This is a genomic window from Lachnoanaerobaculum saburreum DSM 3986 (genome assembly GCF_000185385.1).
Lineage (GTDB): Bacteria > Bacillota > Clostridia > Lachnospirales > Lachnospiraceae > Lachnoanaerobaculum > Lachnoanaerobaculum saburreum.
On sequence record NZ_GL622296.1, the window covers coordinates 2,355,227 to 2,446,659 of the forward strand.

A 91,433-nucleotide genomic window follows, 5' to 3' on the forward strand; every position below is an offset into this window, starting at 1 on the left:
ATATAATCTGATATTTCTTTTAATGCTAAAAGCTTTTTTCTATACTTACATACAAAAAATAATATGATACTGTAATAAATATTTGTGTCTATTCTTTGATTTCCATACTCCCATAACACCGGTTATTGTATCACAAATATCTATTTTTTGCTACCTTAACCCAACGTCTAAAGCCGGTGGGTTAAGGTAGCATTATTTCAATATAGAGCCTCTCTTAAAATTCATTAAAACATTTTATTGTAATTTAAAAAACGATAATGACAAGCACCTATCACAAGTCACTACCGCTCAATATGTTCCCTGCGGGAATCGAACCCACAATTACAGCTTAGGAGGCTATCGTTATATCCATTTAACTAAGAGAACCTGTATTAAATTTTACAACAAGAGGAGTATACAATAAATGTCCTATTCTTTCAAGTTATTTTTCTGTGCTTTAAAATATTCAAATATGGGCATTACAAAAATATTTTTACAATATTTTATTCTGTATTATATGTTACAGATTCTAAGACTTGATAAGCGTATACTTTATTTACAGATAAAGATGAAGCATTGATGTAACTTCTTCTTTATCTATAAAGAAAACTGACAATAAGTCTGTTTATAATAAGTTTATATACTTTAAGGAGGTATACTATGATTACAGCTAAAATGTCACTCGCAGATATTGTTAAACAATATCCTCAAACAATTCCTTATCTTAACAACTTACACCTTGACTACTGCTGTGGTGGACATCTGCCGCTTGATGAGTCATTCACAGATGGAAGTATTGACATTCCGTCACTTATAAATGACCTTAATGATATAGCTTCACAGCCTATGCCGCAAAATAAAGAGGGTGTGGAATCTATAGAAGATTTTGAAAAATTAAGCGTGAATGAGATGCTTGATAATCTTGAGGCAACTCACCATGTTACGGAACGTGAGATGATGGATCAGATTGAAAAGCTTCTGAACAAGATTTTGATAGTACATTATCCTCATCATGGCGCAGAACTTGCAAAGATTCACAATTTATTTGCAAGAATGAAGGCAGACCTTGAAGAGCATTTTGCAAAGGAAGAAAGGCTTGTATTCCCGCTGATGCGTTCAAATCATCATCCTGACAAAGAAACTCTTGCAATGGTAAATGAACTTGAAGGTGAACATGTAGATGTCGGTGATATGCTTAAGGAAATGCAGCAACTTACAAATAACTTTACTGTACCTGCTGATGCTTGTGTAACATATACCAATACATTTAAGCTTATGAAGGATTTTACTGAAGATGTTTTTGTTCATGTTTTTAAAGAAAACAGTATCACATTCCCTGAATATGCAGAGCAATAATACTTAAATAAGGTCTTAGACTTACAGTTATATCTGTGAGTCTAAGACCTTTTGTGCTTTATATTTTATTATGTATCCCTCTTTCAAAGAAAGAATCCGTTTCACTTACAACTACTTTATTTAAAGCTATCAAAGCTATAAGATTCGGTATTGCCATCATACCGTTACAGATATCCGCTATAGTCCATACAGCCTGTACAGTCATATATGGTCCGATAAAGATACAGGCAATATAAATCCATCTGTATACCATAATTGCTTTCGGTTTATTGCCTATTATATATTCAAGACATTTCTCAGAATAATAATCCCAACCCAATATAGTTGTAAAGGCAAAGAATACAAGGCAAACCATCAGTATAAATGCCGCTACCCTTTCAGGGAACGGTAATCCCATCTGAAAAGCCTTTGTGGTAACAGCCACCCCTTCAAATCCCATATCCCATGCACCTGTGATAACAATAGAAAGTCCTGTCATAGTACATATAATTATAGTGTCTATAAAAGTTCCAAGCATGGAAATAAGTCCCTGTCGAACCTCTTCCTTAGACTGAGCTGCCGCTGCCGCAATAGGTGCACTGCCAAGTCCCGCCTCATTTGAAAAAATGCCTCTTGCAATTCCCTTTTGCATAGCTACAATCATTGCCCCGAACATACCTCCTCCAAATGCTCTAAGTCCGAAGGCACCCTCTACAATCTGTGCAAGTGCATCAGGTATCTTTGTATAATTTATCACAAGTATAATAAGGACTACCATTACATAGACTATTGCCATAAAAGGAACTACAACCTGTGCTACATTTGATATTCTCTTTAGTCCGCCAATCAAAACAAGTGCTACAAATATAGTAAGTATAATACCTGAGATAACTATAGTAACGGAATAATCTCTTCCGAACAGATTAACATAATGCACATTCTCAGAATCAAAGAAATTTCCTACAGCACTTGTAATACCGTTTATCTGTGTAAAAGTACCTATACCGAAAAGTCCGACCATTATGCCGAACACTGCAAACATCTTTGCAAGCCATCTGAATTGCTTTCCCATTCCGTTCTCAATATAATAAAAAGGTCCGCCTATAATATGTCCGTCTTTTTCTACCACTCTGTATTTTACTGCAAGCAGACATTCCGCATACTTTGTTGCCGTTCCTACAATAGCCGCCATCCACATCCAAAATAATGCCCCGGGACCTCCTGAAACTATTGCTGTTGCTACACCTACTATATTTCCGGTTCCTATTGTAGCGGAAAGTGCGGTACAAAGTGCTGCAAAGCTTGATACTTCACCGCTTCCGTCTTCCTCATCAGATGAAAACATATATCTGATTGCAAGCGGAAACCTTCTTATTTGCAGGCCCTTCAGCCTGAAGGTCAAAAACAGACCTGTTGCCAAAATCAAAATAATTAACGGCAATCCCCAAATAAAATCATCAATAATACTCAAAAAGTTTGTTACCCTATCCAACATATACTCTCTCCTTATGCTTTAGTATGTTACCACAATATAGTTTTATATGTCACCTACTTTTTACATTACTTGAAATAAATATTAATTTTTTCTTTTTTTATTGACTAAAGCACTTTTAACATTATAAAATCCGGTATATAAATTATATTTGAGATTAAATCTCTAAGAAAGAATGGGGAAAAATGAAAATCATCAAAAAATTATGTGCAACATTTGTTGTAATGTCAACACTTCTTGCAAGCACCGGTGTAAATGCATATGCCGCCCTGCCTGTAGAAAAGCTTTCCATATCAAAAACTGCAAACCATATTATATTGATTGTAGGTCATAAGAATAACAAGAACAGGGTAACTGTAAATGACTACACAAAATCAAGTGACGGTACATGGATTAAAAACTGGTATGTAAACGGCATTGCCGGTACCAACGGCATCTCTACCGAAAAGAGAGAGGGTGACAAAAAGACTCCTGAAGGTGTATTCAATGCTATGTTTTCCTTCGGACTTAAGGATAATCCCGGAAGTCTTATAGAGTATAGAAAGATTACAGACGGAGACTACTGGGTGGATGACTCAAACAGTGCCTACTATAATACTTGGGTAAATACCTCTAAGGTAAACAAAGACTGGGCTTCAGCAGAGGATCTTAAAACGGCTTATCCTTTTTACAACTATGCTTTAGCACTGAACTATAATACCGAGGCTGTTCCAGGCAAAGGTTCAGCTATCTTTATCCACTGCACAAAGACTGATAATGACACTTCATCAGCAGGCTGTGTAAGAATCCCTGAGGAATATATGAAAAAACTTGTAACCGGTATAGATTCCGACACAAAGATAGTAATAATACAAAATGCAGATAAGCTTTCAAGCTATTAATAAAACGGGCTGTTGTACCATAAAGTGCAACAGCCCGTTTTAAATCAAAATATATCAAACTTGTACAGTACTATATAATATATGCCTCAAGAGTAATTGTTAATACATATTCAATATAGTTTTAGATGCCATCATTGCTGTCTACTATCTTTATCCCTATATGTTTCCATAATATACTCATGCCAAATGTATTATGGTTTTTCTGAAGTTTGTCTAAAATAACTTGCTTAATATAGTTTTCGGTATGCACATCATTACCGTACGCTTCGGATCCACTACCTGGCAAAACTTTAAATCTCCTACTGCACTAAGTAACATTCCTGCATCATTAAATGATAATTCAAGTTTTTCCTGTACTATGTCATTCATTATTTTTACTGCATAAAACACCGCCTGTTCAATATTTTCATCAGAATAAATCACACCACAGATATCATCATTTTCAAGCATCGGTGTTTCAATACTTACATCCTTTATTACAGACAGTCTTACTGTAACATCAGCCGAAATTTCCACTCCGCTGACCATCACTTCACCGTCTCCCATAGCAGCATGTACATCTCCCAGTGAAAAAATCGCACCGTTATGAAATACCGGAAAATAAAGAGTTGTACCTTTTGCAATTCTTTTATTGTCCATATTTCCGCCATGATTTCCCGGTGTGCCGCAGTTAACAGAACCCTCCTTCGGTGCAACACCTATTACTCCAATCATAGGATTTACATCAAATACTGTTTTTTCATTAAAATATACTTTATTATCTTCCACCTTCAAACGCTTTATCGACTCTTCTTTTACTAAAGAGCCAAGTACACCGTTATCAGGTAATGCACACATTACACCCTGATTTTCAAGCTTGATATCAAGTATTTCAACCTTAAGCACATCACCTGCCACAGCATTTTTTACATAAACAGGACCTGTAGCAGGATTGATGCAGTCCCAGTTCAGGTTACCTATTGATGAGCCCTCCTTACTTAGCTGATTATCAAAGCAATCATGTGTACGAAAAATCAAAGTTTCACCGTCCTCCACTTCAGCTACACATCTATTTTTTCCGTCAAATGCAAAAACCATATTGTTTTCAATTATTTTCATATCAAACTATATATTTGGGCAAATCATTTACCCAATATCTCCCTCCTCTTCTTCACATCTACAATCTTAGTAATATAAATTATGGGTTCCCATATATCTAATATTTTCATATCATATACATCCATATTAAATATATCCAGGCATTATATATTACTATATTTTAACATATCTATAATTCTATCTTTATTATCCCTTGTAAATACGGTCAGTTCATAATATCTGATACGTGTATTCACAAGTATAGGAGCAACAAAGCCGTTCTTTGCCAATACTGAAAGCCTATTTATTACCGTCTTATTTGTTACACCTATTTCTTTGCTTATTTCTATGGGCGTAAACTCTAAGTTTGATTTCTTAATCAGCAACATTAACAGTTCTTTTTCTTTTACTTTCAGATATGAAAGACTACTTTCCAATTCTTCATTATTTGAACTCAATGATAATTCTTTTACCTTACCGGAATACAACTTAACCATTCTCAGAAAATAGCATAACCAAATTTCCGAGTGTGGTGGATTATCTCTTCCCAAATAATACAGTGCAGGTAATCCCATTTGTATTGATTCATAATATTCATTAACATCATATGCAAAATATTCTTCTAAAGATCCTATGCCGTTAAACCCATATCCATTTATGTCTAATATATATCCTGACATCAATCTTGCAGTTCTACCGTTACCGTCTTCAAACGGATGAATTGTAACAAGCTGATAATGAACTACTGCCGCTACAATAAGCGGATGATCATCAGTTGTATTAACATATTCAACTAATTCATCTAACAGCATGGGGATATCTGTGTATTCAGGCGGTATATAGTCCGGATTACCTGTTTGTGTATCATAGACTGCAAACAAAACTCCCGGCGGCATTGGTCCTCTAAGCCCAATCTTTTCTTTTGACGCTCCCTTTTCGACCAGTTTTTGAACATCCAAAATCAATTTTTTACTGAATTTGGTTTTCTTTTTTCGCTCCTTCTCAAGATAATTTAAAGCCAAAAAATAATTACGTACCTCTTGCTCCGGTCTTAAAAAATGTCGTCTTTCATCTAAATCAATCACTTCATCTACCTGCTCTTCAGATAAAGGATTACCCTCTATTTTATTAGAGGCGTATGAACTCTTTTTCTTTGAATTTTTCCTGAGTTTACTTGCGACTGAGCCGGGTATCTTTACATCATGAATCTGATATCTGTTTTTATCTATCTCTGTTATATATTTTAATATTTCATTTGAAAGCATTACCTTAATCATTAAACACTTCCTCCATGATTTATTATAATATTTATACAGCTTTTTTTCCACTAAATTTACACTATTTTTTCACTATTTTACACTATAGCGTTGCATTCTTCTCAATAAACCGCTCTTCCTGTCATTCACCTAATACATCTTTAACTCTTGACATACTGTTATCCCTACTCACATTATCTCTTACTGATTATACTCGTGACAAAAGTGCTACCGCTTCACAATTCACTGTATTCGGGAACATATCCACTCCGACGCACTTTTCCATTTTATATCCTGCCGCTTCCATTATCTTAAGGTCACGCACAAATGATGTAGGTTTACAGGAAATATATACGATTTTATCTGCTCCAAAATCAAGAATCTTAGGCAATGCCTTCGGGTGTATGCCGTCTCTTGGAGGGTCAAGTACAATGATGTCCGGATTAAAGCCAAGAGTATCCACAACCTTCAACACATCACCTGCTATAAATTCACAGTTGTTAAGACCGTTTTTCTTTGCATTCTCTATAGCAGCTTCTACAGCCTCCTCTACTATCTCCACACCGTAGACTTTTTCAGACTTCGGTGCCAAAAGCTGTGCAATGGTTCCTGTGCCTGAATACAGGTCAAATACCGACTTACCTTCCGTATCTCCAAGATACTTTCCTGCAACAGTGTATAACACTTCCGCCCCCTTGGAATTGGTCTGGAAGAATGAGAACGGAGTTATTTTAAAATCAAGTCTGTTTAACCTCTCTGTAATATAATCATTACCGTATAGCAAAGTAGTGCCTTGATTTAGCACGGCATCTGCATATGAGTCATTCTTTGTATGCAAAATACCTCCGATACTGCCGTTTAAAATCCCCTTGTTGCACTCAACCTTTATATAATCCGCCCACTCTCTTATCAGTGCAATCTCAGCATCTCCAAGTATAGAAGCCTCTCTAAGCACATTGGGATCCTCAACAAAACCGAAACTGCTTGTAGTCACAAGTAAAACAAGTATTTCACCTGTATACTCACTTCTTCTCACAAGCAAATGTCTTAAAAAACCCGTATGAGTATTTTTGTGAAAGTAAGCTATATTTCTTTCCTTAAAAAAATTCAATGTCAACTCAAGCAACTTTGTAAAATCGCTGTCCACTATCTTACATCCGAAAACATTTACTATATCATAGTGACTGCCTTTCTTGTGCATACCAAGTGCAAGTTCACCGTCTTTTTTCTCGTCACCGAATGAAAACTCCATTTTATTTCTATATGCCTGATACTTTGGTGAAGGGATTATTCCCTCCCACAAAAAGTCATTATCTGTAGCACTTTTCATAAGCTCCTTAATTTGAGTATCCTTTAACTTAAGTTGATTTTCATAGCTTATTGTCTGATAGGTACAACCGCCACAGGTTTCATAATGCATACAAGGATTTTTATTGTCTTCAAGCCAAGACTTCTCCACCACATTTAAAACTCTGCCCTCTATCTTCCCTTTTCTTTTTTTTGTTATGGCAAACTCTACGGTCTGACCGAGGATACCCTTTTTTATAAGTACTTTTTCGCCTTCACAGTCTGCATATGCACTGTCCGGAAAATGACTTTCTACAATTTTCCCTTGACAAATATCACCTTTTTTCATTATCACCTCACAAAATATGGCGACCGGTCGGTCGCCATATCAAACTCAAAAATTATTCTTCTTTTTCGTCATCATCAAAGTCATAGTCAAAATCATCATCGAAGTCCTCTTCGAAATCTTCAAGATAATCAGGTGTGAAGAACTTATATACTGCAAATGCAATGCCCGCTACAGCAGCAATGGCACCGATAATAGCCAAAACCCATATAATGGTATTTTTCTTCTTCTCATCTTCTTCCTTTTTAGTCAAAAGACTGTTAAGTCTTGAAGCATTAACTAATTCTTCCATCTTAGAACTCAAATTACTAAATTTATCCATAACCATACCTCTCTTTAAAGATATATTTTCATATCAAGTCAGGCATAAATGCTTAACTACTCAATTAAGAAATTTTATCATACTTTTATCAACTTGGCAAATCCTGCATACATCTTTTTTATACCGAATTTTTCAAAATTTACTTTTACCTCAAAATCCTTTTCTCCATCCACTATTTCAAGAACCTTGCCGATACCGAATTTTATATGCTTTACAGTATCCCCCACAGCATAATCAAGACTTTTTTGTCTTTCTACTTTAAACTGTTTGCCGAAACTCAACGTATTTTTAACATTATCAGGTTTAGCCTTATTCTCCCAAGGCAAAGCCTCTTCATAGGAATAAGTTCTCTGTGTATACTTTTTTTCAGTATCTAATATATGTTTATCAAGCAAATCCCTTGGAATCTCATTTACAAATCTTGAAAGTAATGAATATCTTGTCTCACCGTTTATCATTCTTTGCTTTGCAGAGGTCAAAATCAAGTTCTTCTTCGCTCTTGTAATGCCTACATAGGCAAGCCTTCTCTCCTCCTCCAAGTCCTCTCTTGAGATTGAACTCATAGCGCTTGGAAAAAGTCCCTCTTCCATACCTGCCAGATATACAGTATCAAACTCAAGTCCCTTAGCACCATGTAATGTCATCAGTGTGATTCTGTCCGCATTTTCATCCATTCTGTCAATATCCGCCACCAAAGAGACCTCTTCAAGAAACAGTGAAAGCTCTCCGTCCTCATAATCAACCGACTTGTTTACAAGCTCTTCTATATTTTCTTTTCTGCTCTCTCCTTCGATTTCACCCTCATCATACAGGCTTTCTATATAACCGGTTTTATCTAAAAGTTCTTCAATCATATTTGCAATATTTGCTTTTTTGGCTACCTTATCTCTAAATTCTTCAATCATCGCAATAAACTTCTTGATCTTGTCTGCCGCCTTGCCTATTCCTATATTTTCACAAACGGTCATTGCATCGTACAGACTTATACCGTTCTCATTTGCATAGTCCGCCACTTTTGCAATTGTAGTCGCACCTATACCTCTTTTGGGCAAATTTATTATTCTAAGCAATGCAATATCATCACTTCCGTTTGCGATAGTCTTCAGATAGGCAAGCACATCTTTTATCTCTTTTCTTTGATAAAAGTTCACACCTCCTACAAGTTGATAAGGAACTCCGAGAGTCACACATCTCTCCTCCAAAAGTCTGGACTGTGCATTAGTCCTGTACAGCACTGCAAAATCTTTGAAATTATCATTTGCTTTGGCTTTTATATCCTTTATTATAAAATCCGCTTCAGCATCTGCATTTGCAAACTGACGAAGTTCTATATTTGCTCCGGTCACTCCATCAGTCCAAAGGCTCTTATTTTTTCTGCCTCTGTTATTTTTTATAACGGCATTTGCAGCATTAAGGATATTCTCCGTAGATCTGTAGTTTTGTTCAAGCTTAATGACCTCCACATTTTCAAACTTATCCTCAAAACTTAAGATATTTTCAATATTTGCACCTCTGAACTTATAAATACTCTGGTCATCGTCACCTACCACACAGATATTTTTGTACTTCTGTGACAAGAGATATATCAACTTAAACTGTGCCGTATTGGTATCCTGATACTCATCCACCATAATATATCTGAATCTGTTTTGATAATAGTCAAGTACATCAGGGCAGTTCTCAAAAAGCTCCACGCTTCTACAAATCAGATCATCAAAATCCAGTGCATTATTCTTTTTTAAAGTACTCTGATATATCTCATAAATCCTTGCCGCACCCTTTTCATATCTGTCTGTGGCTGACTTCATATACTCAACCGGCGATATAAGCTCATTTTTACAACTTGATATAATATTCAATACGGCTCTTTCCTTATACACTCTTGAGTTGATATCGTTTTCTTTAAATATTTTTTTCATAAGAGTTCTTTGATCATCACTGTCATATATAGTGAAGTTATTATCAAAACCTATCTTATCTATAAATCTTCTCAGGAATCTTACACAGCTTGAGTGGAAGGTCATCACCCAAACAAAGTTTCCGTCCCCTCCGATAAGATTGGTTATTCTCTCTTTCATTTCCTTTGCCGCCTTATTGGTAAAGGTAATCGCCATTATATTGTACGGATCAATATGCTTCTCATTTATCAAATATGCAATTCTATGCATAAGTACACCTGTTTTGCCTGATCCTGCACCTGCCAAAAGCAAAAGCGGTCCTTCTGTAGTAAAAACGGCCTGCTTTTGTTTATCATTTAATTTATCATATATTGTAGACATAGTACCTCTAAAAACTTTACTTTACTACATTCTAGACCAAAACATATGTTCTTGCAAGTCTTATAAAAGCTCTTCTCTTATCTTCTTATTGATATAATTAAGTACCTTTTTCTTATCTGCACTCCACTGCGGCTCAATAAGTGTCCTTTTATCCCCGTCACCTGTTATCCTGTGAATAACCGTGTCTTTCGGTAAAAGCTTTAAACAATTTATAAGTACCTGTGTATACTCTTTAAGACTCATTATCTTAAAAGGACTCTTTTCATACTCAATTGCAATTCTTGTCCCTTTTAAAATATGCAGTCCATGTATTTTTATACCGTCTATATGCTTTTTGCTTAAGTACTTGACCGTTGCGTACATATCTTCCTCACTCTCGCCCGGCAACCCCAAAATCATATGTACAATAACTTCAAAGTTTCTTTTCTTAAGCTCATCATATGTCTTTTCAAAAATATCCAATGTATAACCTCTGTTAAAGGCTCTTGCAGTGGCTTCATTTACAGTCTGAAGCCCAAGTTCAATCCAAACCGGCTTGATTTTATTCAATTTTTCAAGTCCGTTTAACATCTCCTTACAAAAGCAGTCAGGTCTTGTAGCAATAGAGAGTGCTACAATATCATCTTTATTTATAGCTCGCTCAAATAAACTAAGAAGTCTTTTTATATCACCATAGGTATTTGAAAATGACTGAAAATATGCAATATACCTTCTGTCATTTATCTTTATAGAGTTTGGGAACTTTTTTGATATAAGCATTTTTGCTCTTTCTATCTGCTCATCAATATCCATTACATCTATGGCAAACTCACCTGAACCCTTTTCCGAACAAAAACTACAGCCACCCACCCCAACTCTTCCATCTCTGTTGGGACAGGTGGCTCCTGTACTTAATGCCAATCTGTACACTTTTGTTCCGAATTTTTCTTTACAATAATCTGATACAGTTCTCATAAATCCCTCTTCCCTCCCTCACACAAACAGTCAGTAATCGGTAATAAAAGTTATCTATAACAATACATTTGTACACTGTCCGGGCATAACAATAATATTTTGCTTGCCCAAGGCTAAGGTATGGTACAAATACAAATTTTTTCTTACTCGCCCTGAATATGCTACCATCTATAGTGTACTGAGTTATCTAAACAGTGCACTCTTTTAAAAATCTGTTATTCCATAAGATCGGTTGTCCAGTTGGTTTCTTGTATTCTGTTATCTATAAGTCTTATTTCCTTTGAAAGCTCATCAGCCTCTTTTTGCCAAGCCTTTACATCTATTACCGGTATTAATTTTATCTCTGTGCCTCTTGCTCTGTTTGTGCTGCTGTTTCCGACACCTATAGCATCTCTATAGGCACTTACCTTAAGATTCAGCGCATCCTTTCTTGCAAGCAGTTCAGTTATAGATTTACCGTCAACCTTGATTTCACAATTAGTCTTATTGATGGCGGATATCAAATATGCCAACCTTTCAATACAGTCATCCAACTCTTTCTTTAAATCCTTCGGCTCCTCATTAGGTACTTCACCTTCTTGTACCAAAATATTTCTGTCCAATCTTACTTCCAAATCACTGATCTTACTGTTAAGATCCGCTCTTTCTTGAAGTGCTTCCGCCAATCTCATATTATTTTTTCTCCTTTATTTGAATCACTATTGAAAACAATATTAAACATATACCTATAAAAATCCTTATATTCATACTCTCACCAAGGAATATAACACCAAGCAAAATACTGCTTACAGGCTCAATAGTACTAAGCAGTGCAGCAGACTGTGCACCACACATAGGCGCACCCACCTGAAAAGCACAAAGTGCGGATGTGGAAACCACAGCTGCCATAAAAATTCCGGTTCCCCAAGCTGTACCATCCATATCAAACCTGAACTTACCCAAAACAAGCATCACTATGGCAATTTCAGTTGCCACCAATAAAGAAAGCCATGCCGACATCTTGACTACCGGTATTCTTGAAGACTTTCCATGAGTCAGTATTATAATATATATAGCATATCCCACACCTGAAGCAAGTGCAATCACCATTCCAAAAATATTTATATTTCCGTCCGGATGATAAAACACTGCTATACCTGACGCACAAAACAATAAACATAACAGCTTAATTTTACTTATTTTTTTTCTAAAAATCAATATTTCAAGTAATATAACTGCTGCCGGATACGAAAAATGCAAAGTTGATGCCAAACCTGACGATATATAGCTGTATGATAAGAACAAAAGTATACACATAACAGTTTCAGGAACGGATAAAATAAGAATAGAAATAAGCTCCTGTCTTTTAAGTCTCATACCTGTTCCAAGAAACATAGAGATAACAGCAAAAACCGTTCCGCTTATCAAAAACCTCAAAAATAAAAGCCCGTAAGCATTACCGCCATGTGCATATATTATCTTTGCCAAGAACGGTTGAAGTCCGAAGAAAAATCCGGACAACAGTAAATATACCTCACCCCTTACGCGAAATCTCTTTTCCATAAACTCCCCCTTATATCTAAAATTAACAAAATAAACTTCTAACCTATATCCATTGTCTTACCGTTTAGGAAAGCCTCTTTCAACTTCTCATTCTCATCATATATAAGCTTCAATGAGAAAAAGTCCTTACTCTCATCCAATAATTTTAAGAAAATCTTATCTCCCTCCCACAGATTGAGATTAAATATTTCTTTTTTATCTATCCAGATAAGTTCTCCTTCATTACATTCAATCGGTTCTCCCACTACATTTCTACCGATATAAAGGTGCATATATTCCACCACTTCAGCACCTGACTTTCCATACACAAAGGTTACAATACCCCTAAAATCAAATTCAGTCAACTCATAACCTGTCTCCTCTCTTACCTCACGAATAAGACAATCCTCAGGGCTTTCCAAATCTTTAAAATGTCCACCTACACCAACCCACTTATCCTTATTAATATCATTTTCTTTTTTCACTCTATGGAGCATCAAATATTTATTATCTCTTTCAATATAGCACAGCGTGCAAAGTGTGGATTCTTTCATTATAAAATCTTTCTCTTTCCGTTTTTATCAAAATTCTTTCTAAGTGCCAGCTCTGTAGGTATAGCAGGCAAAATCATTACTACTATCTGCACATAGCAGACAATCATTCCCACAAATCCGATTGTATCTTTATCCTTTCCGATAACAAACAATAATACAATTATACTTGTTACACCTAGTACTATGCCGAATCTAAACCAGAGCTTTCCAAAAAATCTATGTGCATATTCCCAGGTCTCAATATTTATCATAGACATTTTAGTTCTATATCCTGAATATGCAAACTTACTTTTTGGCTTTTGTGGCGGTTTTTTCTCATAAATATGTCCAAAAAGCACCATTATCACCGGGATAAGCAAATCCGCTGACAACATAAAAATCCAAAATTTCATAAAGCACCCTTAGCCCGTCCTGTCAAATATGTGTTTGCCATTTTTTTACTAACAATCACAGTTATGCTATAATATTAACATATATATTTTTAGACTTAAAGTGCCAATTACCTTATTTTTTAATATAAATATTGGACAAATAAGGTAACACTATGCTTTTAACAATGAAAGGATTTTTTATGAAAATAATGCATCTGTCAGATCTGCATCTTGGAAAACGTGTAAATGAATTTTCCATGCTTGAAGATCAAACCTATATTCTCAACGAAATAATAAATATTATAGATGAACAAAAACCTAAAGTCATCATCCTCGCAGGAGATATATATGATAAACCTATCCCCCCTGCCGAGGCGGTAGAGATTTTTGACGATTTTTTATATAAGCTTTCAAAAAGAAATCTATATGTATTTATAATCAGCGGCAATCACGACTCCGCGGAGCGTATTGCCTTCGGCTCCAGATTATTTGATAAAAGCGGTATATATCTCTCACCTGTATATAACGGCAAGATTTCTCCAATATGTATAGATGATAAGTACGGCAAGGTCAATTTTTATATGTTGCCTTTTATAAAACCGGTTCATGTAAGGAGATTTTTTCCTGATGCTGAAGTTTACACATATACTGATGCGTTATCCACAGTTATCTCAGATATGCATATAGATACTGCCCAAAAAAATATCCTTATAACACACCAGTTTGTTACAGGCTCTTCACGTACCGAGTCCGAGGATGTTTCTGTAGGCGGCAGTGACAATGTAGATGCGGATATTTTCAAGGACTTTGATTATGTTGCACTTGGTCATATACATCGCTCACAATGCTGTGACAGTGAGTATATCAGATACTGCGGTACTCCCCTGAAGTACTCATTTTCCGAGTCAAAGGATATTAAGAGTATTACCATGCTTGATATAAAAGAAAAAGGTAATATAAAACTTGACTTTATTCCTCTTACACCGCTTAGAGATATGGTGGAAATAAAAGGAAGCTACAATGAGCTTATGCTGAAAAGTTTTTATGAAAACACCTCATTGACTGATGACTATGTACATATCACATTAACCGATGAAGAAGATATACCGGATGTTATAACCAAGCTTCGTGTAGTATACAAAAATATTATGAAGCTTGACTATGACAATCAAAGAACCAAAAAAAGCTCTGAAATCAATTCGATAAATGATATGGACTCAAAGTCGCCGCTTGAACTTTTTGATACATTCTATGAGCTTCAAAACGGAAAACATTTAAGTGATACACAAAGAGTTTTCCTTAAAAATATTATAGAAGAAATTTGGGAGTATAAATAATGAGACCTGTAAAATTAACCATTTCGGCATTTGGACCCTATTCAAAAGAAACAGTATTTGATTTTGACAAGCTCGGCACAGGTGGGCTTTACCTTATTACCGGAGATACCGGAGCCGGCAAAACAACCATATTTGATGCAATTACCTATGCATTATACGGTGACCCAAGCGGAAGCAACAGGGAGGTGTCAATGTTTCGCTCAAAGTATGCAAGCTTTGATACTCCTACCTTTGTCAAACTTATATTCGATTACAAGGGCAGGGAATATACTGTCACAAGAAATCCTGAATATGAAAGAGCTTCTAAACGCGGTTCAGGCTCTACCATACAGACTGCCGGTGTAGAGCTTATATTACCTGACGGAAAAGCACTCACAAAGACTAAAGAAGTGGATACCGCTATAAGAAGCATCATGGGCATTGATAAAAATCAATTCTGTCAGATTGCAATGATTGCACAGGGTGACTTTTTAAAGCTTTTATTGGCTCCTACCAAGGAAAGGATAGAAATATTCAGACATATTTTCAAGACTAAACTGTATTCCGACCTGCAAAACAAATTAAAGCAGGAAGCTTCATCACTTGACAGTAACTGTTCAAAGATAAGGCAAAGTATCACACAATATATTGCAGGTATAAGCTGTGATGAATCTTCACTACACTCTACACAGGTTTTGAAAGCAAAAAATAATGAACTGCCTATAGATGAATGTATATCATTACTTGAAAAGTTGATAACTGACGACTCACAATCTGAAGAAAAGACTGCTAAGGCTATATCTGAAATAGAAAAGCAACTTGATATATTAAAGATAAATATTGAAAAAGGTGAGAACTATCTAAAAACAAAAAAGGCATTTGCTCAAAATGAAATTAAAATTTCAGAACTTACAGAAGAGAAAGTCTCTCTGACTAAAGCCTTGGAAGAAGCGAAGAAAGAAACATCTGTTCAAGATGAGCTTATCAAAGTTTCCGCCACTATACAGGCTCAGTTGCCTGAATATGATGAGTTGAGCCAAAAAGAATCGGCATTAAAAAACAATATTTTAAATATTGATAAAAATAATGCCATGCTTACAAAAATAAAAAAAGATATTGAAGATTTAAAAGTTAAAATCGACAGTTTAAATGAGGAATCAAAGTCTTTGGAAAAATGCGGTGAGCAAAAAATAATACTTGAAAATGATGTACTCAGTCTTAATGACAGGCTTTCAAAACTGCAACAATTACTTCAGAGTATGGAAACTTTAAAGAAAAATCATGAAGAGCATAAAAAGGCTTTACAAATTTATAAGGAAAAGCAGGCAAATGTTGATACCTTAGATGCTTCCTATAAAGCAGGACACAAGCTGTATCTGGACGCACAGGCAGGTATTTTGGCAGAAAACTTGGAAGAAAATATGCCATGTCCTGTATGCGGATCACTCTCACATCCTAAGAAAGCCTCAAAACCTGTAGATGTTCCTACAAAAGAGGAACTTGACGCTTTACAAAACAGGCTTTCAGTCGCCAATAAAGAAGTGGAACGTGCAAGTCAGGCTGCCGGCAAGCTAAAAGGCATTATAGATGAAAAGATGGAATCCACTCTCACATCTATCAAAGAGTTGCTTGGTGATATTGATATGAGCAGTGCAACAGATATTGCAAAAGAAAATATCAATAAACTTCAAAGCAAAATAAAGAGCATTAACAGTGAGATTGAGAAGTTAAGCAAAAATATTTCAAGAAAAAACAATATCGAAAAGATTTTGCCACAGTCAACAAAGCAACTTGAAGAACTGCAAAACAGTATCAACACCATATCAAATACTGTTACCACTTATATCTCTGAGAACAAAGCCATTGAAGAAAGAATTGCAAGTTTAAAGAGTAAACTGCTTTTCTCCTCAAGACTTGAGGCTGATGCCAAGATAAAAAGTAACAATGATACCGTTTTAAAGATTCAAAACGCCATAGAGCTTGCCTCAAAAACACTTAATGAATGCAGTGAAAAACTTGCTTCAGCCACCGCCACCAAGGCGGAACTTTCAAAGCAGCTTGAAGACAAAGAAGAGATTAATCTTGAAAATGAAAAAAATAAATTAAATGAACTTGAAAGTAATATCCGAAGACTTAGGTCATACAAAGAAGATATTCACAGCAGAACAGTAAACAATCAGTCCAATTATAAAAATATAAAGCTCAAATCTGACGAACTTGCAGATGCTGAGAAACAATACTCATTGGTAAAATCTCTATCTGATACCGCAAACGGCAATATTACTGGAAAGGATAAAGTAATGCTTGAAACCTATATTCAGATGCATTATTTTGACAGAATTATCTCAAGGGCAAATGCCAGACTTGTAATAATGACCGGCGGTCAGTATGATCTTATACGCAGAAGAGAGGCTGTAAGTAAGATGGGACAAAGCGGACTGGATCTTGATGTAATAGACCACTACAACGGAACTGAGAGAAGTGTAAAATCTCTCTCCGGCGGTGAATCCTTTAAAGCTTCTTTGGCTCTGGCTCTTGGACTCTCTGATGAGATTCAATCCTCAGCCGGCGGCATTCAGCTTGATACCATGTTTATTGATGAGGGCTTCGGTTCTTTGGATGAAGACTCACTCTCTCAGGCAATGAATGCCCTTGCCTCACTTGCAAGCAGCAATAAGCTTATCGGTATCATCTCACATGTAGGCGAATTAAAGCAAAAAATAGATAAGCAGATCATTGTTAAAAAGGATAAAACTGGAGGAAGCAGGGCTGAAATTATAGCCTAAAATTTGGCTATAGCAATAAACCGGGTTGCTATAGCCTTTATTTTTCTTACAGTTACTCACTCCACTCCGAATTTACCGTTTGCAAACTCACTTAAATCCTGATTTTTCATTGCCTTTTCTAAGAGCCTCGGCAACATCTGTGGAGCTGCCGCAAAGCAGGGAATACCGTTATTTGCAATTCTTTGTGCCATATGTGTATCATAATATGGCTTACCGTCATCCGATATTGCAAGTAAGCAAATAACAATCACACCATCCTCCTTCATCTGCACAAGTCGTCTAAGCAGACCTGCACGATTGCCGCCCTCTTCAAGGTCTGAAATCAAAAAGAAGATAGTTTTCTTAGGGTTCTCAATATATTTACTGCAATACTTTATAGACTTTTCTATATCGGTTCCGCCACCTAATGTAAAACCGAAAAGTAAATCAATAGGATCTTCACATTTCTCACTTAAGTCTACAATCTCTGTGTCAAATGCCACCACTTTGGTCTTTATCGCACTCATACTTGCCAGAATACAACTCATAATAGATGAATATATTACCGATTCACCCATTGAACCGCTTTGGTCAATGTCCAAAATCACCGTATACTTATTGGCGGCGGTTGTAGCACTTCTTTCAAAGAAATAATACTTTTGCGGAATTATCTTTTTTAGCTTGGTATTATAATCTTTGATACCCTTTCTTATAGTAGTCTGAAAATCAAGCGCAGATGCTGACGGAATAGGTGAATGCAGTTTTCTGTTTACACTTGCTGTCACAGCCCTCTTTAAATCAGTTTCAAGCAGTGCATTTATCTGCTCAACTATCTTTTTTATAAATTCTCTGGCATTTTCCTTACTCTGTTTCGGTATTTGATCCTTTAAAGTAAGTATCATACTTGCCATGTTTATATCAGGCTCTATATTGTCAAGCAGTTCAGGTTCAAATATAAGCTGCTTTAAGCCGCATCTCTCCATAGCATCCGCCTGAATGATTTTTACAAGATCTTTATCAAAAAGTGTTCTGACATCACCAAGCCATCTGCTGATATGTGGGCTTGAGTGACCGCTCCCTCCCCCGCTTCCAAAGCTGAATTTATTATCCTTATTGTAGATTGCATTAAGTGCCATATCCATCATAAGATCCTCATCAGTAAGGCTCACACCTTTATCCATATTTTCCATTCGCTTTTTTGCCTCAGCTCCAAGTATAAGCCTCCAACGTCTAAGTCTGTCCGCCGCTTCCATTAAACCTCCTAAAAATCACCGAAATCAAAGTCCTCAAGTATTTCAGTATCCACTTCCTTTACCTCGGAATTTATAATTTCACTTACTACAGTTGCATTAAGTCCCCATATTTCGCCAAGATTTTCAGCAATCATATCTTTTTCCTTAGAACTGTAGTCTACAAAGGCCCTTCTTAAGAAAACAAGTGAACGCCTAAACTCTTCTTCATCCAGACTGTCCATATATTCACTTAAGCTCTCCCACAGTGTAAGCCTGCCGATAAGGGCATAATGATTCCTTATAGAAAGTCCTGCAAACCAGTTTGCACCAAGCTCTGCCGGCATACCGGCAGAAAGTCTCCTTGCAACCTCAATTCGTAAAGTATTCTCATCTGTTTTACCTGTATCAAGTAATATTGCAGTGGCAAGTCCTGAAATTTTTGTATTAAGATCATCTCTGTTTGATACTTCCATAAGCTTATCAAACCACAGATCCTTATCTAAAAAGTCATGTAAGACAAATACATTATGTATACTTTGAATATCTTCTACAAGTATTACAGCCGCCATATCATCACATGCAGACTCTCCTGCCAGTATAAGAGCCGCCCTGATACATAATCTCTTTACAATAGGTTCAAGCGGTTTTCTGTCAAGTTTTCTGATATCTCCAAACAAAATCATATCTGAAAGCTTACTTGTAGTTACAGCAATCTCATGAATAGAGACGGCTCCGCTTGCCATCTCATCCAATTTTCTGCCGGCACCTTCTACTATCTTAGGTATGCCGCAATTAAAAGCCGCCTCTATAATATCAGCTATTTCCGAAATGCTTATCGCATTGTCAAGTCTCTCACCAAGTACAAAGGCAACCGCTTCGTCTATTGTATCTCCTTTTAATACAGACTCCACTATTTGAATCTCCGCCTCGGGAGTCCACTGCAAAATCCAGTTTTCCGCCCATGTGGCATTATCCTGTCTGTTTCTTTCAATCTTTGCAAAATCAATGCCCAAAGTTACAAGTCTATATAGGAAAAATGACCTGTTTAAGTCAAAAAAAGCACTCTCCTTTGACTTTACTCTCAGGTTTTCTCTAAGGTCAAGCTGTAACGGTGTTGCTACAAGTTCTTTATATTTTTCAAGCTTCAAAGCCTTGAGTCTTGACAAAAAATCACTCTGTATTGAAGTCTTCATAGACTCCTGCGGCACAACGCCGATCTTTGTGCCGATATCACTTTGGGCAAACCCCATTGCCATTTCACCAAAACTGCCTCCACCCATACAGGTAATACCGGCATCTTTTAAATCTACAAGTGTCGGTATGGAGCCTCCTCTAAGATTGGCTATCGACCTTGAAAGCATTGTCGTTTCTATCACCTGTGCAGATGAGACTATCCCGCCATGCTCACGCATATACTTTGCAAGTAAACTCAAATATTTTCTTTCATGATATGTTTTATCATTTTTTATAAATCCCTGCCACAGCAGTTCATAATAGGCAGGTGCTGTATTTCCGGCACCGTATCCGGTTCTTTTACTGAGTCTGTAGTATGAATAAGGCATCAATGTAATATTTGAATCCTTTTTTTTCAGTGAATCATACTCTTTATCGGTCATAGCACCGTCAAGGCTTTGTATAGCCGATGTATGAAATGCACCTGTAATCGCCACTATTTTTTCACTGTCGATACCCCTGTCTATAATTTCTTTTATCTTTCTTTTCATAAAGCTTTCACGGATGATATCTCTTAAACTTACTCCATCTTCGTTTCTAAGGCTCTCACCAAATAAGGCACTGCCGGATTTGTAAGCATTCATGTCCTCACTCTGTTCCAAGACTCTTTCCCAAAAGCTTTCCATATCAAAATCTGAAGTTTTTTCCTTGTCATGTATCTTATCCGGAGCATCACTGATTATTTCATCCTCATTCTTACTTTCCAAACCAAGCATTATATTTGATTCAAGGTCAAAGAAATGACATTCTTTATTGTTTTCTCTTGCCCATAAAATAGCCTGATACTCAGGTGAATAAACTGCAAACGGATAGAGAACAGTCTCTATAGGAACCTCTTTTGTATATGCCATAATAGCAAATGGCGGTAAAAGATTTTTTGATACGATATCGTCTATCAAAAAATCAAAATCGGCAGGTCCTTCAATAAGCACCACATCAGGCCGGTTTTCGTTCAAAAATTTTCTTACAAAATATGCTCCCGCCGGTGAAAAATGTCTGATTCCAAAAGTTTTCATGGCCGCCTCCTAGCCATTGAGTGCCCTACACTCATTGTATAGACCAATCCACTCTTTCCCACGCTTTTTCATTATATTTTCAAGATATTCTTCCCAGATTTTTGAATCTTTCGAGTCTTCCTTTACTATCGCACCTTGAAGCCCTGCTGCAAGATCCGCATCACTTATTACTCCATCACCGAAGCTTCCTGCAAGAGACATACTGTTTGTAAGTAATGAAATTGCCTCTGCTGTAGAGAGTACATTTGCAGTGGACTTTATCTTTTGTTTACCGTCAAGTGTTTCACCCTGTCTAAGTTCTCTGAATATTGTGCAAACTTTCTTTATTACCTCCGCCTTGGGTACCTTTGAAAGCAATGCCATGCCCTCTGAAAGTTTTTCTATTCTGGTCTTTACAATGTTCATCTCTTCTTCAAGAGTGTTGGGGCTTGGAAGTACCACTATATTAAACCTTCTCTTTAGAGCTGCACTCATATCATTTACACCACGGTCTCTGGTATTTGCGGTAGCAATCACCGAAAAACCTTTTTTAGCCGCACTGTCTTTAGAAAGCTCAGGAATTGAAATTCTTTTCTCGGAAAGAATAGAGATAAGTGCATCCTGTACCTCGGAAGCACAACGTGAAATCTCCTCAAATCTTGCAATCTTCCCCTCTTCCATAGCCTCAAAAATAGGACTCTTTATAATTGCCTTATCACTTGGGCCCTCCGCAATAAGCATAGCATAATTCCATGAATATCTTATCTGTTCCTCTGTAGTGCCTGCCGTTCCCTGTATAACACATGTGGAATTACCGTTTATAGCCGCACACAGATGTTCTGAAAGCCATGACTTTGCAGTTCCTGGTTCACCTATCAAAAGCAATGCTCTGTCTGTTATTAATGTAGCTATGGCAATCTCAACAATTCTTCTGTTGCCTATATACTTCGGCATTATTTCTATACCGTTACACTCACCTCCCATTATATAGGTAAGTACCGACTTTGGAGACATCTTCCAACCTGTAGGAACAGGATTTGTTTCCGCCGCTATCAATGCATCTAATTCTTTTTGGAACATGACCTCCGCAGGAAGTCTTTGTAATTCTTCGCTCATAATCACCTCTATTTCTTCTTTTTAGCTGAATTTTCAAAAAATTCATCAATTCTTGCATCACTAAAGCTTTTTAAGGCACTTATTGCCTTCTCCTTACTTGCTTTATCTCCGGTTTTTGCTATCTCAAGCAAGATATCAATGTTTTTATCACTATATCCCAATGCCTCTATAGCAGACTTTCTTACATCCTTACTTGCCTCACCGTCTATAATTGACAGATAGAAGTCATTTTCTTCTTCTTTTGCCAGATATGCTATAATATCAAGCCTTCTGCACATCTCAGACTTGCCCATAGGATCAAAACCTCTTTTTAGCGGCTCAATCATCATCTTGCCGTCTTCCATCATCCATCTGCTGATTTGATAGGCAAGTTCGCCGTAGCTGTCACCAAGACCTCCGATATACTTTGGCAACACTCTGTAGTCAAAGAAGATGCGTGGATCCTGCTTTCTGGCATTTAAAAGTACCTCCCATCTGCCGCTTCCTGTTGTAGTAAGTGCAGTAAGAACAGGCTCAAGCATCTTGTATGAATAATTACAATTCTTACCGCTGCCCGCCTCTATATCACTAAGTTCACTTTTTTCATAAACACCGCTTTGAGTTTCAAGTACCGCATCCACTAATGCAAGTATATCAAGAGTCCTCTCCCCGGGATTGTCACATTCAAAGAGACTCTTTGCCTGTGTTTCTATCTGCGCAAATACCGGAGCAAGCTTTGAAAGTGCCGCCATATCATCTACAGCCTTTTTTAATCTGAAGTCTTCTCTTATAAGGGAGCTTCCTGTGATAATACTGTATTTTAACTGTTCTTGTAGTTTATATAAAATATCTAAATTCATAAATCCTCCCTAAAATGCCAATCTCAGTATTTCTTTATCCGAAATAATACTTCTTGGTTCTATACATATCTGCTTCAATATAAAATCATAGTAGGCAAGTCCAAAAAGTACCTGACCATGTAGATAATCTTTACCCGGAAGATTAAGAATTGAGCCGATTACCGTGTTGTCAAAGGTTTTAGACTTTAATAAAATCTGTGTTCCTTCACTGTCTTCCACAACCACATCATTGCCTTTTTGACCTATCTTGGCAAACTCAAAAAGTACAGCATATACATTATCACTTAATGTCGCTTTCAGCACATTTTTAGCAGACTTTAAAAACTCGGAGATATTTTTCTTTGCAAAGCCCCTTATCTTTTTTATATCATCAACACTCAGTTCTTTATCTATACTGCTTTCATACCTTATTCTTCTGTTTTCGCCGTCATTTGCAGGATAGTAATAAAGTGTATCAATACATTTTTTCCCGAAGAAACTGTCATCCCTTGTGATATACTTCTTTGCTTTCACCGGGCAATAGTTTGCGGTATAATCTATCTCACCGGTATCAAGGTCAATCCAATAACCTGTATCTATATCTTCACCCTTTACACTGTCAAATTCAGCCGTAAAGCTCAGTTGTACAAGCTCTACATTATCTTTCTTCAGTCCTATAGCACCAAGTTCTTCAAGCTTCCAAACTCCTCCAAGTGCCTCATAGAGTATATTGTCATCAGCTCCCACTTCATCGCTTTCAAGCTTCTTATTAAGATAATCCCTTGCTCTTTTTTCAATATATCTAAGCTTTGTAAGTTCTTTTACTGCCAAAGCCAATAAATATTCCTCCATATAGTCATCCGGATAATCTTTTCTTATCTCATCTACATAACTCTTCGGATAATTTTTTCTTATCTCATCTATGAATTGTGAATTTTTAATTGTTCTTAGATATTTAAAAAACCTTTTAAATATAAGCTGTACTCCCGGCAAATAGTAATCTCCAAGTTGCTTTGCAAGTTCATCATACTTTTTATCAAATGAAGACTCAACAAAGGATGCCACACCTGAGTTTGTTATCTGTATCATTACATCCTTTAATAAATCCAAACCGTCTATCTGCTTTTTTATTTTCTTAGTCTTTGCCGCTTTTGAGGCTGCACTTGTTTTCTTTGTTTTATCAGGATTTTGTTCCTTTTCAATCTCCTTTTTTGCCTTTTTCTTTTCTCTTTCCTCTATCTTATTTCTCTTATCTAAAATATCCTGAGGGATTTTTGCATCCTCAAAGTTCTTGCCCTCTTTCATCTCAAACATCAAGCCTATAGCATGCTTACATGGAAACTGCCTACTTGGACAACTGCACCTAAATACAGGCTCATTTTCTTTTTCAAAGTCTATAGAAACATTGTAATTGCTCTTTCCGCTTCCTTTGCACTCCGCAAAATACAGGCTGTCATCTGATGACCTCATTCTCTTTATAAAACTGCCGCCGCTTGACAGCTTCCTGCCGTTTGCAACTGCATTGGCATTAGGTGCCATTGAAACTATCTGCTGTTCGTCAAAAGTTCTCATATATGATCCTTTCTGATATGTTTTGAGGCTATTATACTACATAGACTCCATTACTTCTCTCATTTTTTCTATATATTCATAAGTTTTCAGTCTATTTGATGAATTCCTTAATTCATCAAAATCTATTTTATAATAATTCTTAAGTTCCTGCCACTTATTTTCCACTTTTTTGCTTATGACATCATGTTCACTTGAAAAAATATCACTAAAACTCAACTGCCTGCCCTCTTCCTCTCGCAGATGATATATTCCTGTTCCGATAAGCCTTATCTCACCCTTTTTTACATTCCTTAAAAGTATACTTGCATTCTCATAAATTGTATAGGCATCATTGCTACATTCATCTACAAGCATTGACCTTGTGATACTCTTCATATTCCCGTAGGTAATCTTAAGAGAAACTCCCTCACCATAAAGTCCAAGTTTTTTTGCTCTTTCCTCTACACGAAATGCAAGAATAAAAAGTACATCATTCAAAAACTTAAAGCTTGATACATCCTTTTGAAATGTAAATTCCTTGCTGATTGACTTGGCATCCTCCTGTTTGTAAGGTGTAACCTTTCTGTTATCATATCCGAAAGCAAGATCGATTAGATATTCTCCCTGTTTACCCATAAATTTTTTTACAAAATCAGATTTATTTTGTAAATCTCTCACAGTGTCCACTCCATACATATGAAGCTTCTCTGCGGTCTTTTTACCTACTGTATACAATGCTCTCACATTTCTGTCTATTACCAATTTTACAAAATCTTCTCTACTTAAAATTTCAAAATATCCGTCAGGCTTTTTCTCCTCGCTTGCCGTCTTTGCGGCGGTCTTTGAATATGCAAGCCCTACAGAACAGGTGAGTGAAAGTTCTTCCCTCACCCTCTTCTTTATCTCAAAACCTGTTTCTTTAGCCTCTTTAAATGATGCCGCTACATCTGTAAGATCCAGATATCCCTCATCCAGAGCAATATACTCTGTTATATCAGTATAACTTTCCAATATCCTATGCAATTTATTTGATACGGCTCTATATTTATCAAAATTCGGATGCTTGAAAATCCCCTTAGGACAGAGATTATATGCTTCCTTGATATTCATACCTGAGCGGATGCCGTACTTTCTGGCCTCATAGTTGCAAGTCGCAACAACGCCCCTCTCATTTGGCATTGAACCAATGATAAGGGGCTTTCCTACCAGAGTCTCATCATCTCTCATCTCCACAGAAGCATAGAATGCATCCATATCCACATGAATAATTATTTGATTTTCAATCATAATTAACCTGCAAAACTATATACTCCTTTTTAAAATTATCCTGCAAAAAACGTACCTTCAAACACATCTCTTACATCCTTGCCGTCTATTGTTATATCACCGTCTGATGATTTTTGCATCGGAATTCTGACAATATCTCCGGTATTCATTCTATAGTCGGTAAAAGTTTTATTGTCACTGCCGACAGGTGTAAGCAAAGCTCCTACAGGAAGAATTTCATCACCTGACTTATTGCCGTTTACACCGTCTAAATGCTCTCCGCTTAATTCAACTTTAGAAACCAAACTTACAGGAGTGACAATGGTATAATAATTTTCCAGTGCTTTCGGCTTGCCGTCATCACCTAAGCTATACTTTCTTTCAACATTGACAGTGCTGACAGTCGCAACCCTATCTCCTAAGTAAAACTTATCGGGATTTAGAGGAGCCGTATCCGCAAAACTCTCCTGAATATCTGACTGTTCATCATTTTTATTTAAATCAATTACCTTAATGCTCCTATAGTCATTGTCATAGGTCAACTCAAGGTAAAGATATGCCGAATTTCCTTTTTTAAAAATATAGGCATCCGAAATACCGTAGCTGTTACTATCGTCCTTATATTCTCTCTCATTGCCGTCTATTTTCAGTTCAATTTCCTGTAAGATACCGTACTCGTCAATTTCCTGATCGACTTCCACACTGCTTTCTTTTCCATTTATATTTGCATTCATCTCATTATCCACAATAATTTTAAAAGCATAATCATACGGTAAATCCAATATACTGCCCTTAAAAAACTCTTTATACTTTATATAATCAACAGGTATGGAAACAGTCTGCTTTCCGTTCTTTGTATCTTCAAGCATATATATCATCATTGCACCGTTACTCAGTGACCATGTGACATCTTTATTAATGTTCTCACCGTCACTGAAAGCATCAGGATCTGTTAAAACCGATTTCATCTTCTTACCGAAGTTGTCAATATCATCATAATTATCTATAAAGTCTTTGTCATTCATCAGTTTATCATATAATGCATCGGCATCCTTCAGTACGGCTGTAATCTTAAGTTCCTTACCTGTACTTGAATTGATATTTACACCTCTTAACTCTTTGCTTGAATTGTTATTATCAAATGTTACCGTATCTATCAAAAGGCTAAATACATTAGAATCTGCTCTTGTAATTTGTATATTTGAATAATCATTGGTCCAAGTTGAATTTATCCTTTCCACTACACTGTCCAGATTCTTATTGTCTGTCTTTATCTGCGGAATTACATTTTCAGGCGGCTCATAACCGTCCTTAGGCTTATAGTATACTGTTGCATCAAACATCTCCACACCGGTTTGTTCATTATCTCTTGTGATTTCGGTCTCTTTACTTTCATTTATATTATTGCTTTCACTTATCGTACTTTCGTTTTTGTTCGTATTTATTGATATTGAAACACTCTTTCCACAACCTGAAAGTAATAAAATTGCCGGAATAAAATATAACATTTCTTTTTTCATAAATTCCTCCTTATTACTTATCTTATCATAAAAACATATTACTATATATGACGATAGTCTTAAGATAAAAAAAGTGCATTTGGCTTTTGCCGCCTGCACTTTTAATTTTGTTCTTCCGGATATTTTATACTATATCTACTTTTCCGATTTGCTGTCAGTCTTTGCCTGGAACTTATCATTATTTACAATAAATCTCTTGTGGATGCCCTCACCGATAAGCCCTTTTTCATCATATGCCTCTACCTTAAAGGTCAACTCTCTTCCGTCAATCTTTAGAAGCTCAGACTTTGCAACCACCTTCATTCCTACAGGTGTAGCGGATATATGCTTGATATCTACTGCAATACCTACTGTAGTAAATCCCTCATCCAGTCTTTCATTTACACTCATAAACGATGACTCTTCCATCAATGCAATCATAACAGGTGTTGCGAATACCTCCAAAAGCCCGCTGCCGATACCTGTTGCAGTTTTATCCTTAGTAACTACAGTTTCTCTTTGCCCTTTGATTCCTACTTCCAACATAAAACTCTCCTTTGCATAATCATATAGTTACACTATACTACTTTTGCAGGAATTTGAGTAATACTTTTTAAGAAATCTCAGCAATTTATCAATCACAATGTGATAAATGATATAACTACTTTAAAGCCGCCTCAATGTTTGCATCATTAATGTCCGTATCAATATCCGACTCACGAAGTTTTATAGGCTTTTTGAGAAGCCCTCTCAAATAATCTCTGTCACCGTTTCTGTATTGACCTTCTTTTACCAATGTAAATCGTGATATATCCGGATCATAACTGTAATAATGGAATTCACTTCCATAGGTACCATATTCACTGAAATCTACGGACAACAGTGTATTGTCATCAAAAACAAAGAAATCTCCTCCACTGTTGGTGACAAATCCGATAAGACGAGGCTTGTCATCTACAATACCGTAAATACCGTAAATCCCATAAAAATTCTCCCTTTTGGGCATAACTTTAACTATAAGCTCATCACGGTTGTCACCTGTGATATCCATTAATTTAAATTTTGAAGTATCATCATGAAAGTCATGCAATATAGGTGAATATAAGCTTTTGTAGGAAGATGCAATGCCTTTAGACTCTTTAGTAATATTATGATATAGATCAATCCCCGGATCAGGCAGCTTTTCCACCGCTTCAGCAATATTTTCCAAAGTTACAGGAAAATCCATAATACTGTCTGAACTTAGTTTTACTCTGTTATTTTGTAATGAGTCCTTTGCAGAGGCAATCAATTCACTGTCTTTACCGTCATCTAACAATGTAAAATTGCAAATGGATGTATCATATGCCCAAATACACGTATCATCCATATTGCATTCACTATAATCTTGAACAATGATATTATTATCAAGGAACAGATATGGACTATAGGACCCACTTTCAAAAATCTGTACAGCCTTACCGTTAAATATCTTGTAAATACGCATATATTGTACTACGGAATTAAAGAACCAATTTGTACGTCTTTTTAAAATTATTATTTCACTTTGTCCGTCACCTGTAACATCTGCAAGAGTAAAATAATAAAAATTCAATATAGAGTCATCAATAGATTTGTAGGTATCTACATCCGGACTGTCATAAAACTCATCAACACTACCTATTACACCTGTATTATAAAAATTTGTAAGGATATCTCTGTAAATTTTTTTATAATTATCATCACCGGTCACAGAATTTTGTGAAGCTTTTTGAACCCCGTCTTTTATAACACCGGCAGAAAAAGGCGTTTGCAGAAAACCTGCAAAAATCGAAAAAACAATGGCGAACGGAACACTTAAAAATCTTTTTCTCATACATACCTCCTTAAAGTACACTTTTACAATAGAGAATGATCAAATTAATTTTGCTCTAAACAATCAAAACATATACCACATCGCTATATTTTCATTGATATTTTAAATATTCTCTTTTATCTATAATTTTTTCAATAATAACCTCTTACAATTATTATAAAATCACATACCGATAAAAATAATATGAATTTTCATATATTTATTTTAATAATATTCTATCATAGTTTAATAGTTAGGTCAACTCTCACAAATAATTAATATAAATTTCTATCTTTTTCTTTCTAAACGCTTATAATTTTATATACCCACAAAAATATCCACTATATCTCTTATTTTTTCCATTATAACAGTTTTCTTTTTTTCTCTGGCTCCCTGTCTTCTGGAAGTAGGTGGTATTATACTGTCCAACTCATCTCCTGCATAATCCACATAACCCTTTGCAACAGCCTTTTCAATAAAATGATTTGAACCTGACTTTAGCTTTTCTTCTTCTATAAGTTTACTTATACTACTACTCTTTTGTTTCCTTGCAAAGGAATAGAATGACTCAAGTATATCCTCTGTATTCTTTAGTTCCGAAACTTTTGTACTGTTTATAAAATCTATAATCAACTCTTCCTTGGATCTTGTTCCCAGACTTGATCGTATCACTCTACGAACATCTGATTTCAGATTCTCTATATCTTCACTTTCCTTAACTTTAGAAAGAATAAGTGCCAGAATATAATCAAGATTTATTTCATCAGTCTTTAGCAGGTCAATTTCAAATTCCACATCTGAAAAATCTACATTTGACTGCTCATTTCTCTCACTATTTCTTGAGTTGACAAGCCCTTCTCTTATATCCACATATGTACTCTTCATATCCTGCATCTGACGTTCGGAAATAATCTTCTCAAAATTTTCAAACTCATCAAAGTTTTTCAAGATATTCTCAGCCCTTAACAGTTCACCAAAGAGTTCTACAAATTCTTTCTTATCTGCCTCCAGTTCTATCTCTGTAGGATCCGGGAATTTTGCAAGAATCTCATTACAAATCTCAGTATAACCCTTTATTCTCTTTCCACTCTCTTCATCACAAAAACCGTTTATATATTCATCATAGCTTCTTTCTAAGATAACATTTACACTGTTTTCATCTCCGAAAGTTTTTATAGCATCCTTGGTAGCCTTTTCCAGATCTCTAAAGCATACAATATTACCGAAAGCCTTTACCTTGTTTAGGATACGATTTGTCCTTGAAAAAGCCTGTATAAGTCCATGGTATCTAAGATTTTTATCTACAAACAAAGTGTTCATAGTAGGAGCATCAAATCCTGTCAAGAACATACCCACTACAATAAGTAAGTCCACTTCTCTTTGCTTTACTCTCTTTGATAGATCCTTATAGTAATTCTGAAACTCATTCCCGGCTGTACTGAAGTTAGTGGTAAAGTAATTATTATAGTCACTGATAGCCTTGTCCAAAAATTCCTTTGCACCGGAGTCCATAGCGCCCGGATTGAAGTCTTCTTCTGATATTTCTCCGATAGCCCTTTGTTCTTCATTCGCAACAAAGCTATATATCGTAGCCACCTTCAGCCTTTTATCCTCTGCCAAATTACTTTGAAGCCTTTTAAATTCCTCATAATATAACTTTGCAGCATCTACACTTTGTACTGCAAGCATGGCATTAAATCCGCTAAGTCTTCTATCCTTTAAATTATACACTACATTTCTATGAGTCTTTGCATCAAATACTTCTAAGATATGCTTCGATATTTCTGTAATACGCTCAGGATGAAGAAGCATCTTCTTTTCCAACTTCTTAAGCTCTTTTTCATCATATTCTTTTTCTGCACTCTTAAACTTCGGCAAAATATTATTATAATCCACCTTAAACTTTAAAACCTTACCGTCACGTATGGCATCTGTTATAACATAGCTATGAAGCTGTGCACCAAATATTCCTGTAGTTGTATCCCCTCCAAGTGAGTTCTCAACAAATATAGGTGTTCCTGTAAATCCGAACTGATAGTACTTTTTGAATGCCTTCCTTATATTCTTTTGTGCATCACCAAATTGTGAACGATGACATTCATCAAATATAAGTACACATTGCTTATCATAGATTTCATGTGTAGGATTTTTCTTAACAAACTCATTTAACTTCTGTATAGTTGTTACCACTATTCTATTGTCTTTTTTCTCAATGCATTTTTTCAATTCCTTTGTATCTTTACTGCCGTTCACACTGTCGGGCTGAAATCTTTGATACTCCTTCATTGTCTGGAAATCAAGGTCTTTTCTGTCCACCACAAAAAACACCTTATCAATAAATTCAAGCTCTGTAGCAAGTCTTGCAGCCTTAAATGAAGTTAAGGTCTTTCCTGAACCTGTAGTATGCCATATAAAGCCACCGGCTTCCACTCTTCCATATTTTTTTGACTCATAACTTGACCTTATCTTCCAAAGTATTCTTTCTGTAGCCGCTATCTGATATGGACGCATTATAAGCAAAGTATTAGTTACATCAAATACACAGTACTTTATAAGTACTTCAAGAATAACTCTCTTTTCAAAGAAGGTTCTTGTAAAATCATCCAAATCTCTTATCACTTTATTCTTTGCATCTGCCCACTCACAGGTAAACTCATAATTACCTTTACTTTGGTTAAGTGTATTTGCAAAATATCTGGTATATGTACCGTTTGATATAACAAAAATCTGTACATACTTATATAGAGAACTCTCTATATTGAAACTCTCCTTGCTATATCTATGTATCTGATTGAATGCCTCATGAATGTTTACACCACGCTTTTTCAACTCTATATGCACTAACGGCAACCCGTTTACCAGTACTGTGACATCATAACGATTACTATGACTTCCTTCCTGCTTTATCTGGTTGACAACCTGCAAGCAGTTTTTATAAATATTTGTCTTATCTATTATCTTTATATTTTGCAAATGGCCGTCATCAAAAGTAAAATCATATATATGATTTTCCTGTACTTTCCTAGTCTTTTCTATCATAGTATCATTTGGAGTATCTAAGTATTCTCTTAAAAATCTACTCCACTCATCTTTTGAAAATGTGACATCATTTAATTTTTCTATCTGCTTTTTCAGATTGACATATAAATCCTCATTTGTTTTTGCAAACAATCTTTCATATCCCTGTGAAACCAAATTATTGATCATGTTATTTTCAAGTTCTGCTTCACTCTGATAACTTCGGGCATCCTGCATCCTTGTCTTTTCAAACTTAGCCAAAATAATACCATTTGTCATCTCAGCAATAGCGGATGTGGAATAAATTTGTTTTTCTTGCATATTACCTCCGAATAAACTCTTACAAAAAACTCCACCTCTTTTATTACATGGTGGAGTTTTTTGGTATCTTAAAATTATTTTTTTACTTTATTATTGATACTGATAAACTCATTCATGTCTATACAATATCTCTTGAGTTTTTTATTTTCTTTCATTAAAGAAATTTTATCAGCTATCTTTTCTCTTATATCTATAGGAATTGCCCTACCATTTAACTTACTTATATCAACATCTTCACTTATTTTCAAGATATACGACTTGGTACAATCAATAAACGACGGAACCCTAAGTTTACACTCTAACTGTTCTTCTCCAATTATAAGATAATAATCTTCATTTGGATTTCCTTCTTCTGAATATACTTTGTACTCTTTTCCCATTATTGAAGATATGGAATACAATTCCAATGTACTACCTTCAAAACTACCTATAAAGTGTTGATGAACATTCGTATTTCCTATCGGGTCATTAGGATACTTTATTCTACAAATTATAATATCCATCATGAAAATACAAGTTCTCCCTCTATGCTCTCAACAAAAATAGGTTCTTTTTGCAAATCCACCTTTTCCAGCTGTTCTACCACCTCATCAGACATATCCAAATTGTCCTTATCGTAGTAATATATATTGTCACCTATCTTTTCCATAGAAATTCTTTCAAAATCCATATCTTTATATGTTTCATAAAGGCATTTCATAAAATTTCTTTCTTTAGGTGAGATATTTTCAAATATTATTTTTTCATTTCGCCCTACTTCTTGCCATATACTATGTGTATGTGTTTCTTCTGATAATTCTCTTGCGGTCTTATTTGCATATACAAAATTTACTATTTGCAATATCTTGAGTATATGTTGATTTATAATATCAGCAGCATCGTCATAGTGACAACCTAATTCCTCATACCTATAAGCTATATATATTTCTCTTGATACAGGACCGTTATCCCACTTTTCAAAAACACAGTTTGTCAAGTTCTGATTTGTTATAGCATAATACATAAGATGTGAAAAATATAATAGCTTATTTAATTTGGTATTCTCATCAATATACCCGTCACGCAATACAGGATTTTTGATAAGAAACCACTTTGCCAAATCTTTTATTGTCATATCCTACCCCTCAATACTCCCTACTCTCATCGCTACATTAGAATTATAGCATATATCAAGACTTTTTAAAAGATAACAGCCTTTCACGGTAGTACTCATATTGTTTTTGACGCTCCTCTATCTCCTTTGGCAAACCTGATTTTATATCATTTACAAGTGTATCAAACTTATCCAGGATGGAGACTATATACTCTTGGACCTGGAGGGAAGGGAGAGGGATTTTGATTTTCTCCATGTCTGCTGTAGAAAGTTCGATAACCTTTACACCTCTTGCCATCTTATTTTTCTGTTTTATTGCATAGTCCGCTCCATTCAGTACATATGACAAATACTTAGGATTCTCTTTATGTCTAAATATTGTAGAGTGTCCACCTGCTACAACTGTCTTCTCCCCAAGATATGCAACAGTTTTCATAACATCATCAATATTTTCAGATGTCCTGGCAATGACTAAATCTCCTTTATTGACCTTTTTTAATTTTTCTGCATCTTTAGTACTTATACCTACAACAGGTTTATCTATAAACATATTATATCTTGTATAAATATGCCCGTAGTGAATTGCACCAACTTCTCCATCATCTTTAAACATTGTTTTCGGCATTCCACTGCCATTCTCAAATCTTCCGATATCTCCCAGCGTTTTCCACTCTATACTATATAAATTTACTCCAACAATATTAGCCGCCTCTTTTAAGATAATAAAGTAGCTGTTAGCAATTAGTTGCGTGCGTGCGTGCGTGCGTGCGTGCGTGCGTGCGTACCACTTTCTATATCAAATGTCAATAGTTTTTCACGATAATATTCGTACTGTTTTTGACGCTCCTCTATCTCCTTCGGTAACAAACCCCTTGTTTCAGAGAGTATTGCTTGAAACTTATCAAGGATTTCTACTATTTTGTTTTGAAGTGAAAGGGGTGGTAAATGTATAGAAAACTTTTCCATATCATCTCCATGAATGCGAATCAGCTTAGTTCCGGTAACTTTCTTTTCCTTTTGTTTTTGAAACTCTGCTGTTTGAAAATAATATGCAATGTACTTTGGATTTTCTGTTGTTCTGTAGCTATACATATCTCCTGAAAACCCGATTTCCTCATTGCCTGTCCACACAACACACTTTCCTACATCTTCAATATTCTCCGATGTAGTTGCCATCAAAATATCACCTTGTCTTGCTTTCCTTAGCTTTTCAAACAACTCCTCACTTACAAAAGAGATTACCTCATTCGTTTCAAATCCATACTTTGTATATATCTGACCATAGTGAATTACAGGTTTTCCATGTGAAGCAAAATCAGATTTTTGTAAACCGTTACCTCTTGTAAACTTTCCTATGTCTCCAAGAGTAGTACAACATAATCTATTCGTCCCCCCCTCGGATACATCTAAAAGTTTTTTTGAAAGTTTATTAAGGTATTCCTCACTCAAAAGCATATTTCTGTAATATTCATACTGGTTAGTACGATATTGTAATTCAGCCTGTAATTCAGCCTGTAATTCAGTAACATATTCTGTGAATTTGTCAAGTGTTTTTACGATTTTTTCTTGGGTTTTTATAGAGGGGATTGGAATCAATGTTTTTCTCAAAAGTGAAAAATGTCTCATATATTTTCCCTCTAATTTGTAATAGCTTAAAATAGTATGGTACAAATACCTGGACTTTATATATTTCTCATCTGTTTTTAATATCTTTATTCCATCTGCTCCTTGTGCAAAAGCAAAATCAACATATTTAATGCTTTCTGTATGATCTCCAAATATAACACAAGGATATTTATCAATTATTGCATCATTATCATTTGTATATCCAACAATAAATTCTTGACCTTGATCTATTATAGGATAATCCCCTTCTCTTAGATATTCCTGTTTTTTAAGTTTCTTCTTCACAGTAATAACTTTAATTTCTGGTATATCGCCTATTTCCTTCCACTCCACCTTTTCATTCTTTAACATCTCTTCTATCTTACTCACCTTTTTTACCACCTTTTTTTGCTATACTATGTATACTGTTTATCTGTGCAAGACAGTCTTTATCTCTAAATTTAGTACCTCGAATAGAACGAACTCTGTAGCCAATAGAGGGTATCATATCCAAATTATAGTATGCGACCTGCTTTCTCTGTACTTTATCAGGAATCGCACCATGCTTAGTGGTTGTCAACTTATAGTTTACTACCACAACATTCTCATCCAATTTACCGTCCTCTGTGTTATATATAATAATATCATTCACCATCTTCCAGCTCCTTCACTATCACATCTATAGCGGCTCTAAGCTCGTCGATTTTCTTTACAGTCTTTGCTATCTCCTCATTCAATACCTTTATATCAATGACTTCCCTTGTATCCTCTTTTTCAACATATGTAGATACCGACAGATTATAGTCATTATCCTCTATATACTTTTTATCTACATACTTTGCAAAGTACTCTTTATCCTTTCTTTCTCTGAAGGTATTCAATATTGACTCAATATTTTTCTCTTCCAAAACATTATTGTTTGTTTCTTTTTTGAACTCCTTGCTTGCATCTATAAATAATACCTTATTCTCTGTCTTATTTTTTGCCATCACAAGGACACAGGTAGCTATAGAAGTTCCAAAGAAAAGATTTTCAGGGAGCTGTATCACACAATCAATAAAATTATTATCCACTAAATACTGTCGAATGGTCTTCTCCGCACCTTTTCTATAAAATATTCCCGGAAAGCATACAATGGCCGCACGGCCTTTGCTTGAAAGATAACTTAGTGAATGCATTATAAATGCATAATCAGCATAAGACTTCGGGGCAAGCTTTCCGGCAGGAGCAAATCTCTCATCATTTATAAGAGTCGGATCTCCATCTCCTACCCACTTTATAGAATAAGGCGGATTTGAAACAATAGCATCAAAAGGTTTTTCATCATTGTGTAGAGGATTTAAGAGTGTATCGCCTCTTTTAATAGAAAAGTTATTGTAGTTTACATTGTGAAGAAACATATTCATACGTGCAAGGTTGAAGTTTGTCATATTTATTTCCTGACCGAAAAATCCCTCTTCTATGATATGTTCTTCAAACTGCTTTTTCATCTGTAAAATTAAAGACCCGCTGCCACATGTTGGGTCATAAACCTTGTTTATACTTGTCTTTCCGTCCATCACAAGTCTTGCAAGCAGCTTTGACACAGTCTGTGGAGTAAAGAACTCGCCACCTGATTTTCCTGCATTACTTGCATAATTTGAAATCAAGTATTCATAGGCATCACCGAAGGCATCTATGTCATTACTTTGAAAGTCATTGAAATCAATCTCTGCAATACCTTTTAATATATCACACAGTCTTTTATTCTTTTCTACAACAGTTGCTCCCAATCTGTCACTGGTAGTGTCAAGGTCTTTGAACAGTCCCTTTATAGCCTCCTCTGACAAAAAACCTATGGCACTTCCCTCTATTGCATTAAATATATTTGCCAAGTCGGTGTTTAAATTTTCATTGTTTCCTGCATTCGCCACTACATTTTCAAAGAGTTGACTTGGCAATATGAAAAATCCCTTATCTTCCACTGTTCCGGGTCTAAAATCTCTATCTGCCTCTTCGTCAGAAATCTTGGCATAGTCGAAAGCGGTGTCACCTGCTTCATGCTCAGCCTTATTGAAAAACTCTGTAATATTCTCAGAAATGAACCTGTAGAACAGGTTTCCAAGTATATACTGTTTAAAATCCCATCCGTCTACAGCACCACGTACATCATCAGCAATTGCCCAAATTTTTCTATGCAACTCCGCCCTTTGTTTGCTCTCTCTATTTTCAATATCCGACATATTTACCTCACTAAAAATTTTCTTACAGTATAACAAATTTTATTAAAAATATCACTGTTTCCTCCACGTCTTACTCGGAGGGATACCGAAATATTTTTTATACAACCTGCTGAAGTAAAGCGGATCCTGATAACCTACATTTATGGCGACTTCCGTAACCGACATTCCGTCAAGCAACATCTTTGCCGCCTTTCTGAGACGAAGTCTTATAAGATAATCAATAGGTCTTATATTATAGATTTTATTAAATGTATATGAAAAATGTGTCTTATTCATTTTTGCGGCAAGAGCCAAATCTTCAAGTCTCAGACTCTTTTGATATGAGCTTTCCATCAATTCTATAGCATTTTCAATCTGCATTATTTCCTTATCAGGCATATGATAACAAAAAGAGCTTAGTATCAGCTGTCCGGCTATCATCCTGCTTCTGATTTGATCGTCAAAGCTTGCACTGTTTGCACATTTTTTAAGCTTAAACAGTAATTCAGATGTGTTCTCCTTATTAAATTCACTTATTTCGTATGCCGTATTCATTATATCACTGCATCCGTGCCACGGATTTTCAGGATCGTAATAGATATTTAAATGCACAAAAGGTACATCCGAAACTACACAAAAATCTATTTTCTGATTTCCGGCACCATGTACTATCGTATTTTCATCAGCCTTGAAACTCTCACCATTAAATTGTATCAAAGCCTCTCCGGATAAAGTATAGATAAATGCGGAGTGAATTGTATCATATGATATATGCATTCCCACATCCTTACTCTGTAGAGAAATTCCCGTGATAAAATATTTCCTCGCACTGTACTCTTTTTGACAACTTATTAAGAAATCCTTTTCCATAATACACCTTTCTATGGATTATATTTTTAATAATAGTCCATATCTTTATATTATACTATATTGAAATTTAATTAAATGCAACTATAATTTATATGCTGTTAGTAGTATCTAACCATTTTAAAAAGAAAGGATTCTTATGACAAGGAATAAGACCGATATAAAGTTTAATATATTATTGATTGTGCTTTTTATAGCCTTGACAGCCTCACTGCTTTCAGGTATATCTCTCGGCGCTGTAAGAATAAGCCTGAAAGATACCTACTCCACCATACAATCAAATCTCTTCCATATGAGTGTGGAAGACTTATCAAAATCTACTATGGCTATTGTATGGAATATAAGAATACCCAGAGTGATTATGGGGCTTATAGCAGGTGTGGGGCTGGCACTCTGCGGAACGGTGATGCAGACCACTGTAAATAACCCTATTTCAGAACCGTATATTCTAGGTATCTCTGCCGGCGCCACATTCGGTGCAACATTCTTTATAATACTTGGACTTAAATCAATGACCGGAATAGGTGCATTCTTCGGCTCTGTTATATCCACAGCCATAGTTATGTTCATCGCATCCATAGGTAAAAAGATTACTACAACGAGCCTGATACTCTCAGGTGCTGTTGTAAACGCTTTATTCAGTGCATTTTCAAACTTCATCATATCCATAGGAGCAAACTCCGACAGTATGATGACTATCAAGTTTTGGACTATGGGATCACTGGCAAGTGCAAAATGGGCAGATATTCTTCTTCCGCTTTTTGTGGTACTCATCTCACTTATCTTTTTTATGACACAGTACCGCACAATGAATACTATGCTTATGGGAGATGAAGTGGCAATAACACTTGGAATAAACCTTCAAAGTTACAGGCTTATATATATGCTGTTTATATCAATGATTACAGGAGTTCTTGTAGCAAAATGCGGAATTATAGGTTTTGTAGGACTTATCACCCCACATATATCACGCATTCTGATCGGCACCGACCACAAAAAAATAATTCCGCTCTCGGCTATGCTTGGAAGTCTGTTTGTGCTGTGGGCCGATATACTTGCCAGATGCCTTATAGACAAGGCGGAGTTACCTATAGGTATATTTACCTCACTGGTCGGCGGACCTTTCTTTATATATATTGTTATAAAAAATCAGAAAGGCGGTCAAAGATAATGGATTTAACTTGTAAAAATATATCCTATTCCATAAAGGACAAGCAGATATTAAAAAATGTATCTCTGAATGTCTCCGGAAATAAGTTTTTTACAATACTCGGTCCCAACGGCTGTGGAAAAACAACTCTTTTAAAGAGTATTTACAGAGTATTAAAGCCGACCTTTGGAGAGATTTTATTAAACAATAAAAATATTGAAAATATCAGACTGAAGGACTCTGCAAAAGAGATGGCTGTGGTGGCACAGTTCAATGAAATAAATTTTGACTGCAATGTGGAGGATATCGTTATGCTTGGCAGAAGTCCACATATAAGTTTTTTGCAGTCTGAAAAACAAAATGATTTTGATATTGTAAAAGCCGCCCTAAAAGATGTGGGAATGTTTGATAAGGCAAACCGCTCCTACTCCTCTCTTTCAGGAGGTGAAAAGCAAAGAGTGGCTCTGGCTCGTGCTATAGCACAAAAACCTTCATTGCTTTTGCTTGATGAACCTACAAACCATTTGGATATCAAATATAAGCTTGAAATACTTCATATTATAAAAGAGCTTAATATAAATGTACTTGCGGTACTTCATGATATTCAATTGGCATGTAAGTTTTCAGACTATTTATTTCTTATGAAAGGAGGTGAAATAAAGTACGAGGGCATACCGAGACAAACAGTCACAGAAAGTTCAATGAAAGACGTATATGGAGTAAATTGTAAAATATCATGGTCTGATGACAACCAAGCCATGATTGAATATATCTAAAATGAAAGGAAAAAATAATGAAAAAGATTCTAAACTTAACTTTAACAACTTGTATAGCACTTGCAATTGTAGGATGCGGCGGCACTAATGATACAAAAAAAAGTACCTCTTCAGAGCAGGCTTTAACAACCGTTGAAAGCACTGTAGCAGAGAGTAAGTCCGAAAGCACCGCAGGCACTAAAGAAACCTCATATCCTGTCACAGTAACAACATATGATGCGGACGGCAAGGAGATATCACAAGTATTTGACAAGGCTCCGGAGCGAGTAATCACAAACAATTTATCTTCTACCGAATTGCTTATAGACCTGGGGTTGCAGGATAAAATAGTGGGAATGCTTAATCCCGACAATGAAGTAAGCTCTGATTATGCCGCAGCCGTTTCTTCCATACCTCATATCGGAGATAAAAAAAGCGTATCAAAGGAAGTGGTACTTTCAAACACACCTGATATACTTATCGGAAGAAATATGATGTTCTCAGATAAATCTCTCGGCAGTGTGGATACATGGAATCAAAACGGAGTACCTGTATACACTCAAAAAGCTTCCGTTTCAAATATGAAGCAAAGTCTTGAAAGCGTTATTGACGATGTAAAAAATATAGGTATCATCTTCAATATACAGGACAAAGCAAATGAGTATGCAGATAAATTGCAAAAAAGAATCGATACTGTAACAGCTGCAAACAAGGCTAATACCGGCGAATTAAAGAACGCTCTTATTATGTGTGCATACAACGATCAGACCTTCGGTGCATACAAATCCGCATTGCAGGAGAGTATTCTTAATACACTCGGATATACAAATGTTGCAACAGGTACATCAGATCTCACTCTTGAAAACTTGGTTACCATGTCCCCTGAAGTTATAATCTATGTTACAAGTGACCGAAACAAAGAACTTGATGCCAAGGCGGTCGACCTTATGAAAGCCAATGCGGTTATCTCCGAGGTTCCTGCAATAAAGAATGACAAGATTATGACTATATCATATGATGAGTTAATGGATTACGGTACTTCTTCAATCAATGCGTTGGAAGATATAAATTCATTCTTAAATAAGTAGTATGTTAGATACAAAAATATCCTTACCGAACAATTATAATGAAGGAAACAAATATCCACTTATTCTTTTAAATGACGGTGAGATAAATTATCTTGGAGATTTAAAAGATACAGCTATACTTGTGGGGTTGATACCACAAAACAGATCGGATGCCTTCACACCTTGGAAGGCACATAATCTGAAACCCTCTATGCCTGATTTCGCCGGAAAACTGGATGAATATCACTCACAGGTATTTGAGTATTTGCTTCCGGAGTTATTGTGTAAGTACAGTATTGATGAAAGTAAAATCGCCTACGGAGGCTACTCACTTGGCGGATTGGCGGCGGTATACAGTCTGTATAACACTACCGCTCCGAGTATTATATTTTCACTCTGCGGCTCGTTTTGGTATCCGCAATTTTTTGATTATTGTGAGAACCATAAGGTACTTAATACAAAAGCATCTCTTTATTTGCAAAACGGCAAGACTGAGGGCGGTAAACACAACAATATACTTTCAAGCTCACCGATACTTTCCGCCAAACTTCACAAACTTCTAAGTGACAGATTGAATAATCTCACCTCTACCTTTGATGAATACGGACACCACGAAAATATCACCGGAAGATATGAGAAACTTATTGATTGGCTGAAAGAAAATTTAAAACAATAAAAATGTAGCCTAAGAATCTCAAGTTCTTAGGCTACATTACTATTTGTATATTCAACAGTATATCTCATACTCCAAGTTCTTTCCAAACCTCTTCATGTGAATATATCTTTAATTTTCCTTGTCTTTTATCATCTTCATATTCATCAAATATTTTTTTATCGTATTCATCCTCTATATGCTCAATCATAATTTCTCTTATCAGTTCTGATAAACTCTTATTGTTGGCTTTTGCATATTCTTCAAAAATACTCAATTCCTTATCAGGAACTCTTACACTTATTGTAGACATATCTCACCTCCCGATACCTATAGTTAAATTATACCACAGATACCCACTTTTTCAACAACTCAAAAACCTCCCGGCAAGCACCGGGAGGTCATTATATATTATTATCCAAGCATATTTAATCTGTCTATAAGCTCATTTACATTGATACCATGTACCATAGCAGCCTCTGAAAGTGACTCCATCTGTGATGACGGGCATCCGAGACAGTGCATACCTATATCCATAAGAACACTTGCTGCTTCCGGATTCTCTGCAAGAACCTCACCGATAAGCATATCAGGATTGTACTTACCGTCAGCCACTTCCTTCTCAACCTTGCCGAAGAAAAGCTCGATATCATCTTCAACTGTTCCGATACCTGCGATACCGAAGTTCTCAACCAAAACCTTAGCTACATTTGGAGAAAGGAATCCCGGAAGTGTCGGTCCAAGGTGAATATTCTTTACACCTAAGTACAGTAGAGCAAGTAAAACGATAACAGCTTTCTGCTCATACCATGCAATATTGAACTCAAGAGGAAGATCATTGATATCATCAAGACCGAAGATTTCCTTAAGTTTAAGCGCAATAACTGCAAGTGAGTAAGAATCATTACACTGACCTGCATCAAGAACTCTTGGAATACCGCCGATATCACCCAGCTCAAGCTTGTTGTACTTATACTTAGCACAACCTGCTGTAAGGATAACCGCATCCTTTGGGAGTGCCTTTGCAAAATCTGTATAGTAATTTCTTGCCTTTGAACGTCCGTCACAACCTGCCATTACAACGAACTTTGAAATAGCACCTGACTTGACAGCATCTACAACCTTATCTGCAAGTGCAAAAACCTGAGCATGTGCAAAACCGCCTACAATGCTGCCGCTCTCGATCTCTGTCGGAGGTGCACATTTCTTTGCCTGCTCTATAATCTCTGAAAAATCCTTCTCCTCACCGATATCACCGGGAATATGCTTGCAACCCGGATATCCTGCTGAACCTGTTGTATAAAGTCTGTCAATATAGCTTGCCTTAGGCGGAACTATACAGTTTGTAGTCATAAGGATCGGTCCGTTGAAGCTCTCAAACTCTTCTTTCTGCTTCCACCATGCATTACCGTAGTTACCCTTAAGATTTGAATACTTCTTAAGTTCCGGATAGTACTGACCTGCAAGCATCTCTGAGTGAGTATATACATCCACACCTGTTCCCTGTGTCTGCTTTAGAAGCATCTCAAGATCTCTTAAGTCATGTCCTGAAATAAGGATACCCGGATTTTTACCGACACCGATATCAACAGTTGTAATCTCAGGATTACCGTAAGCTGTAGTATTAGCCTTATCAAGTAAAGCCATACCGTTCACACCATATTTACCTGTCTCAAGTGTAAGAGCCACCAAGTCGTCTACGCTTAAGCTGTCATCAAGTGTAGCTGCCAAAGCTCTTTGTAAGAACGCATCAACCTCACCGTCATCCTGAAGCAGTGCATTTGCATGCTTTGAATATGCCGACAATCCCTTAAGTCCATATGTGATAAGTTCTCTAAGACTTCTGATATCCTCATCCTTTGTAGTAAGAATACCGACTGTAGCCGCCTTGGTCGGATATTCACTCTCATCAAATGACTCCCAAAGAGCTGCCGGCGGAAGATTATCCTTATTTGAAAGCTCGTTTAAAAGCTCCTTCTTAACTTCAAGAGTCTTCTTAATTCTTGCTATAATAGCATCATTATCAAAGTTGGCATTTGTAATTGTGATAAAAAGGTTTAATGTAACAAGGTGATTTACTTCCTTGCTTACTTCCTTGCCCTCTGCACGAAGTCTTGTTGTTACAGCTGATATACCTCTACTTACATAGATAAGTAAATCCTGCATATTTGCAACTTCCGGTTTCTTACCACATACACCTACCTGTGTACATCCTGTATTACCTGCTGTCTCCTGACACTGGTAACAAAACATTTTATTTTCCAATTTATACCTCCTCTTACTTGACTGAAATTCAGTCTATGAGCAATCTGACTTACAGATTTAATTTTCACCTTCTGCATCACTGCATGGCCTTATAATATCAGATTAAAATTCTAAAAACTGTAACTTACATTACCGAGCATTGTTTTTATTTAAATACTTTTTAATCCTTCAAGATTCTTTACAATCAAATCTTTTCTGACTACCTTTATAAAGCCGTCATCCTGCATCTTCATAAGTTCTCTTGAAAGAGACGGTCTAGCCGCATTCAAAAAGTCTGCAAACTCTTCTCTACTCATCTTTAGAGTTACTCTGTCTCTTTCATTCATATTTTGTAATATAAATCTTGCAATCTTTTGCCTTAATGTTGAGCATGAAAGTACCTGTAACCTGTTATTCAGATAGTAGGTTCTTTCGGCAAAAATTGTAAGCATATTTGACAGCATCTTACTCTTAAACGGTGACGGATTTGCACCGGATTTTGTAAGATACTCTTTCGGTATCTCTAAAATTTTACTGGGTGAACCGGCATAAGCATAGTTCACATATTCATTATAATTCAAAAAAAGGAACACCTCTCCGAACAGCTCTCCGGGATTTGAAAACATTCCCAAAATGCTCCTCTTTCCACTCATAGAATCATTACCTATAGATACGCTGCCTTCAACAAGCATTGTAATATATCTCGGTGTATCTCCCTGATTGAATATCATTTCACCTTTTCTGAATCCGACAATATCCGCCTTTGCCTCCTTTAAGCAAAGTTCTATCTCTTCTTCAGTCATTCCCCTAAAGAGTGGGGACTGTGTATAACTTCCTGACATAACTCTCCTTCAAGCGTCATACCCGCACGCAGTCTTTTTCTCGCTTCTTGCATAATTCCGTCAATACTGTCCAGTTGCACTAAAACTTCTTTTTCTTTTGCCGTAGTCTCTATTATTTTGTCTATTCCACCATTTTTGATAACTATTCTTTTATCTGCCATCAACGCCAAAAGAGGGTCATGAGTAGCCATAAGAACTATCTTATCCTGTGAAACCAAAAGGTCAAGTGCCTTTTTTCTGTCTATTCCGGCATTTTCTATCTCATCTATCAAAACTATTGGTGAAGAGCTGAGCACTGCAGTATCTGCAATCATAAGGGCTCTGGACTGTCCTCCGCTTAGAGCTGTAACCGCAGTCTCAGGTGCAAAATTTTCTCCTGCAAGCTTATTTGCTTCATGCAATATCTTCTCAACCGTATCTTCGATATCCTCAATCATTCTGCTTTCAGCATGCATAGTTATAAATTCACGGGCTGTAAGATCCATAACAAAATTCATATTTTGCGAAAGTTGCGCAACCAATTTATTATTTGTCGAATATCGCCACTTCGGATCCGGTTTCCTTCCATTTATATATATGGTACGACCGGTAGGGGTATCATTTTGTGCTGCCCATTCAATATCAGCCAACAATCTACTCTTTCCGGATCCTGTAGCTCCAACTATAGACACAATTTGTGAAGAAAAGATGTCTAATTTTTGAAATTTTTCTTTTTCTCCACTTTTGTTATGACCGGGAAAAATAGTTAAACTTTCTATAATTTCCTTATTATCACCAAGGAATTGTAACATTTGTTTGATGAATATGTCAAGTTGGATTTTTATTTCATCCCTGTCTATTGCCTTTTCTTCCAACTCTTCTTCAGATATTTTATTCAAAAACTCTGAAAATGTCAGTTCTAAATCGTCATCTATAAAAAATCCTGTACTGTCAAAAAAATCTGCAACAAAGGGGTATTTTTCCAGTAATTCTTTTAACTTTAATTCACTCATTTTCTGTCCTCCCATTGCATCTTCTTTGTATTTCCCAGCTGATAATCTTCACCTATTCTGGTCTCACCTAAGCAATAAGAACACATAGCTGAAGGCATTGCAAACCTCAGCTTCATTCCCTGTACCGACTTTATATCTATATTGTTGTCATATATTAAGGTAGAAAGTTCAAAAGCTCCCTGACCGCTGAGTCCGTTTACATTCATGACCATAGCTTTCGGGTTCACTGCACTTACTCTACCGCTGAACACTTCTCTCTCTGCCTGGCTTACTATATCACCCTTTGTAATAACTACAATATCTGCCGCCTTTAACATCGGCCCAATCTTTTTCGGTGTATTTATACCTGAAAGATTGTCTATCACACATACTCCCTTTATATCGGTAATATATGGTGAACAGCGATTACAAAGTCCTGCGGATTCTGTTATAAGCAAATCAAGTTTTTGCTCATTTCCCCATTTCACCACATCTTCTATATTTGATGCAAAGAAATGATCAGGACAAAGTCCGCCTGAAAGTCCCTTTTTTACCGGAATATTTGCCTTCTCATATATAACATCATCATCTGTATATAAGCAGTCAAACTTTACTACTCCCGCCTTTATCCCTCTACCCTGCATAGCTTCAATAGTCTTTAAAATAACCGAAGTCTTTCCTGAAGAAGGAGGACCTGAAAATATAACTAAATTCATATCTATTCCTCTCCAAAAAACCACTTTTCAGTATTGCTCAAAATCTCACCTATATCATTTGAGTGAATAAAATCCCATCCTGCCCAGAGGAAACTTTGACTTTCTTCCAATTTATTGTCATATTCACTATTGGTCTGTGGGAACTTTCCGTCTGCACCCAATACCTCTGCCACCTGCTTTGAAAACAGAAAATCTATAAGCTGTTTGCTGTTTTCATAATTTTTCTTTTTAGTCAAAAGGAATATCGGACTTATAACAGCACCGTCCTTTGGCCAAACCACAGTAAGACCTGAATTTTCCTTGATAGTCTTTGAGAAAAAATATGGCATAATACTGACAGTCGGAGTGTCGATATCTTTTCTTGAACCTGACTTTACCATCTGTGCAGGATGCATTGACTTAAGCAACCCTCTGCCAAGAGCCTCTACACCTTCCCTGCCATACCTTGAATATATTCCAAGCATTATTGCATTGAACATATCCAAATCCGATGTTGGGAGTGCTATGGAGTTTTCAAATTCCTTATCGAACAGGTCTTCCCATGATGCCGGTACCTTCCTGTCACCTAATACAGCATTGTTTACAATAAATATAGCCGGAACAACACCTATTATAGAATATTCTCCCTTCGGATCCCTTAACGAAATATTTTCATTATCTAAAGATTTATTTAATTCCCCACTTCTGTGGTCTACAAATATATCTTTATCTCTAAACTTGCCCATATACTTCTTGTCAAAGAAAAGGTTAAAACCTGCCGACATATATATATCTGAAAGGTCATTTTCATCCTTTGCATTCAGTATCTCATCCTCTATAGCCTCCATACCCATACTTGCCGCATTGAGGTTATAATTTATCTTATAGTCACGGCTCTCTACAAACTTTTCAAAGCTTTCAATAAACTGCATCCTTACAGGGCATGGCAAAATACCCTTTATGGATACTTTAGCTTTTTCGTCCACATTTCTTACAACACCATTAGTATCAGTCATATCCGACTTTCTCTCGATAGCCTCTACTAACTGCCTCTCGAAAACATCCACATTTATATTCTTACTCTTAAGTGCCGCCTCAATGCTTAACAACTTCCCCATGGATTTTCTCATCATGTCGTTCCTTAGATTTTCAAATCCGGCATTTGCAAGCACCTCTATAAGTTCAGGATACTTCTCGGTCACATCATATACTTTATCTTTTATATCAAAATATTTGTTCATATATTCTCCTTTACAATCTAAATCCCTATGGATATCTGTAAGTGTTTTCATTCTAATTTTTATATATAAAAAAGTCTGTAACTATTGTTAAATGAGAAAGTATTTATTGTGTTTTACTTATACACTAAAAAGCCAAGTTGCATATACAGCTTGGCTCCAAATTATATTTATTTAAAATCTATTATCTTAAAAGACAAGGCTTCTTTGGATTGAATTTCCATCCCGGGATAAGATACTGCATTACAACAGAGTCATCTCTTCCACCAAGACAATGCTCATTATAAAGCTTATTAGCTTTAAGTACTTGATCCATATCTATTTCTATACCAAGCCCCGGTTTCTTAGGAACAGCCACACATCCGTCTACAATCTGAAGCGGCTCTTTTGTAAGTCTCTCAATACCTTCCTGCCAAATCCAGTGTGTATCAAGTGCATTGTACTTACCCGGAACGGCGGCACCTACCTGTGTAAACATTGCAAGTGATATATCAAAGTGGTTATTTGAATGACTTCCCCAAGTATATCCAAAGTCATGACACATCTGTGCAACCCTTACCGAACCTGACATTGTCCAAAAATGCGGATCGGCCAATATAATATCTACCGCTTGTGACTCAAGTGAATGTCCCACTTCTCTCCAATCTGTAGCAATCATATTTGTAGCAGTGGGGAAGCCTGTTCTTCTTCTAAACTCGGATACAATCTCTCTTCCTGAGTATACACCCTCTGCACCACATGGATCCTCACAGTATGTAAGTATACCATGCATATCCTTAACATACTCTACAGCTTCTTCAAGCAACCAGCCACCGTTCGGATCAAGGTCTATTCTGGCATTCGGAAATTTGGAATTATATCAATATTTATACACTAAAAATGAGCTGTCACATTACTGTGGCAGCTCTTTTCAACTATTGAATATCAAGCGGTTCTTTTCTTGTAGGTGGTGTAAATACACTGTCAATTGCCTTAAAATCATCCTCATCAAGTAAAATCTTATCAGCACCTGCATTCAATATGGTATGAGACTTGTTGCCTGTTCTCGGTATTGCTATAGTCTTTCCGTTTCTAATATTCCATGCAAGCATCACCTGTGTAATATCACACTCATGTTTTTTTGCTATTTTCTTTAATACCTCTGAATTAAACAACCCTCTTCTAAGACTTCCGGCCTGTGCAAGTGGACAATATGACATAAGATTTACATCATTTTCAATCATCCATGGCAACAAGCTGTACTCAATACCTCTTGAACCTGTATGATAAAGCACTTGATTTACCATACAATTTTTCCCATTTGGAATATTATAAAGTTCTTCCATATCATCTATATCAAAGTTTGATACACCCCAAGATTTTATCAATCCTTCTTTTACAAGTTCTTCAAGACATTCAACTGTTTCTCTTAGTGGAGTACTCCCTCTCCAATGATACAAGTACAAATCCAGATATGAAACTTTCATTCTTTTAATGCTGTTTTCACAAGCTCTACGCATATTTGCTCTATTCGCATTGCTCGGTAGTACTTTTGAAACCAGAAAAAGTTTCTCTCTGTCAAAATCCTTTATAGCTTCTCCTACCAATTCCTCACTTCTACCGCTACCATACATTTCAGCTGTATCTATAAGTGTCATACCAAGGTCTATACCTGTCTGTATAGCTTCTATTTCATCTTTTCTTTTTGCTTTACTCTCACCCAGATACCATGTTCCTTGCCCAAGTGCAGGTACAACTACCCCATTCTTTAATTTTACAGTATTATTCATAAACGCCTCCTAAATGCCTATACTATATAACATGGATATTTTATAACCATTAATATTCATAATTCAATAATTGATATTTTTTTATCATATATCTTAATTTTACTGTTGTTTTGTGTTATACTCTCTTAAATAAACTAACTAACGGAGTATATATGGATTTAAAGCAATTGGAATATATTATAGCTATAGATAAAGAAAGAAATATATCAAAGGCTGCAAACAGGCTTTTTATTACTCAATCAGCACTAAACCAACAGCTTTTAAAAATTGAAAATGAGTTGGGCACAAAACTCTTTGACAGAAGGCATCCGTTTATGGTTCCGACATTGTCCGGGAAAATATATATAAATACAGCTAAGCGAATGATTGAAATGAAAGAAGACACTTATAAGATAATACGTGACATTGCTAATGAGGATTATGGCGAAATATCTCTGACCTATACTCCTGAACAAGGAGCAACTTTATTTGCAAATATTTATCCTTACTTTCATGCAAAATATCCTAATATAACCTTCAAAATTACCGAGACAAGAGTAAAAGCCATGGAACAGCTGCTGCTAAACAGAGAAGTGGATATAGCACTGAGCATATATTCAGAGGATATAGGGTTAAAAGACAGTCTTGAATTTATAGACCTGCACACTGAACAAATACTTGTCGGTGTTCCATCATCAAATCCTGTCTTAAAAACTATAAATGCTGTTTCCGATAACAAATACCCACAAATTGACTTAAATTCACTGGCCGAAGAAAATTTTGTACTTATGTCTACAAATACTTTGATAAGAGATATTATAGATCTATGTTTTAAAGAAGCTTCATTCACTCCAAAAGTTTTATTTGTAACATCCAGTACACCGACTGTATTAAATATGGTCAAACAACAGATTTGTCTTGGCTTTATACCTGAATCTTATATAAATAATACAAATGATATAATATTTTTTTCACTTTCACCTGCCAGATATTGGACCAGATGTATATCATATCTGAAAGGCGGATATCTGACAAAGTCTGAAAAATATTTGATAGAGCTTTGTAAATTATACTATAGTGGTGAATTATCACAATATGCACTTATTGACAAATAGTATGATATTGTGATCAAAATATGTTTTAAGCCGATACCGTCTTACCAAAATATAGTCTATAATAAATCTTACAGAATAATTTTAACATTGTTTTTTGTTAAAGACCACAAATTCTATATAACCTTTAAAGACGGATTTCAGCTTATATATCTGATTATCCTGTGTACTACTCTACCTTTCTTTCTTATACTCTATGGGATGAAACATGTATCAGCCACTACAAGCGGTATATTGCTTTCACTTGAGAGTGTAATGGCTGCATTTATGGGAATAATAATATTGCATGAGGCATTTACGCTGAATCTGTTTATAGGTGGTGTTATTATAATGTTTTCATTTGTATTGTCCGAGGTATTGCCGAAGGTATTGAAAAAGTGATATTCTTTTCATTATATATCAATAGGCTGTATCACTAACAAATGCGATACAGCCTATTTAAATAAGTGAAAATATATATCATTTGGTTATAAAAATGCACTTAATGTCACATTTCTACTCTATATTTTTGCCAATGTCTGTATCTGTTCCCATATCTTCTCGTCTACATTTATCCCTTCTCGCATACTGATACTTCTTCTTTGCAGTGTATTTTCACCGGGACATTTTACCGGATGGCTTGAATCAATAGGATGTGACAAATCTGCTTTTTTTACCCTATCATCCCATTTCTTTTGAACAGTATCCTTATCACCAAATAAATAGGGATCAATTGCTATAAATATTTGACAACAACCGGTACAACTTCCTCTTTTTTCATCATCAAGATCTGAACCTGTTTTTCCATTTGCCAGTGCAGATGCAACTAAGTCAAGTACCAATGCCATAGATGTACCTTTCCAATAACCTGTCGGCAGTATTCTTTTAGACCTTTCTATAGCACTCGGATCAGAAGTCAAATTTCCGTTTTCATCAAAACCTCCCGGATATGGTAACTGTTTTCCTGCCAATCTATAGACCCCCAGCTTTCCATAAGCGTACTGACTCATCGCCATATCAAGTACTATTTCACCATTTTCTCTCGGCACTGCCATACAGAATGGATTATTTCCTATTCCGGGTTCATCGCTCCCCCACATAGGCATACAACTTTCTGTTGCGATCCAACTTATACCTATTTTACCGCTTTCAGCCATTCTCCAAGCATAGGTACCACCACGCATCCAATGTGTGGTATTATTAAGTGTGACTAAGCCTATACCATGTTCATCGGCAAGTTTGATTGCTCTGTCTGTACAAAAAATTGCATTGGTTATTCCCGGACCCAAATTACCGTCATAATTTTCCGCCAAACCCTTTTTGCCGACTAACTCAGGCTCTCCATTTGGATTGACCCATCCCCTTTTAACATATTTAACAAATCGCGGTACTCTGTTTGCACCATGACTTTCTACTCCGTCAGCACTTGACTCTGTGTGAATTTTAGCACAAATACCTGCTTTTTCATCATTTAATCCGGCATTTAAAAATGCTTGTTTTATTGTATTTTCTAATATCTCAAAAGTTACTTTAACGCTCATCATGTTTCCTTTCATTATCATCCACTAATTCCATTATTTCTTCATAAAGACCTGATGCCTCGTTTTGTGAATACCCATAAACAAGTAATACATCTAAAATATATGGTGAAAAAGTAATTTTTGAATATTTGTATGCAAATCCCATAGCGGCAATCTCACTTAATGCAATAATATTAGATTTATAATGAAAAAATCCAATTGACCACAACTCAATTTTCTCAACTCTTGTATAAATTTCTTTTTTATATTTTTCTTCTATGCTATGAAAAAGCTCATGAAGTAATAGTATGTCTACTATATTTGCATCGCAAAATATTCCTTTTATATCTCCATCAAACAAATATTTTTTTGCTTTATTTACAGCATCCATATAAATTTTTATATTATTCGGTTCTCTAAACTCGGCAAATAAAACCCGGTCTGTATTTTCAGGTAAAATCGGATATTCTGTTTCCATTCCCAATTTTTTTGCCAAATCTTCTGCAGATAAATTTCCATATTCGCTTTTTAATCTATCGGCCCACTCCATACCGCATTCCCATGACTTCTGCATATACTCTTTTCTTTTATACGGCGAAATTCTCCCTACTAAAGGATCCCTTGAAAAAGCATACCTCTCCCAATCTAAAAGTGATATTTTAGATAACTCCTTTAACATATCTGCTATTTTTCTTTCTGCAAATTTAGGTTTTTCATAGACTATATTTTTTTGTTTTCCAAAAATCCCATAAAAAATAGGCTTTAAATTAGCGAACTGTTCTTCCATACCTCCTCCAAACTTCATGTAATAATCAGCAAGAAAATTTATATTGAAGCCACAATTATAATCTCCTCCTGCTTATCTCTATCACCCAAATCCAAATCCATCAGTAAATAAATTTGCTCCAAATCAATAGCTGAATAATCACTTATCCTTGGTCCGTAACATATAAAATAATCCGGCCTTATAACAGAATCCGTTCTAAATTCAGCTTGTTCTTCCCACAACTGTTCTACAACTTCTTTATAATTCGCGATTTTACACTTTGTAACAAAAGCATTTGAACACTGAACTTTAATAAATCCTTTTCTATCAACAATTCTAACTGAATTCTTCCCCTTCTTTGTAGCTTCAAATACAAAGAACTTATCATTTTTAATTGATAATTTTATATCTGTTACATCCTTGCCAAAATCTTTTGTCACAAGTTTTGTGGCTTCGTTTTCATCACATTCTTTCAGTAAATCTGTTGCCTTAACCTCCGTAGAACCTGTAGCAATTGCGGTTACTTTACCTGTCTGTGCATCTATTTCCACATGGACTTCAATCGAATCCGGATCAGCTCCTGAATTTATTGCACTGTCAACAGCTTCTTGCTTTAACTCTTTTATATCCTCCTGTGACGGATTTGGAATTACTCTTTCTACAACATCTCTTACCATTGCAAGAGCAACACCTATTGATGAAATCACCTCTGCATTTTCCGGAATATCATAATCAAGTCCCATTTTCTTGGCACAATACGGCACTAATGCCGCAGCACCACCACCACAGCCAACAAGTTTCATTGCATCATGATCAAGTTCATACTTTTCTGCCAGCGACTTTATACACAAAGATACTTTATCATAATCCTTATCAAGAATCTTTGTTGCCAACTCTTCTACAGTTATTCCAAGCTTATCTGCTACAGGTTGCATTGCTTTTCTTGCCGAATTTTCATTTCCATGTGCAAAATACTTTTCATCTACCAATCCAAGTACATTTGCCGCACAGGTATTTGTAAAACAAATTTTCTTCCCGTTTTGAAGTCTGATTACACAGTAGTCGGCAGGATCTCCTTTCTTCGGGCTTACCAGTTCAATCTGAGGATTCACTATTTCCTCTTCAGGAGTAAAACAAGCGTACTCACAACCTGCTATGTGAGCTGAACGTGGTCCGACATCTACGACATCTTTATCGCTTATTCTGACCATTGAACCACCTGCACAACCAAGAATTCTGACATCAAGTGAATTTATATATGTATCATGTCCGCCTATTTTAGCATAGTCCACTCCCGGTCTTCCGTTTTTGATTACACCGATATTTGTAGTGGTTCCTCCAACTTCAAAATATATGGCATTTGATGCTCTCAGATACATAAGCGAACCCATCACAGATGCTGCAGGTCCTGACAGTGCTGTAAGTATAGGACGTTTTCTCATCTCATTTATCTCCATAACACCACCATCACCACGCATTATCATAAGCGGTACAGATACTCCGGCTCCTCTAACAGAGGACTCTGTAGCGTTCGCTGTAGCCATCATCTTTGGCAATATAGATGCATTTATAGCGGCTGTTCTTGTTCTTCTTGTAAGACCATATAGCTTAGTAATATCTGATGCCATTGTTACCGGTATATTCTTTTTTGAAGCCAAATCATGTATTTTTTGCTCCTCTTCCATACTGTCTACACCAAAAGCCATAGAAGCCACAATAACATCAGTTCCCTGACTCACGAGTTCATCAATATTTTGATTTATAACTTCATCTGTCAATTGTTTTTTCTTAATAAAAGTATTGAGCACCTTTATCATCCTTCCGACTTTTTCATCAAGGACTATATCTTTTAATCTAAGTTGACGCTTGGCTAAGAACCCTTCCAAACCGCCTCCGGCAATACCGATAATACCTACATTTGCCACATCGCCCTCAATAAAGGCATTTGTGGCTTGGGTAGTGGAGTGAGCTACAAAGACCACATCAGACGGATCTATATTAAAGTTTTTCAGACAATTTCTAAAGCTTTGTACAACACCTGCCGCCACTCCGGCTTTGTCATCATGTGTTGTTTTTACCTGATCTTTACCAATAATCTCATGCGTCTCATTATCCATTGCCACACATTTTGTATACGTTCCGCCTACATCAATTCCCATACGAACTTTTCTTTTTTCCATTTTTTACCTTCCCGGTTATAAACACTATTTAAGAATTGCCGACATAAGCCAGTTTCCACCAAGACTTCCCAATAATATGAATGCTGCCACATACTGTAATATTCCGGCTATATATGCATTAGGTATTGAAAGTTTTAAGAAGTCTTTTGACTCTACCTTTGTATAAGCAAGTCCCCAAGCAACCCATGACTGTGTTATACATGAACCTATATTCACTGTTATAGTAGGTATTGCAAATAATGCATATAGAAATGGTAAAGAAAAATCTCCAATACGCATTACAACTCCAAGTGTTGCAGCACCACATCCGAAAAGGGTAAGAGGACCTCTAAAAAGTCCCATAAATAATAAAACGGTAAATACAACACATAACACAAGTTCATTCTTTGGGAATATTCCTCCTAATAACACTTTAAAATAAGGTGCCGCATATGCTGCAACTTTATTGAACATAGGTAATGTCAATAGGAATCCTACAAGAGGTGCTGTATCAACTACTCCATCATAAAAAAGTTTATTTACAAGTTGGCAGTTCTCCTTAAAATTTCCCTTCATCTTTCCGCATAGGAACAGTGCCAAAAATCCGGCTATAACAAATCCGGCTATAACAGAGAAGTTCAAAGCAATCTTCAAAGCCACAGGTACTATAGGAAGTATAAGTGTGTAAAACGGGGCATCTTTTGTTTGTGCACTTTTTCTTACTGTAGCAGCCCATGCATGAGAGGTTTTAGATTTCGTAAGATACACTCCGGACAAAACTGTAGTTGTTATAAGCAATATTATCATTGCTACAAATCCCCATTTAGATGCATACCAACCTAAGTTGAATTCCGGAACGGCATCCTTTTCAATGAAAAAGGCTCTACACTGTGCAAAGATAACGGGATTTATATAAATTCCTGCACACACCGAACCCATAAAAGAAAACATTGCTATAGCTTTCGGTATACCCAGTGACATAAGTATCGGTAATACAATAACTCCAATGGCAATTACAGGACCTGCTCCCATCATAGCCGTAAATATAATTGCTGTAACTATATTTAATAGAGCTATTGTTATCATAGGCTTATCACCACCTAATTCTACTGTCTTTCTGATTAGTGTAGAAGCAATTCCTGTTTCCATAAGTACACGGCCAAACCAAGCCCCCCAGCATACATTAACCAATGTACTGCCCCAATCCTCAGGTGCCTTTTGAAATATTGTATTTAATGCATCCATAACTCCTTTCATGCCGGCAAATTGTAAAATTTTATTTTCTTCCAAAAATGCCGGACTTGAACCTAGAGTTCCTGCAAACGATAAAACAGCCCAAATAATACTTATAATCAAAAAACCTATCATAAGATTATTTCCTGATATACAATACCATGCCAATCCAAAAAATGTTAAAAGCAAAATTATCCCAATAATATATTCCATATTCCCTCCAAAATATTAAACGTTTAATTGTGACAAGAATTTCTTGCCTACCATGGGTATTCCTCCTTTCCTTCCCAAGGTGCTTTAATTACATAAATAACTCATATAATGATTATATATTGGTTCATAAACGTATTATTTATTCAAAATATTCACTATAAATTCCTGATAAGACACCTGCATTTGCCAAGAATCCATTGTACCTGTTTGAACAAAGTACTGTAAGCAAATCTATTTTACAACTGTTCAACTGTTCTGTCATAAGCTTCAACTCAAGTACTGTTGTTTCCCACGCATTCAATGCCGAATTATGGGCACTATAATTATATGTTAAATATTTTAATGAACTTAGCCTGTACATATCACAGTCTATTTTATCCAGGAAAGAATATACATGTTCCTTACCACATTCTTTAGCCAGAGTTTGATAAAATCCCCACTCAAGCATAACCATATCGTATTCATCTTTTGGTATTTTATCCACCTTTAGAAGATCTAAATAACTGTTAACCATTTCGAGTTCAAAACCGTTTTTCCTTTTGTTTACAAGTTCCACAATTATTGCCTGATCCAATACCAAGTGAGCATGTGTAGCCTCTCTAATCATATCTTTATTTATTTTAGTCACCACTGAACCCCTTTGCGGTAAAGTCTCCAAATACCCTTCATCTGCAAGACCTGTAAGTATATTCCTTACCTTCGGTCTACTCATATTTTTTTCTATTGCTATAGAATTTTCACTTAACTTATCTCCCGGCTTCAACTCCATAGAAATAAGTTTTCTTTTCAACTCGTCATATAATGATATATATACCACCCCCTTAATATCACATAAATTTATCAATCCAAATTGTTTACAAGTTTATTATATATTTAAAATAATATCATGTATGTTTTATAACTTCAATATTTTTATTAAACTATAGTATTAGATTCTACAAATTATATCTTGAATCCTATACTTTAACCATGTTATACTTGTAACATTCTAATATATTCATGTATATATTAAGATACTGTAACTATTCCAATATTGTTTACAAGTTTTTATCTTTGTATACATTGATGGATGCAAACCTCCGGCTCTACATTTGAAATATACTGTTAGAGCCCTACTATTAATAACACGATTGGGTAAATATATGAATTTAGAAAAAAAACTATCAAAGTATAAAAATAAATTTATTTTAAAAAGGAAATCTGAGGACACAAAGCAATATGTATATAGGATATTAAGCACACTAATTCTTAATATGATTCTTACACCCGGACAGAGGTTGAATGAACAAAAACTTGCTTTGTTTATGGATGTCAGCCGTACTCCTCTTCATGATACCTTCACAAAACTATCAAAAAACAATCTTGTAGACATTATCCCTATGAAAGGTTCTTTTGTCTCAAAAGTTGATAAGAAAAGAATTTATAATGCAGTATGGTTAAATGTACAGTTATGTATATCTATGATACATGGTATTTTTATTACCGATGTCAAGAAATCAGAACTTAATATATTGAACGAAATACTTATACAACTGGAATATAACTATACTCATGGTGATTTTTTGCGTGCTTCAAGATCCTTAGTACAATTCTATCACCACCTTTTTATTCTTGGAGGAAATTTTGAAATACTATGGTCTAAACTATATGAATATGAATCAGATTTATTTAGATTATACTCCCTAGCTCTTAGAGATTCAAAGTTTAGCTATAATATTCATAAAATCTTATTATCAATTACAAATGCTCTAATAAAACGTGACAATGATTTAGCATGTCAATTATTTTCACAGCATATGGCAAGTATGTTAGATATTGTTGACTTGCTTATAGATGACAATTTAAATGTATTGGAGTCATTCACATCTGCCTAGAATTTTATACTCGTACCCTATAAGCAACCATTCTCTTTATTACACTTGTAATTGCGCATCCATGTGTAATATAATATCTACATCAACCTAATCAACATATTCACTTGCCGGGTGAAATGTGTCCAAGGTATAAGCCTTTGACCTTTTTACAACAGGGGGGTGAGGGGTGATGCCGGATTTAGATAACCAACCAAATGGTATTAAGGAGTCTCTTATGGGTTCAAAAGTAAAAATGGATACTGCTACAAGGCAGAAATGTAACAAAATCATTGCATCGGCAGCTGCCGCCGCCGGTCTGGCCGGAGTTGCACCTATTCCGCTTGCAGATACCATTCCTATTACTGCCGCTCAGATAGGAATGGTTATAGCACTTGGTAAAGTTTTTGACTTTACCATAAGTGAATCTGCCGCCAAATCTGTCCTAAGTATTATGACGGCTCAGACTGTGGGCAGAACAGTATTTGCCAATTTGATTAAGGCAATTCCCGGTGCGGGAACTATAGTGGGCGGTGTAGTGGCAAGTGCTACGGCAAGTGCCATAACAACAGCTCTAGGTAAAGTAGTTTCAGAAGATTTTTATAAAATTTCAGTCGGTGAGCAACCGGACAATATATCAGCAGCCGCAAAAGACCTTGGAAAACTGTTTTCTAAAAATTATATAACTCTAAAATAAATCATTAACAAAGATCTGTTGTCTTTAACAGGTCTTTTTTGCTGTTAAACCGTCTTATACATTCCTGACGATTTGCCGGTATTTAAAGTGGCTTTGACATTTTTTAGAACATATAAAACAATTACAAAAAGCTGCCACCTTAAAGTGACAGCCCCTTTACTATTTATTATTTTTATCTTTTATTTCCTTTATATTATTATTTTGTCCTACAGTCTTAAAGTCTAAAGCCATTTTCATTCTAAAGTTTATATGCTGGTGAAGTACAAGTGAAATCACCTTTGCCGAAAAAAGCAATGCCAACATAAAAGCTGCAAAGATCATAAAATAATCTGTTTTTTCATTTAATTTTTCCATTAACATACTCCTATCCTATACTTTTTATAAGGTTATTTCTCACACATCTTTATGAATGAGAACCTCTATACAATAGTATCACAGAGTAAACTATCCCTCAACCTTTACACGATTGAGGGACAGTTTTTATTAAGCAATATGTGCTACACCTTGCTTTGAATTTTCTTTTGATGTGACTTTTTTAATGATGAACAGCACGCCGACCATCAACACTATTGCTGTTATAAGTGATATAGCAACATTTTTTACAAAAGCTGCTATTATATAACTTACAAATGATACTGCTGCAACCAGCATTGCATATGGAAGCTGTGTGTTAACATGGTTAATATGATTTGACTGTGCGCCCGCACTCGCCATAATAGTTGTATCTGAGATAGGTGAGCAGTGATCGCCACAAACAGCTCCTGCCATACATGCTGAAATAGATATTATCATCATCTACTGATCCTTGCCTGCAAATACGGCGGCAACTATAGGGATAAGAATACCGAATGTTCCCCATGATGTTCCTGTTGAGAATGCCAGGCAAACCGCAACTACAAATATGATTGCGGGAAGCAGTAACTGCATACCTCTTGCCGAATGCTCCATCATAGCCGCTACAAACTCCTTTGCTCCAAGTACATCTGTGATAGATTTCAGTGACCATGCAAATGTAAGAATAAGTATTGCAGGTACCATTGCCTTAAATCCCGCAGGTAAGCAATCCATACATTCTGTAAACTTAAGTGATCTTCTTACAATATAGAATATCAATGTGATAATAAGTGCTATAGAACTGCCCATTGAAAGGCCTACAGAAGCATCACAATTTGAAAAAGCTTCTACAACGCTTGCACCGCCGAATATCCCTCCTGTATAAAGCATACCTATTACACAGCAGATAATAAGTGAAATAATCGGGAAGAGCATATCAATAAGCTTACCGTCCCTATTGTTTCCCCTGTCAAGCTCCTCAAACTTCTCCTCTCCGGTTGTGAAGAGGTCACCTTTTACAGCATTCTCCTCATGAACTTTCATAGGACCGAAATCAAACTTCCACAGTGTGATAATTAACATCATCACTATTGTAAGAAGTGCATAGTAATTGAATGGAATTGCCTTTACAAAGAGTGCAAATCCGTCTTCACCGTCAACAAAGCCTGTAACTGCTGCAGCCCATGATGAAATAGGTGAGATGATACATACAGGAGCCGCTGTAGCATCTATCAAATACGCCAACTTGGCTCTTGAAACTTGGTGCTTATCTGTGATGGGTCTCATAACACTGCCAACTGTAAGACAGTTGAAATAGTCATCAATAAAGATAAGGCATCCAACCAGTATAGCTGTAAGCTGTGCACCCACTCTTGTCTTTATTCTTTTAGATGCCCATCTACCGAAGGCATCTGAACCTCCGGTCTTATTCATAAGTGCAACAATCATTCCTAAAATAACAAGGAATATCAAGATACCTACATTGTAACTGCTTGACAATACCGACACAATACCTCGTTCAAATACTGCCTTCATAGTTCCTTCAAAACTGAATCCTGATGCCAACATACCTCCAAAAATCAGTCCTATTGCAAGTGAGCTGTATACCTCCTTACTTATAAGTGCAAGCACAATAGCCACAATTGGCGGTATCAGTGACCAAAAGGTTGCATAGAGTGCCGGCTTTGGCAATTCCGATTCGGCTCCATAGACAATCATCGGACACATAAATACAACAAATAATGCTAAACATAGCATGTATATTTTTTTATTTCTAAAAATATCAGGGGTACAAGTGTTATTACCACTGTTCATATCTTTTCCTCTCTTTTACATTTCTATACCGACACGGGCTCTTAATCCCTTGTCAAAGGGATGCTTAACCTTTTGAAAGTGAGTCAGATAATCGGCAAGCTCTGTTATTTCATCTTTAGGATTTCTTCCTGTCATAACAACCTCAAGATTTTGTGGGCGGTTTTTTAAAAATTCTGTCAATATATCATGACTTACCATATCAAGGTTATAAGCATCTATTACTTCATCCATTACCAATAAGTCAAACTTTCCTTCATTGACAAGATGAATAATATCTTTTAAGTGATTTGTGAAAAACTCCCTTGCCTTAAGTTTTTCATCATCAGTCATATTAAATGTAAATCCGAAATTATTTTTTTTTGTATAGACTTCTATATTTTCTATTTTTCTAAGTACTTTCAGCTCGTTTGAGGTATCACTTTTTAAAAATTGTGAAAACAGAACCTTTCTGCCACTACCTGCACATCTTACCGCCAAGCCGACTGCTGCGGTCGTCTTTCCTTTACCGTCACCTTCATATACATGAATAAGTCCCGTCATCTTAACTCCCCTACTTGCCTTTCTATAAACTCTTCATTAATAACATCTGCCATATCATATCTCTCAAATCCATAGTGTCTGCAAAACTTTCTTTTATTCGTTATAGTATTTATTACAATACCATAAATATTTGCATAATAAATACCGTATAATAAACTACCATAAACCTTTAAAAATGTAAACCATATATCAAATGGCCGCCTTATATATAAGCTTTCAGTATAAGTATTTATATTATACGTATTGCCTTTTATTTTCTTTCCTATTATAATGTCGTTGTATTTTTGCTATGGAGATGTATATGAGACGAAAAAATACTACAACTGAAATGATGATGGGATATATGTGTTCCGCTTTGCTTGAATTGATGCTTGAAAAAGACTATGCAAAGATTTCAATAGGCGAGATTGCCAAGAAGGCAGGAGTTGACCGCTCATCTTACTATAGACATTTTAAATCAAAAGAAGATATTATATCTTTCTTTTTTGATATGGTTCTAAAGGAATCACTTGACGGATTTACAAATCTGTCAAGTGTAGACTTTACATTATATATTCATTCGATATATATGGCTTTTTATAACTATAAGAAAGAAATCTTACTCATTTACCGCTCAAATCTTTCTTCTTTGCTTTTAGACGTGCTTTCAAAAAGATTTCAATTCAATGAATATGCTTCTAATTCCTCACTGATAAAGCAATATGAACTTTCTTATATCATCGGTGGAATTTACAATAATTTGATATTCTGGATGAGCAGAGATATGAGTGAAACTCCTGATGAACTTACAGCCATTTCACTTGAGTTTAGAGATGAGGATTCAATATCCCTTTTAAGTCTGAGATGATTTTAACCCTTGTAACAAATATAAAAAGCTACAAGGGTTATTTCTTCATTTTATAAATTTTCTAAAGGTTTCATTGCTCTTTTTAATATGCCGTTCATATATGCTATTGATATACCATAGTTTGTCATCGGAATCTCTCTTTCCTTTGCAAACTTCATTCTTGTTTTCATCCGGTTTTCATTAAGCATACAGGCACCACAGTGTATTATCAACTTGTATACCGACACATCCTTTGGAAACTCGTCTCCGCTGCTGAACTCAAAAACAAGATCTTTTTCACCTTGAAGTCCGCTGAATTTTCTGACAAGTCTAGGTATTTTTACACTTCCGATATCCTCACACTGGCGATGATGTGTACAGCCCTCACTTATAAGTATCTTATCACCGCTCTCTAATGTATCAAGTACTCCGGCTGCACTGTATAAACTCTGCAATGCCCCCTTATAATTGGCAAATATTATAGAAAATGATGTCAGCGGAATATCCTCAGGCAATATCTCATCCACTTCCTTAAATACCTGTGAGTCACATATTACAAGTGCAATATCATTAAACTTTTTCAAAGTTGATTCTATCTCATCCACCTGCACTACTATGGCAATTCCATGTCTGTCAAGTATCTCTCTTATTACCTGCTGTTGCGGCAGTATCAGCCTGCCCTTTGGTGCGGAAGCATCTATCGGCGTTACTAAAAGTATTATATCTTTTGCTTTCATCATATTGCCTAAGATAGTCTTTTCCTTCTTATCGGCAGCCAATATCTGCGCCATCATACCTTTTAGCTTATCTATATTGATACTTTTCAATGCGGAAACATATATATCCGCCTTAATATCATTCTTTATGATTTCACAATCAGATTTATTCCCGACTACAAGATATCTCTTTTCATTTGACTTTATTTTATCTAAAAATTCAATCTCATCAGGTGATGTTTCATTACTTGCATCTACAACAAAGAGTATCAAATCCGCCTGATTTATATATTCAAGGCTTTTTTCCACTCTAAGCGCCCCCAAAGTACTTTTATCATCCAATCCCGGTGTATCTATAATTACCACAGGACCGAACGGTAAAAGTTCCATACTCTTTTTCACAGGATCTGTAGTAGTACCGCTGATATCTGAAACTATTGCGATATCCTGTGAAGTGATTGCATTTATAAGACTGGATTTACCTACATTGCAACAGCCGAATATTGCAATACCGGCTCTCTCTCCCGCCGGCGTAGCATTCATATTTGAACCGCTCATATTAAAACCTGAAATCCCTTGCATTTGTAGTTTCAATTTTATTGATATATTCTGTAGCTCTCTCCTTTACCACCGGATTGCTTATCTTATCAAGCTCAGACTTTATCATCCTCATTCCGTCATCCTTAGTCCCTTTAGATGCATAATCGGTCATATACTCACTTAATGTCATCAGTGCATTCGGATGACAACAGTTGATAATCTGTCCGCTCTTACATAGACTCATAAAACGGTCCCCTGTCCTGCCCTCTCTGTAGCAGGCGGTACAAAATGAGGGAATATGTCCCATATGCATCAGCCAATCTACCACCTCATCCAAAGTTCTTTGATCTGATACATCAAACTGCTCTGAATCAGTAGGTCTGATTTCTTCCGTATATCCGCCTACTGAAGTTCTTGAAGCACCGCTTATCTGTGAAATACCCACCCTTAATGCACGCTCTCTTACTTTTTGGCTCTCTCTGGTGGAGATAATCATACCTGTATAAGGAACTGATATTCTGATACAGGCAATTATCTTTTCAAAGGTATCGTCATCAAGACCGTTGTCAAAGGTTTCAGGGTCAATATCATCCGCCTTTTTGATTCTTGGCACACTTATAGTATGAGGTCCTACACCGAAAGTCGCTTCAAGATGCTCGGCATGCATCAAAAGCCCTGCAAACTCATATCTGTATGACTCAAGTCCGAAGAGTACACCAAGTCCTACATCATCAATACCTCCCTCCATAGCTCTGTCCATTGCCTCTGTATGATATATATAGTCATGCTTTGGACCTGTAGGATGCAGGCTCTCATATGACTCCTTATTATAAGTCTCCTGAAAAAGTATATATGTACCTATGCCGGCTTCATGAAGTTTTCTGTAATTTTCCACTGTGGTTGCCGCTATATTTACATTTGCTCTTCTTATAGCACCGTTTTTATGCTTGATGCTGTAGATAGTCTTAAGTGACTCCAGTATATACTCTATAGGACTGTTTATCGGGTCTTCACCTGACTCTATAGCAAGTCTTTTATGTCCCATATCCTGAAGTGCAATTACCTCATTTTTTATCTCTTCCTGTGTCAGTTTTTTTCTGGCAATATGCTTATTCTTAGCATGATATGGACAGTATACACATCCGTTTACACAATAATTTGACAGATACAGCGGGGCAAACATTACTATTCTGTTGCCGTAGAAAGTCTGCTTTATCTCACCTGCAAGCGCATAAATTTTCTCTATAATTGACTTGTCCTCACAGGCAAGAAGTACAGATGCCTCTCTGTGAGTCAGCCCTTTTGCTATAATACCTTTTTCAGTTCTTTTCGGTCTTGCCTTCTCAAGATACTCTTCTATCAAAGCGATATTATTTTTATTTTCTTTTGCGAACTTAAGTGTATTTAATATCTCTTCATGATTTATAAACTCTTCGGCTTTTTTTGATTTTACATCATACTTAAACATTTACTGTCTCCTCTTACTTTTGCAACTTTATAACCTATATTATTGATTCTCTTAGTAATACAACCGATGCAATGAGCAGCTTCATCTCCTGTACATACTTTTCCGTCATATAGTTCGTATTTTTTTCTTGTCTTTAACGGTGAAAGATTGGGCATCACCACATTTGCACCTGCAAGTATTCCTTTTTCTCTGCCAAGATTGTCCAGTGTACTCAATGAGGTTGTGGCAGGTATCAGCATATCCGGTCTCATTATTCTAAGTATTGCTATAAGAAAAAGTGTCATCTGTATACTTCCACTTTTCTCATCCCTAAATGCGGTGTCATGATGTGGGATAAAAGGTCCTATTCCACACATATGCGGTCCGAACTCTTCTATAAACTTTAAATCCTTAGCCAATGTGGCAGAGCTTTGATATGGTGAACCCACCATAAATCCACAACCTACCTGAAATCCTATTTCCTTAAGATCCTGTAGGCATTTCATTCTGTGGTCAAATGACATCTGCTTCGGATGAAGTTTTTCATAGTGAGCCTTATCCGCAGTCTCATGCCTTAGAAGGTATCTGTCCGCACCTGCATCAAACATCTTTTGATATTCATCTCTTTCATACTCACCAAGTGAGAGAGTTACTGCAACATCCTTATACTTATTCTTTATCTTTCTTACAATATCACATATATATTCCGGTTCAAACTTTCCGTCTTCACCCCCCTGCATAACAAATGTTCTATATCCAAGTCTATAGCCTTCATCTGCACATTCCAAGATTTCATCCTCTGAAAGCCTGTATCTGTCACAGTTGCTGTTTGAATGTCTGATACCGCAGTAATAACAGTCATTCTTACAAATATTGCTGATTTCAATAAGACCACGAAGGTAGATATCCTTTCCGTAGTTTTCATCACCAAGTATTCTTGCCTTTTTACTGATATAGTCAAATACTTCTTCATTCAGATTTTCCAATAAATATCTGTATTCTTCTAAGCTAAGACTTCTTTTTTTTCTAATTTATCTATCAGTTCTATACTCTTATTAAGCTCAACATCTTTGTCATATTCGGTATCCTTAAAGTTTGTCTTATATATGTCTTTAACCATTGGCATTACCTACATTGGAATAAGCCGTCTTTATGCTCACTCCTTTTAATTTCCCTATTTTCCCTGAAAGACTTGAAATTATATCATTCGGCGCATCCACTGCTACCGAGAGAATACTTATATTTCTTTTATGATATGGTATTCCCATTCTGCCAACTATATATTCACCATATTCATGTAACAATTCGTTGAGTTCCTTTACCGAATCCTTATCCTCTACTATAATCGCCATCAGAGCAACTCTGTTATCCATATTTTCCCCTTAAATTTTATAATAAAAAAACCCAAAGCCGCGGTGGCTTCGGGTACTCAAATAAATGTGCAAAAACACATATCTATCCGTTCACAAACCACCTTTCAAGTCAGACTGAGCATATATTGTCTTCCCTGTTAGGAGCATCTGTATACAGATTAAATCCTTTTTTGCTTTTTGTCAATATGTATAATCAGTAATTTCTATATATTTTTTCAATATTTTAAAATATTATATGTATTGTTAAACAATTATCTATCAATCATCAACCTCCGATTTGCTTGATATTATCTCACCGCTTATTGCATTAATATCATACTCATATTCTACATTTCCAACCTTAAACTCTATCTCATATACCTGTACTCCGTCATCCGTATCAAGTTCCGCCTTAATAAAGCTTGCTCCTCCAACTCCGGCATGTGAAAGTGCTATCTGCTTTGCCCTCTCTGCTGAAATAGTGGAAGGAGCGGCAGGCTGTGTCGGTGCTTCTATAGGTGCAGGCGTAGGAGCTACTGTTTGCGGCTGTGTAGGTGCAGGCGTTGGAGCTGCTGTTTGCGACTGTGTAGGTGCTGCTGTAGGGGCCGCTGTCTGCGACTGTATAGGTGCAGGTGCTGCCTCAGTTTGCCGGGGAGCGGCTGTGCTTTGTGCAGGTATACTGTAGTCTTCAATATCAAAGTCATTTGATATTATTTCTCCGCTTAGTGCATCTATATCATAGTCATACTCGACATTGCCGCTGTAAAATTCTATCTCATAAACGGCTCTGCCGTCCTCATTATCAAGTTCTGCCTTGATAAAGGTAACATCCTTTAAAGCCACCTTGGCATCTGCAAGTGCAATTTGTTTTGCAGCCTCAATACCTATCTGTTTATTGCCTGCATCAGCAGTATCTTTCATGGAGATTCCGGCATCTTCATCTATATCTTCTATAGCATCTGCAATATTCTCCCAGATACTGTCATCATCATCATAATCAACTATATCTCTTATATCTATACCTTTTTTTGCAACCAGATTTGCAATATCCGTAACCTTCATTTTAGCCAGTTCTTTTGCATCCAAAGAACTGTCCTTTGCTGCAAGATTAAGTACAAATACAGCCTTTCCTATAGAGATATTGTTTTCTCTTGCAAACTTATTGGCATCAGCAGTATTTTTAAAGGTCTGATTCATAACATTTGCCTGTACATCATTTGTATATAGTGCAAAGTTTATATCATAAAGAATCTCTTCCTTAACTTTATTTGCTTTCTCAGGATTGTCATTTCTTACAGTAACCAATATACCTGTATTATTATTTACAATATATCCTTTTTGAACCATTGAACCTATCAGTGCATTTACTGCAACCTTAAGCTCCGTATTTTTCAGATCCATATTGTCAATAACATCAGCTCCGTCCTTATTTGTAGATTGTACATTCAAAACCTTATTCTTTTTATTTGTTACAATTTCGACACCCGGATTTACATCTATATCCACATGTGAGTCGGGAACAAAATTATTGCCGTAATACGGAACTCCTATAATTCCTGATACAAGCAATATACAAGCAGCTGCCGCCACTCCCATAAAGCTTCTGCTAAAAATATTAAAGTTCTTTTTCTTTTCCTTTTTTACCACTCTTTCTATACTTTCCGGATTGGCGGAAACAATATTTTCAGAGATTCTGTCAAACATATCTTTTGGAATCATTCCGGATACAGCAGCGTCGAGCTTCCTTTCAATATCTTCCCTTTTCATTAAAAGCCCTCCTCTTCCAAATATTTTTGCATCTTCTTTATAGTCCTGTTGTACTTTGAAAGTACCGTATTTATAGGCATATCAAGAAGTTCCGCTATTTCTCGATTTTTAAGACCTGATACGGCGTGGAGCAAAAGTATTGTTCTTTCATTTTCATCAAGCTTATTTACAGCGGTTTCAAGAACAATGCGCTCGCTAACATCTTCCACAAAAGAAAATATAGCCTCAGGCATATCACTTACCTCTTCCATACTGTCTTCTTTTTTTCTGTCACGGAATTTCATCAGTGCAAAATTTCTTGCTATTGTAAAAATCCAAGCCATAGGCTTATCATATGAGGTGTAATCTGCCGCTTTTTGATAGATTTTCAAAAAAGTATCCTGCAAAATATCCTCTGCATCATGGGTGTTTTTTGTTATTGAAAGGGCAAAGGCATATACACTTTTATGAGTTTTTTCATATAAGGTATGTAAAGCCTCCATACTTCCCTTTGCGATATCTTTTATAAGTTTGTCATCCACTGTCGATGAAGTTTTTGAACCCTCCTCTAAGACCGCCACAAAATTAAGCATCTCAAAATTATCCTTTCACTATATTAATGCACGAGAATATTATTTTATTTCATGCTTTCTGTAATTTTTATTTTTTCAAAAAGTTTTTCTCATCAGTATTATACATAATATTGCAGTAAACATTTCCGCCGCAAAAAATGAACTCCATACACCCATTATTCCAAAAATTTTCGGTAAGATAAGTGCAAATACAATTATTGCCGCTATCCCTCTTGATATTGCTATAAGCGAGGACTCCCTACCTCTACCCGTAGCAGAATAAAATCCTGCCATAATAATATTGAATGCGGCAGGTATAAATCCTATAAAATAAACTCTGATTCCTGTGACGGCATAATCAGCCAATATATCGGAATTTTCATTATTGAATGCTGTTATGATATTCGGAGCAAATGCCGTTACTAAAGCCACTAAAATTCCTGCTATAATCATGCTTACAGAAAGTGAATAAAGGTAAATTTTCTTTAAATCTTTTTTATTACCCTTACCGTAAGTTTCGCTTGCCACAGGTTGTAGCCCTTGTGAAACACCGTTTAACATTGCCACTCCGACCAAGGCTGAATTTGCTATAACTCCGTATGCGGCAACCGCTATATTTCCTACAAGTGAGAGCAGAATAAAATTAAATACTATAGTTATTATTCCGTTTGATATTTCACCTACAAAAGCCACCAAACCTAAGCTGAATGATAAAAGCAATCTCTTAAAAGAAGGCGGTGTTAAACAGAAGCGTATATTATTCTTTTTTGACAAATAATGTACCATACAGATACATATACTTACAACCGGTGAAATACCTGTTGCAAGTGCGGCACCTGCCATACCCATTCCCAGTGGAAACATAAGTACATAGTCAAATATTATATTAAAAATACCGCTGATAAGTGTTGCCGCCATAGCAATCCTTGGTGAATTGTCATTTCTTACAAAAGCGGTGAATGTGAAATTAAGCATAAAGAAAGGTGAAAAACAAAGAATAATACGTGTATATGTATGTGTGACCGCCTCTATAACCTCATCGGCACCCAAAATTCTAAGAACCGCATCCGGTGCAAATATCCCAAGAATTAAAAAAGGTAAGCCAAACAACAGACTCCAGATAAATGAATTTGAAAAATATTTATCTGACGTTTTTTTGTCCCCCAGTGACTTAAGCAATGTATATTTTGTTGCGGAGCCTATACCGATCATAGCTCCTATAGCATAGGTTATTGCAAATACAGGTAAAACCAGATTTAATCCGGTTATACCGTTTGCACCTTCCGCCATTGATATAAAAACGGTATCCGCCAATACATAGCAAGATGTACCTGTAGTTGCCAGGATATTAGGCAGAATATATCCTCTAAGTTTTTTTTCAATCATAAAAGATTCTCCTGTCATAGTTATCGAATTATATCATAAATATTCTATAAGCTCAATCAAAGCCAAACTTATTTTTACACAAAAATAGCAGTCATAGACTGCTATCTTAATATCAATGTTTTTTATACCAACTCAAGTAAAACTTCCATAGCCGCATCTCCCTTACGAAGACCGATTTTAACTATTCTTGTATATCCGCCCTTACGACCCTCGTACTTCGGACCGTACTCATCAAAAAGCTTCTTTGCAAGATCAAGTGACTTTGTATTCTTCTTCTTAGCAGCTCCCTTCGCCGGAACTTCTGTCGGAACATATACTACAGCATTGATTTTGCTTCTGGCATGAAGTCTTGAAGGTCTGTCCTTCTTGATTTCCTTCTCCACCTCATCATAAACAGTAACTTTCTTACCGTCTACAACCTCTTTTACTCTCTTTCCGTTAGCATCTTTTCTTGCAACCTTTGCATTTACTTTTACAAGGTCAAAATTATCCTTCTCCTTAACAGCCAATGCTATAAGCGGCTCAACAATCTTTCTGATTTCTTTTGCTCTGGCCTCTGTTGTTACAATCTTTCCATGCTGTAAAAGTGCTGTAACCTGATTTCTTAACAGTGCTTTTCTCTGACTTGATGTCTTTGAAAGTTTTCTATACTTTGCCATTTTTACTCCTCCATTGGGAACATATATATGCAAACATTGGACTTACTATATATGTCTGTTATTCTTTTTTATGATTCTTCGCTTTCACGAAGGTGAAGTCCAAGCTCTTCAAGCTTTTGAAGAACTTCCTCCAATGATTTTCTACCCAGATTTCTGACTTTCATCATATCATCTGAAGTGCGTGAACACAATTCTTCAACTGTATTGATTCCTGCTCTCTTTAGGCAGTTATAAGACCTGACTGACAGCTCAAGTTCGTCTATATTCATCTCCAGAACTTTTTCCTTGTCATCCTCTTCTTTTTCCACCATTACATCAATAGTTTTGGCATTATCTGACAAATCTATAAACAGATTAAGGTGTTCACTCAAAACTTTGGCAGCCAAACTTACCGCCTCGTCCGGTTCTAATGTACCGTTTGTAGTGACATCAAGTGTCAGCTTATCAAAATCCGTCACCTGACCCACACGTGTATTTTCAACACGAAGATTTACTCTTTCTACAGGGGTATAGATAGAATCTATTGCTATCACACCTATCGGAGTGTCCTCTCCTTTGTTTTTATCTGAACTTACATAACCTCTACCGTTTGTTATTGTCAGCTCCATATAAAACTTGCCTTCTGAAACTGTTGCAATAACCTGGTCTTTGTTAATTATTTCTATACATGGATCACATTGAATATCTTCGGCAGTGATAACTCCCTCACCGTCAAAATCTATATAAGCAATCTTCGGCTCATTATCTTCAGCTGAATTCTTGATTGCCAGGCTCTTTACATTCATTATGATCTCTGTTACATCTTCCTTTACTCCCGGTATAGAAGAAAATTCATGCAACACACCGTCAATCTTAACCTGACTGACAGCTGAGCCTGGGAGGGATGAGAGCATTATTCTCCTTAGGGAATTACCTAAAGTTGTTCCATAACCTCTCTCCAGTGGTTCACATATGAATCTGCCGAACTTCTTATCCTCGGAAATCTCTGCAATCTCAATATTGGGTTTCTCAAAATCGAACACGAATGTCCCTCCTTTTAGATAAACTGGACCTAAGCTCAACAAAATCAGGCTTTGGTCAATATTTCAGGCTATATTTCTACTGTTAGTAAATCAGCTGATACAAAATTAAGTATCAGCTGTTAAGATTCCTATTACTTAGAGTACAACTCAACGATAAGAAGTTCGTCTACAGGAACATCAATTTCTTCTCTTGTAGGAAGGCTCTTTACAGTACCTTTTAAATTTTCAAGATCTGCATCAATCCAAGCCGGTACAATTCTTCCGGCTGTTGACTCTACAACTTCCTTATATCTTGCAGAAGATTTTGCTTTCTCCTTGATCTCAATAACATCACCCGGTTTTACAAGATAAGACGGAATATTTACACACTTACCGTTTACCAAAACATGCTTGTGATCAACAATCTGTCTTGTTTCCTTTCTGGTTCTTCCAAGTCCCATACGGAAAACAACATTGTCAAGTCTTCTCTCTAAGAGAATCATAAGGTTCTCACCAACCTGACCTTTCATTCTCTCAGCCTTAGCATAGTAGTTTCTGAACGGTTTCTCCAATACACCGTAAATAAACTTTGCTTTTTGCTTTTCTCTAAGCTGCATACCGTATTCACTTAACTTACGGTTTGCCCTTTTTGTATCTCTGTTAGACTTTTTATCTATTCCCAGAAAACCCGGCTCAAGGCCAAGTGATCTGCATCTTTTAAGAACGGGAACTCTATTAATTGCCACTTTTAGTACCTCCTATTAGACTCTTCTGCGTTTTGGTGGACGACATCCATTATGTGGTACCGGAGTCACATCCTTAATACTTGTTACTTCTATTCCACATGCAGCCAACGCACGAATAGCTGCCTCTCTTCCTGAACCGGGTCCTTTTACCATAACATCTACATACTTAAGTCCATGTACTAAAGCTGCCTTTGCAGCAGTTTCTGCAGCCATAGATGCTGCATATGGAGTAGATTTCTTTGAACCTCTAAATCCCAGACCGCCGGCACTTGCCCATGATATTGCATTACCCTGGGTATCAGTTAATGTAACAATTGTATTGTTAAATGATGACTGAATATGTGCCTGTCCGCGTTCAACGTTTTTCTTTACGCGCTTTTTTGTCACCTTCTTGGTGGACGCATTCTTTGCCATTAAACTAACCTACCTTTTCAAACTTTACTACGCTCCTGCTTTTAAAACATACAGCGAAAATCACTTTTCGAAAAATATAAGCAAATTACTTATTATTTTTTCTTGTTTGCTACCGTCTTTCTTGGACCCTTACGTGTTCTTGCATTTGTCTTAGTCTTCTGTCCGCGAACCGGAAGATTCTTTCTATGACGAATACCACGATAACAACCTATTTCCTGAAGTCTCTTGATGTTCATTGCGATCTCTCTTCTAAGATCACCTTCCACCATCTGAGTATCTGAAATAACCTGTGCCAATTCTTTTACTTCATCATCTGTAAGATCCTTTACTCTTGTATCGGGATTTACATTAGCCTCTTTCAAGATACGCCTTGAACTTGTAAGACCTATACCATAGATATATGTCAAACCAATTTCAACACGCTTTTCTCTTGGTAAATCAACGCCTGCTATACGAGCCATTTACCTACTTCCTCCTTATTCCTATGCAGATCAACCTTGTCTCTGCTTGTGCTTTGGGTTCTCACAAATTACTCTGATGGAACCTTTTCTCTTGATAATTTTGCATTTTTCGCAAATCGGTTTCACTGAAGATCTGACCTTCATTGTAACTCTCCTTTCATCGCTACTAATAAAGACGCCATAATATTATATCACCAGCTAATATAATATGCAAGGTCTTTATTTATTTATCACGCCAAATGATTCGTCCCTTTGTCAAATCATATGGAGATAATTCGATAGTAACTTTATCACCCGGCAAAATTCTAATATAGTTCATTCTGAGTTTGCCGCTGATATGTGCCAATACCTGATGTCCGTTTTCAAGTTCTACCTGAAACATTGCATTAGGTAACTTCTCAACAACTGTTCCCTCAATCTCTATAACGTCTGATTTAGACATTTACTCCTCCAATTTTTTAAGAGATATTTTAACTTAACGTCGTTAAAGTTATCATCATTGTTCTTCATATCAATAAATTCTTTACTTTTCCCAAGTCTGCTGACATGCTTTTTGTTTTTCTTCTTGGGCTTTTCTATAAGCTTCAGTCTTCCGTCCGCCAGATAAACAAAATCTTTATCACAGTCCAAAACCAAATAATATTCTCCTCTGTCATGACCCTTTATTGATATTACAATATCGCCTGTATTTATCATAATTTTCTTAAAGAAAGAATCTCAGGCTCACCTTCTGTAATCAAAATAGTATTTTCATAATGAGCCGCAAGTGAGTTGTCATCCGTAACCACTGTCCAGTCATCATCAAGCCATACCACTTCATCTCTTCCTGCTGTAATCATAGGCTCTATGGCAAGAGTCATACCCGGCTGTAATTTGATTCCTTTTCTCTTTATATCAAAGTTCGGAACTTCAGGGTCTTCATGTAAATGTGTGCCGATACCATGACCCACCAAATCTCTTACAACACCGTAACCTCTTTCTTTTGCATATGTGCCTATAGCCTTACAGATATCATTAAGGTGATTACCTGCAATTGCATACTTGATTCCCTCAAAAAAGCATTCTTTTGTTACTTTTACAAGTGCCTTTGCCTCTTCGCTTCCTTCGCCTATTATATGGGTTCTGGCAGCATCTGAATGATATCCCTTCCAAATAACGCCTGCATCCAGACTTACCACATCACCGTCTTTTAAAATTCTTTTCTTTGACGGAATGCCATGTACTACTTCTTCATTTACAGACACACATATTGAAGCAGGATAGCCGTTATAGTTTAAAAATGAAGGAACACAACCGTATGATCTTATTATCTCATCTCCGATTTTGTTTACCTCATATGTACTCATGCCTGCATGCAATGCCTTTTCCAGTTCTTCATGAGTTTTAGCAAGTATCTCACCGGCTTCTCTCATCAACTGAATTTCTCTTTCAGATTTTATTGTTACTGCCATTTTAATCCTCACAATCTATCCCAAAACTGCAACAATATCTAAGAATACTTCTTCCATATCCTTTGTTCCGTCTACATTTGCAAGTATATTTTCATTGTCATAATAGTCAATCAAAGGCTGTGTTTGCTTATGATATACATCAAGCCTCTTCTTTACAGTCTCAGGCTTATCATCATCTCTGATAACAAGTTCACTTCCGCAGTTATCACATATATTCTCTTTCTTCGGTGCGGAATACTTTATATGATATGTACTTCCACAACTTAGACAAGCTCTTCTACCGCTCATTCTGGTGATAATAGAATCATCAGGAACATCTATATTTATTGCATAATCTATTTTTTCATTAAGCTTTGATAAAGCCTCACTCAAAGATTTGGCCTGCGGAATTGTTCTTGGAAAACCGTCAAGAACAAAACCGTTCTTGCAATCAGCCTTATGTATTCTGTCAAGGAGCATTCCTATAGTAATGTCATCCGGAACCAACTCTCCCTTATCCATATACTCTTTTGCTCTTTTTCCAAGCTCAGTTCCCTCTTTTATATTTGCTCTGAATATATCGCCTGTGGATATATGCGGTATATTATATTTTTTTGCAACTTTCTTTGCCTGTGTGCCTTTTCCGGCACCGGGTGCGCCTAACATAATAATCTTCATGGTGTATCTCCCCCATTTTGTTGGTAACCACGAAAAACCCCTGAAGAATATACTCCAGTGGTTTTTCGTAAGATGATTAGTCTAATAAGAATCCTCTGTAATTTCTTACAAGCATCTGTGATTCAATTGCTTTTATTGTTTCAAGGACTACACCGACAATGATTATCAGAGATGTTCCGGTAAATGAAAGTCTACTGATATTGAACAGTCCTGAAATTATTATAGGTATTACACATACTATTATAAGTCCTGTAGCACCTATAATTATAATGTAGCTCAAAATCTTTGAGAAATAGTCACTGGTCGGCTTACCCGGTCTGATTCCCGGAATAAAACCGCCTGACTTTTTCATATTATTGGCTACCTCAAGCGGGTTAAAAGTAATTGATGTATAAAAATAAGCAAATAAGATAATCATTATGATATAAACTATAAGTCCGACAGAATACTTCGGAGCCTCAGGCTTAAACCACATTGATGAATTCATATATGTCAATATCTCACCTATTATTGACCCGTTATTGATATTCAAGAACTGACCGATAACTATAGGTGTAGAGAATATTGAAGAAGCGAAAATCACAGGAATAACACCGGCCGTATTTACCTTAAGAGGTATATTTGATGATGCTCCTCCTACACTTCTTCTACCCTGCGTTTTAGATGAATACTGTACAGGAATTCTTCTTTCCGCATCCTGTAATATGATGGTAAATACAACCATTGCTATTACAAAAGCTATTATAATAGCCGCAGCAACCACCATCTTAGCTACTGTCTGTCCCTTTAAGAATCTTACATATAGATTGTTAAAATCAGATGGCAATGAAGCCAGAATATTAAGAAGAAGTACTATGGAAATACCGTTTCCGACTCCATTCTCTGTAATTCTTTCTCCAATCCACATTAAAAATGCACTACCTGCCGTCATTGTAACTATAGCTACAATTACACTCTTTATTCCAAAATGTATTAAAAGTCCCTGTTTGCCGAATCCGATTGACATGGCTGAAGACTGTAACAGTGCAAGTGCGATAGTCAAATATCTTGTATATTCGACTATCTTTTTTCTTCCGTCTTCACCGTCCTGTTGCAATTCCTCAAGTGCCGGAATTGCTATTGTCAAAAGCTGTATTATAATAGAACTAGTAATATAAGGAGTGATGCTAAGTGCCAGCACACTCAAACTTTCAAATGATCCACCTGTGATGGCATTGAAAAATCCAAACGCATCACCTGCCTGTTTTTCAAAGAAATCTTTGAAATAAGTTGTATTCACACCCGGTATAGGTAAGTTACTGCCGAAGCGAATAATTACCAGCATTATAAATGTGTAAAGAAGCTTCTTTCGTACATCTTTTACTTTAAATGCATTTAGGAGTGTTGTGAGCATTAAATCACCTCACAAGTTCCGCCTGCAGCTTCAATCTTAGCTTTTGCACTTTCACTAACAGCAATATACTTAACAGTAAATTTCTTTGTTACTGAACCGTTGCCTAAAAGCTTAATACCGTCTCTTGTATGCTTTATAATTCCGGCAGCCAACAATGTATCCGGAGTAACATCAGTACCGTCATCAAGGCGGTCAAGAACGGAAATGTTTACAGCTACGATATCCTTTGTATTACGATTTGTAAATCCTCTCTTAGGAATACGTCTGTATAAAGGCATCTGTCCGCCTTCAAATCCCGGTCTTGTCGGTCCTGAACGGGCTTTCTGACCCTTGTGACCTTTACCTGCCGTTTTTCCGTTACCTGAACCATGTCCACGTCCACGTCTGAAATTATTGCTATGTTTTGAGCCTAATGCAGGCTGTAAATTAGATAAATCCATCACTACACCTCCTTCTTTAGACTTCTTCAACTTTTACAAGATGCCTTACATGCCAAATCATACCTCTTACAGCATTATTATCCGGCATCTCTACTGTCTTGTTTAATTTTCTCAAACCAAGTGCCTCTACAGTTGCTCTCTGCTTTGGGATAGCGCCGATAGGAGACTTAACCAATGTAATTTTTAACTTTGCCATATTTTCCTCCTATTATGCTAATATTTCTTCAACAGACTTTCCACGAAGTTTTGCAATCTCTTCAGGAGTCTTAAGTGCTGTCAAACCTGCAAGTGTAGCAAGACATACATTTGTCTTGTTATTAGATCCTAAAGATTTTGAACGAATATTTTTATATCCTGCAAGCTCCAATACCGCACGAGCCGGACCGCCTGCGATGATACCTGTACCTTCAGGTGCTCTCTTTAAAAGCACACTTGCACTTCCGAATTTTCCGGTGTAATCATGTGGAACACTGGAATTCTCATCTATTCTGACTTCAACCAATGACTTAGTTGCAGCCTCTTTACCTTTACGGATAGCCTCAGGTACCTCTCCCGCCTTTCCAAGACCGATACCGACATGGCCATTGCCGTCACCTACAACAACAAGAGCAGAAAACTTCATTGTACGTCCACCCTTTACGGTTTTGGATACACGCTTGATATTTACGACTCTGTCATTTAACTCCAATTTGCTTGGATCGATGATTTGTCTCTTCATGTATGTTTCTCCTCCTATTAGAATTGTAATCCTGCTTCACGGGCAGCCTCTGCCAATGCAGCAATCTTACCTTGATAGATGAATCCTCCTCTATCAAATACAACTTTATCTATACCCTTTTCAAGTGCTCTCTTTGCAACAAGAGTTCCGACATATGCTGCAGCATCTACATCATTTGTCTTTGAAAGCTCTGATTTTACACTCTTTTCAAGTGTTGATGCACTTACTACTGTATTTCCAACCGTGTCGTCAATAATCTGAGCGTACATATGGTTGTTGCTTCTGAATACAGCAAGGCGCGGTCTCTCAGTTGTTCCGCAAAGGCGATTACGTAATCTTGAATGCTTCTTAATTCTAAGATCGCTTTTTGATTTTTTGCTAACCATTTACTTACCCTCCTATTATTTCTTACCGGTCTTACCGACTTTACGTCTGATAACTTCAGTAGAGTATTTGATACCCTTGCCCTTATATGGCTCAGGCTTTCTTTTGTCTCTTATTTCAGCAGCATACTGTCCGACTTTTTCCTTGTCGATACCCTGAATCTTTATAATATTCTGTCCGTCTAAAACTGATGTAACTCCCTCAGGATCTACCATCTCTACCGGATGTGAATATCCAAGTGAGAGAACAAGTTTATTTCCCTGTTTTGCCGCTCTATAACCGACACCGTTTACTTCAAGTACCTTCTCATAGCCTTCGGTTACACCTACTACCATGTTATGTATAAGAGTTCTTGTAAGACCATGTAATGCTTTATTTTTCTTTAAATCATTAGGTCTGGTTACTACAACTTCATCACCTTCCTGCTTAATAGTCATTTCCAGTGGTAATGCTCTCTCAAGTGTACCCTTAGGACCTTTTACAGTCACATGATTATTTTCTGCAATTGTTACAGTTACTCCTGCCGGAATTGCGATAGGCATTCTTCCAATTCGTGACATGCCGTCTTCCTCCTTAAATTTATCGTGAGCTTTTGCTCATGTTTTCAGGTTTTATATCTAACAAACAGTCATAAATTATGACCGACCGTTAGAACAGTAATATAATATATTGTATGGATGATTATAAAATCACCAAACAAAAGCCAATACTTCTCCGCCTACATTAAGCTTTCTGGCCGCCTTGTCTGTAATAACACCGTTATTTGTTGAAATAATGGCTGTACCGAGACCGCCAAGCACCTTTGGAAGCTCTTCTCTGCTTGCATATATACGCAGACCCGGCTTTGAAATTCTTTTCAATCCACTGATTATTCTCTCGCTCTTGTTAGCTGTATACTTAAGGAATATTCTGATATCCTTGAAGTTACCATTGTCAACAAGTTCGTATTTCTCTACATAACCTTCTTCTACAAGTATGTTAGCTATTGCTATTTTCATCTTTGAGGAAGGAATATCAACTGAGTCATGTTTTGCAGTATTTGCATTTCTTATTCTTGTAAGCATATCTGCAATCGGATCGCTCATTGTCATGGAATTTTTTCCTCCTGTTTATTTTAAATGTATCTGATTATAACTTCTTTGCTCAATGCCTACCAGCTTGCTTTCTTAACCCCCGGAATTTGACCTTTATAAGCCAACTCACGGAAGCAAATTCTACAGATACCATACTTTTTAAGATAAGCATGTGGACGACCGCAGATTCTGCATCTGCTGTATTCTCTTGTAGAGAATTTTGCCGGTCTGGCCTGCTTAATCTTCATTGAAGTTTTTGCCATGAAATCTTCCTCCTAAATTATTTGAAAAATGGCATATTGAATAATGTCAAAAGTTCTCTAGCTTCTTCATCTGTGTTTGCAGTAGTAACGAAAATAACATCCATACCGCGAACCTTGTCAATCTTATCATACTCTATCTCAGGGAAGATAAGCTGTTCCTTAACTCCAAGAGCATAATTTCCTCTGCCGTCAAATGCATTAGGATTTACACCTCTAAAGTCACGCACTCTTGGAAGTGCAAGATTTATAAGTCTGTCGGCAAACTCATACATCTTTGAACCGCGAAGAGTTACCTTACAACCTATAGGCATACCCTCTCTAAGTTTAAAGTTGGCAACTGATTTCTTTGCTTTAGTAACTACCGCCTTTTGTCCGGAGATAATTTCAAGATCTCTTACTGCGGCATCTAATACTTTTGCATTATCTTTTGCCTCACCGACAGCCATATTGATAACTATCTTATCAAGCTTCGGTACCTGCATAGGATTCTTATATCCAAACTTCTCAGTCATCTTCTTGACGATTTCGTTCTCATACATTTCCCTTAATCTTGCCATGTTTTCCTCCTTTCCAATCAGTCAATAGCCTTACCGGTCTTCTTAGCTACACGAACCTTCTTGCCGTCTTTTACTTCAAAGCCGACTCTTGTAGCCTGACCGTCAACAACCAACATTACATTTGATATATCAATAGTTCCCTCTATATTTATGATCCCGCCGTTCTGGTTAGCCATACTTGGTTTTGTATGCTTTGTGATCATATTACAGCCTTCAACTATTACTCTGTTCTTCTTAGTATCAACCTTTAATACTTTACCTGTCTTGCCTTTATCTTTACCGGATATGATCTTCACCATATCATCTCTTTTGATTTTATGCACGCTAGACCTCCTTATAATACTTCAGGTGCGAGAGATACAATCTTCATAAACTGCTTCTCACGAAGTTCTCTTGCGACCGGTCCAAAGATACGAGTACCTCTTGGAGTCTTGTCATCCTTGATTATAACTGCTGCGTTTTCATCGAATTTGATGTATGAACCGTCTTTACGGCGTGTGCTATTGACTGATCTTACAACAACAGCCTTAACAACATCACCTTTCTTTACAACGCCTCCCGGTGTTGCATCTTTAACGGTAGCGACGATTATATCGCCGATATGAGCATATCTTCTAGTTGAACCGCCCATAACACGAATTGTAAGCAATTCCTTTGCTCCGGTGTTATCGGCTACCTTCAATCTTGTTTCCTGCTGAATCATGCCGGATACTCCTTCCTACCTAATTATTTTGCCTTCTCAATTATCTGTACAAGTCTCCATCTCTTATCCTTTGAAAGAGGTCTTGTCTCCATAATTTTTACAGTATCGCCAATGTTACATTCATTTTTCTCATCATGTGCTTTGAACTTAACAGTCTTTTTTACAATCTTGCCATAAAGTGGATGCTTTACATGGTCTTCGATTGCAACAGTGATTGTCTTATCCATCTTATCGCTGACAACCTTGCCGATACGGGTTTTTCTAAGATTTCTCTCCACGGTTTATCTCCTTTATCTTTATGCCAACTTTGCATTCTCAGTGATAACTGTCTGAATTCTGGCAATGTTTCTACGAACTTCCTTAATTCTTGAAGTGTTATCCAACTGGCTGGTTGCATTTTGGAATCTAAGGTTGAAAAGTTCCTTCTTTGCCAAAACCAATTCTTCATTTAACTGTTCTAAGCTTTTTGATTTCAATTCGTTTACATAATTCTTAGTTTTCACTTGTTTCACCGCCTTCCAAATCAGCCTTTGAAACTATCTTACATCTGCAAGGCAACTTATGCATTGCAAGACGAAGAGCCTCTCTGGCAATCTCTTCAGATACTCCAGCAATTTCAAATAAAATACGTCCCGGCTTAACAACAGCTACCCAATACTCTGTAGCACCTTTTCCTGAACCCATTCTTGTTTCAGCCGGTTTTGCTGTAACAGGCTTATCAGGGAAAATCTTTATCCAAACTTTACCGCCACGCTTGATATAACGAGTCATAGCAACTCTGGCAGCCTCTATCTGGTTTGACTTTATCCAACAAGGATCAAGGGATACTAAACCATACTCACCATAAGTGATCTTATTGCCTCTTAGGGCCTTTCCTGCCATAGAACCTCTAAACTGTTTTCTACGCTTTACTCTCTTAGGCATTAACATATTATTTTACGCTCCCTTCCTGTGTTTTTCTTTGAGGAAGCACCTCACCGGTATATATCCAAACCTTAACTCCGACTTTACCGTATGTTGTATTTGCCTCTGCAAAACCATACTGAATATCGGCTCTCAATGTCTGAAGAGGAATAGTTCCTTCTGAATAAAACTCTGTACGAGCCATATCCGCACCGCCAAGACGTCCTGAACAGCTTGCCTTGATACCGAGTACTCCCGCCTTCATACTTCTTGACATTGTTGACTTCATTGCTCTACGGAATGAAATACGGTTCTCAAGTTGTGCAGCGATGTTTTCAGCTACAAGCTGTGCATCTCTGTCAGGTCTCTTGATTTCTTTGATATCAATGAATACCTTCTTATCTGTAAACTTTGATACTTCCTTCTTTAACTTTTCAACTTCAACACCCTGCTTACCGATAACAACACCCGGTCTGGCAGTATGAAGTATTATTCTGACTCTGTCTGAAGCACGCTCAATTTCAATATCTGATACGCTTGCTGAATAAAGCTTCTTCTTTAAGAACTTTCTGATATTGTAGTCTTCCACTAAACAATCAGCAAAATCCTTATCAGCGTACCATCTGGAGCTCCAGTCTTTTATAACACCGACTCTAAGTCCATGTGGATTAACTTTCTGTCCCATTTTCGCGTCTCCTCCTATCTTTCATCTAAGATCACTGTGATATGGCTCATTCTCTTCTCAATACGATAAGCTCTACCTTGTGCTCTCGGTTTAATTCTCTTCATTATAGGACCGTCACTTGCATAACACTCTGCAATATATAAATAAGACGGATCTAAATTGTTGTTATTCTCAGCGTTAGCAACTGCCGACTCTACCAACTTTTTGATAACACTTGACGCATATCTTGGGCTGTACATAAGAATACCCAAAGCCTCATCAACATTCTTACCTCTGATTGCATCAAGCACAAAGCATGCTTTTTGCACAGGTACTCTGGCATATGAGAGCTTAGCTGATGGTCTGGTGTCCTTAACTGCATTTCTTTCTCTTTTAATTTTGGATCTGTGTCCCTTTGCCATTTAAAAAACCTCCTTTCAACCCTCTCTTATCTTGAAGCTTTCTTATCGTCAGCTTTATGTCCTCTGTAAGTTCTTGTAGCAACAAACTCACCAAGCTTATGTCCTACCATATCCTCGGTAATATATACCGGAACATGCTTTCTTCCGTCATGAACAGCAATAGTATGGCCTACCATCTGTGGGAAGATTGTAGAACGGCGTGACCATGTCTTGATGACACTCTTGTCTCCGGCCTTGTTCATTGCGTCAACTTTCTTTAATAAACTTGCATCTGCAAATGGTCCTTTTTTAAGTGAACGTGACATTTATCTTTCCTCCTTTATTAGTTAGTGGCCTTACCATCTCTTCTTCTTATAATTAACTTATTAGACTGTTTCTTCTTGTTTCTGGTCTTAAGACCAAGAGCCGGCTTGCCCCAAGGAGTAGACGGACCCGGACGACCGATTCCGGTTTTACCTTCACCACCACCATGTGGATGGTCATTAGGGTTCATAACGGAACCACGAACTGTAGGTCTGATACCCATATGACGTTTTCTTCCCGCCTTACCAAGCTTAACAAGTGAATGCTCACCGTTTCCTACTACACCGATTGTAGCTCTGCAAATGATAGGTACCATTCTCATCTCACCTGACGGAAGACGAAGAGTTGCATACTTTCCCTCTTTAGCCATAAGCTGTGCAACATTACCTGCCGAACGAACAAGCTGTCCGCCCTTGCCCGGATAAAGCTCAATATTATGAATCTGTGCACCTACAGGAATCTCTGCAAGCGGTAAACAGTTACCTATTCTTGCCTCCGCACCTGAACCGCTTACGATTGTTGTTCCAACCTGAAGTCCTTCAGGAGCAAGTATATAAGCCTTTGTACCGTCAACATATGATATAAGTGCAATATTGGCTGTTCTGTTCGGATCATACTCTATTGCAACTACCTTTGCAGGAATTCCGTCTTTAGAATTTCTCTTAAAGTCAATAATTCTGTATTTTCTCTTTGCACCGCCGCCACGATGTCTTACTGTTATTTTACCTTGATTGTTTCTTCCTGAGTTCTTCTTTATCGGTGCCAATAGTGACTTCTCAGGAGTGCTTTTTGTGATTACACCAAAGTCCAAACCGGTCATATTTCTTCTTGACGGTGTATATGGACTGTATTTCTTTATTCCCATTTTTTCTCCTTCTTGTGCTGCGCACTTTATCACGGCAGGATGCCGTATAGTATTACTCAGATATTATCTGAGAAAAGCAACATTTGTTGCTTATAATCCCTGGAATAACTCAATATCCTTACTGTCCTCTGTGAGCCATACAATAGCCTTCTTAACTTTTGCAGTTTTACCTGAAGTCATTCCTCTTCTTCTTGTCTTTCCATCCTGGTTCATAGTATTTACTTTTGAAACCTTAGCGCCGTCAAACATCTTCTCAACAGCTTCTTTTATCATTGTCTTGTTTGAGTCCGGATGTACAAGGAAAGTATATTTTTTATCAGTCATGCCGAGCATGCTTTTTTCTGTAATAACCGGCTTAAGTATTACATCATAGTATTGAATATTTGCCATTATGCATATACCTCCTCTATAGTCTTAACAGCGTCCTTTGAAGCCACTACCGTATTGTACTTTAAGATATCATATACATTGATAGTCTTAGGTGAAGCAGCCTTAACACCATATATATTTCTTACAGAAAGCACAGTGTTCTTCTCATTCTCGGCACATACAACAAGTGCCTTTTTAACATTTAAGTTATTCAAAGTCTGCTGCATCTTCTTTGTCTTAATCTCGCCCATTGAAAAGTCATCAACTACGATGAACTTGTTCTCAAGAACTCTGCTTGTAAGAGCACTCTTAAGAGCAATCCTCTTCTCTTTTTTATTTAAATTGATTGTGTAATCTCTTGGAGTAGGTGCAAATACAACACCGCCGCCCTTCCACTGTGGTGATCTGGTTGAACCCTGACGTGCATGTCCTGTACCCTTTTGCTTCCAAGGCTTTCTTCCGCCGCCACTGACTTCTGAACGGGTCTTTGCCTTTTGTGTTCCCTGACGCTTGTTTGCCAACTGTGCAACAACTGCCATATGAACTAAATGCTCGTTAACATTAACTCCGAACACAGCATCATTTAATTCTATACTACCTACTTCTTTTCCTTCAATATTAAATACTGATATATTAGCCATTTGTGTTCCTCCTTTCTGTTAGTTATTTTTTCTTAACAGTCTCTTTTAATGTTATTAAAGCTTTCTTTGAACCCGGCATTGAACCTTTTACAAGAATAAGATTCCTGTCAGCATCAACTCTTACGATTTCAAGATTCTGTGTGGTCACTCTCTTAGCTCCCATATGTCCCGGCATTCCTTTGCCCTTAAATACATGGCTCGGATCTGAAGATGAACCGTTTGAACCCTGATGACGGTGGAACTTTGAACCATGACTCATAGGTCCTCTTGACTGTCCATGACGCTTTATAGCACCCTGGAAACCTTTTCCCTTTGATACAGCTGTTGCATCAACCTTATCTCCTGCAGCAAATATGTCAACTTTGATTTCAGCCTTCGGTGCATACTCGGATGCATTTTCAAATTTAAACTCTCTGATAAATCTTCCGGCTGTGAAAACTTCTCTCTTCTTATCGCCCTTTTCTACTACAGTCTTCTCAATTCCTGCCTTAGCAAGATGACCTGCCTTAGCCTTGTTAACCAATTTTGTACGGATCTGTCCATATGCAACCTGAACAGAATTATATCCGTCATTCTCCTCTGTCTTAACCTGTGTAACAACACATGGTCCGGCAAGAAGAACTGTTACAGGTATTAACACACCGTTCTCATCAAAAATCTGTGTCATACCTACTTTTCTAGCAAGTATTGCCTTCTTCATTATATACCTCCTGGTTTATTCTACAGCGGAGCACTTAGTGCTCATCCTAGAGCAGGATTAACGCTTATAGCGGATTATCTACTCTTCATTTTGATGTCAATATTTACACCAGCCGGCATTTCCAATCTGGAAAGTGCATCCACAGTCTTCTGTGACGGTGCAATGACATCAATCAGTCTCTTGTGAGTTCTCTGCTCGAACTGCTCACGAGAGTCTTTGTACTTATGTACAGCTCTAAGGATAGTTACCACTTCCTTCTTTGTCGGTAGTGGAACAGGTCCTGAAACAGCTGCTCCTGTCTTCTTTACAGTATCAACAATTCTTGCAGCACAGCTGTCAACCAATTGGTGATCATAAGCTTTTAATGTGATTCTCATTACCTGATTTGCCATAAAAAAAGCCGCCTCCTTTTCAATCTTTATAAAAGAAATTGACAAGCGGTGACTGTACACTCTTCCGTGCGTGTCATAAAAATAAAAGCACGAAATTACTCAATATGAGATGCTGTTTGTACAGTGACTTGTCGCCAGTTTTTGCAACATGACCTTCGCTCCACATAAAACCCGATAAACGGCAACCTATGCTTCTTAGCTATCAATGTCACAGCTGTTCTAGGATAGCACAGATAAAAAGTAAATGCAAGCACTTTTTTTATTTTATTTTATGTTTGTACTGCTCCAAAAACTTGAGTATAGCAAATGCCATAAAACTGTTTATAGGCAGAAGAATTATATTCTTCAACGCTCTCATAGGCAAAATTGCAATAAAAGCCTTTCCATATAATACATTCAGCCAAAGTGTACCGAGAAAAATATTGCAAATCAGACTTACAAAGAACTCTGCCGCAAAAATCCTCTTTATACTCACTTGTTTCTTATATAATATACTTCCATAAACAAAGCCGGCAATAACGGCATTTAAAGTAAATCCCGGAAAAAAAGGACCTGTAGGCTTAATCGCATACTTCACAACATCCGTTACAGCTCCAAAAATAGAACCTACAATAGGGCCGAACAAATACCCTACACTGACAGTAGTCAAAGAGGAAAAACCGATTTTCAAAAAATTTCCGATAGGAACTGTAAAAGCTCCCAGTATAATTGATAAAGCCACAAACATAGCAACAGTTGTGATAGTCCTTACCTTCTTAAGTTCTCTATATGAGAATAAAAAAATATCTTTAATACTTGTCATAATTATTTCCTGACACTCCCACTTTCTATGGCCGCTCTTGCTACCGCATCCGCTACCGCCTTGGCTACACTCTTATCAAGTGCGGAAGGTATTATATTTTCAGGATTCAAATCTTCAGGCTTTATATACTCCGCGATAGCCTTGGCCGCAGCCTTTTTCATAGTATAATTTATATCCCTTGCATGTGCATCCAATGCTCCCCTGAATATCCCTGGGAATGCAAGTACATTATTTATCTGATTCGGTCTGTCACTCCTGCCTGTACCCATTACAGCCACTCCCGCCTCTATAGCCTCATCATAGGATATCTCAGGATTCGGATTGGCCATAGCAAATACTATCGGGTCCTTTGCCATAGTCTTTATCATATCCTTTGTCAGTATATTTGCTGCCGATACTCCTATAAATACATCCGCTCCTGCAAGTGTATCGGCAAGGTTTCCTCTCATATCATTAAGGTTTGTTACAGTGCATAGCCATTTTTTATGATCCTTTATCCCCTCAGCCCTGTCCTTGTATAAAATGCCGTATTCATCACAGGCTGTTATATTTTTTACTCCCGATTCCAAAAGCATCTTTATAATAGCCGTACCTGCACTGCCCGGTCCGTTAAGCACCACCTTTATCTCATCCATCTTCTTATCTACAAGTTTAAGTGCATTGATAAGTGCCGCCGTAACCACTATTGCAATACCATGTTGATCGTCATGAAATACAGGTATCTCAAGTTCTTTTTCAAGTCTCTCTTCTATTTCAAAGCATTTCGGTGAGGCTATATCTTCCAAATTGATACCTCCAAAGCATGGTGCGATATTTTTTACAGTCTTTATGATTTCCTCCGTATCCTTAGTATCAAGGCATATAGGGAATGCATCCACATCACCGAACTCCTTAAACAGTATCGCCTTACCCTCCATTACAGGCATTGCAGCCTTGGCTCCGATATCTCCAAGCCCCAGCACCGCCGTACCGTCCGATACCACCGCTACCAGATTTTTCTTGGCTGTATACTTCCACACATTTTCAGGATCACTTGCTATCTCTTTACAAGGAGCTGCCACTCCCGGTGTATATGCGGTACTCAAATCATCTCTGTTATTTATCTTTATCTTACTTGCAACAGCGATTTTACCGCCGTTTTTTTCATGCAATTTTAATGCTTCTTTACTATAGTCCATATTACCACCTTTATAAAAAATTACAAAAATTCTTTGATGTATTCTAGCATAAAAGAAAATACTTTTCCACACAAAAAGGCTGTATGAAATCTCATACAGCTAAATGCCGGTGGCGAGACTCGAACTCGCACACCCTTTCGAATAACAGATTTTGAGTCTGTCGCGTCTGCCATTCCGCCACACCGGCTCACTACCTGACAATATTAGCATAACGGCAGGATATTTGCAAGCGGTTTTTATACAGGTTTGACGGTGAATTTTTATACTGGTCAGATGATTTGGAATAAATATAAGTTAGTGTTTATCCTTTTACAACCAACCCTCTATATCTGCTGATAGCCGCAAAAACTTCCTGTTTTCTTGGCATCGCAAGATTACCGGGATGACCTGTATATGGTGATATAGAATCCAATCCTGATTTTTCAATATGTCTGTACATCTGATCCAGTGACTGTTCAATTGTCTTCTTTTCATCAATCACTTTATTCTTTAAAAAACCGATCATAACGGCGATACAGTTTGTCTGACTTTCATCAACAAGCTGCTCCAGCCCTGAAATATCTATATTGTTCCATCCATATAAAATAGTGTATTTGCCTTTGGCTTTCAGGCGATCTTCTTTACCTGACAAAGAGAATCCTTTTTTCAAAGGAACACGATGTGTTACTTTGCCAAAAACATTATCTGATAAAAATTCTCTTTTATATCCGTCGGTAGACGCTATCTCCTTTGCTCTCTCGGTGACATCCTTTGGAATATACTCATCCATCATTATAACTCTGTCGGCAACATCAAAGTAATCTCCGCAACCTCCCACTATTAGTATGGTGGAAACTCCCAAATCTTTGTATAAAGGTTTTACTTTATCAATAAAAGGTGTTATAGGCTCTTTTTCTCTTGCAATCAGCTTTTGCATACGACCGTCACATATCATAAAATTGGTGGCGGAAGTATCTTCATCAATCAAGATAAGTGAAGTTCCGGATTCTAAAGCTTCCATTACATTTGCCGCCTGTGATGTGCTTCCGCTGGCATTTTCCGTAGAAAATAAATGTGTATCCTTATTTCCCGGCAGATTATTTATAAAAGCACTTATATTTACTTTTTCGACATTTCTTCCATCCTCTGCACGAATCTTGACCGCATCAAAACATGTAATCACCATTTCACGCCCGTCACCTGAAATATGATTATATACTCCGCGTTCAAGTGCTTTCAGTAGAGTTGACTTACCATGATAGCCTCCGCCTACAATCAATGTAATGCCCTTTTCAATTCCCATCCCGGATATATGCTTTCCGCTTGGAAGATCCATATCTGTTTCAAAACTTTTTGGACTGCAAAAAGGAATACCGTCACGCAAAGGCTTATCTGAAACACCGCTCTCACGCGGCAAAACAGATCCGTTGGCAACAAATGCAACCAAATTTCTTCGCTTTAATTCTTCCCTTATATACTCTTGGTCGATCATTAAAGAAATTTGATTTTTCAATTCATTATGATCAATATTTTCATACAATAATGCCGCATCTACAATTTTTTCAAGAGTTTGTGAAAAAATCCGATTAGCCTCTTTTCCTAAAACGCGTCTGCCGGCTGCCGGAAGCCCTATCTCAAATCTTACCTCAACTCTGTTGTCCTTAATCAAAACGGAAGTTCTCTCCAACATCTCCTGTCCGCATCTGTCAATTACAATCATACCGCTACCACCTGTAGCATTTATTTTCTGACTGTAAATTTCAGCTTTTTTATAAAACTCCCTTGTTAAAAAATCCGAAACGGCAATAATTTTACTTTTTGAATCAAGTAGTTCATCAGGGATACCTGTTACTTTCCTGTTCATAATAATCCGCACTTTTGACGGCGGTGCATACGGGTCAACTTGTACATGGTCAATGGAAAGAATATATTTCCCGAAGTTGTACTCTCCCTTTATAGATTTATATGCACCATATCCCTGACCGTTTATTGAAAATAATAACTGCTCCAGTTCCTGTCTACTTTTCAAATGTATACCTCCATATCATGTTTCCAAACATTCTAATACTTTTTTTATAAAATCCTGCTGTTGCCTAATCATTGCAAACATATTATCAAAAACCAACTTTACCATAGGCGCAACATCATTATTCATTGCTTCACACTTTTCTTTCCAGCCTTTCATAACAGATTCATATTCAATATCAAGCCTTTTAAGTTGACTTTCCAAGGCAGTATAAACCTCACCGGATGTCAGCTTATCACATAATGATATCCCGGCATATAAAGATGACGGATAAGAAAGAGAAAACTCCGTCAAAGAATCATAAATTAATGTTCTCAAATATTTTTTCCCTTTTTGAGTAATACTATAAGTTACTCTCGGTCTGTATTGTGCCTGTTCCATATCCGTTACACAGATATACCCGTTCTTTTCAAGCTTTTTTAAAGCATAATAAATAGAACCTATAAGCACTCCTCCCCATCTTTTTGCATCCATTGTTTGTAACATCTGCTTTATATCATAACCTGACATAGGTTCGTTATCCAGCAACCAAAGCACCAATAAACGTATCACAAATCCACCTCCATATTCAACATTGAATATAATACAACGAATATTTTTATATGTCAATATATAACACTTCCACCTATTAAAAAAGCTATTATGAATTTTTCACTAATCCAAATCCATAATAGCTCTAATATTTTATTTATATTTAAGAAGTTACAGCTTTTTAAAAGTT

97 protein-coding genes, 2 tRNA genes and 4 pseudogenes are annotated in these 91,433 nt (G+C 36.6%); 13 read left to right on the forward strand and 90 right to left on the reverse strand.

Annotated features, from left to right (window positions below):
* Positions 1-114: pseudogene (locus tag HMPREF0381_RS16095) on the reverse strand (IS200/IS605 family transposase); the annotation flags it as partial.
* 180 nt (positions 115-294) lie between these two features.
* Positions 295-366: transfer RNA gene (locus HMPREF0381_RS10775), tRNA-Arg, on the reverse strand.
* Positions 367-639: 273 nt separating this feature from the next.
* On the opposite strand from HMPREF0381_RS10775, the gene HMPREF0381_RS10780 reads away from it, so the two are divergent.
* The gene (locus HMPREF0381_RS10780) at positions 640-1,335 is read left to right on the forward strand and encodes a DUF542 domain-containing protein (protein WP_008752010.1); all 696 of its coding nucleotides are present in this window, start codon (positions 640-642) and stop codon (positions 1,333-1,335) included.
* Between the two features lie 58 nt (positions 1,336-1,393).
* On the opposite strand, the gene HMPREF0381_RS10785 is transcribed toward HMPREF0381_RS10780, so the two are convergent.
* Entirely contained in the window at positions 1,394-2,809 is a 1,416-nt protein-coding gene (locus tag HMPREF0381_RS10785) for an alanine/glycine:cation symporter family protein (protein ID WP_008752011.1), read from the reverse strand.
* A 182-nt stretch (positions 2,810-2,991) separates the two neighbouring features.
* Between HMPREF0381_RS10785 and HMPREF0381_RS10790 the strand changes: the two genes are divergently transcribed.
* Positions 2,992-3,687: a L,D-transpeptidase family protein gene (locus tag HMPREF0381_RS10790; protein WP_008752012.1), complete on the forward strand. Its 696-nt coding sequence runs from the start codon at positions 2,992-2,994 to the stop codon at positions 3,685-3,687.
* Positions 3,688-3,900: 213 nt separating this feature from the next.
* On the opposite strand, the gene HMPREF0381_RS10795 is transcribed toward HMPREF0381_RS10790, so the two are convergent.
* From HMPREF0381_RS10795 to HMPREF0381_RS10840, 10 genes are all read right to left on the reverse strand, one after another.
* Positions 3,901-4,785, reverse strand: coding sequence for an acetamidase/formamidase family protein (locus HMPREF0381_RS10795; RefSeq protein WP_008752013.1), 885 nt, complete (start codon positions 4,783-4,785; stop codon positions 3,901-3,903).
* A 143-nt stretch (positions 4,786-4,928) separates the two neighbouring features.
* Positions 4,929-6,041: a Fic family protein gene (locus HMPREF0381_RS10800; RefSeq protein WP_008752014.1), complete on the reverse strand. Its 1,113-nt coding sequence runs from the start codon at positions 6,039-6,041 to the stop codon at positions 4,929-4,931.
* A 187-nt stretch (positions 6,042-6,228) separates the two neighbouring features.
* On the reverse strand, positions 6,229-7,656 hold the full coding sequence (locus HMPREF0381_RS10805; protein WP_008752015.1) for a class I SAM-dependent RNA methyltransferase: 1,428 nt from the start codon (positions 7,654-7,656) through the stop codon (positions 6,229-6,231).
* 52 nt (positions 7,657-7,708) lie between these two features.
* Entirely contained in the window at positions 7,709-7,975 is a 267-nt protein-coding gene (locus tag HMPREF0381_RS10810) for a DUF4366 domain-containing protein (protein WP_008753833.1), read from the reverse strand.
* Between the two features lie 77 nt (positions 7,976-8,052).
* Entirely contained in the window at positions 8,053-10,254 is a 2,202-nt protein-coding gene (locus HMPREF0381_RS10815; RefSeq protein ID WP_008752017.1) for an ATP-dependent helicase, read from the reverse strand.
* A gap of 60 nt (positions 10,255-10,314) precedes the next feature.
* Complete coding sequence (locus HMPREF0381_RS10820) at positions 10,315-11,208, reverse strand: TIGR01212 family radical SAM protein (RefSeq protein WP_008752018.1); 894 nt, start codon at positions 11,206-11,208, stop codon at positions 10,315-10,317.
* A gap of 215 nt (positions 11,209-11,423) precedes the next feature.
* Positions 11,424-11,879, reverse strand: coding sequence for a DIP1984 family protein (locus HMPREF0381_RS10825; RefSeq protein ID WP_008752019.1), 456 nt, complete (start codon positions 11,877-11,879; stop codon positions 11,424-11,426).
* 1 nt (position 11,880) lies between these two features.
* Positions 11,881-12,750, reverse strand: a complete 870-nt coding sequence (locus HMPREF0381_RS10830) for a DMT family transporter (protein WP_008752020.1) — start codon at positions 12,748-12,750, stop codon at positions 11,881-11,883.
* A gap of 38 nt (positions 12,751-12,788) precedes the next feature.
* Positions 12,789-13,283, reverse strand: a complete 495-nt coding sequence (locus HMPREF0381_RS10835; protein ID WP_008752021.1) for an NUDIX hydrolase — start codon at positions 13,281-13,283, stop codon at positions 12,789-12,791.
* Complete coding sequence (locus HMPREF0381_RS10840) at positions 13,283-13,675, reverse strand: SdpI family protein (RefSeq protein ID WP_008752022.1); 393 nt, start codon at positions 13,673-13,675, stop codon at positions 13,283-13,285. Before HMPREF0381_RS10840 ends, HMPREF0381_RS10835 begins: the two co-directional genes overlap by 1 nt.
* Before the next feature lie 179 nt (positions 13,676-13,854).
* Here HMPREF0381_RS10840 and HMPREF0381_RS10845 point away from each other — a divergent pair, with 179 nt between their 5' ends.
* Both HMPREF0381_RS10845 and HMPREF0381_RS10850 read left to right on the forward strand, forming a co-directional pair.
* Entirely contained in the window at positions 13,855-14,991 is a 1,137-nt protein-coding gene (locus tag HMPREF0381_RS10845) for an exonuclease SbcCD subunit D (protein WP_040461852.1), read from the forward strand.
* Positions 14,991-17,756 (forward strand): AAA family ATPase, encoded by a 2,766-nt coding sequence (locus HMPREF0381_RS10850; protein ID WP_008752024.1) that lies wholly within the window; start codon positions 14,991-14,993, stop codon positions 17,754-17,756. The genes HMPREF0381_RS10845 and HMPREF0381_RS10850 overlap by 1 nt, the downstream gene beginning before the upstream one ends.
* 56 nt (positions 17,757-17,812) lie before the next feature.
* On the opposite strand, the gene HMPREF0381_RS10855 is transcribed toward HMPREF0381_RS10850, so the two are convergent.
* From HMPREF0381_RS10855 to HMPREF0381_RS10935, 17 genes are all read right to left on the reverse strand, one after another.
* Positions 17,813-18,988 (reverse strand): VWA domain-containing protein, encoded by a 1,176-nt coding sequence (locus tag HMPREF0381_RS10855; protein WP_008752025.1) that lies wholly within the window; start codon positions 18,986-18,988, stop codon positions 17,813-17,815.
* An 8-nt stretch (positions 18,989-18,996) separates the two neighbouring features.
* Positions 18,997-21,216, reverse strand: a complete 2,220-nt coding sequence (locus tag HMPREF0381_RS10860; RefSeq protein ID WP_008752026.1) for a DUF5682 family protein — start codon at positions 21,214-21,216, stop codon at positions 18,997-18,999.
* A 9-nt stretch (positions 21,217-21,225) separates the two neighbouring features.
* Positions 21,226-22,311, reverse strand: a complete 1,086-nt coding sequence (locus tag HMPREF0381_RS10865) for an ATP-binding protein (RefSeq protein ID WP_008752027.1) — start codon at positions 22,309-22,311, stop codon at positions 21,226-21,228.
* An 8-nt stretch (positions 22,312-22,319) separates the two neighbouring features.
* Positions 22,320-23,150 (reverse strand): hypothetical protein, encoded by an 831-nt coding sequence (locus HMPREF0381_RS10870; protein ID WP_008752028.1) that lies wholly within the window; start codon positions 23,148-23,150, stop codon positions 22,320-22,322.
* A 9-nt stretch (positions 23,151-23,159) separates the two neighbouring features.
* Complete coding sequence (locus HMPREF0381_RS10875) at positions 23,160-24,701, reverse strand: SWIM zinc finger family protein (protein ID WP_008752029.1); 1,542 nt, start codon at positions 24,699-24,701, stop codon at positions 23,160-23,162.
* Between the two features lie 36 nt (positions 24,702-24,737).
* Positions 24,738-25,967, reverse strand: a complete 1,230-nt coding sequence (dinB, locus tag HMPREF0381_RS10880) for a DNA polymerase IV (RefSeq protein ID WP_008752030.1) — start codon at positions 25,965-25,967, stop codon at positions 24,738-24,740.
* 35 nt (positions 25,968-26,002) lie between these two features.
* Positions 26,003-27,466, reverse strand: a complete 1,464-nt coding sequence (locus HMPREF0381_RS10885) for a putative periplasmic lipoprotein (RefSeq protein WP_040461406.1) — start codon at positions 27,464-27,466, stop codon at positions 26,003-26,005.
* 135 nt (positions 27,467-27,601) lie between these two features.
* Complete coding sequence (locus HMPREF0381_RS10890; RefSeq protein ID WP_008752032.1) at positions 27,602-27,991, reverse strand: thioesterase family protein; 390 nt, start codon at positions 27,989-27,991, stop codon at positions 27,602-27,604.
* Positions 27,992-28,106: 115 nt separating this feature from the next.
* Entirely contained in the window at positions 28,107-29,300 is a 1,194-nt protein-coding gene (locus HMPREF0381_RS10895; RefSeq protein ID WP_008752033.1) for a hypothetical protein, read from the reverse strand.
* 297 nt (positions 29,301-29,597) lie between these two features.
* Positions 29,598-32,618, reverse strand: a complete 3,021-nt coding sequence (locus HMPREF0381_RS10900; protein ID WP_008752034.1) for a type I restriction endonuclease subunit R — start codon at positions 32,616-32,618, stop codon at positions 29,598-29,600.
* 74 nt (positions 32,619-32,692) lie between these two features.
* Positions 32,693-33,124, reverse strand: coding sequence for a hypothetical protein (locus HMPREF0381_RS10905; protein ID WP_008752035.1), 432 nt, complete (start codon positions 33,122-33,124; stop codon positions 32,693-32,695).
* Positions 33,121-33,732 (reverse strand): Panacea domain-containing protein, encoded by a 612-nt coding sequence (locus HMPREF0381_RS10910; RefSeq protein WP_008752036.1) that lies wholly within the window; start codon positions 33,730-33,732, stop codon positions 33,121-33,123. Before HMPREF0381_RS10910 ends, HMPREF0381_RS10905 begins: the two co-directional genes overlap by 4 nt.
* A gap of 55 nt (positions 33,733-33,787) precedes the next feature.
* Positions 33,788-34,336, reverse strand: a complete 549-nt coding sequence (locus tag HMPREF0381_RS10915) for a restriction endonuclease subunit S (RefSeq protein ID WP_008752037.1) — start codon at positions 34,334-34,336, stop codon at positions 33,788-33,790.
* Positions 34,337-34,452: 116 nt separating this feature from the next.
* Complete coding sequence (locus HMPREF0381_RS10920; RefSeq protein ID WP_040461409.1) at positions 34,453-35,706, reverse strand: restriction endonuclease subunit S; 1,254 nt, start codon at positions 35,704-35,706, stop codon at positions 34,453-34,455.
* Positions 35,699-35,971 carry a RhuM family protein gene (gene rhuM / locus HMPREF0381_RS10925; RefSeq protein WP_008752039.1) on the reverse strand — a complete coding sequence of 91 codons (273 nt, stop codon included), beginning with the start codon at positions 35,969-35,971 and terminating at the stop codon, positions 35,699-35,701. The genes HMPREF0381_RS10920 and rhuM overlap by 8 nt, the downstream gene beginning before the upstream one ends.
* Positions 35,961-37,538, reverse strand: a complete 1,578-nt coding sequence (locus tag HMPREF0381_RS10930) for a type I restriction-modification system subunit M (RefSeq protein WP_008752040.1) — start codon at positions 37,536-37,538, stop codon at positions 35,961-35,963. Before HMPREF0381_RS10930 ends, rhuM begins: the two co-directional genes overlap by 11 nt.
* Positions 37,539-37,589: 51 nt before the next feature.
* Positions 37,590-38,387: a helix-turn-helix transcriptional regulator gene (locus HMPREF0381_RS10935; protein WP_008752041.1), complete on the reverse strand. Its 798-nt coding sequence runs from the start codon at positions 38,385-38,387 to the stop codon at positions 37,590-37,592.
* Positions 38,388-38,523: 136 nt separating this feature from the next.
* On the opposite strand from HMPREF0381_RS10935, the gene HMPREF0381_RS10940 reads away from it, so the two are divergent.
* The 4 genes from HMPREF0381_RS10940 to HMPREF0381_RS10955 are packed head-to-tail and all read left to right on the forward strand — an operon-like array spanning position 38,524 to position 42,032.
* Complete coding sequence (locus HMPREF0381_RS10940) at positions 38,524-39,555, forward strand: FecCD family ABC transporter permease (protein WP_008752042.1); 1,032 nt, start codon at positions 38,524-38,526, stop codon at positions 39,553-39,555.
* Positions 39,555-40,310: an ABC transporter ATP-binding protein gene (locus HMPREF0381_RS10945; protein ID WP_008752043.1), complete on the forward strand. Its 756-nt coding sequence runs from the start codon at positions 39,555-39,557 to the stop codon at positions 40,308-40,310. The genes HMPREF0381_RS10940 and HMPREF0381_RS10945 overlap by 1 nt, the downstream gene beginning before the upstream one ends.
* A gap of 17 nt (positions 40,311-40,327) precedes the next feature.
* The gene (locus HMPREF0381_RS10950) at positions 40,328-41,377 is read left to right on the forward strand and encodes an ABC transporter substrate-binding protein (protein ID WP_008752044.1); all 1,050 of its coding nucleotides are present in this window, start codon (positions 40,328-40,330) and stop codon (positions 41,375-41,377) included.
* Between the two features lies 1 nt (position 41,378).
* Complete coding sequence (locus HMPREF0381_RS10955; protein ID WP_008752045.1) at positions 41,379-42,032, forward strand: alpha/beta hydrolase; 654 nt, start codon at positions 41,379-41,381, stop codon at positions 42,030-42,032.
* A gap of 64 nt (positions 42,033-42,096) precedes the next feature.
* Here the strand turns inward: HMPREF0381_RS10955 and relB are convergent, their stop codons facing one another.
* The 8 genes and pseudogenes from relB to HMPREF0381_RS10995 all read right to left on the reverse strand — a co-directional run bounded on the left by relB (position 42,097) and on the right by HMPREF0381_RS10995 (position 49,767).
* Complete coding sequence (relB, locus tag HMPREF0381_RS10960) at positions 42,097-42,321, reverse strand: type II toxin-antitoxin system RelB family antitoxin (RefSeq protein WP_008752046.1); 225 nt, start codon at positions 42,319-42,321, stop codon at positions 42,097-42,099.
* A gap of 101 nt (positions 42,322-42,422) precedes the next feature.
* Positions 42,423-44,273 carry a hydroxylamine reductase gene (hcp, locus tag HMPREF0381_RS10965; protein ID WP_008752047.1) on the reverse strand — a complete coding sequence of 617 codons (1,851 nt, stop codon included), beginning with the start codon at positions 44,271-44,273 and terminating at the stop codon, positions 42,423-42,425.
* Between the two features lie 149 nt (positions 44,274-44,422).
* Positions 44,423-45,094, reverse strand: coding sequence for a Crp/Fnr family transcriptional regulator (locus tag HMPREF0381_RS10970; protein ID WP_008752048.1), 672 nt, complete (start codon positions 45,092-45,094; stop codon positions 44,423-44,425).
* Positions 45,052-46,086, reverse strand: coding sequence for an ATP-binding cassette domain-containing protein (locus tag HMPREF0381_RS10975; protein WP_040461411.1), 1,035 nt, complete (start codon positions 46,084-46,086; stop codon positions 45,052-45,054). Before HMPREF0381_RS10975 ends, HMPREF0381_RS10970 begins: the two co-directional genes overlap by 43 nt.
* Complete coding sequence (locus HMPREF0381_RS10980; RefSeq protein ID WP_008753892.1) at positions 46,083-46,781, reverse strand: GTP-binding protein; 699 nt, start codon at positions 46,779-46,781, stop codon at positions 46,083-46,085. The genes HMPREF0381_RS10975 and HMPREF0381_RS10980 overlap by 4 nt, the downstream gene beginning before the upstream one ends.
* Positions 46,782-46,783: 2 nt before the next feature.
* A complete protein-coding gene (locus HMPREF0381_RS10985; RefSeq protein WP_040461412.1) occupies positions 46,784-48,001 on the reverse strand; it encodes an ABC transporter substrate-binding protein in 1,218 nt (405 codons plus the stop codon).
* Positions 48,002-48,182: 181 nt separating this feature from the next.
* Positions 48,183-48,848, reverse strand: a pseudogene (locus tag HMPREF0381_RS10990) (enolase C-terminal domain-like protein); the annotation flags it as partial.
* A gap of 64 nt (positions 48,849-48,912) precedes the next feature.
* Positions 48,913-49,767 (reverse strand): aldo/keto reductase, encoded by an 855-nt coding sequence (locus HMPREF0381_RS10995; RefSeq protein WP_008752053.1) that lies wholly within the window; start codon positions 49,765-49,767, stop codon positions 48,913-48,915.
* A 152-nt stretch (positions 49,768-49,919) separates the two neighbouring features.
* Between HMPREF0381_RS10995 and HMPREF0381_RS11000 the strand changes: the two genes are divergently transcribed.
* Positions 49,920-50,861, forward strand: coding sequence for a LysR family transcriptional regulator (locus HMPREF0381_RS11000; protein ID WP_008752054.1), 942 nt, complete (start codon positions 49,920-49,922; stop codon positions 50,859-50,861).
* Between the two features lie 9 nt (positions 50,862-50,870).
* Positions 50,871-51,239 carry an EamA family transporter gene (locus HMPREF0381_RS11005; protein WP_008752055.1) on the forward strand — a complete coding sequence of 123 codons (369 nt, stop codon included), beginning with the start codon at positions 50,871-50,873 and terminating at the stop codon, positions 51,237-51,239.
* A gap of 119 nt (positions 51,240-51,358) precedes the next feature.
* Here HMPREF0381_RS11005 and yiaK read toward each other — a convergent pair whose 3' ends face one another.
* The 5 genes from yiaK to HMPREF0381_RS11030 all read right to left on the reverse strand — a co-directional run bounded on the left by yiaK (position 51,359) and on the right by HMPREF0381_RS11030 (position 57,545).
* On the reverse strand, positions 51,359-52,378 hold the full coding sequence (gene yiaK, locus HMPREF0381_RS11010; protein ID WP_040461414.1) for a 3-dehydro-L-gulonate 2-dehydrogenase: 1,020 nt from the start codon (positions 52,376-52,378) through the stop codon (positions 51,359-51,361).
* Positions 52,368-53,144 carry a hypothetical protein gene (locus tag HMPREF0381_RS11015; RefSeq protein WP_154647101.1) on the reverse strand — a complete coding sequence of 259 codons (777 nt, stop codon included), beginning with the start codon at positions 53,142-53,144 and terminating at the stop codon, positions 52,368-52,370. The genes yiaK and HMPREF0381_RS11015 overlap by 11 nt, the downstream gene beginning before the upstream one ends.
* Positions 53,145-53,182: 38 nt before the next feature.
* A complete protein-coding gene (locus HMPREF0381_RS11020; protein ID WP_008752058.1) occupies positions 53,183-55,303 on the reverse strand; it encodes a hydantoinase/oxoprolinase family protein in 2,121 nt (706 codons plus the stop codon).
* A gap of 24 nt (positions 55,304-55,327) precedes the next feature.
* Entirely contained in the window at positions 55,328-56,728 is a 1,401-nt protein-coding gene (locus tag HMPREF0381_RS11025) for a hypothetical protein (protein WP_008752059.1), read from the reverse strand.
* A gap of 139 nt (positions 56,729-56,867) precedes the next feature.
* Positions 56,868-57,545 (reverse strand): GntR family transcriptional regulator, encoded by a 678-nt coding sequence (locus HMPREF0381_RS11030; RefSeq protein WP_040461415.1) that lies wholly within the window; start codon positions 57,543-57,545, stop codon positions 56,868-56,870.
* A gap of 325 nt (positions 57,546-57,870) precedes the next feature.
* Here HMPREF0381_RS11030 and HMPREF0381_RS14340 point away from each other — a divergent pair, with 325 nt between their 5' ends.
* Together HMPREF0381_RS14340 and HMPREF0381_RS11040 are read left to right on the forward strand one after the other, a co-directional pair.
* Complete coding sequence (locus tag HMPREF0381_RS14340) at positions 57,871-58,602, forward strand: GntR family transcriptional regulator (RefSeq protein WP_008752061.1); 732 nt, start codon at positions 57,871-57,873, stop codon at positions 58,600-58,602.
* A gap of 169 nt (positions 58,603-58,771) precedes the next feature.
* A complete protein-coding gene (locus HMPREF0381_RS11040) occupies positions 58,772-59,275 on the forward strand; it encodes a YcjF family protein (RefSeq protein WP_008752062.1) in 504 nt (167 codons plus the stop codon).
* A 159-nt stretch (positions 59,276-59,434) separates the two neighbouring features.
* Here the strand turns inward: HMPREF0381_RS11040 and HMPREF0381_RS11045 are convergent, their stop codons facing one another.
* The 3 genes and pseudogenes from HMPREF0381_RS11045 to HMPREF0381_RS11055 form a co-directional block, all read right to left on the reverse strand.
* Positions 59,435-59,629 (reverse strand): hypothetical protein, encoded by a 195-nt coding sequence (locus HMPREF0381_RS11045; protein WP_040461416.1) that lies wholly within the window; start codon positions 59,627-59,629, stop codon positions 59,435-59,437.
* Positions 59,630-59,758: 129 nt separating this feature from the next.
* A pseudogene (locus HMPREF0381_RS11050) lies at positions 59,759-61,423 on the reverse strand (Na+/H+ antiporter NhaC family protein).
* Positions 61,424-61,438: 15 nt separating this feature from the next.
* Positions 61,439-61,963 carry a cob(I)yrinic acid a,c-diamide adenosyltransferase gene (locus HMPREF0381_RS11055; protein ID WP_008752066.1) on the reverse strand — a complete coding sequence of 175 codons (525 nt, stop codon included), beginning with the start codon at positions 61,961-61,963 and terminating at the stop codon, positions 61,439-61,441.
* A 301-nt stretch (positions 61,964-62,264) separates the two neighbouring features.
* On the opposite strand from HMPREF0381_RS11055, the gene HMPREF0381_RS11060 reads away from it, so the two are divergent.
* Positions 62,265-62,810 carry a TetR/AcrR family transcriptional regulator gene (locus HMPREF0381_RS11060; protein WP_008753853.1) on the forward strand — a complete coding sequence of 182 codons (546 nt, stop codon included), beginning with the start codon at positions 62,265-62,267 and terminating at the stop codon, positions 62,808-62,810.
* Between the two features lie 50 nt (positions 62,811-62,860).
* Here the strand turns inward: HMPREF0381_RS11060 and hydF are convergent, their stop codons facing one another.
* From hydF to HMPREF0381_RS11280, 44 genes and pseudogenes are all read right to left on the reverse strand, one after another.
* On the reverse strand, positions 62,861-64,063 hold the full coding sequence (gene hydF / locus HMPREF0381_RS11065) for a [FeFe] hydrogenase H-cluster maturation GTPase HydF (protein WP_008753877.1): 1,203 nt from the start codon (positions 64,061-64,063) through the stop codon (positions 62,861-62,863).
* A 1-nt stretch (position 64,064) separates the two neighbouring features.
* Positions 64,065-65,513: a [FeFe] hydrogenase H-cluster radical SAM maturase HydG gene (gene hydG / locus HMPREF0381_RS11070; RefSeq protein WP_008752069.1), complete on the reverse strand. Its 1,449-nt coding sequence runs from the start codon at positions 65,511-65,513 to the stop codon at positions 64,065-64,067.
* Positions 65,495-66,612 (reverse strand): annotated as a pseudogene (gene hydE / locus HMPREF0381_RS11075) ([FeFe] hydrogenase H-cluster radical SAM maturase HydE). Before hydE ends, hydG begins: the two are co-directional and overlap by 19 nt.
* A complete protein-coding gene (locus HMPREF0381_RS11080; protein WP_008752071.1) occupies positions 66,605-66,865 on the reverse strand; it encodes a TM1266 family iron-only hydrogenase system putative regulator in 261 nt (86 codons plus the stop codon). The pseudogene hydE and the gene HMPREF0381_RS11080 overlap by 8 nt, the downstream one beginning before the upstream one ends.
* Positions 66,866-67,123: 258 nt before the next feature.
* A complete protein-coding gene (locus HMPREF0381_RS11085; RefSeq protein ID WP_008752072.1) occupies positions 67,124-68,611 on the reverse strand; it encodes a PepSY domain-containing protein in 1,488 nt (495 codons plus the stop codon).
* The gene (locus tag HMPREF0381_RS11090; protein ID WP_008752073.1) at positions 68,611-69,183 is read right to left on the reverse strand and encodes an RNA polymerase sigma factor; all 573 of its coding nucleotides are present in this window, start codon (positions 69,181-69,183) and stop codon (positions 68,611-68,613) included. Before HMPREF0381_RS11090 ends, HMPREF0381_RS11085 begins: the two co-directional genes overlap by 1 nt.
* Before the next feature lie 75 nt (positions 69,184-69,258).
* Positions 69,259-70,548, reverse strand: coding sequence for an MATE family efflux transporter (locus tag HMPREF0381_RS11095; protein WP_040461418.1), 1,290 nt, complete (start codon positions 70,546-70,548; stop codon positions 69,259-69,261).
* 122 nt (positions 70,549-70,670) lie between these two features.
* Entirely contained in the window at positions 70,671-71,207 is a 537-nt protein-coding gene (locus tag HMPREF0381_RS11100; protein WP_008752075.1) for a bL17 family ribosomal protein, read from the reverse strand.
* Positions 71,208-71,275: 68 nt separating this feature from the next.
* Positions 71,276-72,229 carry a DNA-directed RNA polymerase subunit alpha gene (locus HMPREF0381_RS11105; RefSeq protein WP_008753875.1) on the reverse strand — a complete coding sequence of 318 codons (954 nt, stop codon included), beginning with the start codon at positions 72,227-72,229 and terminating at the stop codon, positions 71,276-71,278.
* 131 nt (positions 72,230-72,360) lie between these two features.
* Complete coding sequence (gene rpsD / locus HMPREF0381_RS11110) at positions 72,361-72,954, reverse strand: 30S ribosomal protein S4 (protein WP_008752077.1); 594 nt, start codon at positions 72,952-72,954, stop codon at positions 72,361-72,363.
* Between the two features lie 15 nt (positions 72,955-72,969).
* Positions 72,970-73,368: a 30S ribosomal protein S11 gene (rpsK, locus tag HMPREF0381_RS11115; protein WP_007593313.1), complete on the reverse strand. Its 399-nt coding sequence runs from the start codon at positions 73,366-73,368 to the stop codon at positions 72,970-72,972.
* 92 nt (positions 73,369-73,460) lie between these two features.
* Positions 73,461-73,829: a 30S ribosomal protein S13 gene (gene rpsM / locus HMPREF0381_RS11120; RefSeq protein WP_008752078.1), complete on the reverse strand. Its 369-nt coding sequence runs from the start codon at positions 73,827-73,829 to the stop codon at positions 73,461-73,463.
* Between the two features lie 30 nt (positions 73,830-73,859).
* Positions 73,860-73,973, reverse strand: coding sequence for a 50S ribosomal protein L36 (gene rpmJ / locus HMPREF0381_RS11125; RefSeq protein WP_003497809.1), 114 nt, complete (start codon positions 73,971-73,973; stop codon positions 73,860-73,862).
* Positions 73,974-74,052: 79 nt separating this feature from the next.
* Positions 74,053-74,271 carry a translation initiation factor IF-1 gene (gene infA / locus HMPREF0381_RS11130; RefSeq protein ID WP_007593317.1) on the reverse strand — a complete coding sequence of 73 codons (219 nt, stop codon included), beginning with the start codon at positions 74,269-74,271 and terminating at the stop codon, positions 74,053-74,055.
* A complete protein-coding gene (locus tag HMPREF0381_RS11135; protein WP_008752079.1) occupies positions 74,250-74,525 on the reverse strand; it encodes a KOW domain-containing RNA-binding protein in 276 nt (91 codons plus the stop codon). The genes infA and HMPREF0381_RS11135 overlap by 22 nt, the downstream gene beginning before the upstream one ends.
* On the reverse strand, positions 74,522-75,280 hold the full coding sequence (gene map, locus HMPREF0381_RS11140; protein WP_008752080.1) for a type I methionyl aminopeptidase: 759 nt from the start codon (positions 75,278-75,280) through the stop codon (positions 74,522-74,524). The genes HMPREF0381_RS11135 and map overlap by 4 nt, the downstream gene beginning before the upstream one ends.
* Before the next feature lie 15 nt (positions 75,281-75,295).
* Positions 75,296-75,937 carry an adenylate kinase gene (locus HMPREF0381_RS11145; protein ID WP_008752081.1) on the reverse strand — a complete coding sequence of 214 codons (642 nt, stop codon included), beginning with the start codon at positions 75,935-75,937 and terminating at the stop codon, positions 75,296-75,298.
* Positions 75,938-76,013: 76 nt separating this feature from the next.
* On the reverse strand, positions 76,014-77,330 hold the full coding sequence (secY, locus tag HMPREF0381_RS11150) for a preprotein translocase subunit SecY (protein WP_008752082.1): 1,317 nt from the start codon (positions 77,328-77,330) through the stop codon (positions 76,014-76,016).
* The gene (gene rplO, locus HMPREF0381_RS11155; protein ID WP_008753865.1) at positions 77,330-77,770 is read right to left on the reverse strand and encodes a 50S ribosomal protein L15; all 441 of its coding nucleotides are present in this window, start codon (positions 77,768-77,770) and stop codon (positions 77,330-77,332) included. The genes secY and rplO overlap by 1 nt, the downstream gene beginning before the upstream one ends.
* 16 nt (positions 77,771-77,786) lie before the next feature.
* Positions 77,787-77,966 carry a 50S ribosomal protein L30 gene (gene rpmD / locus HMPREF0381_RS11160; protein WP_008752084.1) on the reverse strand — a complete coding sequence of 60 codons (180 nt, stop codon included), beginning with the start codon at positions 77,964-77,966 and terminating at the stop codon, positions 77,787-77,789.
* A 12-nt stretch (positions 77,967-77,978) separates the two neighbouring features.
* Positions 77,979-78,488 carry a 30S ribosomal protein S5 gene (gene rpsE, locus HMPREF0381_RS11165; protein ID WP_008752085.1) on the reverse strand — a complete coding sequence of 170 codons (510 nt, stop codon included), beginning with the start codon at positions 78,486-78,488 and terminating at the stop codon, positions 77,979-77,981.
* A gap of 17 nt (positions 78,489-78,505) precedes the next feature.
* A complete protein-coding gene (gene rplR / locus HMPREF0381_RS11170) occupies positions 78,506-78,874 on the reverse strand; it encodes a 50S ribosomal protein L18 (protein WP_008752086.1) in 369 nt (122 codons plus the stop codon).
* 15 nt (positions 78,875-78,889) lie between these two features.
* Complete coding sequence (rplF, locus tag HMPREF0381_RS11175; RefSeq protein WP_008752087.1) at positions 78,890-79,432, reverse strand: 50S ribosomal protein L6; 543 nt, start codon at positions 79,430-79,432, stop codon at positions 78,890-78,892.
* Between the two features lie 129 nt (positions 79,433-79,561).
* On the reverse strand, positions 79,562-79,963 hold the full coding sequence (rpsH, locus tag HMPREF0381_RS11180; protein WP_008752088.1) for a 30S ribosomal protein S8: 402 nt from the start codon (positions 79,961-79,963) through the stop codon (positions 79,562-79,564).
* A gap of 59 nt (positions 79,964-80,022) precedes the next feature.
* Complete coding sequence (locus tag HMPREF0381_RS11185) at positions 80,023-80,208, reverse strand: type Z 30S ribosomal protein S14 (protein ID WP_008752089.1); 186 nt, start codon at positions 80,206-80,208, stop codon at positions 80,023-80,025.
* A 17-nt stretch (positions 80,209-80,225) separates the two neighbouring features.
* A complete protein-coding gene (gene rplE, locus HMPREF0381_RS11190) occupies positions 80,226-80,765 on the reverse strand; it encodes a 50S ribosomal protein L5 (RefSeq protein ID WP_008752090.1) in 540 nt (179 codons plus the stop codon).
* Between the two features lie 17 nt (positions 80,766-80,782).
* Complete coding sequence (rplX, locus tag HMPREF0381_RS11195; RefSeq protein WP_008752091.1) at positions 80,783-81,088, reverse strand: 50S ribosomal protein L24; 306 nt, start codon at positions 81,086-81,088, stop codon at positions 80,783-80,785.
* An 11-nt stretch (positions 81,089-81,099) separates the two neighbouring features.
* On the reverse strand, positions 81,100-81,468 hold the full coding sequence (gene rplN / locus HMPREF0381_RS11200; RefSeq protein WP_008752092.1) for a 50S ribosomal protein L14: 369 nt from the start codon (positions 81,466-81,468) through the stop codon (positions 81,100-81,102).
* 23 nt (positions 81,469-81,491) lie between these two features.
* Entirely contained in the window at positions 81,492-81,746 is a 255-nt protein-coding gene (gene rpsQ, locus HMPREF0381_RS11205; protein WP_007593341.1) for a 30S ribosomal protein S17, read from the reverse strand.
* Positions 81,747-81,764: 18 nt separating this feature from the next.
* Positions 81,765-81,971 carry a 50S ribosomal protein L29 gene (rpmC, locus tag HMPREF0381_RS11210; RefSeq protein ID WP_008753880.1) on the reverse strand — a complete coding sequence of 69 codons (207 nt, stop codon included), beginning with the start codon at positions 81,969-81,971 and terminating at the stop codon, positions 81,765-81,767.
* Entirely contained in the window at positions 81,961-82,398 is a 438-nt protein-coding gene (rplP, locus tag HMPREF0381_RS11215) for a 50S ribosomal protein L16 (protein ID WP_008752094.1), read from the reverse strand. Before rplP ends, rpmC begins: the two co-directional genes overlap by 11 nt.
* Before the next feature lies 1 nt (position 82,399).
* A complete protein-coding gene (rpsC, locus tag HMPREF0381_RS11220) occupies positions 82,400-83,056 on the reverse strand; it encodes a 30S ribosomal protein S3 (RefSeq protein WP_008752095.1) in 657 nt (218 codons plus the stop codon).
* A gap of 14 nt (positions 83,057-83,070) precedes the next feature.
* Positions 83,071-83,457, reverse strand: a complete 387-nt coding sequence (rplV, locus tag HMPREF0381_RS11225; protein WP_008752096.1) for a 50S ribosomal protein L22 — start codon at positions 83,455-83,457, stop codon at positions 83,071-83,073.
* A 26-nt stretch (positions 83,458-83,483) separates the two neighbouring features.
* Positions 83,484-83,762 (reverse strand): 30S ribosomal protein S19, encoded by a 279-nt coding sequence (gene rpsS, locus HMPREF0381_RS11230; RefSeq protein ID WP_008752097.1) that lies wholly within the window; start codon positions 83,760-83,762, stop codon positions 83,484-83,486.
* A gap of 17 nt (positions 83,763-83,779) precedes the next feature.
* On the reverse strand, positions 83,780-84,625 hold the full coding sequence (rplB, locus tag HMPREF0381_RS11235) for a 50S ribosomal protein L2 (RefSeq protein ID WP_008753874.1): 846 nt from the start codon (positions 84,623-84,625) through the stop codon (positions 83,780-83,782).
* Positions 84,626-84,715: 90 nt separating this feature from the next.
* On the reverse strand, positions 84,716-85,015 hold the full coding sequence (rplW, locus tag HMPREF0381_RS11240; RefSeq protein ID WP_008752099.1) for a 50S ribosomal protein L23: 300 nt from the start codon (positions 85,013-85,015) through the stop codon (positions 84,716-84,718).
* Positions 85,015-85,635 carry a 50S ribosomal protein L4 gene (rplD, locus tag HMPREF0381_RS11245; protein WP_008752100.1) on the reverse strand — a complete coding sequence of 207 codons (621 nt, stop codon included), beginning with the start codon at positions 85,633-85,635 and terminating at the stop codon, positions 85,015-85,017. The genes rplW and rplD overlap by 1 nt, the downstream gene beginning before the upstream one ends.
* Positions 85,636-85,657: 22 nt before the next feature.
* Positions 85,658-86,335 (reverse strand): 50S ribosomal protein L3, encoded by a 678-nt coding sequence (gene rplC, locus HMPREF0381_RS11250; protein ID WP_008752101.1) that lies wholly within the window; start codon positions 86,333-86,335, stop codon positions 85,658-85,660.
* 74 nt (positions 86,336-86,409) lie between these two features.
* On the reverse strand, positions 86,410-86,727 hold the full coding sequence (gene rpsJ / locus HMPREF0381_RS11255) for a 30S ribosomal protein S10 (protein ID WP_007593367.1): 318 nt from the start codon (positions 86,725-86,727) through the stop codon (positions 86,410-86,412).
* 259 nt (positions 86,728-86,986) lie between these two features.
* A complete protein-coding gene (locus HMPREF0381_RS11260; RefSeq protein ID WP_008752103.1) occupies positions 86,987-87,529 on the reverse strand; it encodes a folate family ECF transporter S component in 543 nt (180 codons plus the stop codon).
* Between the two features lie 2 nt (positions 87,530-87,531).
* On the reverse strand, positions 87,532-88,707 hold the full coding sequence (locus HMPREF0381_RS11265; protein WP_040461421.1) for an NAD(P)-dependent malic enzyme: 1,176 nt from the start codon (positions 88,705-88,707) through the stop codon (positions 87,532-87,534).
* 104 nt (positions 88,708-88,811) lie between these two features.
* Positions 88,812-88,894 (reverse strand) — tRNA-Leu (locus tag HMPREF0381_RS11270).
* Between the two features lie 114 nt (positions 88,895-89,008).
* The gene (locus tag HMPREF0381_RS11275) at positions 89,009-90,715 is read right to left on the reverse strand and encodes an ABC-ATPase domain-containing protein (protein ID WP_008752105.1); all 1,707 of its coding nucleotides are present in this window, start codon (positions 90,713-90,715) and stop codon (positions 89,009-89,011) included.
* Between the two features lie 15 nt (positions 90,716-90,730).
* Complete coding sequence (locus HMPREF0381_RS11280; RefSeq protein WP_330370302.1) at positions 90,731-91,264, reverse strand: PadR family transcriptional regulator; 534 nt, start codon at positions 91,262-91,264, stop codon at positions 90,731-90,733.
* Between the last annotated feature and the right edge of the window lie 169 nt (positions 91,265-91,433).

Coding starts and splice junctions, on each gene's coding strand:
- HMPREF0381_RS10780 (WP_008752010.1), top strand. CDS start 640: ATGATTACAGCTAAAATGTCACTCGCAGATATTGTTAAACAATATCCT.
- HMPREF0381_RS10785 (WP_008752011.1), bottom strand. CDS start 2,809: ATGTTGGATAGGGTAACAAACTTTTTGAGTATTATTGATGATTTTATT.
- HMPREF0381_RS10790 (WP_008752012.1), top strand. CDS start 2,992: ATGAAAATCATCAAAAAATTATGTGCAACATTTGTTGTAATGTCAACA.
- HMPREF0381_RS10795 (WP_008752013.1), bottom strand. CDS start 4,785: ATGAAAATAATTGAAAACAATATGGTTTTTGCATTTGACGGAAAAAAT.
- HMPREF0381_RS10800 (WP_008752014.1), bottom strand. CDS start 6,041: ATGATTAAGGTAATGCTTTCAAATGAAATATTAAAATATATAACAGAG.
- HMPREF0381_RS10805 (WP_008752015.1), bottom strand. CDS start 7,656: ATGAAAAAAGGTGATATTTGTCAAGGGAAAATTGTAGAAAGTCATTTT.
- HMPREF0381_RS10810 (WP_008753833.1), bottom strand. CDS start 7,975: ATGGATAAATTTAGTAATTTGAGTTCTAAGATGGAAGAATTAGTTAAT.
- HMPREF0381_RS10815 (WP_008752017.1), bottom strand. CDS start 10,254: ATGTCTACAATATATGATAAATTAAATGATAAACAAAAGCAGGCCGTT.
- HMPREF0381_RS10820 (WP_008752018.1), bottom strand. CDS start 11,208: ATGAGAACTGTATCAGATTATTGTAAAGAAAAATTCGGAACAAAAGTG.
- HMPREF0381_RS10825 (WP_008752019.1), bottom strand. CDS start 11,879: ATGAGATTGGCGGAAGCACTTCAAGAAAGAGCGGATCTTAACAGTAAG.
- HMPREF0381_RS10830 (WP_008752020.1), bottom strand. CDS start 12,750: ATGGAAAAGAGATTTCGCGTAAGGGGTGAGGTATATTTACTGTTGTCC.
- HMPREF0381_RS10835 (WP_008752021.1), bottom strand. CDS start 13,283: ATGAAAGAATCCACACTTTGCACGCTGTGCTATATTGAAAGAGATAAT.
- HMPREF0381_RS10840 (WP_008752022.1), bottom strand. CDS start 13,675: ATGAAATTTTGGATTTTTATGTTGTCAGCGGATTTGCTTATCCCGGTG.
- HMPREF0381_RS10845 (WP_040461852.1), top strand. CDS start 13,855: ATGAAAATAATGCATCTGTCAGATCTGCATCTTGGAAAACGTGTAAAT.
- HMPREF0381_RS10850 (WP_008752024.1), top strand. CDS start 14,991: ATGAGACCTGTAAAATTAACCATTTCGGCATTTGGACCCTATTCAAAA.
- HMPREF0381_RS10855 (WP_008752025.1), bottom strand. CDS start 18,988: ATGGAAGCGGCGGACAGACTTAGACGTTGGAGGCTTATACTTGGAGCT.
- HMPREF0381_RS10860 (WP_008752026.1), bottom strand. CDS start 21,216: ATGAAAACTTTTGGAATCAGACATTTTTCACCGGCGGGAGCATATTTT.
- HMPREF0381_RS10865 (WP_008752027.1), bottom strand. CDS start 22,311: ATGAGCGAAGAATTACAAAGACTTCCTGCGGAGGTCATGTTCCAAAAA.
- HMPREF0381_RS10870 (WP_008752028.1), bottom strand. CDS start 23,150: ATGAATTTAGATATTTTATATAAACTACAAGAACAGTTAAAATACAGT.
- HMPREF0381_RS10875 (WP_008752029.1), bottom strand. CDS start 24,701: ATGAGAACTTTTGACGAACAGCAGATAGTTTCAATGGCACCTAATGCC.
- dinB (WP_008752030.1), bottom strand. CDS start 25,967: ATGATTGAAAATCAAATAATTATTCATGTGGATATGGATGCATTCTAT.
- HMPREF0381_RS10885 (WP_040461406.1), bottom strand. CDS start 27,466: ATGAAAAAAGAAATGTTATATTTTATTCCGGCAATTTTATTACTTTCA.
- HMPREF0381_RS10890 (WP_008752032.1), bottom strand. CDS start 27,991: ATGTTGGAAGTAGGAATCAAAGGGCAAAGAGAAACTGTAGTTACTAAG.
- HMPREF0381_RS10895 (WP_008752033.1), bottom strand. CDS start 29,300: ATGAGAAAAAGATTTTTAAGTGTTCCGTTCGCCATTGTTTTTTCGATT.
- HMPREF0381_RS10900 (WP_008752034.1), bottom strand. CDS start 32,618: ATGCAAGAAAAACAAATTTATTCCACATCCGCTATTGCTGAGATGACA.
- HMPREF0381_RS10905 (WP_008752035.1), bottom strand. CDS start 33,124: ATGATGGATATTATAATTTGTAGAATAAAGTATCCTAATGACCCGATA.
- HMPREF0381_RS10910 (WP_008752036.1), bottom strand. CDS start 33,732: ATGACAATAAAAGATTTGGCAAAGTGGTTTCTTATCAAAAATCCTGTA.
- HMPREF0381_RS10915 (WP_008752037.1), bottom strand. CDS start 34,336: ATGCCGAAAACAATGTTTAAAGATGATGGAGAAGTTGGTGCAATTCAC.
- rhuM (WP_008752039.1), bottom strand. CDS start 35,971: ATGGTGAATGATATTATTATATATAACACAGAGGACGGTAAATTGGAT.
- HMPREF0381_RS10930 (WP_008752040.1), bottom strand. CDS start 37,538: ATGTCGGATATTGAAAATAGAGAGAGCAAACAAAGGGCGGAGTTGCAT.
- HMPREF0381_RS10935 (WP_008752041.1), bottom strand. CDS start 38,387: ATGGAAAAGGATTTCTTAATAAGTTGTCAAAAAGAGTACAGTGCGAGG.
- HMPREF0381_RS10940 (WP_008752042.1), top strand. CDS start 38,524: ATGACAAGGAATAAGACCGATATAAAGTTTAATATATTATTGATTGTG.
- HMPREF0381_RS10945 (WP_008752043.1), top strand. CDS start 39,555: ATGGATTTAACTTGTAAAAATATATCCTATTCCATAAAGGACAAGCAG.
- HMPREF0381_RS10950 (WP_008752044.1), top strand. CDS start 40,328: ATGAAAAAGATTCTAAACTTAACTTTAACAACTTGTATAGCACTTGCA.
- HMPREF0381_RS10955 (WP_008752045.1), top strand. CDS start 41,379: ATGTTAGATACAAAAATATCCTTACCGAACAATTATAATGAAGGAAAC.
- relB (WP_008752046.1), bottom strand. CDS start 42,321: ATGTCTACAATAAGTGTAAGAGTTCCTGATAAGGAATTGAGTATTTTT.
- HMPREF0381_RS10970 (WP_008752048.1), bottom strand. CDS start 45,094: ATGTCAGGAAGTTATACACAGTCCCCACTCTTTAGGGGAATGACTGAA.
- HMPREF0381_RS10975 (WP_040461411.1), bottom strand. CDS start 46,086: ATGAGTGAATTAAAGTTAAAAGAATTACTGGAAAAATACCCCTTTGTT.
- HMPREF0381_RS10980 (WP_008753892.1), bottom strand. CDS start 46,781: ATGAATTTAGTTATATTTTCAGGTCCTCCTTCTTCAGGAAAGACTTCG.
- HMPREF0381_RS10985 (WP_040461412.1), bottom strand. CDS start 48,001: ATGAACAAATATTTTGATATAAAAGATAAAGTATATGATGTGACCGAG.
- HMPREF0381_RS10995 (WP_008752053.1), bottom strand. CDS start 49,767: ATGAATAATACTGTAAAATTAAAGAATGGGGTAGTTGTACCTGCACTT.
- HMPREF0381_RS11000 (WP_008752054.1), top strand. CDS start 49,920: ATGGATTTAAAGCAATTGGAATATATTATAGCTATAGATAAAGAAAGA.
- yiaK (WP_040461414.1), bottom strand. CDS start 52,378: ATGAGCGTTAAAGTAACTTTTGAGATATTAGAAAATACAATAAAACAA.
- HMPREF0381_RS11015 (WP_154647101.1), bottom strand. CDS start 53,144: ATGGAAGAACAGTTCGCTAATTTAAAGCCTATTTTTTATGGGATTTTT.
- HMPREF0381_RS11020 (WP_008752058.1), bottom strand. CDS start 55,303: ATGGAAAAAAGAAAAGTTCGTATGGGAATTGATGTAGGCGGAACGTAT.
- HMPREF0381_RS11025 (WP_008752059.1), bottom strand. CDS start 56,728: ATGGAATATATTATTGGGATAATTTTGCTTTTAACATTTTTTGGATTG.
- HMPREF0381_RS14340 (WP_008752061.1), top strand. CDS start 57,871: ATGAATTTAGAAAAAAAACTATCAAAGTATAAAAATAAATTTATTTTA.
- HMPREF0381_RS11040 (WP_008752062.1), top strand. CDS start 58,772: ATGCCGGATTTAGATAACCAACCAAATGGTATTAAGGAGTCTCTTATG.
- HMPREF0381_RS11045 (WP_040461416.1), bottom strand. CDS start 59,629: ATGGAAAAATTAAATGAAAAAACAGATTATTTTATGATCTTTGCAGCT.
- HMPREF0381_RS11055 (WP_008752066.1), bottom strand. CDS start 61,963: ATGACGGGACTTATTCATGTATATGAAGGTGACGGTAAAGGAAAGACG.
- HMPREF0381_RS11060 (WP_008753853.1), top strand. CDS start 62,265: ATGAGACGAAAAAATACTACAACTGAAATGATGATGGGATATATGTGT.
- hydF (WP_008753877.1), bottom strand. CDS start 64,063: ATGAGCGGTTCAAATATGAATGCTACGCCGGCGGGAGAGAGAGCCGGT.
- hydG (WP_008752069.1), bottom strand. CDS start 65,513: ATGTTTAAGTATGATGTAAAATCAAAAAAAGCCGAAGAGTTTATAAAT.
- HMPREF0381_RS11080 (WP_008752071.1), bottom strand. CDS start 66,865: ATGGATAACAGAGTTGCTCTGATGGCGATTATAGTAGAGGATAAGGAT.
- HMPREF0381_RS11085 (WP_008752072.1), bottom strand. CDS start 68,611: ATGAAAAGGGAAGATATTGAAAGGAAGCTCGACGCTGCTGTATCCGGA.
- HMPREF0381_RS11090 (WP_008752073.1), bottom strand. CDS start 69,183: ATGCTTAATTTTGTGGCGGTCTTAGAGGAGGGTTCAAAAACTTCATCG.
- HMPREF0381_RS11095 (WP_040461418.1), bottom strand. CDS start 70,548: ATGATTGAAAAAAAACTTAGAGGATATATTCTGCCTAATATCCTGGCA.
- HMPREF0381_RS11100 (WP_008752075.1), bottom strand. CDS start 71,207: ATGGCAAAGTATAGAAAACTTTCAAAGACATCAAGTCAGAGAAAAGCA.
- rpsK (WP_007593313.1), bottom strand. CDS start 73,368: ATGGCAAAGAATGCGTCCACCAAGAAGGTGACAAAAAAGCGCGTAAAG.
- rpsM (WP_008752078.1), bottom strand. CDS start 73,829: ATGGCTCGTATAGCAGGCGTTGATTTACCAAGAGAAAAGCGTGTTGAA.
- rpmJ (WP_003497809.1), bottom strand. CDS start 73,973: ATGAAGGTCAGATCTTCAGTGAAACCGATTTGCGAAAAATGCAAAATT.
- infA (WP_007593317.1), bottom strand. CDS start 74,271: ATGTCTAAATCAGACGTTATAGAGATTGAGGGAACAGTTGTTGAGAAG.
- HMPREF0381_RS11135 (WP_008752079.1), bottom strand. CDS start 74,525: ATGATAAATACAGGCGATATTGTAATATCAATAAAGGGTCATGACAGA.
- map (WP_008752080.1), bottom strand. CDS start 75,280: ATGGCAGTAACAATAAAATCTGAAAGAGAAATTCAGTTGATGAGAGAA.
- HMPREF0381_RS11145 (WP_008752081.1), bottom strand. CDS start 75,937: ATGAAGATTATTATGTTAGGCGCACCCGGTGCCGGAAAAGGCACACAG.
- secY (WP_008752082.1), bottom strand. CDS start 77,330: ATGCTCACAACACTCCTAAATGCATTTAAAGTAAAAGATGTACGAAAG.
- rplO (WP_008753865.1), bottom strand. CDS start 77,770: ATGGATTTATCTAATTTACAGCCTGCATTAGGCTCAAAACATAGCAAT.
- rpmD (WP_008752084.1), bottom strand. CDS start 77,966: ATGGCAAAGTTAAAAATTACATTGGTTAAGTCTCCTATCGGCGCTATC.
- rpsE (WP_008752085.1), bottom strand. CDS start 78,488: ATGAAGAGACAAATCATCGATCCAAGCAAATTGGAGTTAAATGACAGA.
- rplR (WP_008752086.1), bottom strand. CDS start 78,874: ATGGTTAGCAAAAAATCAAAAAGCGATCTTAGAATTAAGAAGCATTCA.
- rplF (WP_008752087.1), bottom strand. CDS start 79,432: ATGTCACGAATTGGAAGAATGCCTATCGCAATTCCGGCAGGAGTAACT.
- rpsH (WP_008752088.1), bottom strand. CDS start 79,963: ATGACAATGAGCGATCCGATTGCAGATATGCTTACAAGAATAAGAAAT.
- HMPREF0381_RS11185 (WP_008752089.1), bottom strand. CDS start 80,208: ATGGCAAAAACTTCAATGAAGATTAAGCAGGCCAGACCGGCAAAATTC.
- rplE (WP_008752090.1), bottom strand. CDS start 80,765: ATGGCAAGATTAAGGGAAATGTATGAGAACGAAATCGTCAAGAAGATG.
- rplN (WP_008752092.1), bottom strand. CDS start 81,468: ATGATTCAGCAGGAAACAAGATTGAAGGTAGCCGATAACACCGGAGCA.
- rplP (WP_008752094.1), bottom strand. CDS start 82,398: ATGTTAATGCCTAAGAGAGTAAAGCGTAGAAAACAGTTTAGAGGTTCT.
- rpsC (WP_008752095.1), bottom strand. CDS start 83,056: ATGGGACAGAAAGTTAATCCACATGGACTTAGAGTCGGTGTTATAAAA.
- rplV (WP_008752096.1), bottom strand. CDS start 83,457: ATGGCAAAGGGACACAGATCCAAAATTAAAAGAGAAAGAAATGCAGTT.
- rpsS (WP_008752097.1), bottom strand. CDS start 83,762: ATGTCACGTTCACTTAAAAAAGGACCATTTGCAGATGCAAGTTTATTA.
- rplB (WP_008753874.1), bottom strand. CDS start 84,625: ATGGGAATAAAGAAATACAGTCCATATACACCGTCAAGAAGAAATATG.
- rplW (WP_008752099.1), bottom strand. CDS start 85,015: ATGGCAAATATTCAATACTATGATGTAATACTTAAGCCGGTTATTACA.
- rplD (WP_008752100.1), bottom strand. CDS start 85,635: ATGGCTAATATATCAGTATTTAATATTGAAGGAAAAGAAGTAGGTAGT.
- rplC (WP_008752101.1), bottom strand. CDS start 86,335: ATGAAGAAGGCAATACTTGCTAGAAAAGTAGGTATGACACAGATTTTT.
- rpsJ (WP_007593367.1), bottom strand. CDS start 86,727: ATGGCAAATCAGGTAATGAGAATCACATTAAAAGCTTATGATCACCAA.
- HMPREF0381_RS11260 (WP_008752103.1), bottom strand. CDS start 87,529: ATGACAAGTATTAAAGATATTTTTTTATTCTCATATAGAGAACTTAAG.
- HMPREF0381_RS11265 (WP_040461421.1), bottom strand. CDS start 88,707: ATGGACTATAGTAAAGAAGCATTAAAATTGCATGAAAAAAACGGCGGT.